The organism is Ensifer sp. YR511 (assembly GCF_900103045.1).
Taxonomy (GTDB): domain Bacteria; phylum Pseudomonadota; class Alphaproteobacteria; order Rhizobiales; family Rhizobiaceae; genus Ensifer; species Ensifer adhaerens.
On record NZ_FNGR01000013.1, the window covers coordinates 114,653 to 196,723 of the forward strand.

Annotated in this window: 71 protein-coding genes, 1 tRNA gene, 1 rRNA gene and 1 pseudogene (1 of these 74 running past the window's edge); 37 read left to right on the forward strand and 37 right to left on the reverse strand. The window is 63.2% G+C overall.

The genetic code is table 11. The features are described 5' to 3' along the window. From BLU15_RS21710 to BLU15_RS21725, 4 genes are all read right to left on the reverse strand, one after another. Positions 1-85: the start of a LacI family DNA-binding transcriptional regulator gene (locus BLU15_RS21710; protein ID WP_090297996.1), read on the reverse strand. The gene continues 953 nt to the left of window position 1, outside the view; only the first 85 of its 1,038 coding nucleotides appear in the window; its start codon is at positions 83-85; its stop codon lies beyond the left edge, outside the window. Between the two features lie 145 nt (positions 86-230). Then, complete coding sequence (locus tag BLU15_RS21715) at positions 231-1,346, reverse strand: metallophosphoesterase (RefSeq protein WP_090297998.1); 1,116 nt, start codon at positions 1,344-1,346, stop codon at positions 231-233. A gap of 89 nt (positions 1,347-1,435) precedes the next feature. Then, positions 1,436-3,025 (reverse strand): DHA2 family efflux MFS transporter permease subunit, encoded by a 1,590-nt coding sequence (locus BLU15_RS21720; RefSeq protein ID WP_089044924.1) that lies wholly within the window; start codon positions 3,023-3,025, stop codon positions 1,436-1,438. A 148-nt stretch (positions 3,026-3,173) separates the two neighbouring features. Beyond that, positions 3,174-4,385 carry an HlyD family secretion protein gene (locus BLU15_RS21725; protein ID WP_034787034.1) on the reverse strand — a complete coding sequence of 404 codons (1,212 nt, stop codon included), beginning with the start codon at positions 4,383-4,385 and terminating at the stop codon, positions 3,174-3,176. A gap of 191 nt (positions 4,386-4,576) precedes the next feature. On the opposite strand from BLU15_RS21725, the gene BLU15_RS21730 reads away from it, so the two are divergent. From BLU15_RS21730 to BLU15_RS21740, 3 genes are all read left to right on the forward strand, one after another. Continuing rightward, on the forward strand, positions 4,577-5,248 hold the full coding sequence (locus tag BLU15_RS21730) for a TetR/AcrR family transcriptional regulator (RefSeq protein ID WP_226020723.1): 672 nt from the start codon (positions 4,577-4,579) through the stop codon (positions 5,246-5,248). Positions 5,249-5,359: 111 nt separating this feature from the next. Next, positions 5,360-6,199: an AraC family transcriptional regulator gene (locus BLU15_RS21735; RefSeq protein ID WP_034787039.1), complete on the forward strand. Its 840-nt coding sequence runs from the start codon at positions 5,360-5,362 to the stop codon at positions 6,197-6,199. A 169-nt stretch (positions 6,200-6,368) separates the two neighbouring features. Then, the gene (locus BLU15_RS21740) at positions 6,369-7,118 is read left to right on the forward strand and encodes a TerC family protein (protein ID WP_034787044.1); all 750 of its coding nucleotides are present in this window, start codon (positions 6,369-6,371) and stop codon (positions 7,116-7,118) included. 239 nt (positions 7,119-7,357) lie between these two features. Here the strand turns inward: BLU15_RS21740 and BLU15_RS21745 are convergent, their stop codons facing one another. Together BLU15_RS21745 and BLU15_RS21750 are read right to left on the reverse strand one after the other, a co-directional pair. Next, positions 7,358-7,738: a VOC family protein gene (locus BLU15_RS21745; protein ID WP_060581256.1), complete on the reverse strand. Its 381-nt coding sequence runs from the start codon at positions 7,736-7,738 to the stop codon at positions 7,358-7,360. A gap of 226 nt (positions 7,739-7,964) precedes the next feature. Then, positions 7,965-8,312: an ArsR/SmtB family transcription factor gene (locus BLU15_RS21750; protein ID WP_043618487.1), complete on the reverse strand. Its 348-nt coding sequence runs from the start codon at positions 8,310-8,312 to the stop codon at positions 7,965-7,967. A 257-nt stretch (positions 8,313-8,569) separates the two neighbouring features. On the opposite strand from BLU15_RS21750, the gene gltX reads away from it, so the two are divergent. Then, positions 8,570-10,027 carry a glutamate--tRNA ligase gene (gene gltX, locus BLU15_RS21755; RefSeq protein ID WP_090298001.1) on the forward strand — a complete coding sequence of 486 codons (1,458 nt, stop codon included), beginning with the start codon at positions 8,570-8,572 and terminating at the stop codon, positions 10,025-10,027. A 10-nt stretch (positions 10,028-10,037) separates the two neighbouring features. Beyond that, on the forward strand, positions 10,038-11,534 hold the full coding sequence (lysS, locus tag BLU15_RS21760; RefSeq protein WP_090298004.1) for a lysine--tRNA ligase: 1,497 nt from the start codon (positions 10,038-10,040) through the stop codon (positions 11,532-11,534). Positions 11,535-11,632: 98 nt separating this feature from the next. Here the strand turns inward: lysS and BLU15_RS21765 are convergent, their stop codons facing one another. Together BLU15_RS21765 and BLU15_RS21770 are read right to left on the reverse strand one after the other, a co-directional pair. Further along, entirely contained in the window at positions 11,633-12,292 is a 660-nt protein-coding gene (locus tag BLU15_RS21765) for a hypothetical protein (RefSeq protein WP_090298101.1), read from the reverse strand. A gap of 199 nt (positions 12,293-12,491) precedes the next feature. Beyond that, the gene (locus tag BLU15_RS21770) at positions 12,492-12,815 is read right to left on the reverse strand and encodes a hypothetical protein (RefSeq protein WP_060581254.1); all 324 of its coding nucleotides are present in this window, start codon (positions 12,813-12,815) and stop codon (positions 12,492-12,494) included. A 204-nt stretch (positions 12,816-13,019) separates the two neighbouring features. Here BLU15_RS21770 and BLU15_RS21775 point away from each other — a divergent pair, with 204 nt between their 5' ends. From BLU15_RS21775 to mnhG, 11 genes are all read left to right on the forward strand, one after another. Then, on the forward strand, positions 13,020-13,973 hold the full coding sequence (locus BLU15_RS21775; RefSeq protein ID WP_089044921.1) for a nucleoside hydrolase: 954 nt from the start codon (positions 13,020-13,022) through the stop codon (positions 13,971-13,973). A gap of 88 nt (positions 13,974-14,061) precedes the next feature. After that, positions 14,062-15,072 carry a ligase-associated DNA damage response exonuclease gene (locus tag BLU15_RS21780; RefSeq protein ID WP_060517502.1) on the forward strand — a complete coding sequence of 337 codons (1,011 nt, stop codon included), beginning with the start codon at positions 14,062-14,064 and terminating at the stop codon, positions 15,070-15,072. A 4-nt stretch (positions 15,073-15,076) separates the two neighbouring features. Next, complete coding sequence (locus BLU15_RS21785; RefSeq protein WP_090298007.1) at positions 15,077-16,696, forward strand: cisplatin damage response ATP-dependent DNA ligase; 1,620 nt, start codon at positions 15,077-15,079, stop codon at positions 16,694-16,696. A gap of 63 nt (positions 16,697-16,759) precedes the next feature. Next, the gene (locus BLU15_RS21790) at positions 16,760-16,945 is read left to right on the forward strand and encodes a DUF3008 family protein (protein ID WP_089044918.1); all 186 of its coding nucleotides are present in this window, start codon (positions 16,760-16,762) and stop codon (positions 16,943-16,945) included. Positions 16,946-17,077: 132 nt separating this feature from the next. Next, positions 17,078-19,717 (forward strand): bifunctional diguanylate cyclase/phosphodiesterase, encoded by a 2,640-nt coding sequence (locus tag BLU15_RS21795; protein WP_090298010.1) that lies wholly within the window; start codon positions 17,078-17,080, stop codon positions 19,715-19,717. A 284-nt stretch (positions 19,718-20,001) separates the two neighbouring features. Beyond that, entirely contained in the window at positions 20,002-22,947 is a 2,946-nt protein-coding gene (locus BLU15_RS21800; RefSeq protein WP_090298012.1) for a monovalent cation/H+ antiporter subunit A, read from the forward strand. Further along, positions 22,947-23,294 (forward strand): Na+/H+ antiporter subunit C, encoded by a 348-nt coding sequence (locus BLU15_RS21805; protein WP_034787081.1) that lies wholly within the window; start codon positions 22,947-22,949, stop codon positions 23,292-23,294. Before BLU15_RS21800 ends, BLU15_RS21805 begins: the two co-directional genes overlap by 1 nt. Beyond that, on the forward strand, positions 23,287-24,903 hold the full coding sequence (locus BLU15_RS21810) for a monovalent cation/H+ antiporter subunit D (protein WP_090298015.1): 1,617 nt from the start codon (positions 23,287-23,289) through the stop codon (positions 24,901-24,903). Before BLU15_RS21805 ends, BLU15_RS21810 begins: the two co-directional genes overlap by 8 nt. A gap of 3 nt (positions 24,904-24,906) precedes the next feature. After that, positions 24,907-25,392, forward strand: a complete 486-nt coding sequence (locus BLU15_RS21815) for a Na+/H+ antiporter subunit E (RefSeq protein WP_034787086.1) — start codon at positions 24,907-24,909, stop codon at positions 25,390-25,392. Next, positions 25,389-25,670 carry a K+/H+ antiporter subunit F gene (locus BLU15_RS21820; protein WP_034787089.1) on the forward strand — a complete coding sequence of 94 codons (282 nt, stop codon included), beginning with the start codon at positions 25,389-25,391 and terminating at the stop codon, positions 25,668-25,670. Before BLU15_RS21815 ends, BLU15_RS21820 begins: the two co-directional genes overlap by 4 nt. Next, entirely contained in the window at positions 25,667-26,038 is a 372-nt protein-coding gene (gene mnhG / locus BLU15_RS21825; RefSeq protein WP_034787092.1) for a monovalent cation/H(+) antiporter subunit G, read from the forward strand. The genes BLU15_RS21820 and mnhG overlap by 4 nt, the downstream gene beginning before the upstream one ends. A gap of 53 nt (positions 26,039-26,091) precedes the next feature. On the opposite strand, the gene cobM is transcribed toward mnhG, so the two are convergent. Together cobM and cbiE are read right to left on the reverse strand one after the other, a co-directional pair. After that, entirely contained in the window at positions 26,092-26,853 is a 762-nt protein-coding gene (gene cobM / locus BLU15_RS21830) for a precorrin-4 C(11)-methyltransferase (protein ID WP_090298018.1), read from the reverse strand. Between the two features lie 68 nt (positions 26,854-26,921). Beyond that, positions 26,922-28,163 (reverse strand): precorrin-6y C5,15-methyltransferase (decarboxylating) subunit CbiE, encoded by a 1,242-nt coding sequence (gene cbiE / locus BLU15_RS21835; protein WP_090298020.1) that lies wholly within the window; start codon positions 28,161-28,163, stop codon positions 26,922-26,924. On the opposite strand from cbiE, the gene BLU15_RS21840 reads away from it, so the two are divergent. Beyond that, positions 28,132-28,917, forward strand: coding sequence for a cobalt-precorrin-6A reductase (locus BLU15_RS21840; protein WP_090298105.1), 786 nt, complete (start codon positions 28,132-28,134; stop codon positions 28,915-28,917). The genes cbiE and BLU15_RS21840 overlap by 32 nt on opposite strands. Here the strand turns inward: BLU15_RS21840 and BLU15_RS21845 are convergent. The 6 genes from BLU15_RS21845 to ung all read right to left on the reverse strand — a co-directional run bounded on the left by BLU15_RS21845 (position 28,896) and on the right by ung (position 34,076). Further along, positions 28,896-29,660: a precorrin-3B C(17)-methyltransferase gene (locus BLU15_RS21845; protein WP_090298022.1), complete on the reverse strand. Its 765-nt coding sequence runs from the start codon at positions 29,658-29,660 to the stop codon at positions 28,896-28,898. The two genes, BLU15_RS21840 and BLU15_RS21845, sit on opposite strands and share 22 nt — an antisense overlap. Further along, positions 29,657-30,394 carry a precorrin-2 C(20)-methyltransferase gene (locus tag BLU15_RS21850; protein WP_034787112.1) on the reverse strand — a complete coding sequence of 246 codons (738 nt, stop codon included), beginning with the start codon at positions 30,392-30,394 and terminating at the stop codon, positions 29,657-29,659. The genes BLU15_RS21845 and BLU15_RS21850 overlap by 4 nt, the downstream gene beginning before the upstream one ends. Next, positions 30,391-31,023: a precorrin-8X methylmutase gene (locus tag BLU15_RS21855; RefSeq protein ID WP_034787118.1), complete on the reverse strand. Its 633-nt coding sequence runs from the start codon at positions 31,021-31,023 to the stop codon at positions 30,391-30,393. Before BLU15_RS21855 ends, BLU15_RS21850 begins: the two co-directional genes overlap by 4 nt. A gap of 2 nt (positions 31,024-31,025) precedes the next feature. After that, positions 31,026-32,393 (reverse strand): precorrin-3B synthase, encoded by a 1,368-nt coding sequence (cobG, locus tag BLU15_RS21860; RefSeq protein ID WP_090298108.1) that lies wholly within the window; start codon positions 32,391-32,393, stop codon positions 31,026-31,028. Between the two features lie 110 nt (positions 32,394-32,503). Continuing rightward, positions 32,504-33,274, reverse strand: coding sequence for a precorrin-6A synthase (deacetylating) (gene cobF / locus BLU15_RS21865; protein ID WP_089044913.1), 771 nt, complete (start codon positions 33,272-33,274; stop codon positions 32,504-32,506). A 97-nt stretch (positions 33,275-33,371) separates the two neighbouring features. Beyond that, a complete protein-coding gene (gene ung, locus BLU15_RS21870; RefSeq protein ID WP_090298025.1) occupies positions 33,372-34,076 on the reverse strand; it encodes a uracil-DNA glycosylase in 705 nt (234 codons plus the stop codon). Between the two features lie 235 nt (positions 34,077-34,311). Here ung and modA point away from each other — a divergent pair, with 235 nt between their 5' ends. The 3 genes from modA to modC all read left to right on the forward strand — a co-directional run bounded on the left by modA (position 34,312) and on the right by modC (position 37,038). Further along, positions 34,312-35,103, forward strand: a complete 792-nt coding sequence (gene modA / locus BLU15_RS21875) for a molybdate ABC transporter substrate-binding protein (protein WP_090298028.1) — start codon at positions 34,312-34,314, stop codon at positions 35,101-35,103. Positions 35,104-35,266: 163 nt separating this feature from the next. Next, positions 35,267-35,968, forward strand: coding sequence for a molybdate ABC transporter permease subunit (modB, locus tag BLU15_RS21880; protein ID WP_090298031.1), 702 nt, complete (start codon positions 35,267-35,269; stop codon positions 35,966-35,968). Then, the gene (modC, locus tag BLU15_RS21885; protein WP_090298033.1) at positions 35,965-37,038 is read left to right on the forward strand and encodes a molybdenum ABC transporter ATP-binding protein; all 1,074 of its coding nucleotides are present in this window, start codon (positions 35,965-35,967) and stop codon (positions 37,036-37,038) included. The genes modB and modC overlap by 4 nt, the downstream gene beginning before the upstream one ends. A gap of 100 nt (positions 37,039-37,138) precedes the next feature. Here the strand turns inward: modC and BLU15_RS21890 are convergent, their stop codons facing one another. Beyond that, entirely contained in the window at positions 37,139-37,540 is a 402-nt protein-coding gene (locus BLU15_RS21890; protein ID WP_090298110.1) for a winged helix-turn-helix domain-containing protein, read from the reverse strand. Positions 37,541-37,725: 185 nt separating this feature from the next. Between BLU15_RS21890 and BLU15_RS21895 the strand changes: the two genes are divergently transcribed. The 6 genes from BLU15_RS21895 (at position 37,726) to BLU15_RS21920 (ending at position 45,744) form a co-directional block, all read left to right on the forward strand. Next, positions 37,726-39,057, forward strand: a complete 1,332-nt coding sequence (locus tag BLU15_RS21895; protein ID WP_090298036.1) for an NAD(P)/FAD-dependent oxidoreductase — start codon at positions 37,726-37,728, stop codon at positions 39,055-39,057. A gap of 420 nt (positions 39,058-39,477) precedes the next feature. Continuing rightward, entirely contained in the window at positions 39,478-40,710 is a 1,233-nt protein-coding gene (locus BLU15_RS21900) for a 3-methyl-2-oxobutanoate dehydrogenase (2-methylpropanoyl-transferring) subunit alpha (protein WP_034787158.1), read from the forward strand. 1 nt (position 40,711) lies between these two features. Continuing rightward, entirely contained in the window at positions 40,712-41,725 is a 1,014-nt protein-coding gene (locus BLU15_RS21905) for an alpha-ketoacid dehydrogenase subunit beta (protein ID WP_034787163.1), read from the forward strand. A 1-nt stretch (position 41,726) separates the two neighbouring features. Beyond that, positions 41,727-43,025, forward strand: a complete 1,299-nt coding sequence (locus tag BLU15_RS21910) for a dihydrolipoamide acetyltransferase family protein (RefSeq protein ID WP_034787169.1) — start codon at positions 41,727-41,729, stop codon at positions 43,023-43,025. A gap of 7 nt (positions 43,026-43,032) precedes the next feature. Next, positions 43,033-44,427, forward strand: coding sequence for a dihydrolipoyl dehydrogenase (gene lpdA, locus BLU15_RS21915; protein WP_090298039.1), 1,395 nt, complete (start codon positions 43,033-43,035; stop codon positions 44,425-44,427). Positions 44,428-44,562: 135 nt separating this feature from the next. Continuing rightward, complete coding sequence (locus tag BLU15_RS21920; RefSeq protein WP_090298043.1) at positions 44,563-45,744, forward strand: acetyl-CoA C-acyltransferase; 1,182 nt, start codon at positions 44,563-44,565, stop codon at positions 45,742-45,744. 99 nt (positions 45,745-45,843) lie between these two features. Here the strand turns inward: BLU15_RS21920 and purU are convergent, their stop codons facing one another. The 5 genes from purU to hmgA form a co-directional block, all read right to left on the reverse strand. Beyond that, a complete protein-coding gene (purU, locus tag BLU15_RS21925) occupies positions 45,844-46,728 on the reverse strand; it encodes a formyltetrahydrofolate deformylase (protein WP_034787183.1) in 885 nt (294 codons plus the stop codon). A 198-nt stretch (positions 46,729-46,926) separates the two neighbouring features. Next, positions 46,927-47,565, reverse strand: a complete 639-nt coding sequence (maiA, locus tag BLU15_RS21930) for a maleylacetoacetate isomerase (protein ID WP_090298046.1) — start codon at positions 47,563-47,565, stop codon at positions 46,927-46,929. 20 nt (positions 47,566-47,585) lie between these two features. Continuing rightward, the gene (locus BLU15_RS21935) at positions 47,586-48,611 is read right to left on the reverse strand and encodes a fumarylacetoacetate hydrolase family protein (protein ID WP_060581238.1); all 1,026 of its coding nucleotides are present in this window, start codon (positions 48,609-48,611) and stop codon (positions 47,586-47,588) included. Positions 48,612-48,680: 69 nt separating this feature from the next. Continuing rightward, on the reverse strand, positions 48,681-49,550 hold the full coding sequence (locus BLU15_RS21940) for an MBL fold metallo-hydrolase (RefSeq protein WP_090298113.1): 870 nt from the start codon (positions 49,548-49,550) through the stop codon (positions 48,681-48,683). Continuing rightward, on the reverse strand, positions 49,547-50,914 hold the full coding sequence (hmgA, locus tag BLU15_RS21945) for a homogentisate 1,2-dioxygenase (protein ID WP_090298050.1): 1,368 nt from the start codon (positions 50,912-50,914) through the stop codon (positions 49,547-49,549). Before hmgA ends, BLU15_RS21940 begins: the two co-directional genes overlap by 4 nt. 176 nt (positions 50,915-51,090) lie before the next feature. On the opposite strand from hmgA, the gene BLU15_RS21950 reads away from it, so the two are divergent. Beyond that, positions 51,091-51,555: a MarR family winged helix-turn-helix transcriptional regulator gene (locus BLU15_RS21950; protein WP_060604581.1), complete on the forward strand. Its 465-nt coding sequence runs from the start codon at positions 51,091-51,093 to the stop codon at positions 51,553-51,555. A gap of 4 nt (positions 51,556-51,559) precedes the next feature. Here BLU15_RS21950 and BLU15_RS21955 read toward each other — a convergent pair whose 3' ends face one another. Beyond that, a complete protein-coding gene (locus BLU15_RS21955; RefSeq protein WP_034787199.1) occupies positions 51,560-52,039 on the reverse strand; it encodes an Lrp/AsnC family transcriptional regulator in 480 nt (159 codons plus the stop codon). A gap of 131 nt (positions 52,040-52,170) precedes the next feature. On the opposite strand from BLU15_RS21955, the gene hppD reads away from it, so the two are divergent. After that, a complete protein-coding gene (hppD, locus tag BLU15_RS21960) occupies positions 52,171-53,283 on the forward strand; it encodes a 4-hydroxyphenylpyruvate dioxygenase (RefSeq protein WP_090298053.1) in 1,113 nt (370 codons plus the stop codon). Between the two features lie 158 nt (positions 53,284-53,441). On the opposite strand, the gene BLU15_RS21965 is transcribed toward hppD, so the two are convergent. The 7 genes from BLU15_RS21965 to BLU15_RS21995 form a co-directional block, all read right to left on the reverse strand. After that, a complete protein-coding gene (locus BLU15_RS21965; protein ID WP_060517455.1) occupies positions 53,442-54,398 on the reverse strand; it encodes a glycoside hydrolase family 26 protein in 957 nt (318 codons plus the stop codon). Between the two features lie 23 nt (positions 54,399-54,421). Continuing rightward, entirely contained in the window at positions 54,422-54,937 is a 516-nt protein-coding gene (locus BLU15_RS21970; protein ID WP_034787207.1) for a DUF995 domain-containing protein, read from the reverse strand. Positions 54,938-54,987: 50 nt separating this feature from the next. After that, a complete protein-coding gene (locus BLU15_RS21975; RefSeq protein WP_090298055.1) occupies positions 54,988-56,952 on the reverse strand; it encodes a glycosyltransferase family 2 protein in 1,965 nt (654 codons plus the stop codon). After that, a complete protein-coding gene (gene galE / locus BLU15_RS21980; protein ID WP_090298058.1) occupies positions 56,949-57,932 on the reverse strand; it encodes a UDP-glucose 4-epimerase GalE in 984 nt (327 codons plus the stop codon). The genes BLU15_RS21975 and galE overlap by 4 nt, the downstream gene beginning before the upstream one ends. A gap of 1 nt (position 57,933) precedes the next feature. Next, entirely contained in the window at positions 57,934-58,974 is a 1,041-nt protein-coding gene (locus BLU15_RS21985) for a UDP-glucuronic acid decarboxylase family protein (RefSeq protein WP_082566281.1), read from the reverse strand. Positions 58,975-59,514: 540 nt separating this feature from the next. Beyond that, entirely contained in the window at positions 59,515-60,315 is an 801-nt protein-coding gene (locus BLU15_RS21990) for a helix-turn-helix transcriptional regulator (protein ID WP_060530574.1), read from the reverse strand. Positions 60,316-61,426: 1,111 nt separating this feature from the next. Next, complete coding sequence (locus BLU15_RS21995; protein WP_090298061.1) at positions 61,427-62,356, reverse strand: siderophore ABC transporter substrate-binding protein; 930 nt, start codon at positions 62,354-62,356, stop codon at positions 61,427-61,429. A gap of 252 nt (positions 62,357-62,608) precedes the next feature. On the opposite strand from BLU15_RS21995, the gene BLU15_RS22000 reads away from it, so the two are divergent. The 3 genes from BLU15_RS22000 to BLU15_RS22010 are packed head-to-tail and all read left to right on the forward strand — an operon-like array spanning position 62,609 to position 65,266. Further along, positions 62,609-63,553: an ABC transporter permease gene (locus BLU15_RS22000; RefSeq protein ID WP_060604779.1), complete on the forward strand. Its 945-nt coding sequence runs from the start codon at positions 62,609-62,611 to the stop codon at positions 63,551-63,553. After that, positions 63,543-64,511, forward strand: coding sequence for an iron chelate uptake ABC transporter family permease subunit (locus tag BLU15_RS22005; RefSeq protein ID WP_060517451.1), 969 nt, complete (start codon positions 63,543-63,545; stop codon positions 64,509-64,511). Before BLU15_RS22000 ends, BLU15_RS22005 begins: the two co-directional genes overlap by 11 nt. Beyond that, positions 64,508-65,266, forward strand: a complete 759-nt coding sequence (locus BLU15_RS22010) for an iron ABC transporter ATP-binding protein (RefSeq protein WP_060517449.1) — start codon at positions 64,508-64,510, stop codon at positions 65,264-65,266. Before BLU15_RS22005 ends, BLU15_RS22010 begins: the two co-directional genes overlap by 4 nt. Before the next feature lie 98 nt (positions 65,267-65,364). Here the strand turns inward: BLU15_RS22010 and BLU15_RS22015 are convergent, their stop codons facing one another. Next, positions 65,365-68,463 carry an efflux RND transporter permease subunit gene (locus tag BLU15_RS22015; protein WP_090298064.1) on the reverse strand — a complete coding sequence of 1,033 codons (3,099 nt, stop codon included), beginning with the start codon at positions 68,461-68,463 and terminating at the stop codon, positions 65,365-65,367. After that, on the reverse strand, positions 68,460-69,617 hold the full coding sequence (locus BLU15_RS22020) for an efflux RND transporter periplasmic adaptor subunit (RefSeq protein WP_162728813.1): 1,158 nt from the start codon (positions 69,615-69,617) through the stop codon (positions 68,460-68,462). The genes BLU15_RS22015 and BLU15_RS22020 overlap by 4 nt, the downstream gene beginning before the upstream one ends. A 270-nt stretch (positions 69,618-69,887) precedes the next feature. Between BLU15_RS22020 and BLU15_RS22025 the strand changes: the two genes are divergently transcribed. Next, entirely contained in the window at positions 69,888-70,487 is a 600-nt protein-coding gene (locus tag BLU15_RS22025; protein WP_060581229.1) for a TetR/AcrR family transcriptional regulator, read from the forward strand. Between the two features lie 99 nt (positions 70,488-70,586). On the opposite strand, the gene BLU15_RS22030 is transcribed toward BLU15_RS22025, so the two are convergent. Continuing rightward, positions 70,587-71,630 (reverse strand): class I SAM-dependent methyltransferase, encoded by a 1,044-nt coding sequence (locus BLU15_RS22030; protein WP_089044899.1) that lies wholly within the window; start codon positions 71,628-71,630, stop codon positions 70,587-70,589. 313 nt (positions 71,631-71,943) lie between these two features. On the opposite strand from BLU15_RS22030, the gene BLU15_RS22035 reads away from it, so the two are divergent. Further along, positions 71,944-73,941 carry a putative bifunctional diguanylate cyclase/phosphodiesterase gene (locus BLU15_RS22035; RefSeq protein ID WP_176960326.1) on the forward strand — a complete coding sequence of 666 codons (1,998 nt, stop codon included), beginning with the start codon at positions 71,944-71,946 and terminating at the stop codon, positions 73,939-73,941. 294 nt (positions 73,942-74,235) lie between these two features. Further along, entirely contained in the window at positions 74,236-76,002 is a 1,767-nt protein-coding gene (locus BLU15_RS22040; RefSeq protein ID WP_090298071.1) for a hypothetical protein, read from the forward strand. Here the strand turns inward: BLU15_RS22040 and BLU15_RS22045 are convergent, their stop codons facing one another. Then, a complete protein-coding gene (locus BLU15_RS22045) occupies positions 76,003-77,151 on the reverse strand; it encodes an AI-2E family transporter (RefSeq protein ID WP_034787228.1) in 1,149 nt (382 codons plus the stop codon). It abuts the gene before it with no gap. A 314-nt stretch (positions 77,152-77,465) separates the two neighbouring features. Between BLU15_RS22045 and BLU15_RS22050 the strand changes: the two genes are divergently transcribed. Together BLU15_RS22050 and BLU15_RS22055 are read left to right on the forward strand one after the other, a co-directional pair. Further along, complete coding sequence (locus BLU15_RS22050) at positions 77,466-78,845, forward strand: DUF3300 domain-containing protein (protein ID WP_034787232.1); 1,380 nt, start codon at positions 77,466-77,468, stop codon at positions 78,843-78,845. Positions 78,846-78,866: 21 nt separating this feature from the next. Further along, positions 78,867-79,892 carry a DUF2950 domain-containing protein gene (locus BLU15_RS22055; RefSeq protein WP_090298074.1) on the forward strand — a complete coding sequence of 342 codons (1,026 nt, stop codon included), beginning with the start codon at positions 78,867-78,869 and terminating at the stop codon, positions 79,890-79,892. A gap of 97 nt (positions 79,893-79,989) precedes the next feature. Here the strand turns inward: BLU15_RS22055 and BLU15_RS22060 are convergent, their stop codons facing one another. Then, positions 79,990-81,072 (reverse strand): sensor histidine kinase, encoded by a 1,083-nt coding sequence (locus tag BLU15_RS22060; RefSeq protein ID WP_090298077.1) that lies wholly within the window; start codon positions 81,070-81,072, stop codon positions 79,990-79,992. Positions 81,073-81,351: 279 nt separating this feature from the next. Here BLU15_RS22060 and BLU15_RS40065 point away from each other — a divergent pair. Beyond that, positions 81,352-81,459 (forward strand): annotated as a pseudogene (locus tag BLU15_RS40065) (GNAT family N-acetyltransferase); the annotation flags it as partial. 72 nt (positions 81,460-81,531) lie between these two features. On the opposite strand, the gene BLU15_RS22070 reads toward BLU15_RS40065, so the two are convergent. After that, positions 81,532-81,608 (reverse strand) — tRNA-Met (locus BLU15_RS22070). Positions 81,609-81,834: 226 nt separating this feature from the next. Next, positions 81,835-81,949: ribosomal RNA gene (rrf, locus tag BLU15_RS22075) — 5S ribosomal RNA — on the reverse strand. Positions 81,950-82,071 lie beyond the last annotated feature (122 nt).

The window sequence follows — 82,071 nt, forward strand, 5'->3', positions numbered from 1 at the left end:
CGCCCGGCCGGTTGTTCAGAACCCGGTCGACGGTCGCGAGGCTGACCCCGGCTCTAGCAGCGATATCGTGAACTGTCGGGCGCATGTTTTCCTCCGGGTTCTGCCTTTAGAGGAATTTCTGATGTACGTAAATCAAAAATCCGCAAGACGTGGAAAACGGAGCGCCGCGCGGCTGTCCGGAGACAGGGGATTAGACACCTTAAATATTTGATTCAGATAGAGTTTTCGACCTAGGAAAGGCGCTTGCTGAAGGTATCGGTAAAGACAACCTCGCCATGGCTCTGTCCAGCCTCCGCCAGCGCCACGTCCATGAAGCCATCGGTAACGCGCACGACGCCAAAGCCGCCCATGTAAGCGGCCTTCGGCTTGATGAGATCGAGCCCGCCCTGGCGGTAGATCATTGCGGTTTCGTGCTGATGCCCGTGGAACAGGCCTATGACGTTGCTGCCTTTGACGGTGTCGAGCAGCGCCTGGCGCTGAGGGATGCTCCACCAATGCGGAGCGCCGTCGCCTTCGTCGTCGAAAGTCATGGCCTTCGCATCCCAGACCTCCGTCGAAAAGGCGTCCCAGCCATAGTGCTGGAAGAGGATCACCGGCCGGCCGTCGGCGGCATAGGACGCCAGATCCTGTTTCAGCCAGGGCAGCGCATTGACCGCACCCTTGGTCTCGTCGCCGCCGAAGCGCTGCAACTGCACCAGATGCAGCCCGCCCCAGTCCCAGGAGTAGCAATCCGACAGCGGATCGTAGTTGGTGACCGGCACCGGAGGCTTGTAGAACACCGACTGGCGGTGGTTGAGCTCGACATAGTCGCGCAGTTCGCGGCGATACCAGTCGACATGCGGCGGGGGCCCATCCTGGTCGAGGTCGTGGTTGCCGAGGCCGACATAGACGGGCATGTGGACGTGGTCGGGTCCCGCCCCTTCCTGGTAGCGACTTGAGAATTGCTGCAACTGCCGCCCCTCGCGCGGCTGGCGCACCTGGCCGCCGCCGTCATCGGTGAGATCGCCGCCGAGCACCAGGCCGAGCGGCTTGCCGATCTCTCGCCCGGCGCGTGCAAGCCCGCTCGGCTTGCCGGCAACCGTCTCCGGCCAGCGCATGGCGTGCACGGCATTCAGCGCCGCGACGTGGCGCAGCAGATTTGCGTCCGTCTTGCCTTCGGCCGCGCAGTTGGGAGCAAGCCCTTCGATTGAAACGAGGCAGGCATGGATATCGTTGGAAAACAGGAATGTCGCGTCGATGGCCGGGACTGCGGCGCGGCTTCGGGAGGCAGCAAGCGCTGCCCCGAGACCGGCAAGGCCCGCAACGAATGATCGCCTGGATATGCCGTCAGAACCCGATCGCCGCATGCCGCTCCCCCTCTCACACTTGGGACAGAAGTGTGCCGCAAGGCGCGGCTCGCGTAAATCGAGAGTCGCGTCCTGCTTAAGAGGGGGAGCTAGTGACCGCCGCCGCTAGGGCCGACGCCCTCGGGCTTCTTGATCATCATGACGCCAAGGATCAGCGACAGGAACAGCACCGTCAGCAGCATGAAAATGTCGCCGAAGGACAGGATGATCGCCTGCTTCTGCGCCATGCCCGCAAGCTGCTTGATCGCGATCGTCGTGCCGTCGAGACCATGGGCGTTGAAGTTGGCGGCCATGTTGTTGAAGCGTTCCATGGCTTCGGGGTTACCCCACTGGATATGCTCGGCAAGGCGGGCATAGTGGAAGTCCTGGCGCTGGGTCAGGATCGTGTTGATAACCGCAAGCCCCACCGCGCCGCCGAGGTTACGGGTCAGGTTGAACAGGCCCGAGGCGCCGCGCATGCGCGCCGGCGGCATGGTGCCGAGCGCGATGTTGTTGATCGGCACCATGCACAGCATCAGCCCGACGCCGCGCAGGATCTGCGGGATGAACAGCTCGTAGAAGTCCCAGTCGGCCGTCAGGTGCCCCATGATCCAGGTGCCGCTGGCAAAGCTGGTGAAGCCGATCGTCATCAGCACGCGCGGATCGAGCTTGCCCGAGAGAATACCCGCGACCGGCGCCGTGAAGAACATGGCAAGGCCCGAGACGAACATGGTCTCGCCGATCATCAGCGAATCGTAGCCGCGGATACGGCCGAGATAGAGCGGATAGAGATAGGTGAGACCATAAAGGCCGATGCCCATGACGAAGGAGAACATCGAGCCGAAGGCGAAGTTTCGGTTGGCAAAGGCCCTGAGGTCGACGACCGGGAACTCCACCTTGAAGGCGCGGTAGAAGAACACGATGGCGGCAATCGCCGAAGCGACGGCACCGATGACAATGTGCTCGTCGTTGAACCAGTCGTTGGTGTTACCCTCTTCCAGCACGTATTCGAGCGCGCCGAGGAAGATCGCCATCGAGGCGAGACCCCACCAGTCGAACTTCTTGAACAGGCCAAGCTCCGGCTTGTCGAAGTCGATGAAGGTCCAGGTGAGCGTCGCAACGATGATGCCGGGAATGACGTTGACGAGGAACAGCCAGTGCCAGGAGAAGGCGTGGCTGAGATAGCCGCCGACCGTCGGACCGATGGTCGGGGCAAGCGTGGCGATCAGGCCGATGATCGGCGAGACGATGTTGCGCTTCGACGGCGGGAAGATGGTGAAGGCGGCCGCAAAGACCGACGGGATCATGCCGCCGCCGATGAAGCCCTGGATCGCGCGATAGACGATCATCTGGTCGATGTTCGTCGCGGTCGCCGCAAGCGCGCTTGCCGCGGTGAAGCCCGCCGCCGAAACCGAGAACAGCACACGCGTCGAGACGATGCGCGCCAGCGTGCCCGAGAGCGGGATCATGATGACTTCGGCAATGAGATAGGAGGTCTGCACCCAGCCGATCTCGTCGGAACCGGCCGAAAGGCCGGCCTGGATTTCGGCAAGCGAGGCCGAGACGATCTGGATGTCGAGGATGGCCATGAACATGCCGACGACCATGGCGAAGAAGGCGATCAGCCTCTTCGGGTCCATATGTTCCTCGACCTTCGGTGCGGCGGCCGCCACCGAGCCTGCTGTTGCCGTTGCGGCCATCTCAGCCACTCCTTGCATGGGCGCGCTTGGGCGCCAGCGTTCTGGACATGCGCGTTTCGCCGCGCCGGCGTTCCGGACTTCACCGCGCTCCGTAGCGCCGGGGTCTCGACAAAAGGCGCGCCCAAGGGCGCGCCGGCATTTCGTCCGCTTACTTGGTCGCGGCAACCTTGGTCTGATCCGGCGCTGTGCGCGTGTCGACGTCGACGACAACGCTCAAGCCCGCGCGCAGGTGACCTTCAGCCAGCACGTCGGCCGGCAGGGTGATGCGCACCGGCACGCGCTGGATCACCTTGGTGAAGTTGCCGGTGGCGTTTTCCGCCGGCAGCAGCGAGAAGACCGAACCGGAGGCCGGCGAGATCGAGGCGACCGTGCCTTCGATCGCATGATCCTCATAGGCGTCGACATGCACCTTCACCTTGGAGCCCGGCACCAGATGGGCGATCTGGGTCTCCTTAAAGTTGGCGTCGATATAGAGCTGGTCGACCGGAACCAGGGCGGCAAGCCGCTGGCCGGCCGACACGAGGTCGCCGACCTGCACCGCGACGTTGCCGACGATGCCGTCATAGGGCGCCTTCAGCACGGTGAAGCCGAGGTCGCGGTTGGCCTTGTCGCGCGCAAGCTCCAGCGAACGGATCTCGCTTTCGGCTTCCGTGCGCTGCGCTTCGAGAACGGTGATGCTGGCGTTGGCAGCGGCGATGTTGGCGTCTGCCCCGGCAAGATTTGCCCGTGCCTGGTCGAGCGCCACATCGGCGTTATCGAGCGAAGCGACGGTGCCAACGGCCTTGGACTGGAGGTCGCTCGCGCGCTTCTGCGCGAGCTCGGCGCCGCGCACCGTCGCTTCGAGAGCCTTCTTCTGCGCTTCGGTCTGGGCAAGGCTCGCCTTGGCGCCGGCGATCTGCGCATCGAAGCGGCTGAGCGCAAGCTTCTGGGTGGCAATCTTCGCCTCGGCCTGCTCGGCGGCGATGCGGTAGTCGCCGTCATCGAGCGTGACCAGCGGGTCGCCGGCCTTCACCTTCTGGTTGGCGACGGCGTCGACCTTGGCGACATAACCGGAAACCTTCGGCGAAATCGTCGCGATGTCGCCTTCGATATAGGCGTCATCGGTCGAGATCATGAAGCGGCCATTGGTCCACCAGTCGTAGCCATACCAGGCACCAGCAGCCAGAAGCGCCAGGCCGAGTACGGGAAGGATGGGCTTGCGCGCCTTCTTCTGCGGCGCGGCGGCTTCCTTTGCCGGAGCCGGCGCGACCGCCTGCTCCGCAGCGGGCGCCTTCGCCTCAAGCGCGGTTTCCTGCTGCACTTCGAAAGTCTCGTCGACGGGACGGACGCGGGCAGCGCTGGACGTGTTGGATGCGGACATTGGGCACCGGCCTGGTTAAGGATTGCTGAACGAACTGAACCGTTCGGTTCGATTGGAACTTGACATAGGCCCTTTCTGGTCGCATATCAAGAGGAAATCGAACCGCGTGGTTCGATGACTTAAATTTAATATGAGCAGGGCGGAAACAAGCGACCATCATGAGCGAGGCAAAGAACGGAACCCAGGACGTCATGCAGCCGGCAGCCGGCATGGATGAGGATCTCTGTTCGGGTGGCGGCCGTCACGCCGCCGGCGAGGATCCAGCCAAGCGTGAACAGATCCTCGAAGGCGCGCGACGCGCGTTCCTGAGCCAGGGTTTCGATGCCGCCAGCATGAACGACATCACCCGCGAGGCGGGCGTCTCCAAGGGCACGCTCTACGTCTATTTCGAGAACAAGGAAGACTTGTTCAAGGCACTGATCATAAAGGGCAAGACCCGGGTGGTCCAGACCGCCAAGCACGCGCTCAACGATCACGACGACGTCGAAGAATCACTCTACGATTTCGGCGTGACGCTGACGACGAGCATGACGGCGGAAGAGACGATCCGCTCCATGCGCATGGTGATCGGGGTGATCGACCGCATGCCGCATCTGGCCGAGCGCTTCTTCAGCGAAGCACCGGAGAACGGCTACACTGTGCTCAAGGCCTATCTCGACCGCCAGGTCCCGACCGGCGTGCTCGACATCGACAACACAGAAATGGCCGCCCGCCAGTTTATCGAGATGGCCCAAGCCGGCCTCTTCAAGCACCGGCTTTTCGGCGGCATGTGTTCGGCACCGCCGAAAGAACAGATCGAGGCGACGGTGACCGCCGCCGTCCGCGTCTTCATGTCCGCCTACGGTCCGAAGAAGAAGAAATAGGCGGACTGACGCCGAACCTCCTTCAGCCCTCCTGCGTTTCAATCGAGCAATTTCGATCAAGCGCGCCTTCAGCCGAGCCCCTATCAAAAGGGCGTTGCCAGGGGAGTGAAGATGAGTGCCATCGGACGGGCGGTCTGGTTCATCGAGAGCCATTTCGCAAAAGAGATATCGCTGGATGAAATCGCCGGGGCCGCGGGCCTTTCGCGCTTCCATCTTTCGCGCGTTTTCGGGCTGGTCACCGGCCGCTCGATCACCGCTTATATCCGCGGACGGCGTCTCAGCGATGCCGCCAGCGCGCTTGCCGATGGCTCCATCAGCATCCTCTCGGTGGCACTCGATGCGGGCTACAGCTCGCACGAGGCTTTCACCCGTGCCTTTCGCGACCAGTTCGGCGTGACACCCGAAACGGTTCGCAAGCAAAGGCACATTCGAAACATCGAGCTGATGGAGCCTTTAAGAATGGACGATACCCGCCTTCTCAAGATCGACCCGCCCCGCTTCGAAGACAGCCCGCCATTGCTTCTGGCGGGCCTTTCGGAAACCTACACCTACGGCCGCACCGAAGGCATCCCGTCGCTCTGGCAACGGTTCAATCGCCATTTCGGCGCGATACCCGGACAGAGAGGCGACATCGCCTACGGTGTGTGCACCGACAGCAACGGCGAGGCTGGCACCTTCCGCTACATGGCGGCGGCCGAAATCAGCGACGCCGACGACCTGGCGGAAGGCTTTTCGACGCTACGGCTGCCGAAGCAGCGCTACGCCGTCTTTCTGCATCGCGGGCACATCTCCGCGATCGCCAAAACCGCCGACTACGTCTTCGGCACATGGCTGCCCGAATCCGGACTGCAGCATGGAGAAACGCCCGACCTCATCGAACGCTATGATGCGCGCTTTGACCCGCATTCGGGCATGGGCGTGGTCGAAATGTGGATTCCTGTCAAATCGTAAACGGTAAAGCGCCGCTGCAATCGGGCAGCGGCGCTTGTCTCTTCCGCAATGTTTCTTAAATACTTTCGGCGATTCTTGCGCGTCGACGCGCCATCCCCCACAGCGCCGCGCGTCCATCGGACGCGCGGCGCTGTGGAACTTTTGAAGTGCTGAAAGAGAAAGATCGCCGATGCAGGATATCCTGTTGCTTGCTCAAGACCCCGCCGCCTGGGTCGCCCTCGTCACCCTGGTCGTCATGGAGGTGGTTCTCGGCATCGACAACCTGATCTTCATCTCGATCCTCACCAACAAGCTGCCTGTCGAGCATCGCGAAAAGGCCCGGCGCATCGGTATCGCCCTTGCCCTCGTCATGCGCCTTGCGCTGCTCGGCACGGTTGCCTGGATCGTCAAGCTGACGACGCCGGTGTTCGAGGCCTTCGGCCACGGCTTCTCCTGGAAGGACATGATCCTGATCGCCGGCGGCCTGTTCCTCGTCTGGAAGGCGACCAAGGAAATCCACCACAATGTCGATCCGGCCGATCACGGCGAGGACTTTATCGCCTCCTCGGCGATCAACAGCTTCGGCGCCGCGATCGCCCAGATCCTTTTGCTCGACCTCGTCTTCTCCGTCGACAGCATCATCACCGCCGTCGGCATGACACCGCACCTGCCGATCATGGTCATCGCCGTCATCGCCGCCGTCACGGTCATGCTCGTTGCCGCCAACCCGCTCGCCAACTTCATCGAGAAGAACCCGACGATCGTCATGCTGGCGCTCGCCTTCCTGCTGATGATCGGCACGACACTGATCGCCGAAGGCATGGGCCTGCATGTGCCGAAGGGTTACATCTACGCCGCCATGGCCTTCTCGGCGCTCGTCGAAATCCTCAACATGGTCGCGCGCAATGCGCGCCTGAGGAAGGCCGGAAAGCTCGACTGACGCGCCGGGCCGAAAACAATCCCGTCATGAGAAAGGCCCGCATCCAAGATGCGGGCCTTCTGCTTGCGGGAGTTCTGGAAGACGCGGAGCCCGGCTGACCGGCCGTCAACCGCGAGCCATCAGCGGCAAGACAAACGGGGTCGTTTCCTCTTTCCGCCAAGCTTGCCGGGGCCAGTCCCCACGCCTTCTGGTTGGACAACGCATCTCCTCAGGAAACGTTCCGATCCGGTTTCAGCCGCTCAAACATCCGGGCGATGGCCGACCTCGACCAGAATGTTGCCGGGTATCACTACGTAGAAAACATAGGCGCCGTGCCGATCGGCAGGCGGGATCACCTGGGCGCCGGATCCAAGCACCCGCTGATAGGCATCGTCGACGTCGGCCCGCACCGGCAGCAAAAAGCCTATGTGGTAGGTCTGGGTCCCGAGGCTGACCTGGTCGCCGCCGCCGAGCGCAGTGATCGGCGGGCTGACGACGAGCACCAGGCCGGAACCGTCCGTCAGGCGGAAAAAGGCATCGTTGCCGCGCTTTTCGACCAGCGTCAGGCCGAAATGATCGATGAGGAAGGACGCCGTTTCGGCAACGACAGGGCTATAGAGGTCGATATGGTTCAGTCGCATGTTTACAGTCTCCGTGTTCGAGAAACGCGGCGGACTGCGTCGATTGCATACACCCCGCCGCGGACCGATGCGATTGCATCGGAACCACGTCGCGGGTTCGAACGAGACGTTCGAGCAGAGCTTCGTTTAGAAAACCGAAGGGACCGGGCTTACCATATCCGGTCCTGCCTTTTTCGACGTCCCCTGCTTAGCGCAGAACGGCCAAGGACGGAAGACGGGGCGGCGATCAGTTCTTGCCGGCACCGGGGTCGATATGCTGGAGTTCCTGCAGATAGGCGTCGAGACGGTCGAACTTCTGCTCCCAGAAGCGACGATAGCCGTCGAGCCAGCTGTTGACGTCCTTCAGCGGAGCGGCTTCGAGCTTGCATGGTCGCCACTGCGCTTCGCGGCCACGGCTGATCAGCCCGGCGCGCTCGAGAACCTTGAGATGCTTGGAGACTGCCGGCAGGCTCATTTCGAAGGGCTCCGCCAGCTCGCCGACCGAGGCCTCTCCAAGTGCGAGGCGGGCGAGAATGGCCCTTCGCGTTGGATCGGCCAGGGCTGAGAGCGTCGTCGACAAGCGATCTTCCGGCATTTTCTAAAAAACCTTTCAGTTAAATAACCTTTTGGTTCATTAACGCCCGCTGGCGGCAGTGTCAACAAAAACCGGCGTGATCGGGTTTCCGTTGACATGATCGGCGTTCTATGGTCTCACGCGAGCCTATTGGAATAGCCTGCCGATACCGTTGTTGCGGCACCCTTGCGGGCCTTTCCTTCCCATAAAATGCGCGCCCCCGGCGGCCGGTTTCTTCTCCGGCAAGGGGCGAAAAGCACGTCAGACGGGCAAAGACCATGGCAAATTCAGCAGTCCGGGTACGCATCGCACCCTCCCCCACCGGCGAGCCGCATGTCGGCACCGCCTACATCGCTCTGTTCAACTACCTCTTCGCAAAGAAGCACGGCGGCGAGTTCATCCTGCGCATCGAAGACACCGATGCCACCCGCTCGACGCCCGAGTTCGAACAGAAGGTGCTGGACGCGCTGAAATGGTGCGGGCTCGAATGGTCGGAAGGTCCTGATGTCGGTGGTCCCTATGGTCCCTACCGCCAGAGCGACCGCAAGGACATGTACCGCCCCTACGTCGAGAAGATCGTCGAGAATGGTCACGGCTTCCGCTGCTTCTGCACGCCCGAGCGGCTCGAGCAGATGCGCGAGAGCCAGCGCGCCGCCGGCAAGCCGTCGAAGTATGACGGCCTGTGTCTCCACCTGTCCGCCGAAGAAGTGACCTCGCGCGTTGCCGCCGGCGAGCCGCATGTCGTGCGCATGAAGATCCCGACCGAGGGCTCGTGCAAGTTTACCGACGGCGTCTATGGCGACGTGGAAATTCCGTGGGATGCCGTCGACATGCAGGTCCTCTTGAAGGCCGACGGCATGCCGACCTACCACATGGCCAACGTCGTCGACGACCACCTGATGAAGATCACCCACGTCGCCCGCGGCGAGGAGTGGCTGGCCTCCGTGCCGAAGCACATCCTGATCTACCGCTATCTCGGCCTCGAGCCGCCGGTCTTCATGCACCTGTCGCTGATGCGCAATGCCGACAAGTCGAAGCTGTCGAAGCGCAAGAACCCGACGTCGATCTCGTACTACACGGCGCTTGGCTATCTGCCGGAAGCGCTGATGAACTTCCTCGGCCTGTTCTTCATCCAGATCGCCGAAGGCGAGGAGTTGCTGACGATCGAGGAACTGGCTGCAAAGTTCGACTCGGAGAACCTCTCCAAGGCCGGCGCGATCTTCGACATCCAGAAGCTCGACTGGCTGAACGCCCGCTGGATCCGCGAGAAGCTTTCGGAAGAAGAATTCGCCGCCCGCGTCCTTGCCTGGGCCATGGAAAACGACCGCCTGAAACAGGGCCTGAAGCTCAGCCAGTCGCGCATTTCGAAGCTCGGCGAACTGCCTGATCTCGCAAGCTTCCTCTTGAAGTCCGACCTCGGCCTCAAGCCCGAAGCCTTCGCCGGCGTCAAGTCGACGCCCGAAGAACTGCTCGAGATCCTCAACACCGTTCAGCCGGACCTTGAAAAGATCCTCGAATGGAACAAGGAATCGATCGAAGCCGAACTGCGCGCGGTCGCCGAGCGCATGGGCAAGAAGCTGAAGGTGATCCTGGCGCCGCTCTTCGTGTCTGTGTCCGGCTCGCAGCGCTCGCTGCCGCTGTTCGACAGCATGGAAATCCTCGGCCGCGCCGTGGTCCGCCAGCGCCTCAAGGTCGCGTCCCAGGTGGTCGCCTCCATGGCCGGTAGCGGAAAGTAAGGAGAGCACGATGAACGACAAGACCGAGACCACTGGCCTCTCCTCCGACGCCACGGAAGTGCGCGCACAGAAGCTGAAGCTTTTGCGCGAGCAGATCGGCGACGTCTATCCGGCGCATTTCCACCGGACGATGAGCAATGCCGAGCTGACCGCAAAGTACGAGAGCCTGGAGCCGGACACCGAGACCCAGGATGTCGTGACCGTTGCCGGCCGCGTCTATTCCTCGCGCAACTCCGGCATGTTCATGGACATCCATGACGCCTCCGGCAAGATCCAGATCTTCAGCCACAAGGACACCACGCCGGAAGACGCCCGCGCGCTGCTGCCGATGATCGACATCGGCGATATCATCGGCGTGACCGGCGTCGTTCGCCGCACCAAGCGTGGTGAGCTGACGATCAACGCCCAGGCAATCACCATGCTGACGAAGTCGCTGCTGCCGATGCCCGAAAAGTGGCACGGCCTCTCCGACATCGAGATCCGCTACCGCAAGCGCCACCTCGACATCATGACCAACGAGGAATCGAAGCTGCGCTTCCAGCAGCGCAGCAAGATCGTCTCGGGCATCCGCCGCTTCATGGAAAACGACGGCTTCATGGAAGTCGAAACGCCGATGCTGCACTCGGTCTACGGCGGCGCCACCGCCGAGCCGTTCAAGACGCATCACAACACGCTGAAGCTCGACATGTTCCTGCGCATCGCGCCGGAACTGTACCTGAAGCGCACGCTGGTTTCGGGCCTCACCGACAAGGTCTTCGAGATCAACCGCAACTTCCGTAACGAAGGCGTCTCCACCCGGCACAATCCGGAATTCACCATGATGGAGTGCTACTGGGCCTATGCCGACTACGAGGACATCATGGACCTCGTCGAGCGGCTGTTCGGTGAGCTTGCCATGGCGATCCACGGCTCGACCGAGTTTGCCTATGGCGACAAGGAAATCTCCTTCAAGGGTCCGTTCCGCCGCGTGCCGATGCCCGACGCTGTCAAGGAAGCGACCGGCATCGACTTCCTGGCGATGAAGACCGACGAAGAAGCCCGCGCTGCCGCCAAGGCTGCCGGCTTCGAGGTCGAGAAGGACTGGACCTGGGGCGAGTGCCTCGCCTTCATCTTCGAAGAGAGGGTCGAAGGCACGCTGATCCAGCCGGCCCACGTCACGCATTTCCCGAAGGACATCTCGCCCTTTGCCAAGGAAGTGCCGGGCGAACCGCGCCTCGTCGAGCGTTTCGAGACCTATTGCAACGCCTGGGAACTGGGCAACGCCTTCTCCGAACTCAACGATCCGGAAGAGCAGCGCGCCCGGATGGTCGAGCAGCTGGAACAGGCGCACGCCCGCGGAGAAAAGGCCAAGCAGCTCGACGACGAGTTCCTTGACGCGATCGACCAGGGCATGCCGCCGGCCGGTGGCCTCGGCATCGGCGTCGACCGCCTGATCATGCTGCTCACCAACGCACCGTCGATCCGCGACGTCATCCTCTTCCCGGCCCGCCGGCAGAAGGCTGACTGATCAAGGTCGCAAAACCCACGAACACGAAGGCCCGCCGCTCACGCGCCGGGCCTTTTTTCAATTCTCAGAAAGAACGGATTACCGAACGTAACCCGGGCCTAGTGGCCCGCAGGCGCCTCGGCGGTCTCGGCCGGCTTGGCCTCCTGCTCACCGGCGCCGCCCTCGGCGCTCACGCCATCGGCCGGTGCGGCCGACGGGTCGATGCATGGCGAATGGTCGTCCATGGCCGCCATCATCGCGCGGATGTCGTCCATCGAAAGGTCGACGGTCTTGCCATGGAAGACGCCGACAGAATTTGCCGTGCCGTCATTGTAGAACGCCCGAAACGTCTCGCTCATGCCCGGAACGCTCCGCGGACCGGGGGCGAAGAGCACCTCCGCACCGATCGCCGCACCGCGCACGTCAGCCCGGTTTTCGGGACCTGCGGAATCGAGCACGACGACCTGATAGAGATCTGCCCGCTCGGCCTTCGCCAGGGCGCCCACGACGCGCAACGCCGTGCGCATGCGCGCCTGGCCGTCGGCGCGGTCGGTCTTGACGTGCATGCGGATCCAGCGCTGGCCGTTGTGGCCGAGCTTCAACGTGCGAATGGTCGTACACTCGAGGCCCGAAACCTTCGGCTTGGAAAGTTCCGCCATGAGCGCATCGCGGCTGACATAGACGGCAGCACCGCCCGAAGCGGCGGAAACACCGAAAGCCGCCGTGAGAATGACGAGCAGTCTCTTTGATGGCCTGATCTTGCCGAGGATAGCCTTCACGAGCGTGGACTCCGCCATCATATCCAGAAATTGCAGAAAGCCCGGAACGGGCAGCACAACATTAGGCGCGCGACCTTTCGGAAAGTTTAAATTGCGGTAGCGATCTGCCGGCAACCCGCAAGACACCGGCGGGTGGCAGATCAACAGACAGGAGGCCGGTGATTGTGCGCCGGCCTCCTGCCTGAAGCATGCACGCCGATCAGTCGACGGCGATATCGATCCGGTCGCGGCACTCGCGATAAGGCGAAAGATGCACCTTGCCCGAGGCATCGATCCACCGGCGGTTTTCGACGCAATTGGCGCCCGACTTCGTCAGGATGACCTTGGGGCGCCGCCGGTTGTAGCTGTCGTTGGCATGGGTGAAGGAACCGATGCCGGCATACCAGTCGCTGCTGTTGGAAGAACCGTGTCCGCCACCACCGCCACCGCGGCCCTTGCCACCGGCACTTTGGGCAAAGGAGGGAGCGGCAAACGACGTTGCCGCGGTGACGACGATCATGGAAACAAGGACCAGCCGATGCATGACATTACCTCCCGATTGACTGGATGAGCCGTTCCCATCCACACGCAAAGCTTGCCATGCTCGCCCGGTTGGTGATGTTCCCATGGAAACCATGGCCAGAGGCACGGCCGCTCCTCGCGTCAACCCGGATGGCGATTGACATTCGCGGCCATCTTGCCTCCATTGCGAGCCGTCAAACACAAGAACAAGAAAAGAAGAACGAGAATGCATAAAGTCATCTTTGATACGGATCCGGGCATCGACGATGCAATGGCGCTGCTTTTCCTGCACCGTCACCCGGCCATCGACCTGATCGGCATCACCACCGTATTCGGCAACGCCTCGGTCGAAACCACTACCCGCAACGCGCTGTTCCTGAAGCAGCGTTGGGGCATCGGTGCGCCCGTCGCCAAGGGTCTCGACAAGACTTTCAATCCCGACCGCCCGCATGTCGGCTGGCCGACCTTCATCCACGGTGACGATGGCCTCGGCAACATCGACGTGCCCGAGACGGTCGACCTGCCGGTCGATCCGCGCCCGGCGCACCGCTTCATCATCGACACCGTTCGCGCCCATCCCGGCGAAGTGACGCTGATCGCCGTTGGCCGCATGACCAACCTGGCGCTGGCGCTGCGCGAGGATCCCGATTTCGCAGCGCTCGTGCGCGAAGTCGTCATCATGGGTGGCGCCTTCGACGTCAACGGCAACATCACGCCGGCTGCCGAGGCCAACATCCACGGCGACCCGGAAGCCGCCGACGTCGTCATGACGGCCCCCTGGCCGGTCACCGTCGTTGGCCTCGACGTCACCACCCAGACCGTGATGACCAAGGCGATGATCGCCGATATCGCCGAACGCGGCGGCGACGCCGGCAAGCTGCTTGCCGATATCTCGAAATTCTACGTCACCTTCTACGAGCAGCACGTGCCCGACGGCATGGTCGTGCATGACAGCTGCGCCTGCGCCTATGTCGTGGCGCCCGACCTCTTCACCGTCAGGAGCGGATCGATCCGTGTCGTCTGCGGCGGCATTGCCGACGGCCAGACGATCCAGAGCCCCGACAACCGTTTGTTCCCGCCAAGCCCCTGGGACGATCTTCCGAGCCAGAAGGCCTGCATCGACATCGATGCCGCCCGCACGCTGAAGCTCATTATCGACACGCTGGTTCTGCCCGGCTGAACCTGATCGAGGCGCAGCAAATGTTGCGCCTTGAAAAACTTGAACAAGACGGCTGGCGAATGCGCATTCGCCGGCTATCTTTCAGTCCATGAAACCGGACGCCCTGCTCTACCCCGCCCCCAAAGGCCTCTATTGCCCGATCGGTGACTTCTACATCGACCCGGTTCAACCGGTCGAAAGGGCGCTGATCACACACGGCCATTCCGACCATGCCCGCGCGGGGCACGGCCACGTGCTCGCCACCCGCGAGACCCTCGACATCATGCGCATCCGCTACGGCGACGACTTCTGCGGCACGAGCCAGGCGATCAGCCTCGGTGAACCCCTTGTCGTCAATGGCGTCGACGTGGGCTTCCATCCGGCCGGTCATGTACTCGGCTCGGCGCAGATCTCCGTTCGTGCAAACGGCGTGCGCATCGTCGCGTCTGGCGACTACAAGCGACGACGGGATCCGACCTGCGCCGGCTTCGAGCCGGTCGCCTGCGATGTCTTCATCACCGAAGCGACCTTCGGCCTGCCGGTCTTCCACCACCCGGACGATCGCGCGGAAACCCGCAAATTGCTGACGTCGCTCGCCCAGTTTCCCGAGCGCACGCACGTGGTCGGTGCCTATGCGCTCGGCAAGGCGCAGCGGGTGATCGCACTCCTGCGCGAAGAGGGGTATCACCAGCCGATCTTCATCCATGGCGCCCTGCAACGGCTGTGCGACTACTATCAGAGCCAGGGCATCGACCTCGGCGACCTGCGCCCGGCAACGCTTGCCGCCGACGAAAAGCAGGATTTCAGGGGCACGATCGTGATCGGCCCGCCCGCCGCCTTCGCCGATCGCTGGTCGCGGCGCTTCTCCGACCCGATTGCCAGTTTCGCTTCCGGCTGGATGTTGATCCGGCAACGAGCGAAACAGCGGGGCGTCGAGCTGCCATTGATCATCTCCGACCATTGTGACTGGGCCGAACTGACGGCAACGATCACCGAGATCGCGCCGGCCGAGGTCTGGGTCACGCACGGACGCGAGGAAGCGCTGGTGCGCTGGTGCGAGCTCAAGGGCATCGCCGCCCGCCCGCTTCACCTCGTCGGCTACGACGACGAGGGAGAGTGACGAGATGCGCGCCTTCGCCGAACTGCTCGACCGCCTCGTCCTCAGCCCGCAGCGCAATGCCAAGATCCGCCTGCTTGTCGATTACTTCCGGACCGCGCCGGATCCGGATCGCGGCTATGCGCTCGCGGCGATCGCCGGCACGCTGTCGCTCAACACCGTCAAGCCGGCGATGATCCGCGACCTCTTGCTCGAACGCATGGACGCGGTGCTTTTCCAGTATTCCTACGACTATGTCGGTGACCTCGCCGAAACGGTGTCGCTCGTCTGGGAGCCGCCTACCGGCACCGTAGAGGCGGACATTCCGCTTGGCGAGGCCATCGAGCGTCTGCAAAGGACCGGACGGGCCGATGTGCGCGGCGTCGTTCGCGACATGCTCGACCGATTGGATACGTCGGCGCGCTTCGCCTTCCTCAAACTTGTGACGGGCGGCCTTCGCATCGGGGTATCGGCGAAGCTCGCCAAGCAGGCGCTCGCCGACATGGGCGGCAAGGACGTCGCCGAGATCGAGACCCTCTGGCACGGCCTGTCGCCGCCCTATCTGCCGCTCTTCCGCTGGCTTTCGGGCGAGGCGGAAAAGCCCGAGCTTTCGACGCCGGCCGTCTTTCATTCGGTCATGCTCGCCAATCCTGTCGGCGACGGCGATCTCGACGGGCTCGACCCCAAGGACTTCGCTGCCGAATGGAAGTGGGACGGGATCCGCGTGCAGCTTGCCAATATCGGCGGCGTGCGCCGGCTCTATTCCCGCAGTGGCGACGAGATTTCCGGCGCCTTTCCCGACGTCCTGGAGGCCGCCGACTTCACCGGGGTGATCGATGGCGAACTGCTCGTCGGCGGCACCGCGCGCACCAACCGCGCAACCCGAACTTTCGCCGACCTGCAGCAACGGCTGAACCGCAAGACGGTCAGCCCTAAGCTCATCGAGACCTATCCGGCCTTCGTCCGCGCCTATGACATTCTCTTCTCAGGCGAAGAGGACGTTCGCCCACTGGGTTTCGTCGAACGACGCGCGCGGCTCGCCGACCTCGTCGAGCGCGCCTCGCCGCAGCATTTCGACCTGTCGCCGCTGGTGCCCTTCGCGTCCTGGCAAGAACTCGACAGCCTGCGCGCCGACCCGCCCGATCCGGTGATCGAGGGCATCATGCTGAAACGGCTGGATTCGCCCTATACGCCGGGCCGCGCCAAAGGCCCGTGGTTCAAGTGGAAGCGCGCGCCCTTCAACATCGACGCGGTGCTGATGTATGCCCAGCGCGGCCACGGCAAGCGCTCGAGCTACTACTCCGATTACACCTTCGGCGTCTGGACCGACATCGACGGAAAGGAAACGCTGGTACCGGTCGGCAAGGCCTATTTCGGCTTCACCGACGCCGAACTGGAAATTCTCGACCGTTTCGTCCGGGACAATACGACCGAGCGCTTCGGGCCGGTGCGCGCCGTCAGGGCCGAGCCCGAGTTCGGTTTCGTTGTCGAGGTCGCCTTCGAGGGTATCAACCGCTCGAGCCGCCACAAGTCGGGCGTCGCCATGCGCTTCCCGCGCATCGCGCGCCTGAGACAGGACAAGCTGCCGCGTGACGCCGACCGGCTGGAGACGCTGCAGGCGATGATCGAGGCGCGGGAGAATACCTAGCTTCGCGGAACATCCGGCGCTGCCTCGCGTTGGCCAGGGCAACCAACCGAAAGGCGATGTGCCATGCCAGCCCAGTCGAAAGCCCAACAGCGTGCAGCCGGCGCTGCCCTTGCCGCCAAGCGCGGCGACGTCAAGAAATCCAGCCTCAAGGGCGCCTCGCGCGAAATGGAAAAATCCATGAGCGAAGGTGAACTCGAAGACCTTGCAGAAACCAAGCACAAGAAGCTGCCCGAGCACAAAGGTGACTGAGACGCGAAGGAATAAAAGCGGAACCTAAAACAAGGTTTATTAAGACCCTTTTGGGATTATCCGGCTCAAGACATAGCCATTCGCGTGCCGCCGGGGTGTTTCGTGCCTGCCAGACATGCTTTCAACCTCGGGATGAAGAGGCTCGCCAGGGTTTTGACGCCGAGCTATCTTCCGGCGATCATTGCCGCCTTCGTGGTTCTGGTCGCTGGCATCCTTGCGGACAACCAGAACCAGGTGGTCGACGAGGCGCGCCAGCGCGCGCGCGTCGCCGAGGAACTCAATCCCATCCGCTCCAAGCTCGAGGCCAACGTCAACGGCAACATCCAGCTCGTGCGCGGGCTGATCGGCACGCTGGTCACCGAGCCGGCAATGGATCAGCAGCGCTTCGCCGCGCTGTCGCGCAGCGTCTTCACCGAGCGCTCGCAATTGCGCAGCATCGCGGCTGCGCCCAATCTGATCGTCTCGCTCGTCTACCCGCTCGAACAAAATCGCCGCGCACTCGGCCTCGACTACCGCCGGAACGAAGCGCAGCGCGCCGCCGTCATGCGCGTAAAGGACACCGGCCAAATGGTGCTTGCCGGGCCTGTCGATCTCGTCCAGGGCGGCAAAGGGCTGATCGGCCGCTTCCCCGTATCGATCGACGCCGGCGGCGGCAGCAACCGCTTCTGGGGCATCGTCTCGGCCATCATCGACGTGGACCGGCTCTATCGCGACAGCGGCCTTTCTTCCGATGAACTCGGCATAGACGTCGCCATTGCCGGTCAGGACGGCACAGGCGCGCAAGGTCCGGTCTTTTACGGCGACGCCAATATTTTCCGTGGCTCGCCGGTCGAAATGACCGTGCTCCTACCCGGCGGTTCCTGGCATATCGCAGCCGTTCCGAAGGGCGGTTGGCCGACGACGGCGGGCAACGCCTGGCTCATCCGCGGCCTCATCGTCATCGGCGGACTGATGATCATCCTGCCGATGGTGTTGACCGGGCGCCTCTTGAGCGAGCGGCAAGGCAACATTCGTGCGCTCAGATACAGCAAGGCGCAGCTCCAGGAACTGTCCCATCGGCTGAAGATCGCGCTCGACTCCTCCCAGATCGGCATCTGGGAACTCGACATCGCCAGCAAGAAGCTGCTCTGGGACGAGCGGACCAAGGAACTCTATGGGCAAAAGACGTCGTTGCGTCAGGCCTATGACGACTGGAAGGACGCGCTGCACCCGGACGACCTCGACCGCGCCGAGCGGGAATTTGCCGAGGCGCTGGAATCCGGGCTCGCCTACAATTCCGACTTCCGCGTTCGCCTGCCCGACGGCAGCACGCGCCACATCCGGGCCAACGGCTCCTTCTATATCGGCGCCGACGGGCACAGGAAGATCGTCGGGGTCAACTGGGACGTGACCGCCGACTTCGAAACCCGCGAAACGCTTTTCGAAGCCAAGCGCACGGCCGAGGCGCACAGCGTCGAACTCGAAGCGGCGCGCCATCGCATGGAGTTCAACGCGCTGCACGATCCGCTGACCGGCCTGCCAAACCGGCGTTTCCTCGACCAGGTCCTGGCCGATCGCGACCGGCATTTCGCGCGGGAGGCGAAACTCAGCATCTTCCACATGGACCTCGACCGCTTCAAGCAGATCAACGATACGCTCGGCCACGCGGCGGGTGACGAGATCCTGCGGCATGCCGCCGAGCTTCTGCGCGGCAATGCCGACGAAAAGGACTTCGTCGCCCGCATCGGCGGCGACGAATTCGTGCTCGTCCGCCAGGATGGAGGCATCGAGCCGGATGCCCGGCTGGCGTCACGCATCATCGAGGCGATGAGCGTGCCCGTCCGCTACAAGGACCAGGAGTGCCGCATCGGCGTCAGCATCGGCATCGCCGCCCAAAGCCAGACGAGCGAAGAGCTGTCGCACGTGCTCGTCAACGCCGACATCGCGCTCTATGAAGCCAAGCGCCGCGGCCGCAACCGCCACGAGATCTTTACCGGCGAACTGAAGACGGCCGTCTTCAAGACCAAGCAGACGGCCGACGAGATCCTGCGCGGGCTCGAACACAACGAATTCATCGCGTATTTCCAGCCGCAGTTCTGCCCGCGCTCGCTCGACATCATCGGTGTCGAGGCGCTGGCGCGCTGGGACCATCCGACCAAGGGCCTGCTCGGCCCACACACGTTCCTGAAGACGGCCGAAGACATCAATGTTGTGGCCGCGATCGACCAGGCGATCCTGGAGCAGGCGCTGTTCCAGATCTATCGCTGGGAAGCAAGCGGCATTCGTATCCCCAAAGTCTCTGTCAATCTCTCCTATGCCCGGCTTCACGACGAAAATCTGATCGAGCGCCTGGAACAGTTGCAGATCCCGGCCGGCCGCCTGTCGTTTGAACTGTTGGAATCGATCTCCTTCGACGAAAGCGACATGACGGTCCTGTCGAACATCCGCCGGATCAAGGAACTCGGCATCGCCATCGAGATCGACGATTTCGGCACCGGCTATGCATCCATCGTCAGCCTGCTGAAGCTGACGCCGCGGCGCTTGAAGATCGACCGCCAGCTCGTCCTGCCGATCCTCAAATCCCCAGCCGAAAAGCGTCTGGTCGAGTCCATCATCGACATCGGCACGTCGCTCGGCATCGAAGTGATCGCCGAAGGCGTCGAGACCCTCGAACACGCGGCCATCCTGAAGGAACTCGGCTGCCATGGGCTGCAAGGTTATGCTTTCGCGCGGCCCATGAGCGCCAACGACCTTGCGACCTTCGCCTTCGAGCGTCGGTGGCTGGCAGCCTGAGAGGCTTCGGCCACAGCTAAAAAGCGCAGGTGCGTGCATTTTTCGCAGGCTTGAGGCTTGGCAGCCCTGCCGCGAATCGCCATAAAAACAATTGCCTGCCTCCACATTCTTGGGAATGGCGGCATCACCTGCGGCAGTCGCTGATGCGACCGCCCTTTCGGGCCTCTAGAGTGTCCCGCTTCAAGTGGAACCACTGAAAGCGGAAAAGATGCTCTAGAATCAAAATCCTGGTGCGTCCCTTGTGCATTCTTTTGGAAAGCACGGCGCTCGGGTGCCCGCTCTCCATGAACCCGAACGAAGGGAACGGTACGATCGAATACGCGGGAAAATTGCTTTCTGTCTTCATTCTCGCCCCATTTGTGGGAAGCCTCCTTGCAATCTTCTTTCCGCCCGATCAGCGCGGTGCGACAGCCTGGTTTGCAGGAGCGATCGCGCTCCTTTGTTTCCTCGTCGCCGCCGGCCTCTATCCCTTCGTCACCTCGGGCGGCGTCCTGCGCTATGACATCGCCTGGCTGCCGGAACTCGGCCTCAACTTCACGCTCCGGATGGACGGCTTCGCCTGGCTCTTCACGGTTCTGGTAACCGCGATCGGCGTGCTCGTGGTGCTTTACGCCCGCTACTATATGGCCGCGGAAGACCCGGTGCCGCGCTTCCTGTCGCTTTTCCTCGCCTTCATGGGCTCGATGCTCGGCGTCGTGCTTTCAGGCAATCTCATCCTGCTCGCCGTTTTCTGGGAACTGACGAGCATCGTCTCCTTCCTTTTGATCGGCTACTGGCACCACAATGCCCACGCCCGTGACGGCGCCCGCATGGCGCTGACCGTAACCGGCACAGGCGGCCTCTGCATGCTCGTCGGCCTTCTGCTGATGGGTCGCATCGTCGGCAGCTACGATCTCGACGTGGTGCTCGCCTCCGGCGACCTCATCCGCAACTCGCCGCTCTACATGCCGGTACTGATTCTGGTGCTGCTCGGGGCGCTGACGAAGAGCGCGCAGTTCCCGTTCCATTTCTGGCTGCCGCACGCGATGTCGGCGCCGACGCCGGTTTCGGCCTATCTGCATTCGGCAACCATGGTGAAGGCAGGCGTCTTCCTCTTGGCGCGCCTCTGGCCGGTCATGGCCGGCACCGAGGCCTGGTTCTGGATCGTTGGCCTTGCCGGTCTTTCGACGCTGCTGCTCGGCGCCTATTTCGCCATCTTCCAGCAGGACCTCAAGGGCCTGCTCGCCTATTCCACTATCAGCCATCTCGGCCTGATCACCGTGCTCCTGAGCCTCGGCAGCCCGCTGGCCGCGGTCGCCGCGGTCTTCCACATCGTCAACCACGCGACCTTCAAGGCGTCGCTGTTCATGGCGGCCGGCATCATCGACCACGAGACCGGAACGCGCGACATGCGCAAGCTCGGAGGGCTGATCAGGTACATGCCTGGAACGGCGGTACTCGCCATGGTCGCGAGCGCGGCCATGGCTGGCGTACCACTCTTGAACGGCTTCATCTCGAAGGAAATGTTCTTCGCCGAAGCGATCGAAACGCACCAGGCCAACATTCTCGATACGATGACGCCCTATGTCGCGACGCTCGCCGGCATGTTTGCCGTTACCTATTCGCTGCGCTTCATCCACAGCGTCTTCTTCGGCAAGACGCCGGAGGACCTGCCCAAGGTGCCGCACGAGCCGCCGCGCTGGATGCGTGTGCCGATCGAGTTCCTGGTGCTCGCCTGCCTCGTCGTCGGCATCATTCCGGCGATCACCATCGGCCCGTTCCTGCACACGGCTGTCGTCTCCATTCTCGGCGCCAACACGCCCTATTACAGCCTTTCCGTCTGGCACGGCTGGAACCTGCCGCTGATCATGAGCTTCGTCGCTCTTGCCGGCGGCATCGGTCTCTACTTCCTGATGCGCAACTACCTCGCCACCAGCGTCGAGGGGCCACCGATCTTCCGCCTGCTGCACGGCCAGCGCATCTTCGAGCGCGTGCTGGTAACGCTCTCCTGGAAATGGGCGCGTTCGCTGGAGCAGCGCCTCGGCACGCGGCGGCTGCAGCCGCAGATGCGCTTCCTCGTCTTCATCGCGATCGCCGCCGGCGCGCTGCCGCTGCTTCTCAATCATTTCGAGCTGCCGCCGCTTCTCGTGCGCAGCATCGATCCGGCCTTTGCCCTCCTCTGGGCGGTCGGCATCGCCTGTGCCATCGGTGCTGCGATCCTGGCGAAGTTCCACCGGCTGGCGGCACTCGTGCTGCTCGGCGGCGCCGGGCTCACCACCTGCCTCACCTTCGTCTGGCTTTCGGCGCCGGATCTGGCGGTTACACAGCTCCTCGTCGAGATCGTCACGACGGTGCTGATCCTGCTCGGCCTGCGATGGCTGCCGAAGCGCATCGAGGACACCGAGGAAACCGAGCTCTTGTCGCTGAAGGTCCGCTTCCGGCGCCTGCGTGACTTCCTGCTGGCGGTCGTCGCCGGCGGCGGCGTGGCGCTGATCGCCTATACGATCATGACCCGGCCCATGCCTGACACGATCGCGAGCTACTTCCTCGAGCGCGCCTACAAGGAGGGCGGCGGCACCAATGTCGTCAACGTCATCCTCGTCGACTTCCGCGGCTTCGACACGCTCGGCGAGATCGCGGTGCTGGCGATCGTCGCGCTTACCGTCTTCGCCCTGCTGCTGCGCTTCCGCCCGCAGGCCGACAGCCTGGAGGCTCCGGAACAGCAGCGCGTCCAGAACGCCTTCGACGACGATCACCCGGATCGCAACAAGGGTGACAGCGTGGCTGAATACCTGTTCGTGCCATCGGTGATCATGCGTTGGATGTTCCCGGTCATCGGCATGCTCGCAGCCTACCTCTTCCTGCGCGGCCATGACCTGCCGGGCGGAGGCTTTGCTGCCGGCATCGCCATGTCGATCGGCTTCATCCTGCAATACATGTCCGGCGGAACCCGCTGGGTCGAGGAGCGCCTGCGCATCCATCCGCTGCGCTGGATGAGCATCGGGCTTCTGGTGGCCGCTGCGACCGGCATCGGCTCCTGGTTCTTCGGCTATCCGTTCCTGACATCGCATTCGCAATACGTGACGCTGCCGATCATCGGCAAGTTTCCTCTGGCGAGCGCCCTGTTCTTCGATCTCGGCGTCTTCTCGCTGGTGCTCGGCGCAACCGTGCTGATCCTCATCGCGCTCGCCCACCAGTCGATCCGCGCGCCGCGAGCCCATGCACGCGCCATGCGAAAGGAGGCACGCTGATGGAGATCATTCTCTCTGCCGCAATCGGCGTGCTTACGGCATCCGGCGTCTACCTGCTTTTGCGCCCGCGCACCTACCAGGTGATCATCGGCCTCTCGCTGCTCTCCTATGCGGTCAATCTCTTCATCTTCGGCATGGGGCGCCTTCGCGTGAACGCGCCGCCGGTGCTGGAGCCAGGTGGTGTCGGCGATCTCAGCCGCTTCACCGATCCGGTGCCGCAGGCCCTGGTGCTGACAGCGATCGTCATCGGCTTTGCCATGACCGCGCTCTTCCTCGTCGTGCTGCTCGCCTCGCGCGGCTTCACCGGCACCGACCACGTCGACGGCAGGGAGCAGCGCCATGACTAACTGGATGCACCACCTGCTGATCCTGCCGATCCTGCTGCCGCTGATGGTCGGCGCCGCGATGATCCCGATCGACGAGCGCAACCGCTCGCTCAAGGGTGTGCTGAGCTTCGTCTCGACGCTCGCGCTCTTCATCCTCTCGATCGTGCTGATGCGGATCGCCTCGATGGATGGGGCGCCCGCAGGCAACGGCGTCTATCAGCTCGGCAACTGGCCCGCCCCTTTCGGCATCGTGCTGGTGCTCGACCGCCTTTCGGCACTGATGCTGTGCCTGACGAGCGGACTGGCGCTTGCCGCCCAGGCCTATTCGATCGCGCGCTGGCACACCGCGGGCCATCATTTCCATTCGCTGTTCCAGCTCTTGATCGCCGGCCTCAACGGCTCGTTCCTGACCGGTGACCTTTTCAACCTCTTCGTCTTCTTCGAGATCATGCTGGCGGCGTCCTACGGGCTGCTGCTGCACGGCTCCGGGCCGCTGCGCGTCAAGGCCGGTCTGCACTATGTCGCGATCAACCTCGCCGCCTCCTCGCTCTTCCTGATCGGCGTCAGCCTGATCTATGGCGCGACTGGCACGCTCAACATGGCCGATCTCTCCATGAAGCTGGCGACGCTCTCGCCGGAGGATCGCCAGATGGTCGAGGTCGGTGCCGGCGTGCTCGGCGTGGCCTTCCTGGTGAAGGCCGGCATGTGGCCCTTGAGCTTCTGGCTGCCGACGGCCTATGCAGCCGCGACGCCGCCGGTCGCCGCCGTCTTTGCGATCCTCACCAAGGTCGGCATCTATGTCATCCTCAGGCTGTCGCTGCTGGTCTTCGGCGCGAGTGCCGGCGCGTCTGCCGGTTTCGGCCAGCCGATCCTGCTTGCCGGCGGCCTGCTGACGATCGCCTTCGGCGCCATCGGCGTGCTCGCATCGCAGGCCATGGGCCGCCTCGCCGCCTATTCGGTGCTGGTCTCCTCCGGCACCCTGCTCGCCGCCATCGGCCTCGGCCACCCAAGCATGATCGCCGGTGCGCTCTTTTACCTCGTCAGCTCGACACTGACGATCGCCGCCTTCTTCCTGCTGATCGAACTGGTCGAGCGCGGACGTGACGCCGGCGCCGACGTTCTTGCGGTGACGATGGAAGCCTACGGCGACGCCGACGAGGACGAGGAGGAAGAAGAAGTCGGCTCGGCGATCCCCGGCACGATGGCGATCCTCGGCCTGTGCTTCTGCCTTTGCGCCCTCTTGCTGGCCGGCCTGCCACCGCTCTCCGGCTTCGTCGCCAAGTTCGCGATCCTCGGCGGTCTCTTCGGCCTGTCGGGAGCGGAAGCCGCCCCGGCGGTCTCCGCCGCCGACTGGACCTATGTCACGCTGCTGATCGTTTCCGGTCTCGCCGCGATGATCGCAATGAACCGCGTCGGCATCCGCACCTTCTGGGCGTCGATCGAAAACACCGTGCCGCGCGTCGTAGTCATCGAGATCACCCCCGTCGTCGTGTTGCTCGCTGCCTGCATCTTCTTAAGCGTGCAGGCCGGGCCGGCGATGCGCTACATGCAGGCAACAGCGGATTCGCTGTTCGATCCTGCGGGTTATACGGAACGGGTGCTCTCAGCGCCGCGGGCGGGAGGGCAATAGGCGATGCGCACCTGGCTCCCCTATCCCCTGCTCTCCGTCGGGCTGCTCATCATCTGGCTCCTGCTCAATCAGTCGGTTGCGCCCGGCACCTTCCTGATGGGGACGGTACTGGCAACCGGTCTTGGCTGGGTGACGCTGAAGCTTGGCCTCGTGCGCTCGCACCCGCGCCGGGTTCTGTTGATCGTGCGCTTCGGCTTTGCCGTCGCCGTCGACGTGATCCGCTCGAACATCGCCGTCATCGCCGTCATCCTGCGTGGCCAGCGCCGACCGCCGAACTCGGGCTTCCTGACCATCGATCTCGATCTGGAAGACGAAAACGCCCTGGCGCTGCTTGCCTGTGTCATGACAGCGACGCCGGGAACGGCCTGGCTCGAATACGATCGCGGCCGCAAGTCCCTGCTCTTCCACGTGCTCGACATGGAGAACGAGGACATCTGGCTCGATACGGTCAAGCGCTATGAGACCGCCCTGAAGGAGATATTCGGATGATGGAACTTTCAATCATCTGGTCGATCCTGATTGCCCAGATCATGCTCGGCCTGGCGATGGCTTTTGCCTTCTATCGCATGGTGAGGGGGCCGCGCGCCCAGGACCGCATCCTCGGCCTCGACACGCTCTATATCAACGCCATGCTGATGCTCTTGACCTTCGGCATCCGCACGGCCAACTCGCTCTATTTCGAGTCCGCCTTGATCGTGGCTTTGATCGGCTTCGTCTCGTCGATCGCCTTCGGCAAGTTCCTGATGCGCGGGGAGATCATCGAATGAGCCACCTCACCGACCTTCCCGTCTGGGCAGCCGTTCTCGTCTGCGGGCTCACCGTCCTCGGCGCCGCAGTGGCGCTGATCGGCTCCGTCGGCTTGCTCCGGTTCACCAGCTTCTACGAGCGCCTGCACGCACCGACGCTGGCGACCAGCGGCGGCGTACTGATGATCTGCACCGCCTCTATCATCTGCTTTGCCGTGCTGCAGAGCCGCTGGGTATTCCACGAAATCCTGATCATCGTCTTCGTCGTCGCCACCACGCCGGTGACGCTGATGCTGCTTGGACAGGCAGCGCTCTACCGCGACCGCGTCGAGGAAAAGCGCGGCGTCCCGCTCAAGCAGCGGCCGCCGCGCGAAGAACCGGCAGAATAGGTTTCAAAACCCTCTCAGCGGGAAACTTAGGCCGACCCCCGAGGGAGTGCGGCCTATTCGCCGCGCCCTCTGAAGCGCCGCTGATAGGCGGGATCGTAGAGCGAGCTTTCACGGAAATCAGAGGCTTCGAGCCCCGGACCGACGAAGATCAGCGCCGTGCGCTCGATCGGCTCTTCCGCCACCTTGGCGGCGATGTCACCGAGCGTGCCGCGCACCACGCGTTCGTCCGGCCAGGAGGCCTTGACGACGATGGCGACCGGGCAGTCGGCACCGTAGACCGGCGTCAGTTCCTCGACCACCTGCTGAAGCGCATGGATCGCAAGGTGGATTGCCAGCGTCGATCCAGTAGCGCCGAAAGCGGAAAGCGTTTCTGAGTTCGGCATCGGCGAGGCGCGGCCCGAAACGCGGGTCAGCACCAGGCTCTGGGCCACGGCCGGAATGGTCAGTTCGCGACCGAGCGCTGAAGCCGCCGCCGCAAAGGAAGGAACGCCCGGCGTCATCGTATAGGCAATGCCATGCTTCTCGAGCCGGCGGATCTGTTCGGCCACAGCACTCCAGACCGAGAGGTCGCCCGAATGAAGCCGCGCCACGTCGAGCCCTTCGGCTTCGGCCTTCACATACTCCGCCTCGATCTCGTCGAGCGACATCGGCGCCGTATCGACAATGCGGGCGCCCGGCGGGCAATATTGCAGCAGCTCCAGCGAGACGATCGAGCCGGCGTAAAGGCAGACCGGGCAGCGCCCGATCAGGTCGCGACCACGCACCGTGATCAGGTCTGCGGCTCCCGGGCCGGCGCCGATGAAATGTACCGTCATAGGTTACTCTTTCTTTTTCTTGCGCAGTTCCGGACGCAAAACCGCGTCACACTTTCGCTGGAACTGCTTTAGCCCTTCGTCCACGACCATTGGGTGACCGGCATGGCCGGCTTCCAGCCGGTCATGCCACCGATGGGTCCTGCACGCGCGATATCGATGCGGATCAGCGAACCGCCGAGCCGCGCGTGATGATCGAGCAGCACCGCTTCCATGTCCGTCGTCACCGCGTTGGCAACCAGCCGTCCGCCTAACTTGAGCGCCTCGATCGCTGCTTCCATGACGCCGTCTTCGCTGCCGCCGCCGCCGATGAAGATCGCGTCCGGTTGTGGCAGGCCGGCAAGCGCCGCCGGCGCCTCGCCTTCGACAACCGTCAGCCCGGGCACGCCGAACATCGTCGCGTTGCGGCCGATGCGCGCTGCCCGCTCCGGCTCCACCTCAATGGTGATCGCCTGCATGGTCGGATCGGCGAGCATCCATTCGATGCCGATCGAGCCAGAGCCGCCGCCGATGTCCCATAGCAGTTCGCCCTTGCGCGGTGCGAGTGCCGACAGCGTCAGCGCCCGGACCTCGCGCTTGGTGATCTGCCCGTCATGTTCGAACAGCGCATCGTCGCGGCCGGCGGCAAGCGGCAGGATGCGCGCGCCCTCGTCGGCCGCCACCTCAATGGCGCAGACGTTCAAAGGATGCACGAGGCCGAGCATGAAGCGCGCGGCGATCTGCGTCGTCACCCGTTCGCCGGCGCCGCCCAGCGCTTCGAGCACGGTCAGTCGCGACTGACCGAAGCCGCTTGAAACCAGAAGCTCGGCAAGGTCTCGCGGACCCGCGCCGTCCGACGTGAGCGTAAGCACACGCGCCCCCGGATGCAAATGCGGTCGCACCAGATCCAGCGGCCGCCCATGTACGGAGACGAGCGTCGCATCCTGCAGCGCCCAGCCGAGGCGCGAGGCGGCAAGACTGATCGACGACGGCGCCGGAAGCGTGCGTATTTCGGCCGAGGCGATGCGGCGCGCCAGCGTCACGCCGACGCCGAAGAAGAATGGGTCGCCCGAGGCAAGCACCACCACCGGGCTGCCGCGACGCGCGACGATCTCGACGACCGAGCGTTCGAGGGGGCTTAGCCAATTGTGCGCTTCGCCGGTGATGAGGGAGGCGGCGAGCTCCAGATGACGATGGCCGCCGTAGACGACCGGCGCTTCGGCGATCAGCCGCTTGGCCTCGTCGCCGAGACCCGCTACACCATCCTCACCGATACCGATGACGGTCAGCCAGGGGGAGACGATGGCGGGTTCGCTGTTCGACACGTCAGCCATGGAAAAACCTCGTATTCTGATTCTGGGTGGCACCACCGAGGCACGCGAACTCGCGCGCCGCTTGGCCGAAGATGTCCGCTACGACACCGCCATCTCGCTGGCCGGCCGCACCGCGGACCCGCGGCCGCAGCCGGTCAAGACGCGCATCGGCGGCTTTGGCGGCGCCGATGGGCTGGCGCATTTCCTGCATGACGAAAACATCGCGCTGCTGGTCGATGCGACGCACCCCTTTGCCGCACGCATTTCGCACAACGCCGCGGACGCAGCGCAAAGAACCGGCGTTGCGCTTATCGCCCTCCGCCGACCGGAATGGGTGCTCCTGCCTGGCGACCGCTGGACTGCTGTCGATAGCGTTGTCGAGGCCGTCAGCGCGCTCGGTGATCGGCGACGCCGCGTCTTCCTGGCGATAGGTCGACAGGAAGCTTTCCACTTCGAGGTCGCGCCGCAGCACAGCTACGTCATCCGCAGCGTCGATCCGGTGACGCCGCCGCTTAATCTGCCCGACCAGGAGGCGATCCTGGCGACCGGTCCCTTTGCGGAAGCCGATGAAGCCGCGTTGCTCAGGAGCCGGCAGATCGATGTGATCGTCGCCAAGAACAGCGGCGGCAGCGCCACCTACGGCAAGATTGCCGCAGCGCGCCGGCTCGGCATCGAGGTGATCATGGTCGAGCGGCGCAAGCCCGCGGACGTGCCGACGGTCGGCAGTTGCGACGAGGCACTCAACCGCATCGCTCACTGGCTCGCCCCTGCATAGAAGCGCGGCGTGTAGACGAGATCGGGTTGGCCGTCGCGCTCGACGATGCGCGTCTCCGGCGAGCCGATGATGACGCAGGTCGCCATGTCGGCGCGGTTGGCATCGGCCTCGCCGAGCGGCATCACCGCGATCCGTTCGTCCGGCCGCCCGGCCGCACGGCCGAAGATGACCGGAACCGTTGCCGGCAGAACGCTGCGCAGAAGCTCGAAGGCCTCACCGAGCTGCCAGGGCCGCGCCTTGCTGATCGGATTGTAGAGCGCAATGACGAAGCCCGCTTCCGCCGCCAGCCTGAGGCGCCGGGTGATGACTTCCCAGGGCTTCAGATTGTCGGAAAGCGAGATCGCACAGAAATCATGACCGAGCGGCGCGCCGATGCGGGCGGCAACGGCGAGCATCGCGGTCACGCCGGGCGTGATCACCAGTTCAACCGACTTCCATTCCGCCGGTCCCTTGTCGATCGCCTCGCAGACGGCGGCCGCCATGGCAAAGACACCGGGATCGCCACCGGAGACCATGCAGACCTTCACGCCTGCCGCAGCCCGCGTCAGCGCGTCCTGTGCCCGATCGAGCTCCTCGCGGTTGTCCGAGGCGACACGGATCTGATCCGGTCTGAGGTTCAGCCGGTCGAGATAGGGAAAGTAGCCGTAAAACTCCTGAGCGGCCGCAACGGCTTCCGCCGTTTCCGGCGTCATCTGCTTGGCGCTGCCCGGTCCGGTACCGACGACATAGAGCGTACCGGTCATGGTCGGTCCTTCCAGCCGGGAACGAGCACCAGCGAGAAATAGGGCGCCTCGTCGTCGGCCTTTTCCGCAAGAGCCGTCATCGCCGCGTTCTTCATCGTGCCGCGTTCGACATAGACGGCCTGGTCGAGACGGCCGGAGGCAGCGAGCGCCCGACGGATCTTCGGCAAATTGCGCCCGACCTTCATGATCACGGCGGCTTCGGTATCCGCAAGCCTGCGGCCGAGCTCGGCCTCGGCCATGGTGCCCGGAAGCACCGAGAGCACGTCGTCGCCCTGCACCAGCGGCAGGCCGGCAAGCGACCAACAGCCGGACATGGCGGTAATGCCGGGGATCACCTCGACCGGGAAACGATTGGCGAGCCGCACATGCAGATGCATGTAGGAACCATAGAACAGCGGGTCGCCTTCACTGAGCACGGCGACCGTGCGCCCGGCGGCAAGATGCGCCGCTACCGCTTCGGCCGACGCATTGTAGAAGTCGGTGATCTGGGTCTTGTAGGCGCCATCGTCCTTGTCGATTTCGGTCGTCACCGGATAGTATAGCGGCAGCTCGACAAGATCGGGCTTCAGCAGACCCTCGACCACCGCGCGGCCGTTACCGCTTCGCCCGGCCTTGGCGAAATAGGCAAGCACATCGGCTTGCCCGAGCGCCTTCACCGCCTTGACCGTCAAAAGTTCCGGATCACCGGGGCCGGTCCCAACACCGATCAGGCGCCCCACGCCGACGCCGCTCACAGGCCCGGCCTCGCGAGCGAGTTGAGCGCTGCCGCCGTCATGGCGCTGCCGCCGAGCCGGCCGCGCACGATGGCGAAGGGAACGCCATAGGAATTCTCGGCCAACGCATCCTTCGATTCCGCCGCGCCGACGAAACCGACGGGCATGCCGAGGATTGCCGCCGGCTTCGGCGCGCCGTCGCGCAGCATTTCCAAGAGGAAGAACAGCGCCGTCGGTGCGTTGCCGATCGCGACCACCGAACCGGCCAGCCGCTCGCTCCAGAGCTTTAGGGCTGCGGCGGAGCGGGTGTTGCCGATCTCGGCCGCAAGGCCGGGCGTGCGAGGATCGCGCAGCGTGCAGATCACCTCGTTGCCGGCCGGCAGACGGGCGCGGGTGACACCGTGCGCAACCATCTCGGCATCGCAGAGGATCGGCGCACCGGCTTTCAGCGCCGCACGGGCCGAGCTTACGAAATCGGGAGAAAACACGAACTGCCTGGTCGCCTCGACGGAACCGCAGGCGTGCACCATGCGCACCGCCAGATCCGCTTCCTCTTCGGAGAAGCGCGACAGATCGGCCTCGGCGCGGATGATGGCGAAGGAACGCTCGTAGATGGCGTTGCCATCGCGAATGTAATCATACTCAGGCATGTCTATCCCTGTTCGAACGCTGCCGAGACGCGCGCAGCTCCGAGCCGTGTAAGACAGGACTGCGCCGATTCGCCAGCGTCTTTGTTTTGCCGCACCAGCCGGCCGAGCCGGGCAAGGGCGGATCCCATTCCATTCTCATCGGTGTAGGCGCTTGGCAAGCCATTGGCAGCCCCATTTACGACAAGCCCGTATCCTGATGGCGCACCGACAAGCGTCAGTTCGGACGGCTTCGGCCGGGCGCAGCCCTTGGCGCAGCCGGAGAGATGCACGGTGAGCGACCCGTCCAGCAATTCCGGCGCCGTCTCGACGAGGCGCTCGGCCATGCCATTGGTTTCCATCCACGCCGAGGCGCAACCCTTGCTGCCGGCGCAGGTGGCGATCGCGTTGCGCGGATCCTGCTCGGCAATGCGAAAACCGTGTGACGCTGCCAGGCTCTGCGCCACAGCCGCGGTCTCGGGGCAAAGGCCGAGGACGAAGAAGGCGTGCCCGGGCGCAAGCCGGATCGCATTGGCGCCAAGCGCCTGGACCTGATGCAGGTAGGATGCCAGCGCGGCGGCCTCCACCTGAGCAAAGGCCAGACCGAGGCCGAGAACGGTGTCGGCGTTACCCAGCGCATGAATGCCGGGTATTGCGGCCGAACGCGGAGCGGCCGGGCGTTCGGACGATGTCTCACAGCGACAGAGCGCGCGGATTTCCGACGGGTCCAGATCGCGCCCGCGCACCGTCGTGCCTAGGCTCGCCAGTTTCTCGAGAATGGTGATCAGGGCCGGCACGACCGCGTTGCCGGCCAACGTCCCGACGATCGATGCCTTCGTTGCCGTGCCGCCAAGCGACAGCACCCAGGCGACCCCCGCGACAGTCGAAACCGCCTGAAGGCGAATGTCGGCGACGACAGCGCCGAGACCAAACCGGCCACCGCTATCGATGACGACGGATAATTTGGGTGCAAGCTTCAACGGCACCTGGCGCGCACCCAACGCTTCACGAAGCTCGGTGGCAATCGGCCGCGGATCGGCGATCTCGTCCGGGTCGATGCCGGCGAGAGGCGGCACCTCTATCGCGAGCCCCTTGGCAATGGCGATCTCCGCATCGCCGATCGCCTGCGCCAGCATCGGCACCGAAGCTGCACTCAGGCCGCGAAGCTGCAGGTTTCCGCGCGCGGTAATCTCGATGATGCCATTGCCGAAGCGCTCGGCAGCCGTGGCAAGGGCAATGACCTTCGGCAGCGTCAGACTGTCATCCGTTGGCCTCACCCTGACGAGCAGGCCGTCGCCGGTCTGCATCGGCTCTGCCAAGGACGGGCAGGCGCCGCGGCGCATCGAAGCGACGGTGCCGGTTTCTCCGGTCAATGGAAGGGCGCAGCTGGTCATCAAATCCGTCATCACTTGAGGCTCTCCTCCCTGAAGAAGCCTCTTAAGACGCTATAACACAGCCGCAAACCTTGAGTGAGATCAAACACGACGCAGATCGGCCCTCCCCGTCACTCGTCGAAGTCGGCGCCCTTGCGCAGGAGATAGATGTCCATGATCCATCCCATCTTCGCGCGCGCCGCCGCCCGCGTTTCAAGGATCCGGTCCTTCACCTCAGCCACGCGGCCGGAAATGACGATCTCATCCGGCGTGCCGAGATAGGCGCCCCAATAGATCTCCGCCTCCGGGTCCTCGACCCGCTGAAACGCCTGTTCGCCATCGAGCATGACGACCGAGGTCTGGCTCTTCTCGGGAAAGCTTTCGTGCAGCCGACGCCCCGTGGTGATCTCCACCGGCTTGCCGACGAGGTTCAGCGGAATGCGGTGGCTGGCGCAAAGCGCCTGCAGACTGGTGATCCCGGGAATGACGTCGTAGGCGAAGGCGACCTCACCGCGTGCCCTGACCCGCTCGACGATGCGAATGGTGCTGTCATAGAGCATCGGGTCGCCCCAGACGAGAAACGCGCCAGTTCCCTCTTCGCCCAACTCCTTCGACAGAAGCGCTTCGTAAATCCCAGCGATCTGGGCGTGCCAGTCATCGACGCTGCCGTCATAGCTGACGCCTTCGGTGCGCCGCACGGGCACCGCGAACTCGACGGTGCGACTGTCCTTGCGCGTGACGTAGCGGGCGCAGATGTCGCGGCGCACTTCGGCAAGCTCGGTCTTCTTCGCTCCCTTGGTCGGGATAAAGAGCACGTCGGCGCGGTTCAGCGCGTTGATCGCCTGCACGGTCATGTGTTCGGGATTGCCCGAACCGATGCCGATGATCAGAATTTTGCGCATGCCCGCCTCCGCCATTTCGTTCGGGCGTCTTAGGCGGATCGCCGCCGCCAAGGCAAGGCCTCGGGGCGACGACAAAGCCGTCATTCGCGCCAAGCCTTCAGTTGATGTCCGCAGCCGGATTTTCCGGCAACCGCCAGTCGATCGGATCGAAGCCTTTGCCTTCAAGGAAGGCATTGGCCTGGGAAAAATGCCGGCAGCCGAGAAAGCCGGAATGGGCTGAGAGCGGCGACGGATGTGGTGCCCTCAGGACAAGATGGCGCGAGCGGTCGACGAAGGCCGCCTTCTTCTGCGCATAGGAGCCCCAAAGCATGAAGACGACGGGATGCTCGGCCTCGTTGACCGCACGGATGATCGCATCCGTGAACTTTTCCCAACCGTGACCCTGGTGTGACGCAGCGTTCCCGCGCTCTACCGTCAGCACGCTGTTCAAAAGCAGCACGCCCTGCCTTGCCCAGCTTTCGAGAAAACCGTGACGCGCCGGCGGAATACCGAGATCGGTATTCAGTTCCTTGTAGATGTTGACCAGCGACGGCGGCGTCCGGACACCGGGGCGAACGCTGAAGCAGAGCCCATGCGCCTGGCCGTCACCGTGATAGGGATCTTGGCCGAGAATGACCACGCGCACCTTGTCGAGCGGCGTCAGGTCGAGCGCGCGAAAATACTCCGGCCCGCGAGGGAAAATCTGCCGGCCCTCGTTCTTCTGGGCCACGAGGAACTGCTTGAGGTCAGCCATGTAGGCGCTGGCGAATTCCGGTGCCAACGCTTCCTTCCAGCTTTCTTCAAGCTTCACTGCCGTTTCCATTGCACGTCCGCTCCATGTCAGGGGATCGAGGCCGCAATTTAGGCCGCCCGGACATCATCGCAAGCCCAATCGCGCCCGCCGCGGGAATGCTGCACCGGTTTTGCCGGGCGGCCACAACCACACGGGTATTACGCTAGCCCTTTTGAGGAGCATTGTATTTCAACAGATACAACGGTAATCAGGAGGCGATATCGTTGTATCCTAAGAGATATCACGCATCGTTGGAGGGAAATCGATGATCAAGAGAAGAGACTGGCTGAAGGGACTGGTGCTGGCGCTCGGCCTCGCCTGGGCCGGCGCAAGTGTTCTGCCGGCGTCCGCACAGGCGGAAGAAAAGGTGACGGTCTTTGCGGCTGCGAGCCTGAAGAACGCGCTCGATGCGATCAATGCCGAGTGGCAGAAGGAAAGTGGCAAGGAAACGACCGTTTCCTACGCGGCCAGCTCGGCACTGGCCAAGCAGGTGGAACAGGGCGCGCCCGCCGACGTCTTCATCTCTGCCGACCTCGCCTGGATGGACTACCTCGCCGAAAAGAAGCTGATCAAGGACGACACCCGCGCAAACCTGCTCGGCAACCGCATCGTGCTCGTCTCCGGCAAGCAGGACGCTGCCCCGGTCGAAATCAAGCAGGGCTTCGATCTCGCTGGCATTCTCGGTGACGGTCGCCTTGCCATGGGTGCCGTCGATTCCGTTCCGGCCGGCAAGTACGGCAAGGCTGCGCTCGAAAAGCTCGACGCCTGGAAGGCCGTGGAGGCCAAGGTCGCCGGCGCTGAAAGCGTGCGTGCCGCCCTCCTGCTCGTTTCGCGCGGCGAAGCGCCGTACGGCATCGTCTACCAGACCGATGCCGCGGCAGACCCGGGCGTCAAGGTCGTCGGCACCTTCCCGGAAGACAGCCATCCGCCGATCATCTACCCGATCGCGATCACGGCCGAGAGCAAGAGCCCTGATGCGGCCGCCTACATCGACTTCGTCAAGTCGGCAAAGGCTGCCGAACTCTTTGAAAAGCAGGGCTTCACAGTCCTGAAGTAGCCGGCTGAAATAGGCGCTAGTGCCGTCTGTCCAGAGGCAGGCGAAGCATCTAACGTCATGTTCGCGACGCCCGCGCCCAAACGCGGGCGACGCGAACATTTGTCAGAGGCATAGGGGGCAGACAGCCGCGTCCCACAAGCCTCGTATTGGGGAGCGATATCCATTGGACTGGCTTGCAGTGAGCGATGCGGAATGGACGGCGATCCTGTTGAGCCTGCGTATCGCAACCGTCGCAATGATCTGCAGCCTGCCCTTCGCACTCGTCGTCGCCATGCTGCTTGCCCGCGGGCGCTTCTGGGGCAAGACACTGCTGAACGGCCTCGTTCATCTGCCGCTGATCCTGCCGCCTGTCGTCACCGGCTTCCTGCTGCTCCTGCTTTTCGGCCGCCGCGGCCCGCTCGGCGCCTTCTTCGCCGATTATTTTGGCCTCGTCTTTTCCTTCCGCTGGACCGGCGCTGCCCTTGCCTGCGCCGTCATGGCCTTCCCGTTGATGGTGCGCAGCATCCGCCTGTCGATCGAGGCGGTTGACCGCAAGCTCGAGGACGCGGCGACCACGCTCGGCGCGAGCCCCCTCTGGGTCTTTGCCACCGTCACGCTGCCGCTGATCATTCCCGGCATCATCGCCGGCATGATCATCGCCTTTGCCAAGGCGATGGGCGAGTTCGGCGCCACGATCACCTTCGTCTCCAACATTCCCGGCGAAACGCAGACGCTTTCGGCCGCCATCTACACCTTCACCCAGGTGCCGGGCGGCGACGCCGGCGCCATGCGGCTGACAATCATTTCCGTCATCATTTCCATGGCCGCGCTCATCTTCTCCGAACTGCTGGCGACCTTCGCCGCACGCCGGGTGGCCGCCCAATGAGCCTCATCGTTGAAGCCCGCCACCAGCTCGGCAATTTCTCGCTCGACGCCGCCTTTAGTTCCGATGGCGGCGTGACGGCGCTGTTCGGCCGCTCCGGCTCAGGCAAGACCTCGCTCATCAACATCATCGCCGGGCTTCTGAAGCCCGAAAGCGGCCGTGTCCTGCTCGATGGCGACGTCATCGCCGACAGCGAGAACAGGATCTTCACGCCGGTGCACCGCCGGCGCTTCGGCTATGTCTTCCAGGAGGCGCGGCTGTTTCCGCATTTGAGTGTACGCCGCAACCTCGCCTATGGCCGCTGGTTCGCCGGCAAGAGCGGCACCGGCAATGAGTTTACCCGCATCGTCGACCTGCTCGGCATCGGCCATCTGCTCGAACGCAACCCTTCGGCCCTTTCCGGCGGCGAAAAGCAGCGCGTCGCCATCGGCCGCGCCTTGCTCGCGGCACCGCGCCTGCTTTTGATGGATGAGCCGCTGGCCGCGCTCGACGAGGCGCGCAAGGCCGAAATCCTGCCCTATCTCGAACGGCTGCGCGACGATGCGCGCATCCCGATCGTCTATGTCAGCCATTCCGTCAGCGAAGTCGCCCGGTTGGCCCGGCGCGTGGTCGTGCTCGAAAGCGGTCGGGTCACCGCATCGGGCGCGGCCGCCGAGGTGTTGAGCGCGCCCGCCGCAACGCTTGCCACCGGCAGGCGCGAGGCCGGTGTCCTGCTGGAGGGCGAAGTCGAGGGAACCGATCCGGTGCACGAACTGACGACCGTCCGGGTCGGGCGGGAACGGCTGCGCATCGCTGGTGTCAGCGCGACGGCCGGCGTCAGGCTTCGCCTGCACATCGCCGCCCGCGACGTCATGCTGGCGACCTCAAGGCCAGTGGAAATCAGTGCGCTCAACGTACTCGAAGGGCGCATTCTGACGCTGACATCGGAGGAGGATGGCAGCGTCGATGTCCGGGTGACCTGCGGCGAGGCGACGATTGCCGCCCGCATTACCCGCTTTTCCCGCGACGCGCTGCAGCTTGTTCCCGGCAGAACCATCTATGCCGTCATCAAGTCGGTCGCGATCGATCACTAAAGCCTGTCGCATGAAAACGCATTCACGCGCCAGGCTTTAAGCTCTTGTTTTTATGCATGTCGTTGCCGCAATACCGCTGCACGCTTTTGCGCGACATGCATTAGGCCTTTTGGGAAACAGCCTCGGCCGTATCGGACGCTCGTGTATCGCTGCTCCGAACGGATTCGAGCCAGGCCAGATCCTCGCCGATCGCAAGGCGCGCCTTCTCCTCCATCTCGCGGTAGCGCCGGATAAGCTCTTCGCCGAACGGCGTCACCAGGGCTCCGCCACCCTGCTTGCCGCCGCGCTGCGATTCTACCGAAGGCTCGCTGAACATCCGGTTCAGGGCATCGACCAGCAGCCAGGCGCGGCGGTACGACATGTCCATCGCCCGGCCGGCGGCGGAGATGGAGCCGGTCTCGCGGATCAGTTCGAGCAAGAGGATCTTGCCGCGGCCGAGCCGGTCGGCGGGCGGAAAATCGATGCGCAGGACGGGGCGAAGATCGGGGCGGCTCTCACTCATGCGCGCGAGCATAGAAGCACGCGCAAAATTCCGAAAGACCGTCTCGCGGCGAACCGGACGGGTTGGCGATAAAAGATTGCCAGCAACCGAGCGCCGGCCGACGACGGCCAGATTGCAGGTCTTGATCTCGCGGCGGCGGCATGCACCGATGGCCGCGACACCTCCTGCCCGAAAGTGCCCTCCCCATGCCCGGTCCCACGCTCGATCCGATCGCCACAGACACCACCCTGCCCGCCAGGGCCGACGTCGTCATCGTCGGCGGCGGCATCATCGGCGTCAGCACCGCCCTCTTCCTTGCCGAACGCGGTATCGACGTCGTGCTCTGCGAGAAGGGCACGCCCGGCGCCGAGCAATCGAGCCGCAACTGGGGCTGGGTTCGGGTGATGGGCCGTGACGAGCGCGAAATCCCGCTGGCGATCGAGGCGCTGAAGATCTGGGACACGCTCGACGCGCGCATCAGTGGCGAGACCGGCTTTCGCCGCAGCGGCATTCTCTATGTCTCCGAGAATGAGCGCGACATCGCCAATCGCGACGCATGGCTCGCCATGGCCCGACCCTACGGCGTCGACAGCGTGCAACTCAGCTCCGACACGACAGAGGCGATGATGCCGGGCGCCGCCATCCGCTACCAAGGCGGGCTCTTCACGCCGAGCGACGGCCGGGCAGAACCGCAGAAGGCGGTGCCCGCGATTGTCGCCGGTGCACGCCGCGCCGGTGCCCGTATCCTGACGGGCTGCGCCGTGCGCGGGGTCGAAAAGGCAGCGGGCCGGATCTCCGCCGTCGTCACCGAGAGAGGCCGCATCGAGACGTCGACCGTCATCGTCGCCGGCGGCGCCTGGTCCAGGCTCTTTCTCAAAAGCCTCGGCATCCGGCTGCCGCAGCTGAAGGTGCGGAATACGGTGTTGAGAACCGGGCCGGTCTCCGGCGGTCCGGAAGGGGCCGGCGCAACCGCGACCTATGCCTATCGCAAGCGCCTCGATGGCGGTTACACGATTGCCGACGGTGCCGCCAACCTGCACGCGGTCGTGCCCGACAGCTTCGCATTCTTCCGGGATTTCCAGCCGGCGCGAAAGGCGGAGGGCGATGCCGTGCAGGTGGGCATCAACGCCCAGAGCTGGAACGAATTGTTCGAGATCGGCACCGTCCCGCTCGACCGGCCCGGCGCCTTCGAGCGCCACCGCGTGCTCGATCCCAATCCGGATTCGCGGCGCGCCCTCCGGGCCCTCGACGCCGCCGGCAGGGCCTTGCCATTCCTGCGCAAAACCAAGGTGCAACAGATATGGGGAGGACTGATCGATGTGATGCCCGATGCCGTCCCCGTCATCTCACCCGCCGAAACCGTTCCGGGCCTCATTGTCGCGACGGGTTTTTCCGGCCACGGTTTTGGCATCGGGCCTGGCGCCGGACACCTCGTCGCCGACCTCGTAACCGGCGAGAAACCGATCGTCGATCCGACGCCATTCCGGCTCTCGCGCTTCCTCGATGGAACGCCGATCACCATCGCCCCGCCGGTCTGAGCGCTACCGCCGACGGATCGCCGCGAAAGAAAATTACCGGCAACGACCGGCAAGAAGGTGAACGACACAACGCGTGGGCGCACTCCCGGCAGGATTCTATCTTTCTTCGCCTGCCCCTGCCCCGCAACACGGAAAGACCTTCATAAGCCCCGGAACTCGTGGCAGTCTGTGAGCATTCCCGTCGGGAGAGCGGGGGCTTTTAGGAGGAGTCTGTGCAGACCTTGGGCGGAGGAGCCTTGCCGGTCACATTGCACGTCCTCGTACACCTCAGGCCCATCGTTATCCCGTCCCAGAGCATTTCCAGCGAGGGTGCTAGCGCCTTTGCGTCCGGAAATGCGTGAGAACAGAAATGAAGAGCGGTTCGACTGGAACCGATCTTGATTTGGTGCACTGCGCACTCCGGAGGAGGCCGGAAACCGCATGAGCGATCTCGATCGACTTAGCCTGCATGTCCCCGAACCCGCCGTTCGGCCCGGCGGCCAGCCGGATTTCTCCAACGTCAAGATCCCGAAGGCCGGCTCCGTGCCGCGCCCGGAGGTGGACGTCGCGCCGGAAGAGATGCGCGACCTCGCCTATTCGATCATCCGCGTCTTGAACCGCGACGGCGAAGCGGTTGGTCCCTGGGCCGGGCTGCTTTCGGATGACGAGTTGCTCTCCGGCCTCAGGCACATGATGCTGCTGCGCGCCTTCGATGCGCGCATGGTCATGGCGCAGCGCCAGGGCAAGACCTCCTTCTACATGCAGCATCTGGGCGAAGAGGCCGTCAGTTGCGCCTTCCGCAAGGCGTTGGTGAAGGGCGACATGAACTTCCCGACCTATCGACAGGCCGGTCTTCTGATCGCCGACGGCTATCCCATGGTCGAGATGATGAACCAGATCTTCTCGAACGAGAGCGACCCTCTGCGCGGCCGGCAGCTGCCGATCATGTATTCCTCCAAGGAGCATGGCTTCTTCACCATCTCCGGCAACCTCGCCACCCAATATGTACAGGCGGTCGGCTGGGCGATGGCGTCGGCCATCAAGCGCGACACCAAGATCGCAGCCGCCTGGATCGGCGACGGCTCGACGGCGGAATCGGACTTCCACTCGGCGCTCGTCTTTGCCTCCACCTACAAGGCACCGGTTATCCTCAACATCGTCAACAATCAGTGGGCGATCTCGACCTTCCAGGGCATTGCCCGTGGCGGCTCCGGCACCTTTGCCGCCCGCGGCCTCGGCTTCGGCATTCCGGCCCTGCGCGTCGACGGCAACGACTATCTCGCCGTCTACGCCGTCGCCAAATGGGCGGCCGAGCGTGCAAGGCGCAATCTCGGCCCGACCCTGATCGAATACGTCACCTACCGCGTCGGCGCCCATTCGACCTCCGACGATCCGAGCGCCTATCGCCCGAAGACGGAATCCGAGGCCTGGCCGCTCGGCGACCCGGTCCTGAGATTGAAGAAGCACCTCATCCTTCGCGGCGCCTGGTCGGAAGAGCGTCATGCGCAGGCGGAAGCCGAGATCACCGACGAAGTGATCCAGGCCCAGAAACAGGCCGAGGGCCACGGCACGCTGCATGCCGGCGGCAAGCCGTCGGTGCGCGATATCTTCGAGGGCGTCTATGCCGAGATGCCGCCGCACATTCGCCGCCAGCGGCAGAAGGCAGGATACTGATATGGCCAGAATGACAATGATCGAAGCCGTGCGCAGCGCCATGGATGTCTCCATGGAGCGCGACGACAATGTCGTCGTCTTCGGCGAGGACGTCGGCTATTTCGGTGGCGTCTTCCGTTGCACGCAAGGCCTCCAGGCGAAATACGGCAAGACCCGCTGTTTCGACGCGCCGATCAGCGAAAGCGGCATCGTCGGCACGGCGATCGGCATGGCCGCCTACGGGCTGAAGCCCTGCGTCGAGATCCAGTTCGCCGACTATATGTATCCGGCCTACGACCAGATCACCCAGGAAGCGGCCCGTATTCGTTACCGCTCCAACGGTGATTTCACCTGCCCGATCGTCCTGCGCATGCCGACCGGCGGCGGCATCTTCGGTGGCCAGACTCATAGTCAGAGCCCCGAAGCGCTTTTCACCCATGTCTGCGGCCTGAAAGTCGTCGTGCCCTCCAATCCCTACGACGCCAAGGGCCTGCTGATCGCCTCGATCGAGGATCCGGATCCGGTGATGTTCCTGGAACCGAAGCGGCTCTACAACGGCCCCTTCGACGGCCATCATGACCGGCCAGTCATTCCCTGGTCGAAACACGATCTCGGCGAGGTGCCGGAAGGCCACTACACCGTTCCGATCGGCAAGGCGGAAGTCCGCCGAGAGGGCTCCGCCGTCACCGTCGTCGCCTATGGCACCATGGTGCACGTGGCGCTCGCGGCTGCCGAGGAAACCGGCATCGACGCCGAGGTGATCGACCTGCGCAGTCTGCTGCCGCTCGACCTCGATACGATCGTCAAGTCGGTGGAAAAGACCGGGCGCTGCGTCGTCGTGCACGAAGCGACGCTGACGTCGGGCTTCGGCGGCGAAGTTGCCGCCCTCGTGCAGGAGCACTGCTTCTACCATCTCGAAGCGCCCGTCGTGCGCGTCGCCGGCTGGGACACGCCCTACCCGCACGCGCAGGAATGGGACTATTTCCCCGGCCCCGCGCGCGTCGGACGCGCGCTCGTCGAAGTGATGGAGGCCTGACATGGGCGAATTCGTAATCAAGATGCCCGATGTCGGCGAAGGCGTGGCCGAGGCTGAACTCGTCGAATGGCATGTGAAGCCCGGTGACCCCGTGCGCGAGGACATGGTGCTCGCCGCCGTGATGACCGACAAGGCGACCGTCGAAATCCCCTCGCCCGTCACCGGCACCGTGCTCTGGCTCGGCGCCGAGGTAGGCGACACCGTTGCGGTGAAGGCGCCGCTCGTGCGCATCGAAATATCAGGCGAAGGCGAAACGGCTGCTCCCGTGGAAGAGAAGCCTGTCGCGAAGGTGGAAGAAAAACCCGCAGTGAAGACTGAGGCGCCCGCGCCGGTCTCCAAGCCGGCCCAGCCCGCCAAGGTCGAGGTCAAGGCGCCGACCACGAACGGTGTCCACGCCAACGGCGCACATGCCGCTGGCGAACGATTGGAGAAGGCCCTTGCCTCGCCGGCGGTGCGCCTGCGCGCCAAGGAAAGCGGCGTCGATCTGCGCCAGGTGACCGGCACCGGTCCGGCTGGCCGCATCACCCATGATGACCTCGACCAGTTCATCGCCCGCGGCGCCCAGCCGGCGCTTGCGCCGGCCGGCCTGCAGCGCAAGACCGCCGTCGACGAGATCAAGGTAACCGGCCTTCGCCGTCGCATCGCCGAGAAGATGTCGCTTTCGACCTCGCGCATTCCCCACATCACCTATGTGGAAGAGGTCGACATGACGGCGCTCGAGGACCTGCGGACGACGATGAACCGCGACCGCAAACCCGACCAGCCGAAGCTGACCATCCTGCCCTATCTGATGCGCGCGCTCGTGCGCACCATTGCCGATCAACCCGCCGTCAATGCCACTTTCGACGACGGCGCCGGCATCATCAGCCGCCATCACGGCGTGCATATCGGCATCGCGACGCAGACCCCGGCCGGCCTCACCGTTCCGGTCGTGCGCCATGCCGAAGCCCGCGGCATCTGGGATTGTGCCAACGAGCTCAATCGCCTGGCGGACGCTGCCCGCACCGGCACGGCCACCCGCGACGAGCTCACCGGATCGACCATCACCATCTCTTCGCTCGGCGCGCTCGGCGGCATCGTCTCCACGCCGGTCATCAACCATCCGGAAGTCGCGATCATCGGCGTCAACAAGCTCGCCGTCCGCCCGGTCTGGGATGGCACGCAGTTCGTGCCGCGCAAGATCATGAACCTGTCCTCGAGCTTCGATCACCGCGTCATCGACGGCTGGGATGCGGCCGTCTTCGTGCAGCGGCTGAAGACCCTGCTCGAAACGCCGGCGCTTATTTTCGTGGAGGCCTGAGGCGATCATGAAGGAAATTTCCTGCAAGCTGCTCGTCATCGGCGCCGGCCCCGGCGGCTACATCTGCGCAATCCGCGCCGGCCAGCTCGGCATCGACACGGTCATCGTCGAAAAGGCGAAAGCCGGCGGCACCTGCCTCAATGTCGGCTGTATTCCCTCCAAGGCCCTCATCCACGCGGCGGAAGAGTTTCATAAGCTGCGCTCGGCCGCTTCCGGCCGCAGCCCGCTCGGTCTGTCGCTCGCCAACCCGACAATCGACCTTGCCCGCACCATCGCCTGGAAAGACGGCATCGTCGGACGGCTGAACGGCGGCGTCATCGGCCTTCTGAAGAAGGCGGGTGTCAAGGCGGTGATCGGCACCGCCCGTTTCGTCGACGGCAAGACCGTCGATGTCGAGACCGAGATCGGACTGCAGCGCATCCGCGCCGAGACGATCGTCATTGCCACCGGCTCGGCGCCGGTCGAGCTGCCCGACCTGCCTTTCGGCGGGTCGATCATTTCCTCGACCGAGGCCCTGTCGCTGAAAAGCGTGCCGAAGAGCATCGCCGTCATCGGCGGCGGTTACATCGGTCTCGAACTTGGCACCGCTTTCGCCAAGCTCGGCAGCCACGTGACCGTACTCGAAGCGCAGCCGCGCATTCTGCCGCTCTATGACGCCGATCTGACGAAACCGATCGCCAAGCGTCTCGGCGAACTCGGCATCGAGGTCTTCACCCAGACGGTCGCCAAGAGCTACTCCGCCGAAACCGGCAGCCTGCAAGCCGAACACAACGGTCGCGCAATCGATGTCGCCGCCGAAAAGGTGCTGGTCACCGTCGGCCGCAAACCCGTGACCGAGGGCGTCGGCCTTGAGGAAATCGACCTCGACCGCACTGGCCGCTTCATCCGCATCGACGACCAGTGCCGGACGTCCATGCGCGGCATCTATGCGATCGGCGACGTCACCGGCGAGCCGATGCTGGCGCACCGCGCCATGGCGCAGGGGGAAATGGTGGCGGAGATCGTCGCCGGTCACAAGCGCAGCTGGGACAAGCGCTGCATCCCGGCCGTCTGCTTCACCGATCCGGAGATCGTCACCGCAGGGCTGTCGCCCGACGAGGCGCGTGCGAGCGGCATCGAGATCAAGATCGGCCAGTTCCCCTTCCAGGCGAATGGCCGCGCCATGACGACGCTTGCCGAAGACGGTTTCGTTCGCATCGTCGCTCGCGCCGACAACCACCTGGTGCTCGGCATCCAGGCCGTCGGCCACGGCGTCTCGGAACTCTCGGCAAGCTTCAGCCTGGCGATCGAAATGGGCGCGCGCCTCGAAGACATCGCCGGCACGATCCATGCGCATCCGACGCAATCGGAAGCTTTCCAGGAGTCCGCGTTGAAGGCGCTCGGGCACGCGCTGCATATCTGACGTCGAGGGGCGGTTGGGGCAAAAGTGCCCCTCATCCGGCCTGCCGGCCACCTTCTCCCCGCCACGCGGGGAGAAGGACACACGCGGGGCACGCACTCGCGCCAACCATTGCCTTTTGCCGTATGGGAGAAAGACATGAGCAGAACTGACCCGATCGTCATCGTTTCGGCGGCCCGCACACCAATGGGCGCCTTTCAGGGCAGCCTCAAGGATTTGACCGCGCCGGAAATCGGCGCCATAGCGCTCAAAGCCGCACTCGATCGTGCCGGCCTTGATGCTGTCGACGAGGTGTTGATGGGCAATGTGCTGCCGGCCGGCATTGGCCAGAACCCGGCGCGCCAGGCAGCCCTTGGCGCCGGCCTCGGCAAGGAAACGCCGTCGACGACCATCTCCAAGGTCTGCGGCTCCGGCATGAAGGCGTTGATGCTTGGCCACGATGCTCTGCTGTCCGGTAGCGCGTCGGTGCTTGCGGTCGGCGGCATGGAGTCGATGACCAACGCGCCCTATCTGCTGCCGAAAGCGCGCGGCGGCTTCCGCCTGGGTCATGGCGAAGTCAAGGACCACATGTTCCTCGACGGCCTCGAAGACGCCTATTCCGGCCGGCTGATGGGCACCTATGCCGAGGACACGGCCGAGCACTATCAGTTCTCGCGCGCCGATCAGGACGGCTTTGCGCTGCGATCTCTGGAGCGCGCAACCCGCGCAGCTGAGGATGGTTCCTTTGCCGAGGAAGTCGTGTCAGTCGCTGGCGCCGGCAAGCGCCAGACCGCCAATCTCGACCGCGACGAACAGCCGACCAAATCGGATCCGTCAAAGATCCCGAAGCTGAAACCCGCCTTCCGCGACGGCGGCAGCGTGACGGCCGCCAATTCGTCGTCGATATCAGACGGGGCAGCGGCGCTGATCCTGATGCGCGCCAGCGAAGCGGAAAAGCGGGGGCTGACCCCGCTTGCTATCGTCGCGGGCCATGCGGGCCACGCCCAGGAGCCGGCCTGGTTCACGACCGCCCCGATTGGCGCAATCGACAAGCTGCTGGCAAAGCTCGCCTGGGAGAAGGGCAGCGTCGGCCTCTACGAAATCAACGAGGCCTTCGCCGTGGTGGCGATGGCGGCGATCCGCGACCTCGGCCTGTCGGACGAGATCGTCAACATCAACGGCGGCGCCTGCGCACTCGGCCATCCGATCGGCGCATCCGGCGCCCGCATCATCGTGACATTGCTTCACGCCATGCGCGCCAACGGCGTCAAGCGCGGCATCGCCTCGCTCTGCATCGGCGGCGGCGAGGCGACGGCGGTCGGGCTAGAGCTGTTGCAATAGCGTAGCGCGTTCCGGTCGCCTCGCGCTCCAACCTACGAGAAACGCCGCCGGTCGAACCGGCGGCGTTTCTCGTTTTCAGCATGCGATTTGCCTGACGCCTCACCCCATACGCTCGGAAGCATAGGAGCCCGGGCTCGGCGGGAAGACGACGACACGGTTGCCGTTGATGAAGCAACGGTTGTGGATATGAGCGTGCACGGCGCGCGCCAGCACCTGGCTTTCCACGTCACGGCCGATCGAGACATAGTCTTCGGCACTCTGGGCATGAGTGATACGGGCGATGTCCTGCTCGATGATCGGACCTTCGTCGAGGTCGGCGGTGACGTAATGCGCCGTCGCGCCGATCAGCTTCACGCCGCGCTCATAGGCCTGCTTGTAGGGGTTGGCGCCCTTGAACGACGGCAGGAAGGAGTGATGGATGTTGATGATGCGGCCCGACATCTTCTTGCAGAGCGCGTCGGACAGGACCTGCATGTAGCGGGCAAGCACGATCAGTTCGGCGCCGGTCTGGTCGACCAGTTCCAGCAGCTGGGCTTCCGCCTTCGGCTTGTTCTCCTTCGTCACCTTGATGCAGTGGAACGGGATATCGTGGTTGACCACCACCTTCTGGTAGTCGAAGTGGTTGGAGACGACACCGACGATGTCGATCGGCAGTGCGCCGATCTTCCAGCGATAGAGCAGGTCGTTGAGGCAATGGCCGAAACGCGACACCATGAGCAGCACCTTCATGCGCTCCTCGCTGTCGCGGATCTCGGCGTTCATGTCGAAGCGCTTCACCACCGCTTCGAAACCTGCCTTCAACTCGTCGAGTTTTGCGCCTTCCTGGCTGATAAAGCTGAGACGCATGAAGAACAGGCCGGTTTCGAGGTCGTCGAACTGCGAACTGTCGGAGATATAACAGCCCTTTTCGGCGAGATAGCCGGTGATCGCGGCGACGATGCCACGGGTGGTCTTGCAGCTGACGTTCAGCACATAGCTTTTCATCGGTATGTCTCTCGCTCCAGAGGTTTTTCCGGCCCCCCTTATACGGCCAGTCATACAAAAACTAGCGCGGCCTTTTCGCCGCCGTCGATCCATTCGCGACATTCGCTTGACGGAACCGGCCAGAGAAGGCGGCCCGCAGGATGCGGGCGCGCCCGAAGGTGCTAGGAGAAGGGATCAAGCGAGAAGCCGCGTGGCCCCTCAGCGCGGCGTGCGGTCCGGGTGCGCGCGGGCGAAAGCCTCGATCTCCGCGCAGTTCTGGTCGATCGCGACCAGCCGCGGACAGGCCGAAAGATCGACGTCCCATCGGCGGGCATTGTAGACCTGCGGCACAAGGCAGAAATCCGCCATGGTCGGCATGTCGCCATGGCAGAAGCGCCCGGTCGCGGAATGGTCGAGCAACCGTTCGAAGGCGGCAAGCCCCTCGCCGATGAATTTGCGCATCCAGTTGCGCCGCGCCGCCTCGCTGTCCTCGGCATTGGCCATGACGTGGGACACGACGCTGAGATTGCAGACGGGGTGGATGTCCATGGCGATCGCATAGGACAGGCTGCGCACCCGCTGACGACCGATGGCGTCATCCGGCAGGAAGCCGGAGGTTGCCCGGGTCTCGGCGAGGTACTCGATGATGGCGAGCGATTGCGTGAAGCGCTCGCCATCGATCTCAAGGACAGGCACGAGCCCTTGCGGGTTGCGGACCAGATGGTCCGGCGCCTTGTGTGCCTTGGCAAGCAGGTCGACCGGCACAGAACGATAGCGTTCACCGAGGCTGTTGAGCGCGATGCGCACCCGATAGCTCGCCGACGAACGCCAGTAGTCGTAAAGGACGGTCTCGCTCATGCCTTGCCCGTTGGTGTCAGTCAGCCGTTTCCGACTGTGTTGTAAGCTTCGACGGTCTGTTCGATAGCTCCGAAGATGGAATGACCGGTTTTGTCCTTCATCTCGATGCGCACGACGTCGCCGACCCTCAGGAACTGGGTTTTCGGCGCACCGCCGGCGATCGTCTCGATCATCCGGAGTTCAGCGATGCAGGAATAGCCGGCACCGCCTTCCGCAACAGGCTTGCCCGGTCCGCCGTCGAGCTTGTTGGAAACGGTGCCCGAACCGATGATCGTGCCGGCGGAAAGCGGCCGGGTCTTGGCCGCATGCGCGACCAGCTGCGCAAAATCGAAGGTCATGTCGATGCCGGCATTGGCGCGGCCGAAGGGTTTGCCGTTGAGGTCGACTTGGAGCGGCAGGTGCAGCTTGCCGCCGTCCCAGGCGTCGCCCAGTTCATCCGGCGAAACGGCAACCGGCGAAAAGGCCGACGACGGCTTTGACTGGAAGAAACCAAAACCCTTGGCAAGCTCGGCCGGGATCAACCCGCGCAGCGACACGTCGTTGACGAGCATGACGAGCTGGATCGCCGCCCGTGCCTCGTCGATGGTCGCACCCATCGGCACGTCGTCGACGATGACGGCGACCTCGCCCTCCATGTCGACGCCAAAGGTCTCGTCGGCAAGCGGGATCGGATCGCGCGGCGCGATGAAGCTGTCGGAGCCGCCCTGGTACATCAAGGGATCGGTCCAGAAGCTTGAAGGCATCTCGGCATTGCGGGCCTTGCGCACCAGCTCGACGTGATTGACGTAGGCCGAGCCGTCGGCCCATTGGTAAGCGCGCGGCAACGGCGACAGCGCATCATGTTCATGGAAGCGGATCGTCGGCTGCGAACCGGTCTCGATCCCTTCGGCGACGCGCGCAAGCCGAGGGCCCGCATGCGCCCAGTCGTCGAGCGCTGCCTGCAGCGTGCGGGCGATGTGCCCGACCTCCGAGCAGCGGGTAAGATCGCGGGAGACGACCACGAGCTTTCCGTCGCGCGTACTGTCCTTGAGTGTCGCCAGTTTCATGCAGTCCTCCCTCTCAAACTTCTCATTGTTCCAGACCGAAGACCGCTTCGCGGCCGTCGCGGAATTTCTTTACGCGGACGAATCGTCCGCAATCTTCACAACAAGGCCGTCGGTGGCGATCGTCAAGGCGCCCGCCCAGTTTTTGCGAGCCGCCGCAATCCAGTGGGCCTCAGATATCTCGGGGTCGTCGGCGGGGATGAGGTGATGCAGCACCAGCCGTCCGACGCCGGCGGCCGCCGCGATCGCCGCCGCCTGTTCGGCGAAACTGTGGCTCGCCAGCAGATGCTCCTTCAGCCGCGCGCCATTGCCGGTGCGCGCCACCAGCCGGTCGACGCCTTCGGCGAGCATCGCCTCATGCACGAGGATGTCAGCTCCTTTGGCGAAATCAGCAAGCAGCGGGAAATAGGCTGTATCGGACGAGAACACGACCGAGCCTTCCGCATCGTCGAACCGAAGCGCAAAGCAATCGGTCACCGGCGGATGGTCGACGCGCAGCGCCGAGAGCGTCAGGCCGTTCTCGGAGAAGATCTCGCCTTCCGAAAACTCGATGACCTCGACCAGCATCCGCAGGTCGGGCCGGCCCTCATCGACGATACGAATCTCGATATCGAAGGCCATCGATTGCAGGAAGCCCTGCCAATAGGCGCGAGTGCCTGTGGGCCCGTAGACGCCTACCGGCTGCGACAACCCCGCGGTCCAGGCCGTGTGAATGAGCGGCCCGAGTTCCAGCACATGATCCGAATGCAGATGGGTAATGACGATCAGGTCCAGCGTCTTCAGCGCCACACCGGCATCGGTCAGTCCGCGCGTGACGCCAAGGCCGCAATCGACGACAACCGTCCGGCCGCCGATTTGAAGCAGAGACGACGTCGGCCACGGGCCGCCCGGCCGGATCGCCGGACCGCCCTTGCTGCCGAGCAAAACCAGGCGTGAACTCAAGACCAATCGCCTTCCGGCGTCCCGTTGAACCGCTTCTTGAGATCCGTCCAGCAGTCGATGTAGTTGTCCTGCAACGTCTCCAGTTCGGCGGCGTAGCGGGTCAGTTGCTGCGGGAAGCGGGTCTCGAACATGAAGGCCATCGTATGGTCGAGCTTCACCGGTTTCAACTCGCTATTCGTCGCTTTGTCGTAGCCCGACGCATCGGGCCCATGCGCCAGCATCATGTTGTGCAGGCTCATGCCGCCAGGCACGAAGCCCTCTTCCTTTGCGTCGTAGCGACCGTAGATCAGCCCCATGAATTCGCTCATGATGTTGCGGTGGTACCAGGGCGGACGGAAAGTGTGTTCAGCCACCAACCAGCGCGGCGGGAAGATAACGAAATCGATATTCGCCGTGCCCTCTTCGCCCGAGGGCGCCGTCAGCACCGTGAAGATCGACGGATCCGGATGGTCAAAGAGGATCGCGCCGACGGGCGAATAGGTCTTGAGGTCGTATTTGTAGGGCGCGTAGTTGCCATGCCAGGCGATGACGTCGAGCGGCGAATGGCCGATCTCGGTTACGTGGAAACCGCCGCACCACTTCACATGCACGCGGCAGGGCGTCTCCTTCTCCTCGAAGGCGGCGACCGGCGTCTTGAAATCGCGCGGATTAGCCAGGCAGTTTGCGCCGATCGGACCGCGATCCGGCAGCGTGAACTTGGCGCCGTAGTTTTCGCAGACATAGCCGCGCCAAACCTTCTCGTCGCCAAGTCGCGTCACCTTGAACATGGTGCCGCGTGGCACGATGCAGATCTCGGAGGGTTCGACGTCCATCTTGCCGAGCTCGGTGAACACCTGGATCGCGCCCATTTCCGGAACGATCAGCAGCTCGCCGTCGGCATTGAAGAAATAGTCGTCCACCATGTCGGCGTTGAAGGCATAGGCATGCGCTGCCATGCCCGAATGCGTCGGCGCATCGCCCGCCGTCGTAATCGTGCGGATGCCCTGCAGGAAGTTCAGCTTTTCCGTCGGCTCCGGCAGTGGATTCCAGCGCAACTGGCCAAGCGCCAAAGAATGCTCGGCGACATGCGGCGCCGTCTTCCAGTGCGGATAGTCGATTTTGTTGAAACGTCCGGTGTGGCGAACGCTCGGGCGGATGCGATAAAGCCAGGACCGCTCGTTGGTGCCGCGCGGCGCGGTAAAGGGGGAGCCCGAAAGCTGCTCGGCATAGAGGCCATAGGCACATTTCTGCGGGCTGTTCTGCCCTTGCGGCAGGGCGCCCGGCAGGCTCTCGGTCTCGAAATCATTGCCGAAGCCGGGCATGTAGCCAAGCGCTTCGTTGGCCTTAGCCAGTGTCCCGGCCTGTTTTCCTGCCTTGTCCAGCATCGTCGATCCTCCTCCTCATGGCACCCTGCTTCGGCTTCGCGAACCGACCTGTTCACAGGTCCGGCGCAATTCCAAATACCGCGGCGACGGCCTTTTCCCAGGGTGGACGCAGGCGTCGCCTTCGGCATATTAGTTGCAATCGTAACTATCGATTTTGTAACTATCAAGGATGCCCGATGGCCGCCGATGGCTTCGAACTCAATGCCTTCCTGCCCTATCGGCTGAACCGCGCCGCGGAATTCGTCGCGCTGCGCTTTGCCGCCCAGTACAAGGCGCGCTACCAGCTCACGCGCCCGGAATGGCGCACTCTGGCCGCCCTCGGCAGCACAAGCCGCCCGATGACGGCCACCGAAGTCGGCGCGCACTCGGCCATGCACAAGACCAAGGTCAGCCGCGCCGTCGCCTTGCTCGAAAAACGCCGCTGGCTGACGCGGCGCGAAGACGAAAACGACCGCCGCATCGAACATCTGGAACTGACGAAGACCGGCATCCGGGCCTATGGCGAATTGACGGAGCTTGCCGTCCGCTATCAGGCGGAACTCGACACGCTGATCGGGCCGGCCGGGATACAGGCGCTCGCCGTCGGGCTGGAAGCAGTGGAACGCGCTATCGGCAGGTTCGACCCTCCGCCCTCTGCCTGAGGCTTCAGCCCTTCATCCGCTCGGGGATCGGCACGCCCTCGAAGCTCTTCAAGGTTTCAAGCACGATCGACGTCTTCACATGCTGCACGCTGTCGTGCGGCAGAAGCACGTCGTTGACGAAGCGCGACAGCCCCGCAAGATCTGGCGTCACCACCCGCATGTGGTAGTCCATCTCGCCGGTGAGCGCATAGGCCTCCAGCACCTCCGGCAGGCCGGAAATGAGCTTGCCGAAGCGCTTGGCATTGTCGCGATTGTGGGTAGCGAGCGTGACCGAGATCACCACCATCAGATCGAGGCCGAGCTTCTGCCGGTCGATCTGTGCCTGGTAGCCGGTGATGTAGCCTTCCGCTTCAAGCCGGGTGCGCCGGCGCGAACATTGCGACGGCGAAAGCGCGATGCGTTCCGACAGTTCGTTGTTGGTCAGATGCCCGTCACGCTGCAATTCGCTGAGGATCTTGAGATCGAACCCGTCAAGCTGCTCCATTCGTGCATCCTAATACGCAATTTTGCATGTTTCGTGCGCCATTCTGTCTAAACCGCGCAAGAATACAAGCATCATGCATGGGAATTGCGTCATACTCCAGCAAAGTTTGGAAGAATAAGAGGAGACTTCCGATGGGCCCCTTCCCGCATGACGCCCCGCCGGCAACGATTACCGCTGACAATCCCGCCGGCACCGACGGCTTCGAGTTCGTCGAATTCGCCCATCCGGAACCGGAAAAGCTGGCCGAGCTCTTTACTCGCATGGGCTACAGCCCGGTCGCCAAACACAGAAGCAAGAACATCACCGTCTGGCGCCAGGGCGACATCAATTACATCCTGAACGCCGAGCGTGGCTCGCACGCCATGCGCTTCGTCGACGAACACGGCCCCTGCGCCCCGTCGATGGCCTGGCGCGTCGTCGATGCCAAGCACGCCTTCGAGCATGCAGTCTCGAAGGGCGCCATCCCTTACGAAGGCAAGGACAAGTGTCTCGATGTCCCGGCGATCGTCGGCATCGGCGGTTCGCTGCTCTATTTCGTCGAGACTTACGGTGCCAAGGGCTCGGCCTACGAGGCCGAATTCGAGTGGACCGGGGAGCGCAATCCGAAGCCCGAGGGCGTCGGCTTCTATTATCTCGACCACCTGACCCACAACGTCTATCGCGGCAATATGGACAAGTGGTGGGCCTTCTACCGCGAACTGTTCAACTTCACGCAGATCCACTTCTTCGACATCGACGGCCGCATCACCGGCCTCGTCAGTCGCGCGATCACCTCGCCCTGCGGCAAGATCCGTATCCCCTTGAACGAGTCCAAGGACGATACGAGCCAGATCGAGGAATATCTGCGCAAGTACAAGGGCGAAGGCATCCAGCACATCGCCGTCGGCACCGAAGGCATCTACGATGCCACCGACAAGCTGTCGGACAATGGCCTGAAGTTCATGCCGGGCCCGCCGGAGACCTACTACGACATGTCTCACGACCGTGTGCACGGCCATGATGAGCCGATCGAGCGGATGAAGAAGCACGGCATCCTCATCGACGGCGAAGGTGTCGTGAACGGTGGCATGACAAAGATCCTCTTGCAGATCTTCTCGAAAACCGTAATCGGCCCGATCTTCTTCGAATTCATCCAGCGCAAGGGCGACGAGGGTTTCGGCGAGGGCAACTTCCGCGCTCTGTTCGAGTCGATCGAAGCCGACCAGATCCGTCGCGGCGAACTGGGTCCGCAGGCGGCCGAGTAAGTCAGGTCCGGCATCGGCCGGACGGCACCGCCCAATCAAATCAGCCTCTCGCCTCAAGCGAGGGGCTTTTTACTTTGGAGACCTGAGGCGCCTGCGAGCCAGCCGCGCCCAGTGTACACCCCAACGTGCCCCAAGAGGGGCACGCATCGGCGAGAGCCTCAGTTCGTGGCGTCGTTGACCACCCGCCAGTTTGGCCGACCAAGGTCGTGCGGCCAATCGATGACGTCGCGGTCGTTGAAGTAGACGACCTCGGCGAGATTGGGGAACTGCGAATCCGCTTGCGTCGCGGCGTTCATCCAGGGCTGCATATAGGCCTGGCTGCCTTCCCATCCGAGCTCGGCCACCCAGATCGGCTTGTTGTATTTGGCGACCAGGTCGTAGCCGGGTTTCAGTGCCTCGGTGAAGGTCTTCGGCGCGCCGTATTCGATCTTGTCAAACGGTTCGAGCCCGAAGACCGAGAGGCCGACGAGATCGACGTAGTCATCGCCCGGATAGTAATCGACCAGGTTCGGCAGCCCCTTGGGCGACCACATGATCTGCGCTTTTGGCGCTTTCGCCCGCACGATGTCCATCGCGTGCCGGTAGGCCTTGATCCAGTCCTGGGGCTCCCAGCCGGCCCAGGAGAAACGCCCGGACGTATCTTCCATTTCCTGGCCCCAGCGCACGATGACTGGGCTCTTCAGCCCGGCAATCGTGTTGGCGATTGCTTCCATGTTGGCGTCATACTCACCTCTGAGCATGCGGTCGCGAAGCTGCGTCGGCGTCAGTTTCCAGTCCAGCGACCAGGACCAGGGCTCGATGGTGATCAGCAGGTTGCGATTGCGCTGGAGCGCGTACTCGTCGGCGACCTGCAAGGAAGCGAGGTCCACGTCTTCCCAAGGCAGGAACAGGGCCTCGGTCGAGACATCGCTCTGGGCGCCGAAATCGCCATGCGGATCATAGGCACCGAACTTTGTTCCGCCCGGGTGAATGACCGGACGTTTATCGCTCATCGTCTGTTCTGCACTGGTCGCAGGATTGGCTTTCTCCTGCGCCAACGCGGATACCAAGCTTGCACTGAGATCCAGCTGGAGAGCCAGAGCCGTGCATAGCGCGAATGCCAATTTGCGTTTCATTTCATCCTCCTGCAGCAGAACGTCTATTTCTTGGCCAGGAACTGTTCCTTCAGCCGGAGTGCCTTGGCCGTGATGTTGTCGTGGGCAACAAAACGTTTGTACTCGTCACCGGCGCGGGGCTTGGCATGGCTGAAGACGTACCACTTCCCGTTGGGCACCTTGCGTTGATAGACCGTGTCGCCGATCCGGGCGTGACCGAAGCAGCTCCGGGCATTGCCGGCATTGGCCGAGGTCGTCCAGGTGGCCTGCATGCACATCATGCCGAGGTCGCTGACGTACCAGTTGCCTTCGGCAAAGGAACGATCGCCCTTGCCCTTGTCGACGAACGCCACGAGCTTGCGCCCGTGGGCTTCGAACCGGGCACCGCCTGTCGACCACTCCCAGGTCTTGTTGCGGTAGAGCGAGTAGACCTCATAGGCGCTGAGCGGCTTTGGCTTGACTTCCATCTTCGCCTTGACCGGCTCGGCGCCGAAATAGACCGCGGCCGCTGCCAAAGGCACCAGCAGCGGGAGAGCTATGACTTTCAACGACCCTTTCATTGCATTTCTCCTCGCATTGGAGACCACACACACTCGACTGCTTGCCGTCGTCATGACGGCACATGAAACCGACCGACCTTCCTGGTCGTTATCGTTTCCCTGTTACTTTGTTGGCTGATATTCGATGCACTGATTTCGCCGCGCGCCTGCCCGTCGGATGGCTGTGAAAACCCTCTCCATTTCAGGCGGAAGCGAACGGTTTTGAGATTGGTGCCGCTGCCGGCACCGGCGACCGTGTATCTCGTTTCGGTGAAGCTCACGAACTGCAGGCCGTGCGACAGCGCCTGGGTTGCCTCGGCCCCATGGCGCACGGCCGATTGAGCCGAGAGCACCGAGACCAGCACCAGGCACCCGGCCGTCGCCGCCGTCATCGTCGACCGCGGGATCAGGGCCAACCGGTTTTCGCGTGCGTGGCAAATGAGGATCACCGCCACCAACCCCGCATAGATGAGCGCGTTGATGCCGGCGAAGACATAAAACCCGCGCGCCGTGCCGGCATCGGAGATACCCCTGGCGACCAGAGCCGATGCCAAGGCGAGCACCAGATAGGGCATCAGCACCCGCAGCGGCAAAGGCGCGGCGGCACCGCCACCCTTCGGCGTGATGCGGAAGTCGACGAAGGAGCCCGTCAGATGATCGCGCACCGCCGCAAGGCAACCGAGCAGCGACCAGGGCCAGCGTGCAAACAGGAACAGCGTGCCTTCCCAGCTCAGGACGCGTGCGTCATAGGGCCGGAACGTGCCCGTCGAGCGCCAGAAATAGGCAAGCGCGATCAGCACCAACGAGAGCGGCGCGAAATGCAGCAGAAATTCCGGATAGGTGACGGCGACGAAGGTCCGACCGGAGACGAGCGCCACGATCGGCATCAGGAACATCAGCGCCATGAACGACGAAAACAGCGGATACCAGAGCTGCGAGAACAGGAACTGGAACTTCAGCCGCGGCGACAGCTTCGGCACGTAGACCGGCGAGTATTTCAACAGGATCGTGACGAGGCTTCGCGACCATTGGAACTCCTGAACCACGAGATCGGCGAAATTGGCCGGTCCGTCGCCATGGGCGATCGCGTTCAGCGCATGCACGCCGCGCCAGCCATGGGCATTCATGATCAGCGTTGTCGAATGGTCTTCGGCAAGTTCGGGCCCAAGCCCACCGATCTGCTTCAGGGCCTTGGTCCGAACGGCATAGTGCGAACCGATGCACAGCGGCGCCCAGCCGTTGTTGTAGCCGGCCTGCAGCGAGCCGTGCATGCTGGCCTCCGCGTGGAGCCTCCCGCGCGCTGCCCAGCTGGTGGCGGCGTTGGCATCGCAGATGCTCGGCGCCGAGACATAACCGACCGACGGGTCGTTGAACGGGCGCAGCACCTCGACGAGATAGGTGGTTTCCGGCACATGATCGGCATCGAACTGGGCGACGAAATCGTAGCGCTCGTAGCCATAGTGATCGTAGAAATAGGCGAGGTTTCCCTCCTTGCACCGGGTCCGGCGCGGCCAGGAAGAGCGATGGTAGTCTGCGACGCCCTTTCGCGTGGAGATCATCACCCCGCGCGCCGCGCACCAGGCAATCGTGTCCGGTGACGGATCTTCGTCTGCGAGCCACACGTCGAATTCGCAGCCGGTCTGGTCGAGCATGGCGAGCAGCGTCTTGCGCACCACCGAAAAGGGTTCCGAAGGCGCCTTGGTCACCACCATCGCGACCCGCCCCTGCGGCACCCGGACGGCGCTTGCCGCCATAACCTTCGCGCCGGAAAAGATCACGATGAAATAGACCGGCAGCAGCGTGATCCATCCGACGACCACCGTGATCAGCACATAGGACGGCCAGTCGACGACGTGGGCGGGATCAAGCCACCACTGCCAGAAATACAGGAGGGCGCCAAACCATGCGGCAATGCCGAGGACATGGAGCAGTCGCAGCCGGCCCGAAAACAGGGCGGCGGGCGCCGAAGCGGCCTTCCGGCTCTGCCCGAAGGCGATCGTCTCATCCGGTTTCGCGGTTTCCAGCGACCAGTTCATGAGCGCACCTCCAGGCCGAAGCTCGGCGCGGCCGTCGCGATGATCGTGTCGATGTCCGAAAGCTGCGGACGGAAACCCAGCCTCTGGCGCGCCCAGTTCGTGTCGGCATAGAGAACCGGCGGGTCGCCGGGCCGGCGCGGCAGCATCTGCACCGGGACCGGCCGACCGGTGACCCGGTCGATGGCCGACAGCACCTGCCGGACCGACGTCCCATGGCCAGAACCGAGATTGGCGTGCAACACCTCGCCGCCGTCGCGCAGATAGTTCACCGCCGCCACATGCGCGTCGGCAAGATCGGTCACGTGGATGTAGTCGCGGATGCAGGTGCCATCCGGTGTCGCATAGTCGTCGCCGAAGACATCGAGCCTGTCGATCCGCCCGGCCGCCGCCATCAGCGCACGGGGAATGAGATGCGTTTCCGGATCGTGTTTTTCGGTCAGCTGCCCTTCCGGATCGGCGCCGGCCGCATTGAAGTAGCGCAGCGCCACCGAGCGGATGCCGTAGGCACGGGCATAGTCGCCAAGCATCAGTTCGATCATCAGCTTGGTGCGGCCATAGGGATTGATCGGCAGCTGAACCATGTCCTCGGTAATCGGCAGCTGCGGCGGGATGCCGTAGGTGGCGCACGAGCTGGAAAAGACGATGCGTCCAAGTCCGGTCGCCCGGCAGGCTTCCAGAAGCGCGATGCTGCCGGCAACATTGTTGGTGTAGTATTTTCCCGGATCCTCGACCGATTCCCCGACATAGGCGGATGCGGCAAAGTGGATGAGGCATTCGGGCGAATGGGTCCGGATTGCCGCCGCCAACCGTTCCTTGTCCTCGATCGCCCCCTCCACGAGGGGGCCCCATTTCACGTTGGATCGATGCCCCGTCGAGAGATTGTCGTAGACGACGGGAACGATGCCCTGCTCAGCCAGACGCTTGCAGGTGTGGCTGCCTATGAAGCCGGCTCCGCCGGTGACCAGTGCGACGCGAGACATGTCATACCGCCTCTCCGGCCACTGCGCGACCGGCCGCACTGAGGCGCTCGTCGAAATGGGCGATCGTGCGCTCAAGGCCTTCGCGCAGCATCACCTTCGGCTCCCATGCGAGTTCACCACGCGCCTGGGTGATATCGGGTCGCCGCTGGCGAGGATCGTCGGTGGCCGCCGCCAGATGCACGATGCGCGAACGCGAGCCCGTCATCGAAAGCACCATTCGCGCGAGCTCGAGAACCGTGAACTCTCCGGGATTGCCGAGATTGATCGGACCGGTGCACGGGTCGGCCGAGACCGAAAGACGGAGGAAACCGTCGATCAGGTCGTCGACATAGCAGAAGGACCGGGTCTGGTGCCCGTCACCATAGATCGTCAGGTCCTTGCCCTGCAGGGCTTGGACGACGAAGTTCGATATCACCCGCCCGTCGTCGGGCCGCATGCGCGGACCGTAGGTGTTGAAGATACGCGCGACCTTGATCTTCACGCCGTAGGTCCGGTGGTAGTCGAAGAACAGCGTCTCGGCCGACCGTTTGCCTTCGTCATAGCAGGCTCGCGGCCCGATCGTGTTGACGTTGCCGAAATAGGTTTCCCGCTGCGGACTGGTCAGCGGATCGCCATAGACTTCCGAAGTCGAGGACTGGATGACGGTGGCGCCAGTGGCCTTGGCGTTTTCGAGCGCATGCAGCGCGCCGAGAACGTTCGTCATCAATGTCCCGACCGGGTCCGCCTGATAGTCCGGTGGTGACGCGGGGGAGGCAAAGTTGAAGATGACATCGGCATCGATCAGGTAGGGCTTTCGAACGTCGTGATCGATGATGTGGAGATGGGGGTCCTGCGCCAGATGAGAGAGATTTTCGCGCCGGCCGGTCGAAAAGTTGTCAAGACAGATGACCGTATGACCCAGGGAAATAAGTCTTTCGCAAATATGAGATCCGAGAAAACCACTTCCACCCGTTACTAGTATTCTCTTCGGTATTCCTGCGATCTTCTTAAGAAACTCCCGCTGTCCAACCACGGACAGCGGTCCCGTGACGACCTTTCGCATGCGCACCTCCAATTATTAAACTCACCATTTTCGTTGGTGATTTGGAGACGGGATGCGAGCGCAATAGATAATAAAAATATTCTCTTTATTACAACGACACGCACAACCCGACAAAAAATAAACTATTCAATTTCAATCAATATTTTTTAGATTCTCAATTTCAATATTAGCTAATTATCAAATACGAACCGTCCAGTCAATATGTATGGAATTTATTTCCAGTAAATAATCCAAAAATACAACAAATTACTATTGACATAATCATATGTGATTACATTTCAGCCAATCCAGGCCAAAAGTAACGAAATATTTACCAGTATATTCTAGGGTAAATTTCGGTGTGATCTTTCGAGCTTTCACGCACCTGTCGAGGAGACATGCCACAGCGGGACCGCCCGGCCAATCGCCGGGGCAGGCTCAAAGTAGCATTTGATTTCGGGAATCAGCCCCAGGAGAACGCACCTGGGGCCGAATAGAACTTGGCACGCCTTCGACGACGGCCAAGCCCTCAAGCAGATAAATGTCTGCCTTACGTCGCGCCTAGTTCTTCCAACGCGACAGGAGGACGTCGCCGTTGCGCTCCGTCGCCGCATCGTTGGTGAAGTATCGAGACGCCGCTTCCGTACGGTTGCGAACGTTCATCTTCTTATAGATGTTGCGGACGTGAACCTTGACGGTATTTTCCGACAGCCCGAGCCGGTCCGCGATGATCTTGTTCTGCGTGCCCTTGCAGATCAGATCGAGGATCTGGACCTCGCGTGTCGTCAGGCCATCGGGGCCAGCATCGCGCTTGCGCCGTCCTGTTCCCGAAACGGTCGTCTGGCCCGGGGCCTCCCCGCGCCGGCCATAAAGGCTGTTCGCCGCGAAAGGCTCGGGAGAAAGCCGCCGCAGCAGAGCCGCCGGGAAATGTTCGCCGCCCTTCATCAGTAAGTCGATGGCCGCAAGGCAGACATCCAGATTGAGGTTCAACGGCAGGACGCCATGGATGAGGCGCTCTTCGACGAAGCCGGCAATCGACGGATCGAGTTCCTCGGCATTCTCCACCACCAGGCCAATCGATGCCCGCGGGTGGAACTCGTGAATGGTCCGCAAGATAGCCGGAAAGGACTTGGGAGGCATCCGGTACAGCATGATCAGCGTGACATCGACGAGACTACCGTCAAGCAGATTGTCGGGATCGGAGAAGCTGACGATATCGTGCCCTTGAAACCTGGACCCGACGGCCTGCATCAGGCATTCGGCGAACAGGTCGATCTTGGCGAGCATTACGATTTTTTTCTTTTGTGACAAAGCCTTGTTGTTATCTTCAAAATCACCCACGTTGGAGCTTCCAGGATACATTACGCCCTCCTAGGATTTTTCCATTTATTTTTATGGGTGCCCCGGTCTGGCCGTGGGCACGCCCCACTTTCAAAAAATTTATTCGGAACCACTTATGCGTCACGATTATTCCTGTGCGATAAAATTCGCGATAGCTAATGTAACGTAAAGATCTCCGCAACGAAACAGCCCAAAAGGATTAGAGAAGCGCCGGAAGGGCACTTAAATCGTTATAAATCGAACCATCTTTGGGTTATATTGCTAACGTTCTGTTTACCAAGACGCGGAACGCTCTCAAAAACAAGCCTCTAGGATACCCCCAGCAGAGCGAGCGTCCTATGCATTTCTGCCAAGACGGACCCGACGGCGCGCGATAAATGGATTAGTTAAGCGGCCTCGTGCAGCCGCGCTTAACCCCCCTCTTCCGCTCCGATATACGCAGGAATACTTAGTTGGTACTAGGAGGCCCGTCCGCTGCTGTCGACGATAGCCCGAAGCCAAGCGCAAAGCGTGGAAAGCGCGGAGGTACCGGTCGGCAGATGCCCCTGAAAAAGCAGGGGATTTCCTCGCTGCGCCAATGGCTTGCGGTCGATGGCTAGGCGAGAAAGTGTCAGTAATTACAAACCACTAACTAGAATTGGTATCTTCCGCGCCACGCGATTTGGTGTCAAATTAAGCGTTCGTTCCGGAAGATCAAAAGGGACCGGCTGAGCGCCACCAAGCGCTTCCAGCCGTGAGAAGCCTCGACCTCCGGAGAGTAGCGTCAGCGTTCCACCGAGTAAGCGTAAAGCAAGTCAACATACAAACCGGACCTAAATCCGGGCATAAATTATATAAAAAAGTAAAAACTAAAATAAATTTAGCAAAAAAGCGAAAATCTCTAAATCAAGATATTATCGTTCTTCCAAACGGAGCCAACACCGGAAAAATACCGTAAGAGTTAAGGGTATTTGGTGTTGGCCTCCCCTTTTTCCGAAATCCGCTCCAGCAACGAAAACCGCGCCCGGCGACGTCAGGCAACGCCGAAAGAGGCAGCCATGACCAGCGCGCCTGGAAAGCGGCGCGCTGCCTGTCACCCAATGATGCAATCGGGCACCACGCGGCGACACCGCAAGGCGGCTCGCCGCTGCGATCACTTCTTGCTCAGCGCCTGCGCCAGCTGATCGACAATGTCCTGTTGCGACTTCAGGCCCGATGCCGTGAGGTAAAGCTTGGCGGAGTCGAGATAAACGACGTGTCCGTCCTTCCAGGCCTTGGTCTGCCGCACGAGTTCGTTGTCGAGCAGGGCGGCCGCCGGCTGTGCCTGCTGGCCGATGGCTGCATCGCGATCGACGACGAAGATCCAGTCGGGGTTGGTTTCGAGAATGTACTCGTAGGAAACCGCCTGGCCGTGGGTCGCGACCTGCAGCTCGGGATCGGCCGGCTTGATCCCGAAGACGTCATGCAACGCGCCGAAGCGCGATCCCTTGCCATAGGCGCTGATCTTTCCGCCGGTCGTCAGCAGGATGAGACCCGTTCCACGTTCCGCAGCAAGGCCACGCAGCGCCTCGATCGAGGAATCGAGCTTGGCGATGCTTGCCTTGATCTCGGCTTCTTTGCCGAAAATCTCGCCGAGGATCTCTGCATTCTTCTTGACGCTGCCGATCAGATCCTTGTCGTCCGAGGTCAGGTCGATCGTCGGTGCCAGTTTGGCGACTTCAGCATATTTCGCCTGCGACCGCCCGCCGACGATGACGAGGTTGGGCTCCGCCGCATTGATCGCCTCGAAGTCGGGTTCAAACAGCGTGCCGATCTTCGCATAGGTGTCGGCCTTGTACTTTTCGAGCGACGGCGGGACGGCCGATCCGGGGACGCCGGCGACGGGGACGCCGAGCATATCCAGCGTTTCCAACATACCGAAATCATAGACCAGCACGGTCTTCGGGTTTTTCTCCACCTCGGTGACGCCGCTGCTGTGTTCGATCTTCAGGGTTTCGGCCGTCGCCACCGATGCGCCGCCAACCGTCATCATGGCCGCGACGAGCAGTCCGCGCAAACCATTAGAGAAGGGAGATATATTCATGACTATTTACCTCATGTTTTCTCCTCCTCCCTAGCGCGATTTTGCCAGGAGGGCAATGCGCGCATTCCGCGTCATTCCCGCCTCACAAAACTTGACGAAGCCGATCATATATATGACTAAGGCGAGCCTTCGATCGAGCACCTCCTCACGGCCGCAAGCCTCAGGGGTTCGTTGCGGCGGTCGATGGAAAAATGCAGCCACGGATACGAGAGCGGTGATCAGAACGAAAAGCAGCTGGAGCGTGACGCAACCATGAGGCCGGTCCTGTTCGCTATCCCGGTCGTCCTGTTGCTTGCCGCCGTCAGCGTCTTTACCGGTGTCGGCAGTCTTGCGGCCAGCGACGACGGCCGCGGCTGGCTTCTGGTCGTCGAAAGCCGCCTGCCACGCACACTGGCGCTGATGCTCGCAGGCGCCGGCCTCGCAGTGTCCGGCACGATCATGCAGATGCTGGCGCGCAACCGCTTCGTCGAGCCGTCGACCGCCGGCACCGCCGAATCCGCCGCCCTCGGAATGCTTCTGGCCATGCTGATCGCGCCGGGCCTGCCGGTGGCAGGCAAGATGGCCTTCGCCACCCTGACCGCGCTTGCCGGAACCGCCCTGTTCCTGCAGATCCTGCGCCGCGTTCCGCTGCGCTCGGCGCTGATGGTGCCGCTGATCGGCCTCATGCTCGGCGGCGTGGTCAACGCCGTTACCACCTTCATCGCCTATCGCTACGACCTGATGCAGTCGATGGGCGCCTGGATGTCCGGCGATTTCTCGGTCGTCCTTCGCGGACGCTACGAGCTGCTGTGGATCGGTTTCGCGCTGACGCTGGTCGCCTACGCGACCGCCGCGCGCTTCACCGTCATTGGCATGGGCGAGGCGATCGCCCGCAATGTCGGGCTCGACTACGACAAGGTGGTCACCCTCGGACTTGCCATCGTCTCCATGGTCACGGCGACGGTGGTTGCGACCGTCGGTATGATCCCGTTCCTCGGCCTCGTCGTTCCCAATATCGTCAGCCTGACCCTTGGCGACAATCTCAGGCGCACATTGCCGGTGGTCGCCATCTCCGGCGCTGGGCTTGTTCTCGCCTGCGACATCGTCGGGCGAATGGTGATTGCGCCCTACGAGGTGCCGGTGGGCACGGTCATGGGCGTGATCGGCAGCCTCGTCTTCCTTTATCTCCTGCTTTCGAGGCGGTCCCATGCAGGCTGATGCCAAGCGGATCTCTCCGTCGACCGTCCTTCTTGCGTCCGCTGCGCTGGCGCTGCTGTCGATGATCGCCTTCATGACCATCGGCGCGAAGGGAAGCTGGAGCTTCATCCTCTCTTTCCGCGGCACAAAGCTTCTCGGCATGGTGCTGGTCGCCTACGCGATCGCCGTCTCGACGGTGCTGTTCCAGACAATTTCCGGTAACCGCGTTCTGACGCCGTCGATCATCGGTTTCGACGCCATGTACACGCTGCTGCAGACGGTCATGGTGTTCTTCCTCGGCGCCGCCGGCGCGGCAAGCATGAACCCGCAGATGCAGTTCACGCTCGAAACGACCGTGATGGTCGGCCTGTCGCTGCTCCTGTTCCGCGCCCTCTTTTCCGGCGGCAGCCGTAGCCTGCATCTCCTGATGCTGGTCGGCGTCATTCTCGGGGGCCTGTTCCGCAGCCTCTCCTCGTTCCTGCAGCGCATTCTCGACCCCAACGACTTCATCGTCCTGCAGGACAGGTTGTTTGCGAGCTTCAACAGTATCGATGCCAACCTGCTCGGTATTGCCGCCGCAGCCACCCTCGCCGTGACCTTCGTCCTGTGGCGGTTGTCGCCCACCTTCGACGTGCTCTCGCTCGGGCGCGAGGCGGCGATCGGGCTTGGCGTCGACCATCAGCGCGTGGTGACGCTTCTCCTGGTGCTGATCGCCGTGCTGGTCTCGGTCTCCACCGCGCTCGTCGGGCCGGTCACCTTCTTCGGTCTGCTCGTTGCAAGTCTCGCCTGGCAGCTGTCACCCACCGCCAGCCACCGCTTCGTCCTGCCGGTCGCAGTCTTTATCGCGGTCGCGACGCTCGTCGGCGGCCAGGTCATCCTCGAGCGGCTGTTTTCCTTCAACACGGCGCTCAGCATCGTCATCGAATTCTTCGGTGGCCTAGTCTTCATCTTCCTGCTCGTCCGAGGCTCCGCGCGATGATCGAGATCCAAGAGGTAACGAAATCCTATGGCGGCACCGCGGTCGTCGACCGGGTGTCGCTGACGCTACCCGCAGGCGGCCTGACTTCGATCATCGGCCCAAATGGCGCCGGCAAGTCGACGCTTTTGTCGATCGTCAGCCGGCTGATGCCGATGGATACGGGCAAGGTGCTGGTCGACGGCCTCGACGTCAGCCGCGCCGCCGGCGACGTGCTTGCCCGGCGGCTGTCGATCATGCGCCAGGACAACCACATCAGCGCGCGCCTGAGCGTGCGCGACCTCGTCGCCTTCGGCCGCTATCCCTATTCCAAGGGACGGGTGACCGCGGCCGATGCGGAGCATATCGACCGATCGATCGCCTATCTCGGGCTCGAACCCTACCAGAACCGCTTTCTCGACGAACTCTCCGGCGGCCAGCGCCAGCGCGCCTTCATCGCCATGGTGCTGTGCCAGGACACCGACTACATGCTGTTCGACGAGCCGCTCAACAATCTCGACATCAAGCATGCGGTCGAGACGATGAAGCTCCTGCGCCGGCTGGCCGACGATTTCGCCAAGACGGTGGTCGTCGTGCTGCACGACATCAACTTCGCCTCCGCCTATTCCGACCGCATCGTCGCCATGCAGGGCGGCCGCCTCGCCTTCGAGGGACCGCCGCAAGACATGATCGTGCCGTCGCGGTTGCAGGCGATCTTCGATGTCGACTGCCGCGTCCATGCCGTCGGCGACACGCGCCTCGTCAACTATTTCGACTAGAACGCAGACATACGCCTTGGCCCGAATGCGCGAAGCGCGCTGCACGGACACCCATGCAGCGCGCTTCGACAATGATCATGCCGGGAACAGGGCGGACGCTATCCGGCCGCGCCGGGTGCGCCCTCCTTGCCGATCCGGGCCGCATCCGCCGCGTGGTCCTCGTCCGTCACGGAGGAGAAGCGCTTCAGCCAGCGGCCCATCTTCGTGTTGATGTCGTCCATCACGGTGAACATCACCGGCACGAAGACAAGGCTCAGCATCGTCGAGGTGATCAGGCCGCCGATCACCGCAACCGCCATCGGCGCGCGGAAGGCGGCACCGGCGCCGACGCCGATGACTGCCGGGACCATGCCCGCCACCATGGCGATCGTCGTCATGATGATCGGCCGCGCGCGGGTGACGCCCGCCGTCAGCAGCGCCGTGCGCCGGTCGGCACCGTCGTTGCGGCACTCGATCGCATAGTCGACCAGCAGGATCGAGTTCTTGCAGACGATCCCCATCAGCATCAGGATCCCGATCATCGACGAAAGGTCGAGTGCCGCACCGAACAGGATCAAAGCCAGCGCCGCGCCGCCGATCGACAACGGCAGGGCAACGAGGATGGTCACCGGCTGCAGGAAATCCTTGAACAGCAGGATCAGAACCGCCACGACCATCAGGATGCCGGCAAGCAGCGCCAGGGCGAAGTTGCGGAACATCTCCGACATGTATTCCGCGTCGCCATAGTTGGCCTGCGTCACGCCCGCGGGCAGTTCCTTCATGGCCGGCAATGCCGAAATCGCCTCGAAGGCCGTGCCGAGTGTCATGCCGTTGAGGTTTGCCTCGACGGCGATCAGACGCTTGCGATCGAGACGCTCGACGCTGCTTTCCTCGGCACCGAAGGAGACGTTGGCGACGGACGTCAACGGCACCAGGGCACCCGCATTCGTGCCCACCCGCAGATTGCGCAAGGTGTCGAAATCGCCGCGGGCCGACCGGTCGAGCATCACCCGGATCGGCACCTGGCGGTTACCGAGGTTGAACCGCGCGGAGTTGCTCTCGCTGTCGCCCATCGTCGCGATACGGGCGACGGTGCCGATCGAGGTCACCGACACGCCGAGCCTTGCCGCCTCGTCGAAGCGCGGCTTGACCAGAAGCTCGGGCGAAAGCAGCGGCTCGGTCGACCGAACGCTGATCAGCCCGGGGAGTGCACGCATCTCGTTTTCCAGACGCCGCACCGAAGCCATCAACGTTTCCGGGTCATCGCCCGTCAGGTAGATGGAGAGGTCCTTCGCGCCTTCGGTCGAGGAGAAGGTTGCCTGGATGTCGGGGGTCTCCGCCAGCAGGGGCCGCAACGACAGTTCGAAGGACTTGCGGTCGAGTTCACGCTCCTTGCGCGGCTTGAGCTTGATGCGCAGCGATACCTCGTTGAGACTGTCGGTCGTCGCCAGAACGTTCTCGACTTCCTTGCGTTCCTTGAGCTTGGCCACCAGATCGTCGGAAATGCGCGCGGTTTCCTGGAGCCTCGTGCCGGGCGGCAGCGTGATCTTGAGCTGCGAGACGTTGCTGTCGCTCGTCGGCATGAAACCCGTCGGCAGCATGCTCAAAAGCGCGATCGAGCCGACGAAGATCAGCGCGACCATCGAAAGCGCGGTCTTGCGGTGATCGAGGGTCCAGCCGAGCATGCTGCGATAGGCATCGCTGATGCGCGACGGCTTGACGGCATGGCCGTGACCAGGTTTCGGCCGCAACAGATAGGCCGCCATCAGCGGCGTCAGCAGGCGTGCCACCAGCAACGAGAACAGAACGGCGATCGCGACGGTCAGGCCGAACTGCTTGAAATATTGCCCGACCGCACCACCGATGAAGCTCACCGGCGCAAAGACGGCGACGATCGTCAGCGTCGTTGCGACGATCGCAAGGCCGATCGCATCGGCCGCATCGATAGCCGCGATGAACGGCCGCTTGCCCATGTCGACATGCCGCTCGATATTCTCGATTTCGACGATCGCATCGTCGACGAGAATGCCGATGACCAGCGTCAGGGCCAGAAGGCTGATGCCGTTGAGCGTGAAGCCGAGCAGGTCCATCACCGCGAAGGTCGGCAGGATGGAAAGCGGCATGGCAAGCGCCGAGATCAGCGTCGCCCGCCAGTTTCGCAGGAAGGCGAAGACGACGACGATGGTCAAAAGTGCGCCTTCGATCAAAGCCGTGACGGCCGCATCGTAGCTCTCCTGCGTATACTCGACGAGAGAGATCAGCTCGGTCATCTCGACGCCGGGGGTGCGCGCCTGGATTTCCTTCAGCCGCTCGATGACGCGCTCGGCAACGACCGTGTCGCTCGCTCCCTTGCTGCGCGAAACCGAGAAGCTCACGATCGGTTCGCCATCGAAATGGGCAAAGCTGCGCGGCTCGGACGAAGTGTCCTCGATCGTCGCGATGTCGGAGAGCTGCAGCCAGCGGCCGCCTGCAAGCGGGATCGAAAGCTGCCGGAGCTCGTCCACCGAGCCGGCACTGCCGACGGTGCGGATCGACTGCTCGCGCCCGCCGATTTCGCCGCGACCGCTCGGGATGTTGATGTTGATTTCCCTGAGCGCCGTGTTCACCTGGTCGGCCGTTACGCCAAGCGCCAGCAGCCGTTCGGGATCGAGCGAAACGCGCACTTCGCGGCTGACGCCGCCGAGGCGTTGCACCTTCTGCACGCCGGGCAGTGTCAGCAGTTCGCTGGTGATCGTGTCATCGACGAACCAGGACAGCTCCACTTCCGACATGTGGGGCGCCCGCACGGCGTAGTAGACGATGGCGCTACCGTCGACGTCGAGGCGCGAGACGATCGGCTCCTGAATGGATTGCGGCAGGTCGGCGCGGATCTGCGCCACGGCCTCGCGCACGTCGTTTGCCGCCCGGTCCGGATCCGTGCCGATCTTGAATTCGACCGTGGTCGTGGAGACGCCGTCGGTAATGGTCGAGCGGATGTGACTGACCCCGACAAGGCCGGAGGCGACCCCTTCGACGCGGCGCGTCACCTGCGTTTCCATTTCGCCCGGCTGTGCGCTCGGTTGCGTGATCGTCACCGTCACGATCGGGAAGGATACGCTCGGATTGGCGTTGACCGGCAGCCTCAGAAACGAGGCGATCCCCATCAGCGTCAGCACGACGAAGAGAACGATCGTCGGAACCGGCTTGCGGATCGCCCAGGCGGAAATGTTGCTCGTCATTGCTGGTCGCCCGTCTGCGTCGGCTGGACGTCTTTCGTTGCGACCGCTTCGCCTTCGCGCAGCGACGCCCCGGATTTAAGGACGACCCGTTCGCCGGTCGAAAGGCCCGAGGTAATCTCCACCTTGCCGCCCTGGCGCATGCCCGGCTTGACCGACTTGCGCACGACCTGGCCCCCATCGACGACGAAGACCGAGACGGCGCCATCCGGCGCACCGAAAAGCAGGGCGGAATCGTCGACCATGATCGCCTTGCGTTCGCCCACCACGATCTCCGCCCGGCCGAACGTTCCCGCGAAAGGCGGGCGCTCGGTGGACAGCGTGACTTGCGCGGTGCCGAGGCGGGTCTCGCGGTCGATCTTCGGGTTGATTACCCGCACATGCCCCTGGAGCCAGTCGGCTCGGCCCGAAAGCTTGACCTTCACGGTCTGGCCGACCGCGAGCAACGGCAGTTCGGTTTCCGGCACCTCGGCCGCAAACTCGATTTCGCCACCGCGAATGAGCTTGAGCAGCGGGTCTGAGCCCGCAAGCGCACCGGCGCGCGCCAGCCGTTCCGAAACGATCCCGTCGGCAGGTGCCACGATCACGGCACGATCGAGCCTACGGCGCGCCTCGGCCTCAAGCGCTTCCGCCTGGTCGTAATCGGCCCGCGCGACCTCGACAGCCTGTTCGGCAAGGGCGAGCGCGGAGACGCGTTCCTCGAGAATGGTCGCGGCCTGAAGGTGGCTCAACTGGCGGGCGCGCGCGAGTTTTCGCTGTTCCTGCGTGACCGTCTCTTCCTCCCGCGCCATCGCTGCACTGGCGCGCGCGACGCGGCCCTTGGCCTCGCGCAGCAGGTTCTCCAGCATGTCGGTTTCCAGCCGGGCGAGCACCTGCCCCGCGGCTACCCGATCGCCGATCTCGACCTCGACACTGGCGATACGCTGGTCAGTCAAGGTTGTGCCGACGGCAATCTCCTCGCGGGCAACGAAGATGCCGGCAAAGGAGCGTGTCCATTGCTGTGGGCGGCTGTCGGCAACGAGCGTCGTTACCGTGCGGGTGGCAGACGGGGCGGGAACGGAGGCGGCGGCCTCCCCCGAGGCGCGCGCCGGACCAGCAGCCGCAGCAATCACAAGCAACGCTGCGAGAGCGACGTTCAACTCAACTGTACGTCTCATTTCATTGGCTTTCCATTGGCGGGGCCGGCGGCGTGATGCGCCTGCGATACCGGATCCCGGGTCGGGCAAAGGGCGTCGATAATTTATTAGATCATTCAATCTAACAATAGAATTCATCAAACGCGACAATTGTAAGGCAGATCACACACGAGCATTGCGGGAAGATGGCGGAGATCGTGCAAACGGCCGGCGGCCTTGACACCGATCGTCTGTCCACCGAAATCAGAGTGCTTGATCTAATAATTGAACGGCATGCAAGGAGAACCGGCGATGCGCAAGATCGACCCCGAAAAACATGCGGCCAGGCGTCGGCTGATTCTCGATGCGGCAATCGCCTGCTTTTCGCGCAAGGGTTTTCACGGCACGTCGACGGCCGAGATCTGCGCCGAGGCAGGCATGAGCCCGGGAAATCTTTTCCATTATTTTCCGACCAAGCACACCATCATCGCGGCGATCGTGGAAGAGGAACGTCAAGAAACGGCGGAGATTTTCCGAAAGCTGGGCGAAGAGGAGGATCTGTTCGCCGCCTTGCTGGGCTTTATGGATAGCGTTCTCGAACTCGCGGGCGATCCTGCCTATTCGAGCCTCGCGCTCGAAATCGCCGCCGAAGCGATGCGTGACGAGCGCATCGGGACGCTCGCGGCGACGAACGACGCGGAACTCCAGTCGGCGCTCGTGGCACTCCTGCGCAACGCCGCCAGCCGAAACCAGATCGACAGGACCCTCGACGCGCAAGGTGCTGCCCGCTGGATCGCCGCGATCATCGACGGCATCTTCAGCAGGGTCGCGGTCGATCCCGGCTTCAAGCCGAAGGAGGAAGGCGTGCTGCTACACCGCCTGTTGAGCCGCTTTCTGCGCACGCAAGACTGAGCGTGAGAAATACGAAACCGCAGCGGCCCTTCGGCACCCTGCGGTCTCCGGTTGCCGGCCCGCCTCGGCTTGAAGCCGAGGCAGTTCGTCGAAGCAATCTCAGGAATGCTTCTGGATGACGCCGTAGACGATGTTGCGGTTGGCACCGAAGAAGACGCGCGCGTCGATCGCAGACTTCCCGGCACTCTTGTGGATGATGTTCCACATGTCCACTTCGGAACGCAGCAGCAAGGCCCAGTTCATGAAGGTCTCCATGTAACCGTCGACACCGATGTCCTGGGCGAAGTTGGCAAAAAGGAAGACGCCGTTCGGCTTCAGCATCTGCAGGCAGCGATGCGTCAGCTTGATGGCCACCTTGTCGGCGAGATAGTCGTAGAGACCAGCCGCATAGATGAAGTCGAACGTGCCGAGCTTCTGGTCGCGGCCGAGCAGGCTGCGAACGGAACCGTCGACCGCTTCGATCGCCGTGCCGGAGAAATCGCGGCTGATCGATCCGACACTGAGAGGATCCTGATCGAGCGCCACCCAACGCTTGATGCGGCGTTCCTCGAGCGCTTTGGAGCGGTTGGCTTCCCGCAGATGACCCGCGGCAATCGTCAGGATCTCCGCCTCGGAACCCCGGCTCGCCGCGATCTCGTCGACGTGGCGCGTGAGGATATCGCGGCGCTCGCGCACCGCCACCGAGGACGAAGCGTCCTTCGTGTAGTCGTAAAGGGCGCGCCCGACCGGGGACGCCTGCTCGATTTCGCCGGCAACGCTCGCATGGCCGTAGATGAAGTCGAGCAACTGCGCGTCACCCGAATATCCCCTGGGCTTGTCGAACGACCACCGGGTGAACGGATCCTGCAGGAAGTACTCCGAAACCGGGTGATCCTGGGCAATCGGGATTAGCTCCTGCCACACGCTCGGGTGGTATTTGGCACGGGTCTGGTGGAGGGAGGCCGCGAGCCGGTCGATAATTTTCGACGCATCTGTTCCTTGAATGAATTGTTCCTGAGCGACCCTGAGAATCAATGCGAGCTCGGCCTTGGCGGTCGAGAGCTGTTCGTCATGTCGTTCGCCGCGGGGCGAAACGAACTCATCAGCCATTGCCTTGGGAGTAATGAGGCTCTGACCGTCGAAAACAGTCTGAAATTGGCGCACGCGAGACCATCCGTTAAAGCTTTGTTAACAATAGTCGCGAAGATGCGCGCATTACGGCTCGGAATGCAAGTTTTTGTATATAATAAGGTAAATACTCGGAGCTCACCCCTTTGGGTGATACCGATTCGCAGATGCCCTGACCCATTAATTTAACAAAACTTAATGGACACCTCCTATCATGCCTCGCAGCGTTTCCCGCCCTTGTTGCAGATGGGCCGCGGCGAACACGCAAGGAGTGTCCGAAACAACGTCCATTGATGGAAAAGCGACGACAGATTTCCGTTGACCGTGACGCAGCGCGATGGATCAGTGCATGAAGCACACGTTGGCCGACGTAGTTGACATCGACCTACACAAGCAGCCGCACAGGCCGCACCTGGCTGAGCTTCAGACCCTCTATCGCATGGAGGGCGAGGCTGGCCGGCGCGCCTCGACCCGGCAGGGGCTGTGGGTTGCCGTCGTCGTCTACCTGCTCTTCTTCATCCCGGACATCCTGCTCGTCCCCGACGTCGCCTTCTACACGATCGTCTCGCGCCTCTTTGTCGGCATCGGCTCGCTTCTGACCTTCGAGATCCTGTTTCGGCTGAAGGCCCAGACCAAATGGCTCGACGGCACCTGCGCCGCAGCCCTCGTCTTCGGCTACATAGGCTGGCTTGTTCCGGCGATGATGACGGCCGATACGAGCAGCATGTCCTACTACATGATCTTCGGCGCCATCTTCATGATGGGCGCCAATCTCTTCTTCAGCTTACGGTTCCGCCTCTCGGTGGTCGCCTCCAGCATCGTGCTGGTGACGTTTTTCATCGCGCTGTCGTTCTTCTCCGAACACGATCCGGCCTACCTGATCGCCTTCGGAACGTTCTACGTCTCCTGCTTCGTCTTCACCTCCTATGTGAACTGGAAGCTCAACCGCGAGCGCTACAAGGTTTTCCTCAACGCCTTCGAGGCGAAGATCCAGCAGAACGAAGCTTCCGAGCGGGGAATGGCGCTTCTGCGGCTGTCCAACACCGATCCGCTGACCGGTCTCGACAACCGCCGCGCCATCGATCAGCAGCTGCGCGACTACTGGAACGATTGGCAGAAGCTCGGCAAGAACTTCACCGCCATGCTGATCGATGTCGATTTCTTCAAGAAATACAACGACTGCTACGGCCACCAGGAGGGCGACCGCTGCCTCATTCTCGTGGCCAATGCGCTCGGCGAAGCGATCAGGAACTATCACGGCTCGATCGGCCGCTACGGCGGCGAGGAGTTCATCGTCCTTGCTCGCCTGGATACGCGCGAGCAGGCGGCCGAGCTTGCGGAGGTCATCTGCCGCACGGTTGAAAGCATGGGGCTGATCCACGAGCAGCGACGCGACGGCGTGTCCATCGTCACCGTCAGCGTCGGCGCCGCCTTCACCCGCAATCACACCGGCGCCAAGCTCGAGAAAATCATCCACGAGGCCGACCGCGCGCTTTACGCCGCCAAGGCGAGCGGGCGAAACTGCTCGAAGCTGTTCGATCCGAACGATCCGCAGAGCAGCGACGAGAGCGAGAACATCGCAGCCCTCCTGAAGATCGCCGTCGACCAGAACCTGGTATCCCTCGTCTACCAGCCGATCACGAGCGTGACGACCGGCGAGGTCGATGCCGTCGAGGCGCTGATGCGCCTGACGATGCTGGATGGCACCTCGGTTCCGCCAAGCCTGTTCATTCCGGTCGCCGAGCGGACCGGCGCCATTCTCGATCTCGGCCGCTGGGCGATAAAGACCGTGTGCCGCGAACTGCTTGTCGACAATCACGTTCCCTTGGTCAGCGTCAATGTCTCGCCGATCCAGCTGAAGACGCCGGGCTTTGCGACCTCGGTCGCGGCGATCCTGGGAGAAACCGGGGTTGCCGGAAGCCGGCTCGCCTTCGAGATCACCGAAGGGCTGGAGATGGAGATGCACTCGGGCATCCTGCGCTGCATCAGCGACCTGGAGACCCTTGGCATCCGCATCTGGCTGGACGATTTTGGAACCGGCTTCGCCGGCCTCTCCTGGCTGCGCCTGATCGATTTCGACACGGTGAAGATCGACCGGTCGTTCCTGCACGATTGCGCCACGCCGAAGGGCCGCGCGATGCTGCAGGACATCATCGGGCTCGTGCGCAACCGCGGCCACAAGATCCTGATCGAGGGCGTGGAGACCGACGAGCAACTGGCCCTGATGCGGCGCTTTCGGATCGATCACGTCCAGGGTTTCCACGTCGGACGCCCGGCGCCAGCGGACATGTTCCGCACGCCCACCGACAAGCCACGCCTCCCGCTTCGAAACGGCGTCCGTAACTAGAAGCCTTGTCGACTTCATTTGCCACGATTTGCGGTCGACAGAAGGCAAACCGGTATCGGCGAACGGGAATGCCGCTGCCGCTTCCCGTTCGGCGCTGATCAATGACATCGGCGAGCGAAACGCCCGGCCGCGCCCCGCGTCCTCGGCATCGTCAGCGCCCGCCGGCGCAACCTCGGCAGGGAACGTGAGGCCCGACGCGAATAAATGTTGCGCTCCGACCGAACCGGTGCGTAGGATACGGGAGACTACACTGCCGCCGGATACAATCTCACATTGTGCCCATGGAGGCGCGTGATGGCCATCGGGGACCAGCAGGACGTCGGCGTCGAACCGACCATATCTCCGCCCAGCAGCGTGGAGGTTCTGGCACAGCTTGAGCGCATTCGCCTGAGCGCCGAATTCGATGCTCCAGACCGCGACCGTAAATTCCTGGCCTATGTCATCGAGGAAACACTGGCCGGGCGCGGCGACCGCATCAAGGCCTATTCCATTGCCACCGAGGTTTTCGGCCGGGATTCCTCCTTCGACCCGCAAACGGATCCCGCCGTTCGGATCGAGGCGGGCCGCATTCGTCGGGCACTCGAACGCTATTACCTCGTCGCCGGACGCAGCGACCCGATCGTGATCCGGATGCCGAAGGGCGCCTATGTGCCGACCTTCGAAAGACGAGCCGAAAAGCAGCCAGCAGCCGTTAGAGAAAGCGGAATGCCACCGTCCGAAGCCGCGCCGGTCGGCTGGCGTCATCGCCGCCGCATCCTGCTTGGCGCTGCGGCGCTTGTCTGTGGCCTCGCCGGTCTGTCGGCCGGCTTGCTGCTTCTTTCCGGTGACAACAGTACGGCGGCCAGTCGGCCAAATATTCCGAAGGTGATCGTCACGCCTTTCGAGGACATCTCGGGGACGCGGCAATCGGCGATGATGGCGCAGGGGCTGACGGACGAAGTCGTGAGCAACCTCGCCAAATTCAAGGAGATCGTACCGGTCATGGTCAGCGATCCATTACGGACATCGGCCGATCAAACCTATGCGCTTGAAGGACGGGTAAGGCTCGAGGCAGAGCGGCTGCGGCTGGTCGTGAGGCTCATCCAGCGATCCGACGGGGCGGTCGTCTGGGCGAACACCTACGACGAACGACTGCAGTCCGGCGACGTCATCGATCAGCAGGCAAGGACGGCGGCCGCGGTCTCGAGCGCGGTGGCAGAGCCCTATGGCGCCATCTTCCAGGCAAGCGCAGCCGAACTCAGGCGTTCGGTTCCCGAGGGCTGGCAGGCCTATGCCTGCTCCCTCACCTACTACGACCATCGCGGCGACATCGATCCGCAATCCCGTCGCTCCGCCGAGGAGTGCCTGCAGCGCGCGACCCGGCAATTCCCGACCTACACCACCGCCTGGGCGCTTCTGTCGATGAGCTATATAGATGCGCTGAGCAATGGCCTCGATCCCTCGGCCTCAGCAGGGCTGCTGGAACAGGCTGGCGAAGCGGCGGCGCACGCCGTCGATCTTGCCCCCTTCGACGTTCGCGCCCTCGAAGCACAGATGCTCGTCCTCTTCGCTCGCGGCGAAGTCGATGCTGCCCTCGCCGTCGGCGCCCGCGCGCTTGCCATCAATCCCAACGACACCGAACTTGCCGGCGCATACGGCCTCCGGCTCGCGCAGTCGGGCCAATGGGATGCGGGCTGCAAGCTCCTGTCGGACGCCACCGAACGCAACCTCGGCCAGACTGGCGTTTTCGAAAGGGGGTTGGCAAGCTGCGCCTATTTCGCCGGCGACTATGTCGCCGCCGAACGGTGGGCGCGCCTCGCCAATCCGGGCGCCAACCCGGCCGACCGGGTCCTGCTGCTTGCGATTCTCGGAAAGCTCGGCAAGACGGACCAGGCGCGTGAGGAGCGAAAGTGGTTCGAGACCAACGCGCCGGCATTCCTCGGTGACCTCGGACAAGCGATTGCCCTTCAGTTTCACCGTCCCGAGGATCAGCACCGACTGTTCGACGGCCTGCGCGCCGCCGGCGTTGCTGTGCCCGAAGCGGAGTATCAGCAGGCAGGTACCACCAGCGCGATACGCTGATCAGATATTGCCGGGTTCAAGCTCGCCGTCACGGACGGCGGGTGCAGCCGCCTTCTCTGGCGCCGCATCAGAGCGCGCCCAGACCATCAGCAGATCATGCGCGACACTCAGCACGATCGGCCCGAGAAAAAGACCGATCAGGCCATAGGACAGCGTGCCGCCAAGCACCCCGAGCAGGATCACCAGCGTCGGCGTCGACAGCCCGCGTGCCACCAGGATCGGCTTCATCACATTGTCGATGACGAACAGCGGGATCAACAGAATCGTCAGCAACAGCGCCGGACCGAAATCCATGGTGAACCAGGCCCAGATCATGACGGGCAGCAATACCAGCGCGGGGCCGATCTGGATGATGCAGAGGATCAGCACGACGAAGGCAATCGCGCCAGGCGCCGGAACATCGAACAGGCTGAGCACCAGTCCGCACAGAAATGCCTGTAGCAGCGCCACGCCGATGACGCCGCGCGCCACGTTGCGGATCGTCGCCGTCGCCAGTTTGAGGAAACCGATGCCCCGCTGGCCGCCGATCCTGCCGGCAAAGCGCTGTGCCATTTCCGCCAGCCGCTCCGCCGAACCGAAGAGAAAACCTGCGATCAACACCGAGACCACGAAACTTAGGACCTCGGCGCCGACGCTCGCGACCTTGCCGAGAACCTTGGTGCCGGCTTGCATCAGCGCCGGTTCGATCTTGCTCAGCAGTGCTTCGATATTGCCCGACGCCATGCTCCAGACCGCATGTATGCGCTCGCCGACGACAGGCCACGTGCGGATATATTCCGGCGGGACCGGTACGCTCAGCGAACCGTCGGCAAGCCTGGCAAGCAGCGCCTGCAACCCTTCGGCAAAGCTGACCGCGATCGCAGTCAGTGGGGCGACGATGACGGCGAGGCATATCAGCGTGATCAGGAATGAGGCAAGGCGCCGCGAGCCGAGCAGGCGTCCCAGCCGGGCATAGGCTGGAAAGAGCGCCACCGCGAGGATTGCCGCCCATATCAGAATGATCGCGAAGGGTGCGATCAGCGTCAGAGACCAGTAGGCCAGAAGCCCGACGATGCCGATCCGGGCGATATCCGTGATCTTCGCCTCGATGGAAGGCGACCCGTTCGTTCCGTTGCGGACCACATTCGATCGGGAAGGATCCTCGTCCATGCTAGCCCCTTCCCCCTGACGCGAAACAGCCGACACCCGCAGCTCTATGCTCGCCGGCACCTTGCAAGCTCTACCGTCACGTGGATGGCACGCCCACGGCAACCGTGGGGCAGTAACATACAGTAGAATACGCCTGCCGGGCTTCCCGATCCGCCGGCCTCCTCTAGAGATTCCATTGACTGATGACGGCTGTGGTCAGAGACTGCTGCGCGATCAGCTTGAAATTGCAGAACAAGAAGCGTCGACAGGGGGCTGTCCCGCGCGCCAGTCCAAGCGCCCGTGCCATTGCCCAATACACGAGGGAGGCTGGATAGATGATCAAAAAGACGATCATCGCGCTCGGCAGCGCAATCGCGGTTTTGATAACAACACCCGTCACGGCGGTTCTTGCACAGCAGACGGCAGCCGCACCGGCTGCTCAGGAACAACAGACAGCACCCGAGCCGCTCAGCGACGATGAGCTCGAGGTGCTGGTGGCGCGCATCGCGCTTTACCCGGACGAGTTGGTGGCGCTCATTTCCGCCGCCGCACTCTATCCTTTGCAGATCGTCGAGGCAGAACGGTTTCTTGAGGCTCGCGAGAAGAAACCCGACATGAAGCCGAAAGACGACTGGGACGGCAGCATCATATCGCTGCTGAACTACCCCCAGATCGTCAAGATGATGAGCGAGGATCTCGAGTGGACGCAGTCTTTCGGCGATGCGATCGCCAATCAGCAGAAAGACGTGCTGATGGCCATCCAGCAACTGCGTGACGAGGCGGTCGCCAAGAACATCATCAAGACCGACGACAAGGTAAAGGTGGTCCAGGAAGGCGACAACGTCGTCATCCAGGCGGCCAATCCGGAAACCATCTATGTGCCGCAGTATCCGCCGGAGATGCTCTACGAGCCGAACTATGCACCGGCGCCGATCGGCTACTATGACGAGCCCTATCCCGCCTACTGGTATCCGGGTGCGGCCTTCTTCGCCGGTGCGGTCACGGGTGCGGCCTTCGCCGCGATCGTCGACTGGGACGATTGGGGTGTCTGGGGTGGCCGCTGGAACGGCGGCGACATGGACATCGACTGCAACAACTGCTTCAACAACATCAACGGCAAGGTGAAGTGGAACGACGTCGACTGGAAGAATGTCGATCGCAGCAAGATCAACTTCAATCGTGACCAGCTTCAGCATTTCGACCGAAACAGCATCAAGAACAACATCAAGGCGAACGGCAACAACAACCTGCGCAACCGCGCCGCCGAGATCAATCGCGACCGGCCGAACGCACGGCCCGGCGGAGGTGGCGGCGGCCAGATCAGGGATGTGCGCAAGAGCACGCTCGACGGGCTGAAAGCGCAGCAGAGACCGGCAGCTCGGCCCGGCGGCGGCGGTGGCGGTCAGGCGATCGCCAAGGCCCGCGCTGGGGACGGAAAGCCGAGCATCAATCGCCCGGGCAACAAGCCGTCACAGGTCAACCGCAGCGGTGGCAAGAAGAAGATGGCGGCAAAGGCGCAGAACCGGCCGAAGAAGCCATCGGGCCTTGGCAATGTCAATTCCGGACGGCGTGAGGTCGCTTCGTCACGCCGCGGCGGGCAAAGCCTTGGCGGTGGTCATCGCGGCGGTGGGCGGCCACAGATGAGCCGTGGTGGCGGCCGGCCGCCGATGCACCGTGGCGGTGGCGGACGCGGCGGCGGCGGCCGCAGACGTTGATCGGATCACAGGAGAACGACCATGACAAAGCTCTTCAATTCCCTTCTCCTGGGATCAGCGATGGCGCTGGTTCTGGTAGCGACGCCGATCGGCTCCGCCTATTCGCAGGACAAACCGCCTGCCGATCAAGCTGCCGGCGATCAGCCTGCGGGAGACCAACCGTCGGCCGATCAGCCGCCGGCGGACCAGATGGTGGGTGGGCTGGATGCCTATGCCGCCGCAGAAGACCCGCCGGTCTTCGACGATCCGGACAAAGCCATCGGCGAATTCAAGGCCAGGCTGGCCGCGGATGATTTCGACGGCCTCGCAAAACTTTTGGGGCTGAATGCGGAGAAGCTGAAAGACAGCGAAGGGGTGAAGGATACGTTCGCTCTTATCCGCGAAGGGGCAGCCCGCAATGTCGTCGTTCGCGATCTGGAGGGCCGCAAGATCCTTCAGATCGGCGACCGGCTCTGGCCCTTGCCCTTCCCGCTCACCAAGGGCGATGACGGCAAATGGGCCTTCGATACCTATGTCGGACTCGAAGAGATCGTCAATCGTCGCGTCGGCGAGAACGAGTTGCAGGCGATCGACACGGTCGAAGCCTATGTCGATGCCCAGAAGGAATACGCCTCTGAGGATCGCGACTCCGACGGCGTGCTCGAATATGCCCAGAAGCTGATCAGCACGCCCGGCCAGACCGACGGTCTCTATTGGCCGGCCGACCAGGGGGATGGCGAAAGCCCCGTCGGAGACTCGATCAGCGAAGCGGCCCTGGAAAAGGCAAAAGCTGGCGAAGGATACTTCGGCTACCGCTTCCGCATCCTGACCTCGCAGGGCGACAACATTGCCGGCGGTCGCTACGACTATGTGATCAACGGCAACATGATCGGCGGCTTTGCGCTGATCGCCTGGCCGGTCACCTATGCGGAGACGGGCGTGAAGACCTTCGTCGTCAACCAGCAGGGCATCGTCTACGAGCGCGACCTCGGGCCGAGCACGGAAGCAATCGTACCCTTCATCGACCGCTTCGATCCGGACGACAAGTGGTCCGTCGTCGACGATTGACGGGGATTGCTACCATCGGCATGAACGATAACGCCGCCCGGTCGGGCGGCGTCAGACAATAACCTCGCCGGCCCGTCCGCCAGCCTCTTCCTTTGCCTCAAACAAGTATCAAGGGCATATCGAGCGAGGCTCCGAATTTGCGCGGCTCGATCGGGCCTGCTGTCAGCGAAGCTCCCTCCGGGAAATGGGTCCTGACGCGGTGGGCCACATTGGCAAGGCCGATGCCGAGCCCGTGCGTCATCCCCGCCGCAGTCGCTGCGGCAACATCGTTTTCGACGATCAGATTGAGCCTGTCCCCGCGCCTTGCCGCGCGGATCAGGATTTCGACTGTGCTGCTGGAACGACCGACGCCGTGTTTGACCGCGTTCTCGACCAAAGGCTGCAGGATGAGACTTGGAACTTTCGCATCCTCGAGTTCGCCGGGAATGTCGATCCGAACGCTCATCCGGTCCGAAAACCGCTCCTTTTCGATCTCGAGATATTCCTTCTGCAGCGCCATCTCGTCGGCAAGCCTGAGCTCACGCATGGGGTCGAGCTGCAGCGTCGAGCGCAGGAAGCCCGAAAGCGACATGATCATCCGTTCAGCCCGCTCGGAGGCCCCCTCCTCGACAAGCCCGGTGATGGAATTAAGCGTGTTGAAAAGGAAATGCGGGTTGATCTGGTACTGCAGGGCGCGCATTTGCGCCGCGAGCGCCTCTTCGCGTGAGGCGATCAGCTTCAGGTCGCGGTCGCGCACGTCCATGTGATTGAGCAACGCGACGAAGAGAAATGACCAGCCGAAGAAGATCGACATGCGATAGCAGACCGCATAGGCGTAATCCATGATGTTGAACGGTACGACCACGGGCAACATGATCAGGCTGTAGAGATAGGCGTCCAGCAGCGACATGCCGAGCGAGCTGACCAGCGACAACAACAGACATGCCGCGATTTGTCGGCCATAGCTCTGCCGCCGCATCCGGCTGAGAAGCTGCGCCAGGAGGATGGCGACGAGGACAAAGACCGCTTCGAGCGCCAGCTTGCCGAGAAGGGGTTTCAGCGGATTGTCCCCGATCGTGAGCCAGATGGGACTGCTGATCAGGAATTCGGCCGCCGCGTAGATCAGTGCCAGCCGCAGGGTGACGACGCGAAACCGGTTGCCGTCCAGGAAACTGTCGGTGGGAATGGTGATGTGCTTCATCAAATTCTGTCGCGCTGAATTCGGGTTCAAGCCCCAGGCGCCAGCATGACGAGGGGCGGCTATTTGAAAAAGCAAATAAAGAAATTTAGCAACTAAAAGGATCACTCGGTTCCGTCTTTCCGCGCGAAGATTGCGGCGGAAGTCGAGGAGATGGCTCGATCCCGTGGAAAGGCCACGTGGACCGACGACGGCAGGCGTCGGGCGAGAGTGCGTTGAGGGACGGGCTTGACCACGAAACAGGCGTGGCTGCGATCATGGAGATTGTGATGGCATGTCGCGGGTGTCGCTTATCGTTACGGGCGCTGGGCCGATAGCGTCATGGTCCAGCGCTCTCTGGGTCCGGGCTCGACGACGCCGCCACCGCCGCCGCCCCTCTCCACCCGATGAGGGTCGCCCCTGTGTGCGCCGTTTAAACGTCAAAAAGCCCGCTGGATTTCTCCAGGCGGGCTTTTTTTGATTTGGTTGCGGGGGCAGGATTTGAACCTGCGGCCTTCAGGTTATGAGCCTGACGAGCTACCGGGCTGCTCCACCCCGCGCCAAGCGTAAATCCCGATGGGATTTATCGCGGTAACGTAAATCCCGAAGGGATTTATGGTCTGTGCCGAGCAAATTGCGAAGCGATTTGTCTCGTGTAAGGGACGCACTGATGACTTCGGTCTAGCAAAACAAAAGGGCCGCTTGAGGGCGGCCCGTGTTTCGGCTGGGCCGAGGCATGAAGAGAAGGTGATCTTTGTTTTCCGGATTTTATCTTGCGCTTTGCAGACCTGGCAGCGACCTACTCTCCCGCGTCTTAAGACGAAGTACCATCGGCGCTGGGGCGTTTCACGGCCGTGTTCGGAATGGGAACGGGTGCAGCCACCCCGCCAGAACCACCAGGTCGGCAAAGCGCAAGATTTGCGTCTAGCGGACGCAAACCGGATGAGAAGCTGGTGAGTTGGTCGAGCCAACTCGTTTTGTTTTGAACACGTCGCTCATCTGGATGATGAGCATGAGCAATGG

Excerpts from the sequence above, each read along its gene's own strand:
- BLU15_RS22000 (WP_060604779.1), top strand. The coding sequence starts at position 62,609 with ATGAGGCCGGTCCTGTTCGCTATCCCGGTCGTCCTGTTGCTTGCCGCC.
- galE (WP_090298058.1), bottom strand. The coding sequence starts at position 57,932 with ATGTCTCGCGTCGCACTGGTCACCGGCGGAGCCGGCTTCATAGGCAGC.
- modA (WP_090298028.1), top strand. The coding sequence starts at position 34,312 with ATGATCAAGAGAAGAGACTGGCTGAAGGGACTGGTGCTGGCGCTCGGC.
- BLU15_RS21725 (WP_034787034.1), bottom strand. The coding sequence starts at position 4,385 with ATGTCCGCATCCAACACGTCCAGCGCTGCCCGCGTCCGTCCCGTCGAC.
- BLU15_RS21780 (WP_060517502.1), top strand. The coding sequence starts at position 14,062 with ATGAAACCGGACGCCCTGCTCTACCCCGCCCCCAAAGGCCTCTATTGC.
- BLU15_RS21745 (WP_060581256.1), bottom strand. The coding sequence starts at position 7,738 with ATGCGACTGAACCATATCGACCTCTATAGCCCTGTCGTTGCCGAAACG.
- lpdA (WP_090298039.1), top strand. The coding sequence starts at position 43,033 with ATGAAGGAAATTTCCTGCAAGCTGCTCGTCATCGGCGCCGGCCCCGGC.
- BLU15_RS21920 (WP_090298043.1), top strand. The coding sequence starts at position 44,563 with ATGAGCAGAACTGACCCGATCGTCATCGTTTCGGCGGCCCGCACACCA.
- BLU15_RS21720 (WP_089044924.1), bottom strand. The coding sequence starts at position 3,025 with ATGGCCGCAACGGCAACAGCAGGCTCGGTGGCGGCCGCCGCACCGAAG.
- BLU15_RS22005 (WP_060517451.1), top strand. The coding sequence starts at position 63,543 with ATGCAGGCTGATGCCAAGCGGATCTCTCCGTCGACCGTCCTTCTTGCG.
- BLU15_RS21905 (WP_034787163.1), top strand. The coding sequence starts at position 40,712 with ATGGCCAGAATGACAATGATCGAAGCCGTGCGCAGCGCCATGGATGTC.
- BLU15_RS21735 (WP_034787039.1), top strand. The coding sequence starts at position 5,360 with ATGAGTGCCATCGGACGGGCGGTCTGGTTCATCGAGAGCCATTTCGCA.
- BLU15_RS22040 (WP_090298071.1), top strand. The coding sequence starts at position 74,236 with ATGGCCATCGGGGACCAGCAGGACGTCGGCGTCGAACCGACCATATCT.
- BLU15_RS22010 (WP_060517449.1), top strand. The coding sequence starts at position 64,508 with ATGATCGAGATCCAAGAGGTAACGAAATCCTATGGCGGCACCGCGGTC.
- hppD (WP_090298053.1), top strand. The coding sequence starts at position 52,171 with ATGGGCCCCTTCCCGCATGACGCCCCGCCGGCAACGATTACCGCTGAC.
- BLU15_RS21935 (WP_060581238.1), bottom strand. The coding sequence starts at position 48,611 with ATGAAACTGGCGACACTCAAGGACAGTACGCGCGACGGAAAGCTCGTG.
- BLU15_RS21890 (WP_090298110.1), bottom strand. The coding sequence starts at position 37,540 with ATGAGTGAGAGCCGCCCCGATCTTCGCCCCGTCCTGCGCATCGATTTT.
- BLU15_RS21855 (WP_034787118.1), bottom strand. The coding sequence starts at position 31,023 with ATGCCTGAGTATGATTACATTCGCGATGGCAACGCCATCTACGAGCGT.
- BLU15_RS21810 (WP_090298015.1), top strand. The coding sequence starts at position 23,287 with ATGACTAACTGGATGCACCACCTGCTGATCCTGCCGATCCTGCTGCCG.
- BLU15_RS21900 (WP_034787158.1), top strand. The coding sequence starts at position 39,478 with ATGAGCGATCTCGATCGACTTAGCCTGCATGTCCCCGAACCCGCCGTT.
- BLU15_RS21785 (WP_090298007.1), top strand. The coding sequence starts at position 15,077 with ATGCGCGCCTTCGCCGAACTGCTCGACCGCCTCGTCCTCAGCCCGCAG.
- BLU15_RS21840 (WP_090298105.1), top strand. The coding sequence starts at position 28,132 with ATGGCGGGTTCGCTGTTCGACACGTCAGCCATGGAAAAACCTCGTATT.
- BLU15_RS21985 (WP_082566281.1), bottom strand. The coding sequence starts at position 58,974 with ATGCGAAAGGTCGTCACGGGACCGCTGTCCGTGGTTGGACAGCGGGAG.
- BLU15_RS21730 (WP_226020723.1), top strand. The coding sequence starts at position 4,577 with ATGCAGCCGGCAGCCGGCATGGATGAGGATCTCTGTTCGGGTGGCGGC.
- BLU15_RS21820 (WP_034787089.1), top strand. The coding sequence starts at position 25,389 with ATGATGGAACTTTCAATCATCTGGTCGATCCTGATTGCCCAGATCATG.
- BLU15_RS21845 (WP_090298022.1), bottom strand. The coding sequence starts at position 29,660 with ATGACCGGTACGCTCTATGTCGTCGGTACCGGACCGGGCAGCGCCAAG.
- BLU15_RS21815 (WP_034787086.1), top strand. The coding sequence starts at position 24,907 with ATGCGCACCTGGCTCCCCTATCCCCTGCTCTCCGTCGGGCTGCTCATC.
- modC (WP_090298033.1), top strand. The coding sequence starts at position 35,965 with ATGAGCCTCATCGTTGAAGCCCGCCACCAGCTCGGCAATTTCTCGCTC.
- BLU15_RS21715 (WP_090297998.1), bottom strand. The coding sequence starts at position 1,346 with ATGCGGCGATCGGGTTCTGACGGCATATCCAGGCGATCATTCGTTGCG.
- BLU15_RS21795 (WP_090298010.1), top strand. The coding sequence starts at position 17,078 with ATGAAGAGGCTCGCCAGGGTTTTGACGCCGAGCTATCTTCCGGCGATC.
- BLU15_RS21995 (WP_090298061.1), bottom strand. The coding sequence starts at position 62,356 with ATGAATATATCTCCCTTCTCTAATGGTTTGCGCGGACTGCTCGTCGCG.
- cobG (WP_090298108.1), bottom strand. The coding sequence starts at position 32,393 with ATGACCAGCTGCGCCCTTCCATTGACCGGAGAAACCGGCACCGTCGCT.
- lysS (WP_090298004.1), top strand. The coding sequence starts at position 10,038 with ATGAACGACAAGACCGAGACCACTGGCCTCTCCTCCGACGCCACGGAA.
- BLU15_RS21990 (WP_060530574.1), bottom strand. The coding sequence starts at position 60,315 with ATGTATCCTGGAAGCTCCAACGTGGGTGATTTTGAAGATAACAACAAG.
- BLU15_RS21910 (WP_034787169.1), top strand. The coding sequence starts at position 41,727 with ATGGGCGAATTCGTAATCAAGATGCCCGATGTCGGCGAAGGCGTGGCC.
- BLU15_RS22060 (WP_090298077.1), bottom strand. The coding sequence starts at position 81,072 with ATGAAGCACATCACCATTCCCACCGACAGTTTCCTGGACGGCAACCGG.
- BLU15_RS22025 (WP_060581229.1), top strand. The coding sequence starts at position 69,888 with ATGCGCAAGATCGACCCCGAAAAACATGCGGCCAGGCGTCGGCTGATT.
- purU (WP_034787183.1), bottom strand. The coding sequence starts at position 46,728 with ATGAAAAGCTATGTGCTGAACGTCAGCTGCAAGACCACCCGTGGCATC.
- BLU15_RS21955 (WP_034787199.1), bottom strand. The coding sequence starts at position 52,039 with ATGGAGCAGCTTGACGGGTTCGATCTCAAGATCCTCAGCGAATTGCAG.
- hmgA (WP_090298050.1), bottom strand. The coding sequence starts at position 50,914 with ATGCTGGACAAGGCAGGAAAACAGGCCGGGACACTGGCTAAGGCCAAC.
- BLU15_RS22055 (WP_090298074.1), top strand. The coding sequence starts at position 78,867 with ATGACAAAGCTCTTCAATTCCCTTCTCCTGGGATCAGCGATGGCGCTG.
- BLU15_RS21950 (WP_060604581.1), top strand. The coding sequence starts at position 51,091 with ATGGCCGCCGATGGCTTCGAACTCAATGCCTTCCTGCCCTATCGGCTG.
- mnhG (WP_034787092.1), top strand. The coding sequence starts at position 25,667 with ATGAGCCACCTCACCGACCTTCCCGTCTGGGCAGCCGTTCTCGTCTGC.
- BLU15_RS22045 (WP_034787228.1), bottom strand. The coding sequence starts at position 77,151 with ATGGACGAGGATCCTTCCCGATCGAATGTGGTCCGCAACGGAACGAAC.
- BLU15_RS22015 (WP_090298064.1), bottom strand. The coding sequence starts at position 68,463 with ATGACGAGCAACATTTCCGCCTGGGCGATCCGCAAGCCGGTTCCGACG.
- BLU15_RS22035 (WP_176960326.1), top strand. The coding sequence starts at position 71,944 with ATGAAGCACACGTTGGCCGACGTAGTTGACATCGACCTACACAAGCAG.
- BLU15_RS21800 (WP_090298012.1), top strand. The coding sequence starts at position 20,002 with ATGAACCCGAACGAAGGGAACGGTACGATCGAATACGCGGGAAAATTG.
- BLU15_RS21770 (WP_060581254.1), bottom strand. The coding sequence starts at position 12,815 with ATGCATCGGCTGGTCCTTGTTTCCATGATCGTCGTCACCGCGGCAACG.
- BLU15_RS21750 (WP_043618487.1), bottom strand. The coding sequence starts at position 8,312 with ATGCCGGAAGATCGCTTGTCGACGACGCTCTCAGCCCTGGCCGATCCA.
- BLU15_RS21965 (WP_060517455.1), bottom strand. The coding sequence starts at position 54,398 with ATGAAACGCAAATTGGCATTCGCGCTATGCACGGCTCTGGCTCTCCAG.
- cobM (WP_090298018.1), bottom strand. The coding sequence starts at position 26,853 with ATGACGGTACATTTCATCGGCGCCGGCCCGGGAGCCGCAGACCTGATC.
- gltX (WP_090298001.1), top strand. The coding sequence starts at position 8,570 with ATGGCAAATTCAGCAGTCCGGGTACGCATCGCACCCTCCCCCACCGGC.
- cobF (WP_089044913.1), bottom strand. The coding sequence starts at position 33,274 with ATGCGCAAAATTCTGATCATCGGCATCGGTTCGGGCAATCCCGAACAC.
- BLU15_RS22050 (WP_034787232.1), top strand. The coding sequence starts at position 77,466 with ATGATCAAAAAGACGATCATCGCGCTCGGCAGCGCAATCGCGGTTTTG.
- cbiE (WP_090298020.1), bottom strand. The coding sequence starts at position 28,163 with ATGGCTGACGTGTCGAACAGCGAACCCGCCATCGTCTCCCCCTGGCTG.
- BLU15_RS21790 (WP_089044918.1), top strand. The coding sequence starts at position 16,760 with ATGCCAGCCCAGTCGAAAGCCCAACAGCGTGCAGCCGGCGCTGCCCTT.
- BLU15_RS21975 (WP_090298055.1), bottom strand. The coding sequence starts at position 56,952 with ATGAACTGGTCGCTGGAAACCGCGAAACCGGATGAGACGATCGCCTTC.
- BLU15_RS21895 (WP_090298036.1), top strand. The coding sequence starts at position 37,726 with ATGCCCGGTCCCACGCTCGATCCGATCGCCACAGACACCACCCTGCCC.
- BLU15_RS21970 (WP_034787207.1), bottom strand. The coding sequence starts at position 54,937 with ATGAAAGGGTCGTTGAAAGTCATAGCTCTCCCGCTGCTGGTGCCTTTG.
- BLU15_RS21805 (WP_034787081.1), top strand. The coding sequence starts at position 22,947 with ATGGAGATCATTCTCTCTGCCGCAATCGGCGTGCTTACGGCATCCGGC.
- BLU15_RS21775 (WP_089044921.1), top strand. The coding sequence starts at position 13,020 with ATGCATAAAGTCATCTTTGATACGGATCCGGGCATCGACGATGCAATG.
- ung (WP_090298025.1), bottom strand. The coding sequence starts at position 34,076 with ATGGAAACGGCAGTGAAGCTTGAAGAAAGCTGGAAGGAAGCGTTGGCA.
- BLU15_RS22020 (WP_162728813.1), bottom strand. The coding sequence starts at position 69,617 with ATGAGACGTACAGTTGAGTTGAACGTCGCTCTCGCAGCGTTGCTTGTG.
- maiA (WP_090298046.1), bottom strand. The coding sequence starts at position 47,565 with ATGAGCGAGACCGTCCTTTACGACTACTGGCGTTCGTCGGCGAGCTAT.
- BLU15_RS21740 (WP_034787044.1), top strand. The coding sequence starts at position 6,369 with ATGCAGGATATCCTGTTGCTTGCTCAAGACCCCGCCGCCTGGGTCGCC.